The organism is Leisingera sp. M658 (genome assembly GCF_025144145.1).
Classification (GTDB): domain Bacteria; phylum Pseudomonadota; class Alphaproteobacteria; order Rhodobacterales; family Rhodobacteraceae; genus Leisingera.
Map to the genome: position 1 here is coordinate 57,672 of NZ_CP083548.1, position 115,343 is coordinate 173,014.

General features: G+C 62.2%; 97 protein-coding genes and 2 pseudogenes (2 of these 99 cut by a window edge). 44 read left to right on the plus strand and 55 right to left on the minus strand.

The features are described from left to right. Together K3724_RS22130 and K3724_RS22135 are read left to right on the plus strand one after the other, a co-directional pair. On the plus strand, positions 1–168 hold the end of the coding sequence (locus K3724_RS22130; RefSeq protein WP_259993039.1) for a methionine gamma-lyase. It extends 1,035 nt beyond the left edge of the window; only the last 168 of its 1,203 coding nucleotides appear in the window; its start codon lies off the left edge, out of view; it ends in the stop codon at positions 166–168. Positions 169–178: 10 nt separating this feature from the next. Beyond that, complete coding sequence (locus K3724_RS22135) at positions 179–2,566, plus strand: transketolase (protein ID WP_259993040.1); 2,388 nt, start codon at positions 179–181, stop codon at positions 2,564–2,566. A gap of 80 nt (positions 2,567–2,646) precedes the next feature. On the opposite strand, the gene K3724_RS22140 is transcribed toward K3724_RS22135, so the two are convergent. From K3724_RS22140 to K3724_RS22155, 4 genes are read right to left on the minus strand one after another with little or no spacing between them, the layout of a single operon-like run. Then, positions 2,647–3,405 (minus strand): ABC transporter ATP-binding protein, encoded by a 759-nt coding sequence (locus tag K3724_RS22140; protein WP_259993041.1) that lies wholly within the window; start codon positions 3,403–3,405, stop codon positions 2,647–2,649. Further along, the gene (locus K3724_RS22145; protein ID WP_259993042.1) at positions 3,402–4,346 is read right to left on the minus strand and encodes an iron chelate uptake ABC transporter family permease subunit; all 945 of its coding nucleotides are present in this window, start codon (positions 4,344–4,346) and stop codon (positions 3,402–3,404) included. Before K3724_RS22145 ends, K3724_RS22140 begins: the two co-directional genes overlap by 4 nt. Beyond that, positions 4,339–5,271: an ABC transporter permease gene (locus tag K3724_RS22150; protein WP_259993067.1), complete on the minus strand. Its 933-nt coding sequence runs from the start codon at positions 5,269–5,271 to the stop codon at positions 4,339–4,341. Before K3724_RS22150 ends, K3724_RS22145 begins: the two co-directional genes overlap by 8 nt. A 52-nt stretch (positions 5,272–5,323) precedes the next feature. Beyond that, positions 5,324–6,235 carry a siderophore ABC transporter substrate-binding protein gene (locus tag K3724_RS22155; protein ID WP_259993043.1) on the minus strand — a complete coding sequence of 304 codons (912 nt, stop codon included), beginning with the start codon at positions 6,233–6,235 and terminating at the stop codon, positions 5,324–5,326. Positions 6,236–6,507: 272 nt separating this feature from the next. Here K3724_RS22155 and K3724_RS22160 point away from each other — a divergent pair, with 272 nt between their 5' ends. The 13 genes and pseudogenes from K3724_RS22160 to K3724_RS22220 form a co-directional block, all read left to right on the plus strand. After that, the gene (locus K3724_RS22160) at positions 6,508–8,493 is read left to right on the plus strand and encodes a TonB-dependent siderophore receptor (RefSeq protein WP_259993044.1); all 1,986 of its coding nucleotides are present in this window, start codon (positions 6,508–6,510) and stop codon (positions 8,491–8,493) included. A 402-nt stretch (positions 8,494–8,895) separates the two neighbouring features. Beyond that, the gene (locus K3724_RS22165) at positions 8,896–10,203 is read left to right on the plus strand and encodes an IucA/IucC family siderophore biosynthesis protein (protein ID WP_259993068.1); all 1,308 of its coding nucleotides are present in this window, start codon (positions 8,896–8,898) and stop codon (positions 10,201–10,203) included. Then, on the plus strand, positions 10,190–11,665 hold the full coding sequence (locus tag K3724_RS22170) for an IucA/IucC family siderophore biosynthesis protein (RefSeq protein WP_259993045.1): 1,476 nt from the start codon (positions 10,190–10,192) through the stop codon (positions 11,663–11,665). The genes K3724_RS22165 and K3724_RS22170 overlap by 14 nt, the downstream gene beginning before the upstream one ends. 1 nt (position 11,666) lies before the next feature. Further along, positions 11,667–12,599, plus strand: a complete 933-nt coding sequence (locus tag K3724_RS22175; protein ID WP_259993046.1) for an AMP-binding protein — start codon at positions 11,667–11,669, stop codon at positions 12,597–12,599. Continuing rightward, complete coding sequence (locus K3724_RS22180; RefSeq protein ID WP_259993048.1) at positions 12,577–13,827, plus strand: DUF6005 family protein; 1,251 nt, start codon at positions 12,577–12,579, stop codon at positions 13,825–13,827. The genes K3724_RS22175 and K3724_RS22180 overlap by 23 nt, the downstream gene beginning before the upstream one ends. Then, a complete protein-coding gene (locus K3724_RS22185; protein WP_259993049.1) occupies positions 13,824–14,321 on the plus strand; it encodes a sugar phosphate isomerase/epimerase in 498 nt (165 codons plus the stop codon). Before K3724_RS22180 ends, K3724_RS22185 begins: the two co-directional genes overlap by 4 nt. 257 nt (positions 14,322–14,578) lie before the next feature. Then, positions 14,579–15,076 carry a TetR/AcrR family transcriptional regulator gene (locus tag K3724_RS22190; protein WP_259993050.1) on the plus strand — a complete coding sequence of 166 codons (498 nt, stop codon included), beginning with the start codon at positions 14,579–14,581 and terminating at the stop codon, positions 15,074–15,076. Positions 15,077–15,208: 132 nt separating this feature from the next. Further along, the gene (locus K3724_RS22195) at positions 15,209–16,102 is read left to right on the plus strand and encodes an NAD(P)-dependent oxidoreductase (RefSeq protein WP_259993051.1); all 894 of its coding nucleotides are present in this window, start codon (positions 15,209–15,211) and stop codon (positions 16,100–16,102) included. 64 nt (positions 16,103–16,166) lie between these two features. After that, entirely contained in the window at positions 16,167–16,916 is a 750-nt protein-coding gene (locus K3724_RS22200) for an arylmalonate decarboxylase (protein ID WP_259993052.1), read from the plus strand. Positions 16,917–17,045: 129 nt separating this feature from the next. Beyond that, on the plus strand, positions 17,046–20,987 hold the full coding sequence (locus tag K3724_RS22205) for an amino acid adenylation domain-containing protein (protein WP_259993053.1): 3,942 nt from the start codon (positions 17,046–17,048) through the stop codon (positions 20,985–20,987). Positions 20,988–20,991: 4 nt separating this feature from the next. Beyond that, a complete protein-coding gene (locus K3724_RS22210) occupies positions 20,992–21,225 on the plus strand; it encodes a tautomerase family protein (RefSeq protein ID WP_259993054.1) in 234 nt (77 codons plus the stop codon). A 32-nt stretch (positions 21,226–21,257) separates the two neighbouring features. Further along, entirely contained in the window at positions 21,258–22,496 is a 1,239-nt protein-coding gene (locus tag K3724_RS22215; protein ID WP_259993056.1) for an MFS transporter, read from the plus strand. A gap of 316 nt (positions 22,497–22,812) precedes the next feature. After that, positions 22,813–23,182, plus strand: a pseudogene (locus K3724_RS22220) (hypothetical protein); the annotation flags it as partial. Here K3724_RS22220 and K3724_RS22225 read toward each other — a convergent pair. Then, the gene (locus K3724_RS22225; protein WP_259993057.1) at positions 23,183–24,301 is read right to left on the minus strand and encodes a trypsin-like peptidase domain-containing protein; all 1,119 of its coding nucleotides are present in this window, start codon (positions 24,299–24,301) and stop codon (positions 23,183–23,185) included. A gap of 141 nt (positions 24,302–24,442) precedes the next feature. On the opposite strand from K3724_RS22225, the gene K3724_RS22230 reads away from it, so the two are divergent. Further along, entirely contained in the window at positions 24,443–25,114 is a 672-nt protein-coding gene (locus K3724_RS22230) for a response regulator transcription factor (protein ID WP_259993058.1), read from the plus strand. Between the two features lie 40 nt (positions 25,115–25,154). After that, positions 25,155–26,462 (plus strand): HAMP domain-containing sensor histidine kinase, encoded by a 1,308-nt coding sequence (locus K3724_RS22235; protein WP_259993059.1) that lies wholly within the window; start codon positions 25,155–25,157, stop codon positions 26,460–26,462. Here K3724_RS22235 and K3724_RS22240 read toward each other — a convergent pair. Then, positions 26,459–27,949: a PLP-dependent aminotransferase family protein gene (locus tag K3724_RS22240; RefSeq protein ID WP_259993060.1), complete on the minus strand. Its 1,491-nt coding sequence runs from the start codon at positions 27,947–27,949 to the stop codon at positions 26,459–26,461. The genes K3724_RS22235 and K3724_RS22240 overlap by 4 nt on opposite strands. A gap of 122 nt (positions 27,950–28,071) precedes the next feature. Here K3724_RS22240 and K3724_RS22245 point away from each other — a divergent pair, with 122 nt between their 5' ends. Beyond that, entirely contained in the window at positions 28,072–29,406 is a 1,335-nt protein-coding gene (locus K3724_RS22245; RefSeq protein ID WP_259993061.1) for a uroporphyrinogen decarboxylase family protein, read from the plus strand. A gap of 78 nt (positions 29,407–29,484) precedes the next feature. Here the strand turns inward: K3724_RS22245 and guaD are convergent, their stop codons facing one another. The 5 genes from guaD to xdhA form a co-directional block, all read right to left on the minus strand. Next, positions 29,485–30,783, minus strand: a complete 1,299-nt coding sequence (gene guaD, locus K3724_RS22250; protein ID WP_259993062.1) for a guanine deaminase — start codon at positions 30,781–30,783, stop codon at positions 29,485–29,487. 63 nt (positions 30,784–30,846) lie between these two features. Next, positions 30,847–32,430, minus strand: coding sequence for a xanthine/uracil/vitamin C permease (locus K3724_RS22255; RefSeq protein WP_259992912.1), 1,584 nt, complete (start codon positions 32,428–32,430; stop codon positions 30,847–30,849). Between the two features lie 31 nt (positions 32,431–32,461). Next, entirely contained in the window at positions 32,462–33,355 is an 894-nt protein-coding gene (xdhC, locus tag K3724_RS22260) for a xanthine dehydrogenase accessory protein XdhC (RefSeq protein ID WP_259992914.1), read from the minus strand. 3 nt (positions 33,356–33,358) lie between these two features. Beyond that, on the minus strand, positions 33,359–35,677 hold the full coding sequence (gene xdhB, locus K3724_RS22265) for a xanthine dehydrogenase molybdopterin binding subunit (protein WP_259993069.1): 2,319 nt from the start codon (positions 35,675–35,677) through the stop codon (positions 33,359–33,361). Positions 35,678–35,690: 13 nt separating this feature from the next. Then, positions 35,691–37,154, minus strand: a complete 1,464-nt coding sequence (gene xdhA / locus K3724_RS22270) for a xanthine dehydrogenase small subunit (protein ID WP_259992916.1) — start codon at positions 37,152–37,154, stop codon at positions 35,691–35,693. A 206-nt stretch (positions 37,155–37,360) separates the two neighbouring features. On the opposite strand from xdhA, the gene K3724_RS22275 reads away from it, so the two are divergent. Further along, positions 37,361–38,278, plus strand: coding sequence for a LysR family transcriptional regulator (locus K3724_RS22275; RefSeq protein ID WP_259992918.1), 918 nt, complete (start codon positions 37,361–37,363; stop codon positions 38,276–38,278). A 58-nt stretch (positions 38,279–38,336) separates the two neighbouring features. Here K3724_RS22275 and K3724_RS22280 read toward each other — a convergent pair whose 3' ends face one another. Then, on the minus strand, positions 38,337–38,540 hold the full coding sequence (locus K3724_RS22280; protein ID WP_259992920.1) for a hypothetical protein: 204 nt from the start codon (positions 38,538–38,540) through the stop codon (positions 38,337–38,339). 289 nt (positions 38,541–38,829) lie between these two features. Continuing rightward, positions 38,830–40,089, minus strand: a complete 1,260-nt coding sequence (locus K3724_RS22285) for a urate hydroxylase PuuD (RefSeq protein WP_259992922.1) — start codon at positions 40,087–40,089, stop codon at positions 38,830–38,832. A gap of 104 nt (positions 40,090–40,193) precedes the next feature. On the opposite strand from K3724_RS22285, the gene K3724_RS22290 reads away from it, so the two are divergent. Continuing rightward, entirely contained in the window at positions 40,194–41,102 is a 909-nt protein-coding gene (locus tag K3724_RS22290; RefSeq protein ID WP_259992924.1) for a LysR family transcriptional regulator, read from the plus strand. Between the two features lie 79 nt (positions 41,103–41,181). On the opposite strand, the gene uraH is transcribed toward K3724_RS22290, so the two are convergent. Further along, entirely contained in the window at positions 41,182–41,538 is a 357-nt protein-coding gene (gene uraH, locus K3724_RS22295) for a hydroxyisourate hydrolase (RefSeq protein WP_259992925.1), read from the minus strand. Between the two features lie 149 nt (positions 41,539–41,687). Between uraH and puuE the strand changes: the two genes are divergently transcribed. The 3 genes from puuE to K3724_RS22310 all read left to right on the plus strand — a co-directional run bounded on the left by puuE (position 41,688) and on the right by K3724_RS22310 (position 45,096). Continuing rightward, positions 41,688–43,103, plus strand: a complete 1,416-nt coding sequence (puuE, locus tag K3724_RS22300) for an allantoinase PuuE (RefSeq protein WP_259992926.1) — start codon at positions 41,688–41,690, stop codon at positions 43,101–43,103. Beyond that, complete coding sequence (locus tag K3724_RS22305) at positions 43,100–43,591, plus strand: ureidoglycolate lyase (protein WP_259992927.1); 492 nt, start codon at positions 43,100–43,102, stop codon at positions 43,589–43,591. Before puuE ends, K3724_RS22305 begins: the two co-directional genes overlap by 4 nt. Positions 43,592–43,659: 68 nt before the next feature. After that, positions 43,660–45,096, plus strand: a complete 1,437-nt coding sequence (locus K3724_RS22310; protein ID WP_259992928.1) for a uracil-xanthine permease family protein — start codon at positions 43,660–43,662, stop codon at positions 45,094–45,096. Between the two features lie 69 nt (positions 45,097–45,165). Here the strand turns inward: K3724_RS22310 and bhcD are convergent, their stop codons facing one another. The 4 genes from bhcD to bhcA all read right to left on the minus strand — a co-directional run bounded on the left by bhcD (position 45,166) and on the right by bhcA (position 49,544). Beyond that, a complete protein-coding gene (bhcD, locus tag K3724_RS22315; RefSeq protein WP_259992929.1) occupies positions 45,166–46,131 on the minus strand; it encodes an iminosuccinate reductase BhcD in 966 nt (321 codons plus the stop codon). Positions 46,132–46,204: 73 nt separating this feature from the next. Further along, on the minus strand, positions 46,205–47,368 hold the full coding sequence (gene bhcC, locus K3724_RS22320; RefSeq protein WP_259992930.1) for a 3-hydroxy-D-aspartate aldolase BhcC: 1,164 nt from the start codon (positions 47,366–47,368) through the stop codon (positions 46,205–46,207). 17 nt (positions 47,369–47,385) lie between these two features. Beyond that, a complete protein-coding gene (gene bhcB / locus K3724_RS22325; protein ID WP_259992931.1) occupies positions 47,386–48,354 on the minus strand; it encodes a beta-hydroxyaspartate dehydratase BhcB in 969 nt (322 codons plus the stop codon). Continuing rightward, on the minus strand, positions 48,354–49,544 hold the full coding sequence (bhcA, locus tag K3724_RS22330) for an L-aspartate--glyoxylate aminotransferase BhcA (RefSeq protein WP_259992932.1): 1,191 nt from the start codon (positions 49,542–49,544) through the stop codon (positions 48,354–48,356). Before bhcA ends, bhcB begins: the two co-directional genes overlap by 1 nt. A 198-nt stretch (positions 49,545–49,742) precedes the next feature. Between bhcA and bhcR the strand changes: the two genes are divergently transcribed. Next, positions 49,743–50,576 (plus strand): HTH-type transcriptional regulator BhcR, encoded by an 834-nt coding sequence (gene bhcR, locus K3724_RS22335; protein WP_259992933.1) that lies wholly within the window; start codon positions 49,743–49,745, stop codon positions 50,574–50,576. A gap of 52 nt (positions 50,577–50,628) precedes the next feature. On the opposite strand, the gene K3724_RS22340 is transcribed toward bhcR, so the two are convergent. The 7 genes from K3724_RS22340 to K3724_RS22370 form a co-directional block, all read right to left on the minus strand. Next, positions 50,629–51,459: a bifunctional allantoicase/(S)-ureidoglycine aminohydrolase gene (locus K3724_RS22340; RefSeq protein ID WP_259992935.1), complete on the minus strand. Its 831-nt coding sequence runs from the start codon at positions 51,457–51,459 to the stop codon at positions 50,629–50,631. A gap of 122 nt (positions 51,460–51,581) precedes the next feature. Further along, on the minus strand, positions 51,582–52,667 hold the full coding sequence (gene modC / locus K3724_RS22345; RefSeq protein WP_259992937.1) for a molybdenum ABC transporter ATP-binding protein: 1,086 nt from the start codon (positions 52,665–52,667) through the stop codon (positions 51,582–51,584). After that, positions 52,667–53,323, minus strand: coding sequence for a molybdate ABC transporter permease subunit (modB, locus tag K3724_RS22350; RefSeq protein WP_259993070.1), 657 nt, complete (start codon positions 53,321–53,323; stop codon positions 52,667–52,669). Before modB ends, modC begins: the two co-directional genes overlap by 1 nt. Before the next feature lie 44 nt (positions 53,324–53,367). Further along, positions 53,368–54,105 (minus strand): molybdate ABC transporter substrate-binding protein, encoded by a 738-nt coding sequence (gene modA, locus K3724_RS22355; protein ID WP_259992940.1) that lies wholly within the window; start codon positions 54,103–54,105, stop codon positions 53,368–53,370. Between the two features lie 149 nt (positions 54,106–54,254). Continuing rightward, positions 54,255–54,818 carry a chemotaxis protein CheD gene (locus K3724_RS22360; RefSeq protein ID WP_027260142.1) on the minus strand — a complete coding sequence of 188 codons (564 nt, stop codon included), beginning with the start codon at positions 54,816–54,818 and terminating at the stop codon, positions 54,255–54,257. A gap of 26 nt (positions 54,819–54,844) precedes the next feature. Further along, the gene (locus tag K3724_RS22365; protein ID WP_259992941.1) at positions 54,845–55,789 is read right to left on the minus strand and encodes a CheB methylesterase domain-containing protein; all 945 of its coding nucleotides are present in this window, start codon (positions 55,787–55,789) and stop codon (positions 54,845–54,847) included. 165 nt (positions 55,790–55,954) lie between these two features. Continuing rightward, a complete protein-coding gene (locus tag K3724_RS22370; RefSeq protein ID WP_259992942.1) occupies positions 55,955–58,312 on the minus strand; it encodes a methyl-accepting chemotaxis protein in 2,358 nt (785 codons plus the stop codon). A gap of 412 nt (positions 58,313–58,724) precedes the next feature. Here K3724_RS22370 and K3724_RS22375 point away from each other — a divergent pair, with 412 nt between their 5' ends. The 8 genes from K3724_RS22375 to K3724_RS22410 all read left to right on the plus strand — a co-directional run bounded on the left by K3724_RS22375 (position 58,725) and on the right by K3724_RS22410 (position 65,264). Next, the gene (locus K3724_RS22375) at positions 58,725–59,012 is read left to right on the plus strand and encodes an STAS domain-containing protein (protein WP_129373200.1); all 288 of its coding nucleotides are present in this window, start codon (positions 58,725–58,727) and stop codon (positions 59,010–59,012) included. Next, positions 59,009–59,383 (plus strand): response regulator, encoded by a 375-nt coding sequence (locus tag K3724_RS22380; RefSeq protein WP_027260146.1) that lies wholly within the window; start codon positions 59,009–59,011, stop codon positions 59,381–59,383. The genes K3724_RS22375 and K3724_RS22380 overlap by 4 nt, the downstream gene beginning before the upstream one ends. A 1-nt stretch (position 59,384) precedes the next feature. After that, positions 59,385–61,553 (plus strand): chemotaxis protein CheA, encoded by a 2,169-nt coding sequence (locus tag K3724_RS22385; RefSeq protein WP_259992943.1) that lies wholly within the window; start codon positions 59,385–59,387, stop codon positions 61,551–61,553. Further along, positions 61,543–62,025: a chemotaxis protein CheW gene (locus K3724_RS22390; protein ID WP_129373198.1), complete on the plus strand. Its 483-nt coding sequence runs from the start codon at positions 61,543–61,545 to the stop codon at positions 62,023–62,025. Before K3724_RS22385 ends, K3724_RS22390 begins: the two co-directional genes overlap by 11 nt. Then, complete coding sequence (locus K3724_RS22395; protein ID WP_259992944.1) at positions 62,022–62,885, plus strand: protein-glutamate O-methyltransferase CheR; 864 nt, start codon at positions 62,022–62,024, stop codon at positions 62,883–62,885. Before K3724_RS22390 ends, K3724_RS22395 begins: the two co-directional genes overlap by 4 nt. A gap of 34 nt (positions 62,886–62,919) precedes the next feature. Continuing rightward, the gene (locus K3724_RS22400) at positions 62,920–63,306 is read left to right on the plus strand and encodes a response regulator (RefSeq protein ID WP_027260150.1); all 387 of its coding nucleotides are present in this window, start codon (positions 62,920–62,922) and stop codon (positions 63,304–63,306) included. A gap of 2 nt (positions 63,307–63,308) precedes the next feature. Further along, entirely contained in the window at positions 63,309–63,635 is a 327-nt protein-coding gene (locus K3724_RS22405) for a hypothetical protein (protein WP_259992946.1), read from the plus strand. Between the two features lie 129 nt (positions 63,636–63,764). Next, entirely contained in the window at positions 63,765–65,264 is a 1,500-nt protein-coding gene (locus K3724_RS22410; protein ID WP_259992947.1) for a caspase family protein, read from the plus strand. A 22-nt stretch (positions 65,265–65,286) separates the two neighbouring features. Here the strand turns inward: K3724_RS22410 and K3724_RS22415 are convergent, their stop codons facing one another. Continuing rightward, positions 65,287–66,129 (minus strand): M15 family metallopeptidase, encoded by an 843-nt coding sequence (locus K3724_RS22415; RefSeq protein WP_134831743.1) that lies wholly within the window; start codon positions 66,127–66,129, stop codon positions 65,287–65,289. A gap of 182 nt (positions 66,130–66,311) precedes the next feature. Between K3724_RS22415 and K3724_RS22420 the strand changes: the two genes are divergently transcribed. Further along, positions 66,312–66,887, plus strand: coding sequence for an OmpA family protein (locus K3724_RS22420; RefSeq protein WP_259992948.1), 576 nt, complete (start codon positions 66,312–66,314; stop codon positions 66,885–66,887). A gap of 44 nt (positions 66,888–66,931) precedes the next feature. Then, complete coding sequence (locus K3724_RS22425) at positions 66,932–69,100, plus strand: serine/threonine protein kinase (RefSeq protein WP_259992949.1); 2,169 nt, start codon at positions 66,932–66,934, stop codon at positions 69,098–69,100. Positions 69,101–69,183: 83 nt separating this feature from the next. Here K3724_RS22425 and K3724_RS22430 read toward each other — a convergent pair whose 3' ends face one another. From K3724_RS22430 to tssA, 22 genes and pseudogenes are all read right to left on the minus strand, one after another. Continuing rightward, positions 69,184–69,906 (minus strand): PP2C family serine/threonine-protein phosphatase, encoded by a 723-nt coding sequence (locus tag K3724_RS22430; protein WP_259992950.1) that lies wholly within the window; start codon positions 69,904–69,906, stop codon positions 69,184–69,186. Then, the gene (gene tagF / locus K3724_RS22435) at positions 69,906–70,586 is read right to left on the minus strand and encodes a type VI secretion system-associated protein TagF (RefSeq protein ID WP_259992951.1); all 681 of its coding nucleotides are present in this window, start codon (positions 70,584–70,586) and stop codon (positions 69,906–69,908) included. Before tagF ends, K3724_RS22430 begins: the two co-directional genes overlap by 1 nt. Then, a complete protein-coding gene (tssM, locus tag K3724_RS22440; RefSeq protein WP_259992952.1) occupies positions 70,586–74,158 on the minus strand; it encodes a type VI secretion system membrane subunit TssM in 3,573 nt (1,190 codons plus the stop codon). The genes tagF and tssM overlap by 1 nt, the downstream gene beginning before the upstream one ends. Continuing rightward, positions 74,155–75,579: a type VI secretion system protein TssL, long form gene (gene tssL / locus K3724_RS22445; protein ID WP_259992954.1), complete on the minus strand. Its 1,425-nt coding sequence runs from the start codon at positions 75,577–75,579 to the stop codon at positions 74,155–74,157. Before tssL ends, tssM begins: the two co-directional genes overlap by 4 nt. Positions 75,580–75,593: 14 nt before the next feature. Next, positions 75,594–76,934 (minus strand): type VI secretion system baseplate subunit TssK, encoded by a 1,341-nt coding sequence (tssK, locus tag K3724_RS22450; RefSeq protein WP_259992955.1) that lies wholly within the window; start codon positions 76,932–76,934, stop codon positions 75,594–75,596. Between the two features lie 47 nt (positions 76,935–76,981). After that, positions 76,982–78,457: a type VI secretion system-associated FHA domain protein TagH gene (gene tagH, locus K3724_RS22455; protein ID WP_259992956.1), complete on the minus strand. Its 1,476-nt coding sequence runs from the start codon at positions 78,455–78,457 to the stop codon at positions 76,982–76,984. An 8-nt stretch (positions 78,458–78,465) separates the two neighbouring features. Next, entirely contained in the window at positions 78,466–78,765 is a 300-nt protein-coding gene (locus tag K3724_RS22460; RefSeq protein WP_259992957.1) for a PAAR domain-containing protein, read from the minus strand. Positions 78,766–78,780: 15 nt separating this feature from the next. Next, positions 78,781–79,389: a DUF6931 family protein gene (locus tag K3724_RS22465; RefSeq protein WP_259992958.1), complete on the minus strand. Its 609-nt coding sequence runs from the start codon at positions 79,387–79,389 to the stop codon at positions 78,781–78,783. A gap of 9 nt (positions 79,390–79,398) precedes the next feature. Next, positions 79,399–81,510: a type VI secretion system Vgr family protein gene (locus K3724_RS22470; protein ID WP_259992959.1), complete on the minus strand. Its 2,112-nt coding sequence runs from the start codon at positions 81,508–81,510 to the stop codon at positions 79,399–79,401. A 64-nt stretch (positions 81,511–81,574) separates the two neighbouring features. After that, positions 81,575–85,180 carry a type VI secretion system contractile sheath domain-containing protein gene (locus K3724_RS23880; RefSeq protein ID WP_311200235.1) on the minus strand — a complete coding sequence of 1,202 codons (3,606 nt, stop codon included), beginning with the start codon at positions 85,178–85,180 and terminating at the stop codon, positions 81,575–81,577. Positions 85,181–85,690: 510 nt separating this feature from the next. Continuing rightward, positions 85,691–86,182, minus strand: a pseudogene (tssB, locus tag K3724_RS22480) (type VI secretion system contractile sheath small subunit); the annotation flags it as partial. Continuing rightward, positions 86,175–87,029, minus strand: coding sequence for an ion transporter (locus tag K3724_RS22485; protein ID WP_259992960.1), 855 nt, complete (start codon positions 87,027–87,029; stop codon positions 86,175–86,177). The gene K3724_RS22485 and the pseudogene tssB (K3724_RS22480), both read right to left, overlap by 8 nt. Positions 87,030–87,098: 69 nt before the next feature. Further along, entirely contained in the window at positions 87,099–88,346 is a 1,248-nt protein-coding gene (locus K3724_RS22490; protein WP_259992961.1) for a hypothetical protein, read from the minus strand. 35 nt (positions 88,347–88,381) lie between these two features. Continuing rightward, on the minus strand, positions 88,382–91,105 hold the full coding sequence (tssH, locus tag K3724_RS22495) for a type VI secretion system ATPase TssH (protein ID WP_259992962.1): 2,724 nt from the start codon (positions 91,103–91,105) through the stop codon (positions 88,382–88,384). Between the two features lies 1 nt (position 91,106). Next, positions 91,107–92,162, minus strand: a complete 1,056-nt coding sequence (gene tssG / locus K3724_RS22500) for a type VI secretion system baseplate subunit TssG (RefSeq protein WP_129373180.1) — start codon at positions 92,160–92,162, stop codon at positions 91,107–91,109. Next, a complete protein-coding gene (gene tssF, locus K3724_RS22505) occupies positions 92,126–94,003 on the minus strand; it encodes a type VI secretion system baseplate subunit TssF (RefSeq protein ID WP_259992964.1) in 1,878 nt (625 codons plus the stop codon). The genes tssG and tssF overlap by 37 nt, the downstream gene beginning before the upstream one ends. Position 94,004: 1 nt before the next feature. Continuing rightward, positions 94,005–94,502: a type VI secretion system baseplate subunit TssE gene (gene tssE, locus K3724_RS22510; protein ID WP_259992966.1), complete on the minus strand. Its 498-nt coding sequence runs from the start codon at positions 94,500–94,502 to the stop codon at positions 94,005–94,007. Continuing rightward, entirely contained in the window at positions 94,495–95,298 is an 804-nt protein-coding gene (locus tag K3724_RS22515; protein WP_259992967.1) for a type VI secretion system accessory protein TagJ, read from the minus strand. The genes tssE and K3724_RS22515 overlap by 8 nt, the downstream gene beginning before the upstream one ends. A gap of 90 nt (positions 95,299–95,388) precedes the next feature. Then, positions 95,389–95,889 (minus strand): type VI secretion system tube protein Hcp, encoded by a 501-nt coding sequence (locus K3724_RS22520; RefSeq protein WP_129373176.1) that lies wholly within the window; start codon positions 95,887–95,889, stop codon positions 95,389–95,391. Positions 95,890–95,956: 67 nt separating this feature from the next. Further along, on the minus strand, positions 95,957–97,453 hold the full coding sequence (gene tssC / locus K3724_RS22525) for a type VI secretion system contractile sheath large subunit (RefSeq protein ID WP_259992968.1): 1,497 nt from the start codon (positions 97,451–97,453) through the stop codon (positions 95,957–95,959). 15 nt (positions 97,454–97,468) lie between these two features. Next, positions 97,469–97,984: a type VI secretion system contractile sheath small subunit gene (gene tssB, locus K3724_RS22530; protein WP_129373174.1), complete on the minus strand. Its 516-nt coding sequence runs from the start codon at positions 97,982–97,984 to the stop codon at positions 97,469–97,471. A gap of 70 nt (positions 97,985–98,054) precedes the next feature. Then, the gene (tssA, locus tag K3724_RS22535) at positions 98,055–99,128 is read right to left on the minus strand and encodes a type VI secretion system protein TssA (RefSeq protein WP_259992971.1); all 1,074 of its coding nucleotides are present in this window, start codon (positions 99,126–99,128) and stop codon (positions 98,055–98,057) included. Between the two features lie 187 nt (positions 99,129–99,315). On the opposite strand from tssA, the gene K3724_RS22540 reads away from it, so the two are divergent. The 6 genes from K3724_RS22540 (at position 99,316) to K3724_RS22565 (ending at position 103,644) form a co-directional block, all read left to right on the plus strand. Further along, positions 99,316–100,161 carry a hypothetical protein gene (locus tag K3724_RS22540; protein WP_259992973.1) on the plus strand — a complete coding sequence of 282 codons (846 nt, stop codon included), beginning with the start codon at positions 99,316–99,318 and terminating at the stop codon, positions 100,159–100,161. 61 nt (positions 100,162–100,222) lie between these two features. Then, positions 100,223–100,642 carry a hypothetical protein gene (locus K3724_RS22545; RefSeq protein WP_259992975.1) on the plus strand — a complete coding sequence of 140 codons (420 nt, stop codon included), beginning with the start codon at positions 100,223–100,225 and terminating at the stop codon, positions 100,640–100,642. Between the two features lie 3 nt (positions 100,643–100,645). Next, complete coding sequence (locus K3724_RS22550; RefSeq protein ID WP_259992977.1) at positions 100,646–101,263, plus strand: MotA/TolQ/ExbB proton channel family protein; 618 nt, start codon at positions 100,646–100,648, stop codon at positions 101,261–101,263. Positions 101,264–101,279: 16 nt separating this feature from the next. After that, positions 101,280–101,690, plus strand: a complete 411-nt coding sequence (locus K3724_RS22555; protein ID WP_259992979.1) for a biopolymer transporter ExbD — start codon at positions 101,280–101,282, stop codon at positions 101,688–101,690. Continuing rightward, complete coding sequence (locus K3724_RS22560; protein WP_259992980.1) at positions 101,687–102,094, plus strand: biopolymer transporter ExbD; 408 nt, start codon at positions 101,687–101,689, stop codon at positions 102,092–102,094. The genes K3724_RS22555 and K3724_RS22560 overlap by 4 nt, the downstream gene beginning before the upstream one ends. Then, the gene (locus K3724_RS22565; protein WP_259992981.1) at positions 102,091–103,644 is read left to right on the plus strand and encodes a DUF4384 domain-containing protein; all 1,554 of its coding nucleotides are present in this window, start codon (positions 102,091–102,093) and stop codon (positions 103,642–103,644) included. Before K3724_RS22560 ends, K3724_RS22565 begins: the two co-directional genes overlap by 4 nt. 259 nt (positions 103,645–103,903) lie before the next feature. On the opposite strand, the gene K3724_RS22570 is transcribed toward K3724_RS22565, so the two are convergent. Beyond that, the gene (locus tag K3724_RS22570; protein WP_311200230.1) at positions 103,904–105,406 is read right to left on the minus strand and encodes a caspase family protein; all 1,503 of its coding nucleotides are present in this window, start codon (positions 105,404–105,406) and stop codon (positions 103,904–103,906) included. A gap of 186 nt (positions 105,407–105,592) precedes the next feature. Here K3724_RS22570 and K3724_RS22575 point away from each other — a divergent pair, with 186 nt between their 5' ends. Continuing rightward, entirely contained in the window at positions 105,593–106,633 is a 1,041-nt protein-coding gene (locus K3724_RS22575; RefSeq protein ID WP_259992982.1) for an OmpA family protein, read from the plus strand. Positions 106,634–107,441: 808 nt separating this feature from the next. On the opposite strand, the gene K3724_RS22580 is transcribed toward K3724_RS22575, so the two are convergent. Together K3724_RS22580 and K3724_RS22585 are read right to left on the minus strand one after the other, a co-directional pair. Then, positions 107,442–108,542: a ParB N-terminal domain-containing protein gene (locus K3724_RS22580; RefSeq protein WP_259992983.1), complete on the minus strand. Its 1,101-nt coding sequence runs from the start codon at positions 108,540–108,542 to the stop codon at positions 107,442–107,444. After that, positions 108,539–109,843: an AAA family ATPase gene (locus K3724_RS22585; protein ID WP_259992984.1), complete on the minus strand. Its 1,305-nt coding sequence runs from the start codon at positions 109,841–109,843 to the stop codon at positions 108,539–108,541. The genes K3724_RS22580 and K3724_RS22585 overlap by 4 nt, the downstream gene beginning before the upstream one ends. Before the next feature lie 553 nt (positions 109,844–110,396). Here K3724_RS22585 and K3724_RS22590 point away from each other — a divergent pair. The 3 genes from K3724_RS22590 (at position 110,397) to K3724_RS22600 (ending at position 113,079) form a co-directional block, all read left to right on the plus strand. Then, entirely contained in the window at positions 110,397–111,080 is a 684-nt protein-coding gene (locus K3724_RS22590; RefSeq protein ID WP_259992985.1) for a DnaA N-terminal domain-containing protein, read from the plus strand. A gap of 105 nt (positions 111,081–111,185) precedes the next feature. Further along, entirely contained in the window at positions 111,186–112,460 is a 1,275-nt protein-coding gene (tviB, locus tag K3724_RS22595; RefSeq protein WP_259992986.1) for a Vi polysaccharide biosynthesis UDP-N-acetylglucosamine C-6 dehydrogenase TviB, read from the plus strand. 184 nt (positions 112,461–112,644) lie between these two features. Next, entirely contained in the window at positions 112,645–113,079 is a 435-nt protein-coding gene (locus tag K3724_RS22600; protein WP_259992987.1) for a GFA family protein, read from the plus strand. A gap of 150 nt (positions 113,080–113,229) precedes the next feature. On the opposite strand, the gene K3724_RS22605 is transcribed toward K3724_RS22600, so the two are convergent. From K3724_RS22605 to K3724_RS22620, 4 genes are all read right to left on the minus strand, one after another. Beyond that, positions 113,230–114,141 carry a MurR/RpiR family transcriptional regulator gene (locus K3724_RS22605; RefSeq protein ID WP_259992989.1) on the minus strand — a complete coding sequence of 304 codons (912 nt, stop codon included), beginning with the start codon at positions 114,139–114,141 and terminating at the stop codon, positions 113,230–113,232. 61 nt (positions 114,142–114,202) lie between these two features. Next, complete coding sequence (locus K3724_RS22610; RefSeq protein ID WP_129373159.1) at positions 114,203–114,505, minus strand: type II toxin-antitoxin system RelE/ParE family toxin; 303 nt, start codon at positions 114,503–114,505, stop codon at positions 114,203–114,205. Next, complete coding sequence (locus K3724_RS22615; RefSeq protein ID WP_259992991.1) at positions 114,498–114,734, minus strand: type II toxin-antitoxin system ParD family antitoxin; 237 nt, start codon at positions 114,732–114,734, stop codon at positions 114,498–114,500. The genes K3724_RS22610 and K3724_RS22615 overlap by 8 nt, the downstream gene beginning before the upstream one ends. 152 nt (positions 114,735–114,886) lie before the next feature. After that, positions 114,887–115,343 carry the final stretch of a PEP/pyruvate-binding domain-containing protein gene (locus tag K3724_RS22620; RefSeq protein WP_259992992.1) on the minus strand. 3,401 nt of this gene lie beyond the right edge of the window, so the window shows 457 of its 3,858 coding nt (coding positions 3,402–3,858); its start codon lies beyond the right edge, outside the window; it ends in the stop codon at positions 114,887–114,889.

The following is a 115,343-nucleotide window of genomic DNA, read 5'->3' on the forward strand; positions in this document are numbered from 1 at the left end:
CAGCACCCTGCTTCGATGACCCATTCGACCTATACGCCGGAAGAGCGCGCCGAACATGGCATCAGCGACGGGCTGATCCGGCTGTCCATCGGGCTGGAGGAGGTCGAGGACATCCTGGCGGATCTGGAACAGGCCCTGCCCGCCCCGTTGCAGCACGCCGCCGAATAAGGAGACCGCCATGCGCCCGGATCTGACCCATCTGAAGACCGTTGAACAGCGGCTGTTGTGGCTGTCGCATTGGATGATCCACAACGCCAACCACATCCGCCCCAATCCGGACGGGATCAAGGTGGGCGGGCATCAGGCCTCCTCCGCCTCGATGGTGTCGATCATGACGGCGTTGTATTTCTCGGCGTTGAAACCGCAAGACCGGGTGGCGGTGAAACCGCATGCCTCGCCCGTCTTTCATGCGATGCAGTATCTGATGGGCAATCAGACCCGCGAAAAGATGGAGAATTTCCGCGGCTTCGGCGGCGTGCAAAGCTATCCCAGCCGCACCAAGGACATTGACGATGTGGATTTCTCCACCGGGTCTGTGGGGCTGGGTGTCGGCATCACCGCGCTGGCCTCAATGGTGCAGGATTTTATCGAAGCCAAGGACTGGGGCGCGGAAACCCGGCTGGGGCGTATGGTGGCCCTGGTCGGTGATGCCGAGCTGGATGAGGGCAACATCTATGAGGTACTGCAGGAGGGCTGGAAGAACGGTCTGCGCAACACCTGGTGGATCATCGACTACAACCGCCAGTCGCTGGACGGGATTGTGCGCGAAGGGCTGTTTGAGCGGATCGAGAAGATCTTTGATGCCTTCGGCTGGGACGTTGTGAAGGTCAAATACGGCGCCCTGCAGCGTGCCGCGTTTGAAGAACCGGGCGGAGAAGCCCTGCGCGCCTGGATCGATGCCTGCCCGAACCAGGAATACTCGGCGCTGACCTATATGGGCGGTGCGGTCTGGCGCCAGCGGCTGCTGGATGACTTGGGCGATCAGGGCGCGGTCACAGCGCTGATAGACCGCCGCAATGATGCGGAGCTGGCGGCGCTGATGGAGAACCTTGGCGGCAACTGCGTCGAGACCATGGCGGATGCGTTTGCTGCCATCGGCCACGACCGCCCGGTCTGTTTTCTGGCCTATACGGTTAAGGGCTGGGGCACGCCGATTGCCGGCCACAAGGATAACCACGGCGGGCTGATGACCAAAGCGCAGATGGCGGATTGGCAATCACATATGGGGGTGCCCGAAGGCCAGGAATGGGATCCTTTTACAACAGTTGCGGATGTGCCCGCGCTGCAGGCCTTCCTGGGCCATGTGCCGTTTTTTGCCCAGGGCCCGCGCCGGTATGCTGAGGCGCCGCTGGCGGTGCCATCCGTGGCCTTGGACACATCCCGCGAAATCTCGACCCAGATGGCCTTTGGCAAAATCATGGATGCGCTGGCGCGCGGGGACAGCGAATTGGCGGCGCGGATCATGACCACCTCGCCGGATGTGACCGGCACCACTGGCTTGGGGCCTTGGGTGAACCGGCGCAAACTGTTTGCACGCGAGGTGCAGGCGGATGCCTTTATCGAGCATCGCATTCCCTCCACCGCCAAATGGAACTTTGCCCCCGAGGGCCAGCATCTGGAGCTGGGCATTGCCGAGATGAACCTGTTCCTGCTGCTGGGCGCGGCGGGGCTGGCGCACAGCCTGTGGGGCAAGCGGGTGATCCCGGTCGGCACGGTCTATGATCCCTTTGTCTGCCGCGGTCTCGATGCGCTGAACTATGCCTGTTACCAGGACGCGCGGTTCATGATCGCGGGCACCCCATCCGGTGTGACCCTGGCGCCCGAGGGCGGCGCCCATCAATCCATCAGCACCCCGCTGATCGGGATGAGCCAGGACGGGCTGGCGGCCTTTGAACCCGCCTTTGCCGATGAGCTGGCGGTGATCATGGAATGGGCCTTTGGCTATTTGCAGCGGGATGGCAGCGGCGACCCGGATGAACGGACCTGGCTTAGGGATGAGACCGGCGGTTCGGTCTATCTGCGCCTTTCCACAAAACCGCTGGAGCAGCCGGGCAAACGCGCCGATGAGGGTTTCCGCCAAGGCGCCATCGACGGTGCCTATTGGCTGCGCAAGCCCGGCCCAAATTGCTCGGTTGTGATCGCCTATCAGGGCGCAGTTGCAGACGAGGCGATTGCCGCCGCCGGCATGATCGGCGGCGTGCGGCGCGATATCGGCGTACTGGCCGTCACCTCGGCGGACCGTCTGAATGCTGGCTGGACCGCCGCCCAGCGGGAGCGCGCCCGCGGCAATCCGGCGGCGGTGTCGCATATCGAACAGCTGCTGCAGGATCTGCCTGCGCATTGCACCCTGGTCACTGTGATCGACGGCCATCCGGCGACACTCGCCTGGCTTGGCGCCGTGGCCGGGCACAGGACGATTCCGCACGGGGTGGAGCATTTCGGCCAAACCGGGACAATCGGGGATCTGTCCCGCCATTTCCGGATCGACCGGCAGGCAATTGTCAATTCTATTGACGGTCTGACAGCAGGCCGCAAGGCGGCGCTGATGCCGGTCAGCCACGGCTGACGCCGGTCAAACAGACCGATACCGGGCGGGTTTTTGGCTAAACCCGTCCAACCGGCCCGCCGCCCTGCCTGCATCCGCCGCTAGCGGTGGTAATGCGCAAACGGCAGGCCGCCGATCCGGGTCAGGACCACGGGTGTCTGATACAGCGCCGTCAGGCTGGCGGCGCTGGCAGCCTCATCCACCGGACCTTGAAAGGCGGTCCGGCCGTCCTTCAGCGCCACCACGTGATCGGACCAGCTGATGGCATAGTTGAGGTCATGCACAACGATCACAATACCCTTGCCGCGCTCTTCGGCCAGGCGGCGCAGCTGCGACATCAGATTGCGGGCGTGGTGCAGGTCCAGATTGTTCAACGGCTCATCCAACAGCAGCCAGTCGGTGTCCTGGGCATAGGCCATGGCGATAAAGGCCCGCTGGCGCTGCCCGCCCGACAGCTCATCCAGGAACCGCTGCTGCAGCGGGGCAAGGCCGAACAGCTCAATCGCGTCCCCGATAGCGGCGTGATCCGCTTCCGTCAACCGCCCCTGGCTGTGGGGCCAGCGGCCAAAGCCGATCAGATCCTTGACCCGGACCCGGCTGGCCACGGTCAGGGTTTGGGCCACAACCGCCATCTTGCGGGCCAGCCGGCCAGGGGCGATCCGGGCCGCGTCTTCACCGTCCAGGCTGATGCGGCCCCGGCTGGGGACCAGTTGCTGCGCGATCAGGTTCAACAAGGTTGACTTGCCTGCACCATTGGGACCGATCAGCGCAGTGATCCGGCCTGAGGGGATTTCTGCATCAATCCCGTCAAGGATGGGTTTCGCGCCAGGGCCATAGCTGAGGCCGGTTATTTTGATCACCGGATTTTTCCCTTTGCCAGCAAGAACATGAACAACAGGCCGCCGCAAAACTCGATAACAACGGCCAGGGTGGATTGCAGCATCAGGATGCGCTCGAACACGGTCTGGCCCGCCACCAGGATCAGCGCGGAAATCAGCGCCGCCGCCGGCAGCAGCAGCGCATGGCGGTGGGTCCGCATCAGGCTGTGCGCCAAGCTGGTTACCAGCAGCCCCAGAAAGGCAACCGGCCCCGCCAGCGCCGTCGACACCGAAACCAGTGCGGCAATGATGCAGAGCACCTTCAGCTGCAACCGGTCATGACCCACGCCCAGACTGCGTGCCGTGTCCCGGCCCAGGGCGGCCACATCCAGAACCGCGTGATTGCTCCAAACCCACCAAAAGGCCAGCATCATCAGCCCCAGAGCCATTGCTAGGGCCTCGCGGTCGAAACTGCCGAACTGCGCAAACATTCTGGCCTGCACGATTGAAAATTCGGACGGATCCATCAACCGCTGGAGAAAGGCCGTAATGGTCCGGAACATCAGCCCCAGAACCACGCCGGTCAGCACCATCAGCTGGATATCGTGGCGGGTGCGGCGCAGCACGCTGGTGAACAGGACCAGCGCCGCGCCCATCATGACGGCGGCGTCCAGCAGGAATCCGGCAAGGGCCGGGATCTGGCTGCTGCCGGCAATCCCCAAACCTGCAACCAGCCCGGTCTGCAGCAGCAGGAACAGCGCGTCGAACCCCATGAAGGCGGGTGTCAGAATGCGGTTTCGGCTGATCGTCTGCAACAGCACCGTTGCCACCCCGACGGCGGCCCCGACCGACAGCAGCCCCGCCAGCTTGACCAGCCGCAGCTCCAGGATATAGGCCACCGGCCCGCGCAGGCCCCAGAACAGGAACAGCGCCGCCGCCGCTGCCAGCAGACAGCTCAGGCCCAGGATCCGCCGGTCAGCCATGCGCCCGGCGTCCCAGCAGCATATACAGAAACACTGCAGCGCCGAAGATGCCGAAAACGGTGCCGACTGGGATCTCATACGGGTAACGCAGCAGCCGCCCCAGGATATCGCACAGCAGCAGCAGCCCCGCCCCGGTTCCGGCAACCACCGGCAGGCTGGCGCGCAGGTTGTCACCCATGATGCGTGAAACCAGATTGGGCACCACCAGCCCGATGAAGGGCAGCATCCCGACGGTCACGATCACCAGCGCCGACACCAACGATACGGTAACAATACCGAACCCTAGCACCTGCCCGTAGCGCAGCCCAAGGTTCAGGCTGACATTCCGGCCCAGCCCCGCAATGGTGAACTGATCTGCCGCAAAATAGGACAGCACCGCCAGCCCGCCCGCCAGCCACAGCAGCTCATACCTCCCCGCCAGCACGCCGGAAAACTCGCCGCTCATCCAGATGCCAAGATACTGCAGCAGGTCGGTCTGAATGGCGACGAAGGTTGCGCAGGCCGTCAGCACCCCGCCGTAAACCAACCCGGACAGCGGGATCAGCAATGGCCGCTCGGGCGGAATGCGGCGGGCCAGCAGGATGAACAGGGCGGTGCCCGCCAAGGCCGCAGCCGAGGCTGCCAGCATCTTGCCGAACAGGGACATCGAGGGCGCCAGCAGCGTCACCGCCAGCAATCCCAGCATGGCGGCTTCATTGGTGCCGGTGGTGCCGGGCTCGACGAATTTATTGCGCACCAGCAGCTGCATGATGACACCCGCCACCGCCATCGACGCGCCGGTCAGCAGTACCGCAGCGGTGCGGGGAATGCGGCTGACCGCCAGCAGCTGCAGTGCCTGCGGATCACTCAGCACTGCCCCCGGGCTCAGCCGGTTGACCCCCACAAACAGGCTGACCGCAGCGAGCAGACACAACAGCAGCCCCATCAGAACCAGAGTATTCCGGCCCCCGGCGCCGCGGCTATCCAGGGCGGCAGGATCAGCCACCAGTTGCAAACCCCGCCAGAACCTCCTCTAGCGCCGCCGTCATTGACTGGATGCCGCCGCCCGCAATATAGACGTTGGCCGCATTCAGATAGACCACCTGCTGCCGGCGCCAGGCTGTGGTGCCCGCAACCAGCGCATTGTCCAGGGTGACCGCGGCTGCCTGATTGCCCTGGCCAATCGCTGCGGCACGGTCGATGACGATCAGCCAATCGGGGTTGGCCGCGGCGATGAACTCAAAGGAAACAGCCTCGCCGTGGGTCTGTGCTGCGACGCTTTCCACCGCCTCCGGCAGGTCCAGCGCGGTGTGCAACCAGCCGAACCGCGACCCGGCACCATAGACGGACACTTTGGGGCCGTTGGTCATCAGGATCATTGCATTGCCGCGGCCACCAACGGCGGCGCGGGTGTGCTCCAGCTTGGCGGTGAAGGCCGCTTCCAGATCCGCCGCCCGCGCCTCCTGCCCGGTCAGGTGGCCATAGCTGCGCAGCCGCGCCAGCGATTGGGCAATGTGGTCTTCGCCCCATATTGTCATGTCGATGGCCGGTGCGATCCCGGCCAGCGCCTCAACCTGCACCGAGGACCGCCCGCCCGCCACGATCAGATCAGGCGCCAGCATGGCAATGGCTTCAAAATCCGGTTCAAACAGGGTGCCCACCGGCACGGCCCTGTCCTGCAGATCCTGCAGGTAGCTGACATACAGTTTGGACGGGACACCGGCGATTGGCACCTGCAGGGCCTCTAATGTGTCCGCCGCCGCGGCATCCAGAACGACGATCTTCTGTGGAATTCCAGGCAGTTCGACCGCGCCGCGCGCGGTGTCAACGGCAATGCTTTGCGCCTGCGCTGCACCGGCCAGGGCAACAGCAATTGATGCAGCCAGCTGCAAAATCTTCCGATGGGCCATTTTCTATCCTGTTAAGATGGAATTTGGCTGGCGGGGTTGGCTTGCTCAAAATCGAGAGCGGCTTAGCCGCCTGCGCTGAAGAAGTCCAGCCGCGCTGCTGCAGCGCCATCCGCAGGTTGCGGGCCGCGCATAAATGCAACATCAGCATAATAACGGAAAGTCGCCAGGACTGGGGCTTGCAGCCGCTGGAATTGCTCCCTATCAGGCCCCAGCCTTTGCAAGGCCAGCCAGGATTTGACCCAAGCTAACAGCTCTTAGAACACGGGTTTATCATGGCACGAACTTCCAACATCCGCCTGTCAGGGCTGCTGTGCAGCACCGCTCTGACTCTTATCTCTGCCCCCGCCGCCTTTGCTGCGGACGACGAGGTCCTGTCGCTGGATCCGATCATCGTCAAACAGCGCGATCCCGCAGGCAACGCCGCCGACCGCGCAACATCGATCTATGTGGCCGACGCCGAGATCGAACGCGCCGCGATGGGCGACCTCAAGGATCTCTTTGCCGGCATCGCCTCGGTCTCGGTCGGCGGCGGCATTCCGATTGCGCAGAAAATCTTTGTCAACGGCGTCGACATGCTGAACCTTGCGGTGCAGGTGGACGGCGTCAGCCAGAACAACCGCACCTTCCACCACGTCAGCGCCAACGCCTTTGACCCTGGCCTGATGAAATCGGTGCGCGTCGATCCCGGCGTTGCCCCTGCTGACGCAGGCCCCCGCGCGCTGGCGGGCCGGGTGGTGATGGAAACCATCGACGCCGAAGACATTATCGAAGACGGCGAGACCTTCGGCGGCCGGTCCCGCCTGTCCTATTCCAGCAATGGCAGCACCGCCCAGGGTTCGCTGACCCTGGCAGGCCGCAGCGGCGGTTTTGAAATCCTTGGCTATGCCAAACGCGCAACCGGCGACAATTACGAGGACGGCGACGGCAACGAGGTGACAGGTTCTGCGGCAAACCTGACTGCGGGCCTGTTGAAATTCGCCTATGAGGGTGATCAGGGCGACCGGATCGAGCTGTCGCTGCAAGAGGCGCAGGATAACGAAATCCGCAACTTCCAGCCCAACTTCGGTTCCAGCACCCGCGGCTTTGCCCCCTATTTCACCAAACGCCGCATTGCCTCGCTGCGCTATGAAAGCGGGAATGAAACCGGTCTCTGGGACCCGTCTGCGACCTTTGGTTTCTCTGAAATCAACGTTGACCGCCCGTCGGACCCGTTCGGCGATTCAACATCCACCAGCTCCAGCACCTACGCGCTGACGCTGAAAAACGATTTTCACCTGTCGGACAGCAACACCATCACGGCCGGCGTGGATTATCAGGTCCGCGAAAGCACGGTGAATGCTACCTGGGTCAACGGGCTGACCGGCGAGGAAAGCAAGAACCTGGGCGTCTTTGCCCAGGCTCGGCTTGAACCCACCGACCGCCTTAGCGTTTCTGCCGGCCTGCGCTATGACTGGCAGGATTTCACTGGCCAGGATTTCGCCCAGACCGGCACCGCCTTCACCGGCTCCACCTCCGGCGCAAGCGGAAACCTGTCGCTGGTCTATGACCTGACCGACTCCCTGTCACTGCGAGCGGGATACTCCAACGTCTTTGGCGGTTATGATCTCGAGGACAACTTCTTGTTCTACCAGGCCTGGGACTATTCTGTCCTGCAGTCCTCCCGCGCAAAAAACATCATCGTCGCCGCCGACTGGCAGCGCGGCAACTGGACCCTGGGCGGCGAGCTGTTCAAGACCAGCATCGGCAACCTCCGCGGTGTTACCCGGACCGGTGCTGTCGTCGGCAACGACTTTGAAAGCAAAGGCTTCAATCTGGCCGCCACCTATGGCTGGGACAGCGGCTTTGCCCGCTTCACCATGAACAGCAGCGACATCGAATTCAACGGCCAGCCGGCCGAGAGCTTCTTTGTCGTCGATTCGGGCACCCCGATCGGCAAAGTGCTGGCGTTTGAGGTGCAGCAGGAAATCCCAACCATGAACCTGCTGGTCGGCGGCAGCGTCGAGGCCGCCTTGTCCAACGACAATGGCGTCTATGAAACTTACACTCAAAAGCAGGAAAGCTATCAGGTTCTGAACCTCTTTGCCGAATACAGCCCGCCGTCCCTTGGCAATGTCACCATCCGGGCGGCCATCGATAACGTGTTCGACACGCAGTACGCCGACCGCGCGACCTATGGCACCGAATACACTGCCGCATCGATCAACACGATCAAGGAGCCGGGCCGCAATATCTCGGTTGTTGCCACGCTCAAGTTCTGATCCGCTCGGGGGCGCCTGTCTTGGCGCCCCCGTTTCGGATTATTGCCATGCGCGGTCTTCTGCCGGATACTGTAAACCCTTCGTATTTTTGGAAAACCCGCTTCCCCGCCCACCGGAATCCGATTAATGAGAGTGGTGTGAATTCAACGTCACACCAGGCATCGCGCTGTCCGCCGGTGCCGCTCAGCAGCCAGCTATCCCGCCAGTTCACGTCGAAACAGACCCGGTTGACCTGAATGCTTTGCACATCTGAACGCCCGCGATCCCGGTAAGCTGCCAGAGTTCCTGCGCGGCGTCTTCAACAGCAACGCCGAAATCTAAAAGGTCCTGCGCCGCAAGGCCGGCACGCCCGGCCCAGACAGCTTTCTGACAGCTGAGCAGGCGCTTTCCTACGGCCACTGGCTGCACCCCACTCCCAAAAGCCACGACGGGCTGACCGGCTGGCAGCAGGCGGCATACGCTCCCGAATACGCAAGCCGGTTTCCGCTCACCTTCTTTGCTGCCGACAAGAGCATCGTCTCGCAAGGCGCCGCACAAGGGGCCGCCACGGACATGGTTCATCAGATCCCAGGCATCGCCGGGGCGTTTCAGCTGCAAGCCCATGAAATCCTGATCCCGGCGCACCCGCTGCAGGCGCAGATGCTGCGGCTGGATCCGGCGGTGCAGGCGCTGCTCGCCTCGGGCAAACTGCGCGACCTGGGCGCGGCGGGGGGGAATTTTGCCGCCACCTCCTCGGTGGGCACGGTTTATGCTCCGGATTGCCCCTGGAAGCTGAAATACTCAATCCCGATGCGGCTGACCAACTCGCTGCGCGTCACCCTGCGCAGCGAATTGGACGTGGGTGTGTCCATGGCCCGGCTGCTGCGCCGGCTGGACGCCGCGAAACTCAGCCCGTGTTTTTGCATCATCGACGACCCCGCCTATTTGACCCTGGACATGCCGGGCCGCCGCGAAAGCGGGTTTGAGGTGATCTTCCGCGACAAACCCTTCATGGGTGCGGCGGACAAGGGTGTCTACAACCTCGCGGCCCTCACCGCCGGCCCGCTGCCCGGCCGCAGTGTGCTTTTGATCACCCTCATCAAACGGCTGGCAGCCGCCCGCGGCCAGTCCTGCGCCGAAACCGCCCGTCTGTGGTTCGAAGCCTATCTCGACTGCATGCTCGACCCGATGCTGCAGCTTTATGACCGGCACGGCATCGCGCTTGAGGCGCACCAGCAGAACAGCCTGCTGGACCTCAGCACCGGCCTGCCGTCCTACGCCTATTTCCGTGACAATCAGGGCTATTTCATCACCCGCGACGCTTTTCCCAGCCTCAGCGCGCTGGAGCCGTCGCTGGCGGGCCAACCAGCGCTGGTCTGCCCGCGCGGCCACATCAACGAACGATTGGCCTATTACCTGGTGGTGAACCAGATCTCTGCGGTGATCCACCGTCTGGGCTGCGACGAGCTGACCCAGGAAACCGCACTGCTCTTGCAGCTGCACCGCCGTCTGACTGCCGCAGCCAGCCGGTTTACCGGTGCTGCGGCAGAGTTTGCCCGCTACCTGCTGACCGCTCCGTCGCTGGCCGCCAAAGCCAACCTGCTGACCCGCGTCCATAACATTGACGAGCTGGAGGCCGCCGCGCAGGAGGGGATGTTCCTGCAGATGCGGAACCCCATCGCGGCAGCCCAGCCGCAGCCCGCGCCGGAGCTTGCCGATGTCCCTGCATGAGCCATTGAACCGCGCCAGCGCTGCCCCCCGTGTGCTGCGCCAGCTGTGCGAGGCGCTCTTGTGCGAGGGCGGCAGAAATTGGCGCCCCGCTATGACCGAGGACGTCCTGACAGCAGTGGCGGACCCCTCTCCCGCAATGGAGATTCTGCGCACCGACCTCTGCCACACCGAACACCTCAGCGATCTGACTGCGCTGCATGTTCCGGCGGCAGCCCGGCGGCACAGGCTAAGTATCTCAGCATTGGAAACCGCCCTGCACGAAGGCCACCCCTATCACCCCTGCTACAAGGCCCGCAGCGGGTTTTCGGACGCCGACCATCTCGCCTACGGACCAGAGGGCGGCGCAACCTTCCGCCTGACCGGCGTGCTGTTCCTCCATGATTTGGTGCAGCAGGTGCTGCCCTGCAAAAACTTCTGGGAACAGGAGCTGGGCCGGGATGAATGGCAGCGCATCACCGCGCTGGCGGAGGCACAGGGCGCACCGCTCAGCTCCCACTGCCTGCTCCCCTTGCACCCCTGGCAGCACGCCAAACTGCAGGACGATCCGCTGTTCAACACATGGTGCGATGCGGGCCAGCTGGCAGAGATCGGCCCCATCGGCGCGCAGTACCGCGCCACCCGGTCGGTTCGTACCCTGATGAACGCCGACACCCCCGCCTGCGCCCATGTGAAAACCGCGATGATGATACGCAACACCTCCGCCCTGCGCGCCCTGGCGCCGGAATCCGTGACCGTCGCCCCCGCCATTTCCGGGTGGCTGGCGGATGTGCTGGACAGCGACCCGCTGTTCACCAGCCGCTACCCGCTGACCATTCTGCCGGAATACGCCGCCATCACCGCCGGCCGCGGCACTGCGCTCGATGGGCATCTGGCCGCGATCTGGCGCCGCAGCCCGCAGTCCCTCGGCTTGCCCGCGGACAGCATGATGCCGATGAACGGTCTCGCGCTGACCGAACCGGACGGCACGCCCCTGATTGCCCCCTGGATCGCACAGCACGGACTGGATGCCTGGCTGGACAGGCTGATCGAAGTGGCCGTGCTGCCCGTCTGGCACCTCATGGTCGCCCACGGCATCGGGCTTGAGGCACACGGCCAGAACCTGATCCTGCAGCATGAAAACGGCTGGCCTACCGGCCTGATCGCCCGCGATTTCCACGAAAGCCTCGAATACGTGCAAGAGTTGCTGCCGCGCCCTGACCTCTGCCTGGATCTGTCGCAAATCGGCCCGGTATATGCGGCCCCAGCATTGGACCAATGCCTCCGGATGTCCAGCCCCGAGGAACTGCGCTGGCTGGTGATGGACACGCTGTTTGTCTTCAACCTCGCCGACCTCTCTGACCTGCTGCAGCGCCGCTACGGCCTGGCAGAGACCGCTTTCTGGCGCCGGGTGCGCACCCGGCTGGATTGCTATGCGTCCGAGCACGGGATGCAGGACAGGCATCCCGCCGGAAACCGCCCGTGAAATGGCCCAGGCGGCGGGCTGCGATGTGATGCTCAGCGACGGGCTGAAGCAAACCGAGCTGCCGCAAGACCAGGACTCCCCGCGCAGGGGTGTTCTGGTGCAGATGAGTTCGGGCACCACGGGTGCGGCCAAGGTGATCACCCGCACATGGGAGGAAATCGCGACTGATGTCGAAAGCTACGCCGCCTTCTTCACCGCCAGCGCCGCGATGACGCCAGTGATCGCCTGCCCCGTTACCCATTCCTACGGGCTGATTGCCGGCGTCTTCGTGGCGCTGCACCGCGGCCATGTGCTGGTGGTGCTCGACAGCCTGAACCCGAAATACACCTTGCGCCGCCTGCGCGAGACGGATCAGCCGCTGCTCTATACCTCGCCCGCGATGCTGCACACGCTGGCCCGCCTCCTGCCTGCGGAGCAAAGGCTCTACGCTGCCAACACCTCTGGCACCGTCCTGCTGGAGGCCTGGTTCCAGCTGATCCGCGCCCGCACCATCCATCTGTTCCAGCAGTACGGCTGCTCCGAGGCTGGATGTGTTGCCATCAACCCCGACCTGCAGTCCCCCTATGACGTCGGCCACCCGTTGCCGCACGTTACCCTGACTGCAGGCCGCAACGGCACTCCGGATGCAGTGCGTATCAACGTAGCCGGACGTTCAATCGACACCGGCGACCTCGGCCACCTGAATGATACCGGCATGCTGGTCTTTACCGCCCGCGCCGATGACATGATCAATGTGGCGGGCCTAAACGTTTACCCGCAGGACATCGAGCAAGCCGTCATGGCGCTGCCTGGCGTCAGTGACGCCGTCGCCTTCCGCATTGCGGACCCGCACAGCGGCACCCGCGCCGGGCCAACGACAAGATCAGCCGCCGCGAGATCGCCGCAAAATTCACACCGGAGAGTGCAGACGCATGACCTACGACCATGTCCTTGAGGCCATCCGCCAGACCCTCGCCGGACCGCTCGCCAATCCGCATATGCAGAACTTCAGCGCGCAAGCCATGCTGAACGACGACCTGCACATCGACTCGGTGATCCTCATCAATCTGATGCTGCATCTGGAGACGGACCATGGCGTTGAGATGCCCGAACGCGAGCTGTCCAAGAGCGATTTTGCCACCGTCGACGGCCTGATCCGCATGCTGCTGGGCGCGACTCCCGCGCCTGAGCCGGACACCGCCCCCGCCCCCAGCGAAATCACCGTGCATTGCTTTGTCAGCTGCCTCTGCGCCGCCATTCGACGGCATGAGCATCTGAATTTCCACCCCTTCTACTTTGGCACCTGGGACAGCAGCTTTGCCGTCACACCCGCGATGCAGCTCGCCTACCACAGCGAAGAAATCACCCAGGATCTGTACGCGGGCTGGGTCGAACGGCTCTACAATATCCCGGTGCGCGAATGGTACGACCACGGACAGACCAAGGAGCAGAACCTGATCCGTTTCGAACAGCTCCTCTCGCCCAAATCCGATGATGAGCAGCTGGTGATTTTCCTCGACATGTTCCACCTGCCGGAGCGCGAGAACAAGTACAACCAGAACCCCTTCCCGCATTATGTCATCATTGAGCTGACAGATGATCCGGACCTCTGGCATCTTTATGACCCGGATTACCGCTGGCGCGGCGGCCTGCCGCGCGAGGCGATCCTGAATGCGATGGCGCAGCCCACCGTCGCGGGCGGCTACATTCTGCACAGTGGCCATGCGCAGGCGCCCCGGCCGCAGGATTTTGCCGCCTATTTTGCCGGGACCTTTCGCGTGAATGACAACCTGCTGACCTCCGCCCTGCGGCGGATCTTCAGCTACCACTGCGATCCCGCCCGTCTGCTGGCGCTGGCCGACCTTGGACGCGCGGTGCGGGAAATGCCGGTGTTCTCCTTTCGCAAATACGCCTATGAACACGCCTTTGCCTTCTTCTGGCAGGCGCTGTGCGAGGGGTTCCGAAGCCTGCATTTTCTGGCCGCCCGCATCGCCCATAAAGGCGACCGTGCCTTGAACCCCGACCTGTTCACGGCGCTGGATGCGCTGGATCAGCTTGAATTCACCATCAAAGGGGCGCTCAAGGCCCAGTTCGGCATCTGGTGCGCCATCAACCTGCCAGCGCAGGCCACTCTTCAGGCCAGTTCCCCGGCCAGCCCCCAGCCGCAGGAGGTTCCGGCATGAAAATCTCGCTTTGCACCATTTCCTTCCGCCACCAGCTGATCGGGCTCAAGGACATTGCCTACTGGGCCCGCGACAACGGCTTTCAGGGCATCGAATTATGGGCCATTCACGCGCGCAAACAATTCCCCTTGGCCATTCACAATGCCCAGTGGATGGCCGCGCAGGGGTTGTCGGTGCCGATGATCAGCGACTACCTGCCGCTGCATGATCCGGATCTGCTGCGCAGCCGCACCCTGGCGCTTTGTGCCCAGGCCCGGACCTGGGGGGCTGGCAAGATGCGCACCTTTGCAGGCCGGCAAGCCAGCGCTGCGGCCACCCCGGACGAGCGCCGCCAGACCATCCGCGCCCTGCGCGAGGCCTGCATCATCGCGGCCGCCCACGGGCTGCGGCTTTTGGTCGAAACCCACTCCGGTTCCTTGGCCGATACGCTGGCCAGCACCGGCCATCAGATCAGCCAAGGGTCTGTTCCGGTAAGGGGCCGAACAGTACGATAAGGCCCGAAATTTCAGGAGTGATATCCGAAGCAAGCAGCAGCCAACCCCCTATCGTTTGGCTGCTGCCTCGCGGCTTTCCCCCGCTACGCTTAATCAGCTAACACAACATTGTTGCATGAATCTCTGTTCTGGCCTAGTTCTGAAACATTCGGTACAGAATGGTTGAGAGCACTATGAGGCCAAGAGAATTTGATGAAGGCGCGGTGGTTGACGCGGTCATGCGCACATTCTGGCGCAATGGCTATGCTGCGACCTCCATGAATGATCTGGTGGAAGCAACCGGCCTGTCCCGCAGCACCATTTACAATTCCTTCGGGGGCAAGAAAACGCTTTTTGCGCTTGCCCTTAAAGAATACCGGAGGGTAACCACCGAGAATGTCGCGCTGATCTCCCGGCCAGGTGATGTAAGAAACAACCTCCGGGCACTGCTGCTGTCCATCGTTGACAGCGAGCTGAGCGACCATGAGGGTTTTGGCTGTTTTGCCGCCAACAGCAGCCTGGAGGTTTCCGGCCGGGATCCGGAACTCAGCGCGCTGGTCGCGCAGCATTTCGAGCGGCTGGAGAGCGGGTTGCTGCGCCTTCTAAAGCGCGGCCAAAAGGCCGGAGAAATTTCGCCTGATCAGGACTGTCAAATGCTATCCCGGTACTTTGTTGCGGTAATACAAGGCATTAGAGTTGTCAGTAAAGGGCTTCCAGCGGCCTGCCGCCAGCCCTATCTGCACAGTATCGTCGAAGCCTCCATCGAAACGGTGTAACAGTAGCATGAAGTTCTCCTATTGGTTGTTGACTGTTATGGAATGATTGTTCCATAAGCGGTTTTAAATGCGGCCGCCCCAGTGGGGTTAACTTCACAGCGGTCGCTGGAACCCAAGAAACAGAGGTTAAACATGACACCGGACGCAATTTCGCCGCCACCCCGTTCCGCCCTGTGCGTGGCAGTTCTGGGAGCCGGGCTGATGGGGGCCCCGATGGCACGCAACATCGCTGCGGCCGGCTGCCAGGTCCATGTATGGAACCGCTCCCCAGACAAGGTTTTAACCTTGGCGGCCCCGAATATCACAGTAGCTGCGGATCCCGCCGAGGCGGTTCAGAACGCCAGAGTCATTGTGACCATGCTGAAAGACGCAAGGGCCATCGCGGAAGTCATGTCGGCGCTGCCGGACGCTGAGAGCGTGCCGGAGACACCTGTCTGCTGGCTGCAGATGAGCACAGTCGGGCCGGCCGACATGTCCGGGCTGAAGACGCTGGCGGACCGCAAGGGGCTTACCCTGATCGACGCACCAGTGCTTGGCACCCGCCAGCCGGCAGAGGCCGGGCAGCTTCTTGTGCTGGCTGCCGGTCCGGACAGTACAAAGGAAGCTGTGCAGCCGGTGCTGGATGCTGTTGGCAAAGCGACCCGCTGGCTGGACACCGCCCCCGGAATGGCAACCCGGCTGAAGCTGGCGCTGAACAGCTGGGTTTTCGCACTGACCCATGGAGCGGCAGAGAGCCTGGCCCTGGCTCGCGGCCTGGGACTGGATCCGGAACTGGTGGCGGAGATTCTGCGTGGCGGGCCACTGGATACCCCCTTCTTTCAAATGAAAGCCCAGGCCATGGCATCGGGAGATTTCACTCCGGCTTTCACCGTAGACAACGCCGTCAAGGACAGTGGGCTGATCCTTGATGCCGCTCGGGAGGCAGGCGTGCGGGCGGATTTGGCCGAGGCAGGCCTGAATCGCTACCGGCGGGTGCAGGCGCAAGGCCGGGGCGATGCTGATATGGCAGCCTCAATCCTTGCCTGAACTCCGCAGCGGCGGCCATTGGGCCGCTGCCCTCAAGAATTTTTCATATTTACAGGATCTGACTATGAGTAATTTTCTCGGCAAGCGGCTGCGCATTGGCGTTGCCATTCCGTCAACCAACACTTCAGCGCAGCCTGAAATGGAGGACATGCGCCCCTTTGGCGTCACCAATCACATCGGCAGGATGCTTATTGATGATGATTCCCTGACCCATACGGATGGCTTTAACCGGGTGATTGAAAACATCCGTAGCTCCACCCCGGACGCCATCCGCAGCCTGCGCCATTGCGGCACCGGGGCGATCATTGCTGCGGTATCGCCAGATGGCTATTGGGAAGGCCACGCTGCGCATGAGGCTTTGCATGGCCGTCTTGCGGAAGCAGCAGGTGGTGCAAAGATCATTATGAGCGCAGATGCAATCCTGGCAGCGTTGAAGGCACTTGGCGGAATCCGGCGAATTGGCCTTATTTCGCCCTATCTGGAACTGGGCGATGAACCGGTTTCGCGGTTCTTCACTGACAGCGGGATCGAGGTTGCAGCCACGCATGGCCTTGGCGGGCGGACACCGTCAAATATCTCGGATGTTTCCCCGGCAAATCTGCGTGACGCGGTGCTGGACGTTGACGGACCGGATGTGGAAGCCATTGTCCAGGTCGGAACCAATGTTCCCATGGCGGATTTTGCCGCTGCCGCGGAAACCTGGATTGGAAAACCGGTGCTGTCGAATAATGCGGTTCTCTACTGGCACGCTTTGCGTAGCTGCGGCGTGACCGACCCGATCTCCGGCCGAGGTCTTCTCTACGAAAACCACTGACTCGTTCCGTAGCAGGCGTACCTGCTGCCGGCATCTATTCTGAAAAGCAACTTCTCACTGCCGGCCTGCCTCGGCGGTGAGTGGCCACCAGTTTTGTAATGAACATTCCAATACTTGACAGGACATACCATGAGCACCCCCAACTCGCTCCTCTCCAGACCCGTTACCGCCCGCCCGCAGCAGACCGATATCACCCGCGCGCTGCTGCGCACCGCGTCGGAACGCACCTCGCTGGTTGATATGCTGATGCTGCAGGTGCGCTGCCGCGGTGAAGAAATCGCGGTATGCGACGATACCAGCGCATTGCGCTATAACGATCTGGCCGAATATGCCGCCCGCCTGGCCGCCCGCCTGAAACGCACAGGTGTCGGCGCGGGAAGCCGGGTGGGGCTGTTCGCGGACTCCTCTGCCGAGATGATGGCCGGCCTCTGGGGTATTCTGTTCTCAGGCGGCACCTATCTGCCGCTGGGCACCGATTACCCAGTGGACCGGCTGAGCTATATGATCCGCGATGCGGGTATTGACGTGATTGTCACCCAGGACAAGCTGCGCGGCCGCCTGGCCGAGATGATCCTGCCGGAAGTTACCGTGATCACCTTGGATGCGCTGGATGCGGTCCCTGGCCGGGAAGACAGCGATTGTTTGTGCGGCCCTGCGCTGCTGGAGGATGATCTGGCCTATATGATCTACACCTCCGGCACCACCGGTGCCCCTAAGGGTGTTGGCATTTCCCATGCGGCGATCCTCAACCAGCTGTCCTGGCTGCAGACTGAGCAGAAGCTGCGTGTAGGCGAAGTCATCCTGCAGAAAACCCCTGTCAGCTTTGACGCTGCGCAGTGGGAGCTGCTGGCAGTCTGCTGCGGCGTTCAGGTGGTGATGGGCCGCCCCGGCGTTTACCGCGACCCGGAAGCGCTGATTGAGCAGGTCAAACAGCATGGAGTTACTATGCTGCAGGGGGTTCCGACCTTGCTGCAGGCATTGGTCGACCTGCCGGAATTCGAAACTTGCACCAGCCTGACCAGCCTGTTCAGCGGCGGTGAAGCCTTGACCCGCAAACTGGCCGCCCGGATTTTTGAGTCCCGCCCCGGCTGCCGACTGGTGAATCTCTACGGCCCGACCGAATGCACCATTAACGCCACCGCCCATACGGTGGATCCGGCAGCGCTGGAGAATGGCCCGGAGATGATCCCGATCGGCCAGCCAGCCGCCAATACAAGCTGCTGGATTCTGGATGGAAATCTGCAACCCGTTGCCGATGGCGCTGCCGGGGAGCTCTATATCGGCGGCCGTCAGCTGGCCAATGGCTATCATGATCGCGGCGACCTGACCGCCGAGCGTTTTATCACCTGGATCAGCCCGGCTGGCGGCATGCCGCTGCGGCTGTACAAAACCGGGGATCTGGTGCGGCGCAACCCCGATGGCAGTCTGCAATTCCAGGGCCGCGCCGACAATCAGGTCAAATTCCGCGGCTACCGGATTGAACTGGATGAAATCCGTTTGGCGATTGAGAACCACGACTGGGTCAAGGCCGCCGGGGTGTTTGTGAAACCGCATGCCCGCACCGGCCAGCCGGTTCTTGCTGCCGGTATTGAGCTGAACCAGCGTGAAGCACCGCTGATGGATCAGGGCAATGCCGGTGCCCACCACCACAGCAAGAAAAGCCGCCTGCAAGTGCGCGCGCAGCTGTCCGGCGCGGGCTTGCGCAGCACGGCGGAAACCGAAGGGCGCAAAACCTATGCCCTGGCGGGTGCCGATGCGGACGCAGCCCAGCGGCAGCTGGCTTTTGCCCGCAAGACCTATCGTTTCTACGAAGGCGGAGAGGTCTCAGCCGAGGATGTGCTTTCGGTTCTGGCGCAGCCGGAACAACCGGCCTCAGCCGCAGGCGGGCTTGAGGCGCTCAGCCCCGGCGATCTGGGTTTTCTGCTGCGCTGGCTGGGTCAGTTCACCAGCGGGGAAAGGTTGCTGCCCAAGCATGCCTATGCCTCACCGGGCGCACTGAACGCGACACAGGTATATGTAGAGCTGGCCAATGTGGCGGGGTTTGAGCCCGGTTATTACTATTACCATCCGGCCCGCCATGAACTGGTTCTGACAGCGCCGCGCCCGGCCTCGGCCAAGCCGGTAATGCAGCTGCATTTCGTGGGCAATATTCCGGCGATTGAACCGGTATACAAGAACAACCTCTGCGAGGTGCTGGAATTTGAAACCGGCCATATTCTGGGCCTGATGGATCATGTCCTGCCCGCCCATGGCCTGGGAATCGGTGCGGGTACAGCTGGGCCTGATGCGCTGACGCATCTGCAATGCGGCCCGGATCATATCTATATTGCGGGCTATGCGGTCACTGCACATGCCGACCGGCAAACAGATCTGCCGGTGGATTTCTATGTGCAGGCCCATGGCAGCAAGGTGTCGGGATTGGAGCCGGGACATTATGCCTACCGGGACGGCGGCTTGCAGCCGTTCTCGCGCCACATCATGGAACAGCGCCATGTGATCGCCATCAACCAGCGTGTTTATCAGCGCGCCAGCGGCATGATCTCGATGGTCAGCCGGGATGCGGAGCGCTGGCACGCCTATATCGACCTGGGCCGCAGTCTGCAGCGTGTGCAGCAGAACAGCCGCCGGATCGGGACCATGTCGTCCGGCTACAGCTCCAAATCGGGAAATGATCTTGTTGCGGCGGTCCGTCTTAAGGACATTCTGAACGCGCAGGGCTTTACTTCCGGTGCCTGCTACAGTGCCGTTTTCGGCAAGGTCAGCGCCGAACAAATCGCGCATGAAGGCATGCACGAAGACAGCGTGCATATGGAAGGCCCGGCTGAACTGATCCGCCGCGACCTGCAGTCATTGCTGCCCGATTATATGGTGCCCAGCAAACTGGCGCTGGTGCCGTCGATCCCCTGCAGCGCGTCGGGCAAAGTGGATGTGAATGCCCTTAAGGCGCTCCCTGAGTTCGACGATGCCGCTGCCGAACGTGAGATCATCAACCCCCGCAACGATACGGAAACCCGGTTGGCAGGGATCTGGTGTGCGGAAATGGGCATCGAGGACGTCTCGGTACAGGACGATTTCTTTGAAATCGGCGGCGACTCGCTGAAGGCCGTCAAACTGGTGCAGGGCATCAACCGGACCTTTGAGGCCAGCCTGCCGGTGCAGGTGCTGTTTGAGGACACGACCATCGAAGCACTGGCGCGCCGGTTGGATGGCGGCAGCGCAGACTCCAGCCTGTCGCGTGCAGTGCCATTGAAGAAAGGTACAGGCGCCCCGGTGTTCTGCTGGCCCGGCCTTGGCGGCTACCCGATGAACCTGCGCCATCTTGCGCGGGAGATTGACACGCCCCGTCCCGTCATCGGCGTGCAGGCCTCGGGCGTGAACCCGGGCGAGAAGGTCTGCGGTTCGATCCAGGAAATGGCAGCTCGCGATGCCGAACTGATCCGTCAGGCGCAGCCGGAGGGGCCCTACACGCTCTGGGGATATTCCTTTGGCGCGCGTGTGGCTTATGAGACCGCCTATCAGCTGGAGCAGGCGGGCAGCGAGGTAGCGGAGCTGACCCTGATCGCGCCAGGCTCTCCGGAGTTGCCCGGCGGAGATCCCGTTCGTGCGGATGAGGCCGCGCTGTTCCGCGATCCGTCCTTCCTGACCATCCTGTATTCAGTCTTTGCGCAGACTATCGCTGCGGACCGGGTGGCCCCGGTGATCGAACAGGTCTCGGATCTGGATGGCTTCGTAACGTATATCGCTGCCGAAAAGCCGGATCTCGGCCTGGGCATGATCGGCCGTATCACCCGGTTGGTGGCACAGACCTATGCGCCGGAATACGGGCTGCAGATGGAACAGCGCCAGGTGACCGCGCCGGTGCGCCTGTTCAGGGCATCAGGCGACAATCTCTCCTTCCTGGAGGAAGCCACCCGCACTCTTGCCGCTCCGGCACCGGTCCACACGCTTGCTGCGGACCACTATCAGCTGCTCAAACCCGGCGGCGTTTCCGAATTGGCCGCTGCAATTCGCCGCCACGTTCCGGCATGGCAGCCGGCCCGCCCTGAAACCCCTAATCTGCAAGAGGCCTGATCCCATGCCCCACGTCATCATCAAACATTTCGACGCCACTCTGACGGCGGAACAGCACGCCGCCCTTTCCGAAGCCATTACCCGGTCGGTCACTCAGGCATTTGGCTGCTCCCCGCACGCGGTATCCATCGCACTGCGTCCGGTGGCGCCGGATGACTGGCACGGCAGCGTCTTTGTTCCGGATATCAAAACCCGTCCGCAAGAATTGCTCAAATCGCCGGATTATTCGGCGGTTTGACCCCCGCATACCACCTGTTGAAAGGACACCCTATGACCACACGCATTGCCAAAGCATCACCAGCGTTACTGCTGGTCGCGATATTCCTGATCTCACTGAACCTACGCCCTGCAGTTGCTGCCATCGGCCCGCTGGTGTCGCAAATCCTGGGCGATACCGGTGTCAATTCCACCATCATCGGCTTCCTGACCATGATCCCCGTGTTTCTGATGGGCATTGGCGCCATCTATGTGCGCCAGCTGCGTGCGGCATTGGGTGAGCGCGGCGGCATCACGCTGGGCGCGGTGATCATCGCCCTGTCCTGTGCAGCCCGCATGTGGCTGCCCACCGGTGCCGGCCTTCTTGTCACCGCCGCCGGGGCCGGGATTGGCATTGCCATGGTGCAATCGCTAATGCCGGGCTTCGCCAAGCGCAATTTCGGTGCGGCAACCGGCCGGGTGATTGGCCTCTACTCCACCGGGATCGTGGCGGGGGCTTGCATCGCAGCGGGTACGGCTGCAGGGCTTGCGTCTTCGCTGGATTGGACCGGTACTCTGGCGGCCTGGGGCCTGCCCGCAGTTCTCGCGGTTCTGATCTGGGCCATGGCCGCACGCAACGCCGATAGCGAGCGCGCAGCACCTGCCCCCGCAGCGGGCACCACGCCGCCGCAGTTCTGGCGCAGCGCGCGCTGCTGGTCGCTGATGCTGTTTTTCGGGGTCGGCACCGGCGCCTTCATGCTGGTGATGGCCTGGATCCCGCCCTTCTATCTGGAACAGGGACTGGATCAAGGTGCTGCAGGCCTGTTGCTGTCGGTGCTGACGGTGATCGAAGCGGCAACAGCCTTGGGCGTGGCGGCTTTCATTCACCATTTCCCGGACCGCCGCGGCCCGCTGGTTGTTGCGCTGATCCTGACAGCTTTGGGTTTCGGCGTGCTGTACACCGCCCCGATTGACATGTCCTTCCTGGCAATGGCGTTGCTGGGTGTTGGCATCGGCATTCTGTTCCCGCTGTCAATCATCGTAGCCATCGATCACGTTGATGATCCCACAACCGCAGGCAACTTCACCTCTTTCGTGCAGGGCGGCGGCTATATTCTGGCAAGCTTCGTGCCTTTGACCGCTGGTGCGGTTCGGGATGCAATGTCAGACCTTAGCAACGTCTGGCTGGTGATGGCGGCAGGGTCGCTCCTGATGATCTTCCTTGCTGTGCGCTACTCTCCTGAAAGCTACAAACGCTTCTCCACCATGCTGCGCAGCGTTTCTCTGGGCCGCGGACTGCGCGCAGCCAGCTGACACCGGTTCCTCCCCAAGCAGGGCCTATCCTGCCGCGCTATCCCCGTTGCAAAACGGGGATAGCATTTGTTGTGCTGATGCTGATGCTGATGCAAAAAATGTACCTAGCATCTGTATTGTTCAGACGGTCTGAGCGGCCCGTTTCCGGCGGGAATTGCAGAGTGTGCTGACCATTGATACGAGCTTGCGGGCAACGGCAATAATGACGACTTTGTGCGGTCTTCCTGCCTTCCGCAGCCGGTCTGCAAAGGGTTTCAGGACCGGATTGTGATGCGCTTCATCTCAGGCATGCTTCACAGCCTTGCCGGGCAACGGGAACGAGAAAGGCATCTTCGCGCGGATTATGGCCGACCTGGCTGCCGAGCACTGCGAAGAGCAGACGATCATGATCCCCTCTCGGGACTTCGCTGAGTGATGCCCTGCCGGGCAGTGGACGCGACCTATCTCAAGGCACACTGCACCGCGGCCGGTATGGCCGCGAAAAAGGGAGGCGTGGCCGCCTATTCGGCAGAACCAAGGGTGGCATGAATACCAAACTGCATGCCGTCTGTGAAAGCCAAGGGCGCCCGCTCAACCCGTTTGTTACCGCCGGGCAAGTCAGCGGCTGCATCGGTGCCCGGGCTTTGCTCAGCAGTCACCCGGTCGTGGGCTGGCTGCCAAGTGATCGCGGGCATGACGCCGGTTGGCTATGAAACCTGACCCTGGCTGGCGCGGTCGCCCAAGGTGACATCCAGGGTGACTTCCTTGCCCCTGCGCAGCACCTCGATCTGTGCCGCTTCTCCGGGGGCATTCATCGCCACCGCTGCGGTCAGATCGCGCAGCTCATTGACGTCAGCCCCGCGAAACCGCAGCACCACGTCGCCCGGCTTGAGGCCGGCTTCAGCTGCGGGGCTGTCAGCCGCCACGCTTTCGATCACCACGCCCTTGCCTGCCTCGCGGCCCAGCACGTTGGCGGCGTCCTCGGACAGCGGTTTGATTTGCACGCCCAGCCAGCCGCGGGTGATCTCGCCATCATCCTCCAGATCAGCGACGATCTGCTGCACCATGTCCGAGGGCACGGCAAAGCCGATCCCGACCGAGCCGCCGCCGGGCGAATAGATCATAGTGTTGACGCCGACAACCTCCCCTTCGGCATTGAACAGCGGACCGCCGGAATTGCCCCGGTTGATCGCCGCGTCGGTCTGGATGAAGTCATCAAACGGCCCGGCGTTGATATTGCGGGAGGTGGCCGAGACGATGCCCGATGTCACCGTGCCCGCCAGGCCGAAGGGGCTTCCCATGGCAAGCACTTCGTCACCCACCCGCAGCGCGTCTGAGGATCCGAATTCCACCACCGTGAGCGGCGCGGCGGCCTCGACCTTAAGCAGGGCAATATCAGTCAGCGGGTCGGCCCCGATCACGGTGGCTTCATGCACGCTGCCATCGGCCAGGGTGACGGATACGGTCTGGGCATTGTCGATCACGTGGTGGTTGGTGACGATCAGCCCGTCTCCGGAGATCACGAAGCCGGAGCCTGCGCCCTTCACCGGGCGGCTGTCGTCGAACCGGGGCATTTTGCCGCCGAACCGGCGCATGAATTCTTCCATGAACTTGTCATTCGGCATGGTCTGCCGGCCGGAAGCTGGCTGCGCCTTGCCGGTGACCTCGACAAACACAACCGCAGGCGAGATGGTTTCGACCAGATCCGCATAACCGCCCGCCGGCACCGCCAGTGCGGGTGCAGGCGCCAGGGTAAACATCGCCGCTGCTGAGGCGGCAGCGGTCAGGGCAAAGGCAAACCGTTTGGGAGCATGGGCTTTGGGCATCTTCGTTTCCTTGCGTTGAAGTGATGCAAGGCAGATGGCGGGTGCGGATTTCAATGTCCTGACGTCTTCTATACAGATCTGTAATGTGTGCAGAGGCGCGACACGGTGTATCACCGGGCCGGCAGCAAAGCGGGGGAAGCCTTGAAGATCCTGGTGATGGAAGACGACACGACCACGGGGCCTTATGTGGCCACGGGGTTGCGCGAGGAGGGGCATAGTGTTGATCTCGTCACTGATGGCCGCGAGGGGCTGCTGCAGGCCAACGCGGCTGACTACGACGTGCTGATCATCGACCGGATGCTGCCCGGCCTGGACGGGCTGAGCCTGATCAAGACCCTGCGCGGCGCCGGGCTGCGCACGCCTGCGATCATGCTGACCGCACTCAGCGGCGTGAACGACCGGATCGACGGGCTGGAGGCTGGGGCGGACGATTACCTGGTCAAACCCTTCGCCTTTGGCGAGTTGGCCGCCCGTGTTGCTGCCCTCGCCCGCCGCCCAGGGCTGCAGACACAGGAAACTGTGCTCCGGGCCGGTGATCTGGAGATGGATCTGGTCCGCCGCAAGGTGACCCGCGAAGGGCAGGAGATTGACCTGCTGCCGCGCGAATTCCGCCTGCTGGAGCATTTGATGCGCCGCAAGGGCCGGGTGCAGACCCGCACCATGCTGCTGGAGGCGGTCTGGGACATCAGTTTCGACCCGCAGACCAATGTGGTGGAGACCCATATCTCCCGTTTGCGCGCCAAGATGGACAAGCCCTTTGCCAGCGATCTGATCGAAACCGTCCGCGGTGCGGGGTACCGGATTGCCGGGTGACCGGCGGAGCCGTACGCGGGCTTTGCTGCGCTCGTCGCCGATGCGGCAGTCGCTGTGGCTGTCGCTGCTGTTTGTGGCGGCCAGTGCGCTCAGCCTTGGGATCACCTACTATGTTGCGCATGGTTCCCAGCGGCAGGCGATCGAGGAGAGCCTGACTCAGGATATGGCGGGTTTCCGGGCCACGCCTTCCGCCGCTGCACTGGCCGCATTGGTCAATGCTGAGACTGCCGAGACCGATCCGCAACGGCGCCTTCTCAGCTACCGCCGCCCGGGCGGGCGGATCGTGGCCGGCAATGCGGCGATCATGCAGCAGCAGGAAGGGTTCCGGGTTGTGGCACTGGGGCCGGCCCCGGTTGAGATCACCGGCCGCTTCATCTCTCTTAGCGAATACATCCACGGCGGGCTGCTGACCGTCGCGCAGACTGCCAAGCCTCTGGACGACCTGCGGCAGACCTATCTGCGGGTGCTGTTTTTCAGCCTGCTGCCGGCCATTGCCATCGCAGTCCTGGGCGGCGTGCTGCTGGCGCGGCGCTCGGCCCGGTCGCTGGCGGGGATTGAGCACACCCTGTCGGCGCTGACCTCCGGCGATCTTGGCGCTCGGGTGCCGGAAGCGGCGCGCCGGAGCGACATCACCCGTATCGGCCAGAGCGTGAATCGCATGGCCCGGGCACAGCAGCAATCAACCGAGGCGCTGCGGCAGGTCTCTGCCGATATTGCCCATGACCTGAAAACGCCGATCCAGCGGGTGGCGGTGCAGCTTGCCCGCTTGCAGGAAATGCCGGACCTGCCGTCAAATGCGCAATCGCTGGCGGATCAGGCGCTTGCGGAGACCCGCGGCATCACCCGTATTTTTCAGGCGCTGCTGCAGATTGCCCAGCTGGAAGGCGGCACGCCGAGATCGCGGTTCGAACCGGTGGACCTCTGCGAAATCGCAGCCACCTTTGCCGAAATCTATGAACCGGCCGCCGAAGAGCAAAACCGGACGTTCACGCTCAGCCTGCCTGAAATGCCGGTCCTGGTCAGCGGTGACCGGGCGCTGCTCGGCCAGTTGCTGGCAAATCTGATCGAAAACGCTCTGCGCCACACGCCGGAAGGTTCCGGCATCAGCTTGTCGCTGCAGCACAACAGGGAGACAATCCTGTCCCTGCGCGATCACGGCCCCGGCATTCCCGAGGCCGAGCACCAGAATGTGCTGCGCCGCCTTTACCGCCTGGAACAAAGCCGCACCACCCAGGGCAGCGGCCTCGGCCTCAGCCTGGTAGCGGCAATTGCCGAGCTGCATGGCGCCAGGCTGACCCTGTCCGATGCAAATCCCGGCTTGCAAGTTGAGGTGGCCTTCAGCGGTTAGTGCGCTGACCTGAGTTCCTTCAGCACCTCCGCCAGCCGTTTGACCAGCCGTGGAATGATCCGTTCATCCACGCCGGAAAAGCCAAGCACCAGCGCCGCGCGGTCAATCGGTTCGATGCAGTAGACCGAGATTGGCAGCGAGTCGATGCCCGCCGCCAACAGTGCCTCATGCGCGGCCTGATCATCAATACCGTGTTTCAGCCAGGCCACCATATGCATGCCGGCATCGGTGCGCTGCGGCTCCAGGAATTCACTGCATTCGCGTGCCAGGCTCTCAAACAGCACATCCCGGCGGACCCGGTATAGCTTGCGCATCTTGCGGATATGCTCGGTGAATCGCCCGTCCGCCATAAAACGCGCCATCGCCTCTTCCACCACGGCGGAGGAGTTCTGCCCCAAAAGGTTGCGCGCGGTGGCAAAGGTTCCGGCGAATTCCGGCGGCACCACCACATAGCCCAGCCGCATTGCCGCAAACATCGATTTCGAGAACGTGCCCACGTAAAACACCCGCCGCGCGCTGTCCAAGGCGCTGAGCGCGGGCAGCGGCCGGCCGCGGTAGCGGAACTCGCTGTCGTAATCGTCCTCGATGATCCAGGCGTTGTTTTCCTGTGCGTAATTCAGCAGTGCCAGCCGCCGCCCCAGGCTCATCGTGGTGCCCAATGGCTGCTGATGCGACGGGGTGGTGAAAATCAGCGCGGGCTTCGGATACCGGCGGACAGCGTGGTCCAGATCCAGCCCCTCGCCGTCCACCGGCACCGGTGCCACCTGGGCCCCCATGATCTGCATCACGTCCCGTCCTGCGATATGGCCGGGGTTTTCGTACCAGACCGTATCCCCCTGATTGAGCAAAACAAAAGCAATCAGAACAAAGGCTTGCTGCGCGCCGGAGGTGATGATGACCCGCTCCGCATCAACCTTCATGCCGCGGGCATCACCCAGATGCCTGGCAATCGCCTCGCGCAGGGCTGCATTGCCATTCACCTGCCCGTAACTCAAGCTGCGCCGCGCGTTCCGTTCCATCGCCCCGGCCATGTATTTCTGCCAGAGCTTCGCCGGAAACTGTTCCAGCGCAGGCACGCCGGGACGAAAGGGCGCGGTCTCGCCGTAGCGCGCAAGGGACTTTGACGCGGTGATGGTTCGCGCGTGGTCGGAAATCTCGAAATCTGCCGGTTTTTCTCTGCGCCGCGGTGCGCGGACCTGCGGAAAAGCCTCTGTATCCAGCCCCTCGGCAACAAACGTGCCGGCCCCGGTCTTGGCCTGGGCATAGCCCTCCGCGATGATCTGTTCATAGACATTCTTGACCGTGATCCGCGAAATCCCCAGCTCCTGTGCCAGTTCGCGGGTGGAGGGCAGCTTTTGCCCCGGCGCAAGCGACCCGTCCAGGATCAGCCGCCGCAAGGAAGCATCCAGCTGCCGGTAGATCGGCACCGGGGAGTCGCGTTCGATTGTGAAACCTTGCAGCAAGGCGCCGCCCGGGGATTTCGGCATTGGTACAAGTGGGTCTATAGTTGGGTCAATAACGGGTATAGTTGATGTACCCACTCTTTAGTAGCCTCAATCCAAACTGGTGCAAAACGCGCCACGGGTTCACGAAGGTTTGAGGCCGATCCATGACCAGAATTGAAGATTACGCATTCCCCAAGGGTCTTGACCTGTTGCGGGCCTGGCAGGCGGGCGATGCCGGGGCCAAGGCAGAAATGAAGCGGGTGTTCGACGCGGCCATCGCCGGCGGTTTTGACGCCAATTTCGGGCAAAAGGCCGACCCGAACCGGGTCAACAGCGTTGCCTCGGTCCACATGCTGGCACTGGCGGTGCTGAACGATCTTTATGGGATTGAGACCCGCGAGTATTACCACGAGGACCCCTATCGCTATGTCCGCGCCAACCTTGCGGTCAGCCGCCTGCTGGGGGTGAACAAGTTCTACATCACCTGGGCGCTTTATGCTTGGTCCTGCGAGCCGCTGGGCCAGACCATGATGTATCCGGATAAATACCCGCCGGGTGCCGACCCCGATAACATGCTGATCAGCAAGGACAACTGGCGCGACTTGAAGACTCCGGATTTCACCTCTGGGGTGCCGCTGGCGATCACCAGGATCCTGCGGGTGCATGAGGAGCTGACCGGTCTGCCGCCGCTGTTGCAGATCACCGCGCCTTACAGCCTGGCCGCTGACATCTATGGGCAGGAGCCGCTGCTGGGCGATGTGGTGAATGATCCGGATGAGGTGAACGCACTGCTGGATCATCTGGGCGACGTGGTGCTGGGGCCGTGGATGGACCACCATATCGCCACCTTCCCGAACGGCTGGATCGAACTGTCGGATGCCTCCGGCTCGCCTTTCTTCATTGGGCCTGAGAACTGCAAAAACATGTCGATCCGCGCGATCCGGCACATGCTGAGGGACAAGCCCTATGCCGGCCGGGCGTTCGACAACAACTACCGCGGCGACCACGTGACGCTGGCCAGGAAGAAAGACCGCCGCTCCCGCCGCCGCGGCGGCACCGAGGCAAGCACCGCCGCCACACCCGAACCGGCGCCCTTGGAAAACCCGGCCCTGTTGGAACTGACAGATGCAAAGGTGAGCGTGAACCCGGTCTTCATAATGCGGCTGGCTGCGGACAAGGTTGACATCTCTTTCTATGAACAGCAGGCGATCGCCCGGAACATGCCGCTGACCTCGGGTATCGGCTCACCCGAAATCGACCGTAACAGCATCGAGGATCTGGACGCCGCCAAGGCAGAAACCCGCGGGATGGCCCGTACCCATGTGGCGGCAATCCGCAACGTCTGCGCCCATGTGGATCTGCCCGAGGACAACCACGTCAGCCAGGCTTGGCCGAGCCACATCTATTTCGAGGACGTCAACCTGCACACAGAGTTCGATCTAGTCGAGATTATACTTGAGGAAGTTTATGGCGCGGAGCCGGTCCAGCGCCGTTCCTGAAGGTTTCACTCCCTGCCGGGACGCCTCTGTCCGGCAGCTATGGACCGGCCCTTGGGCCGGTCTTTTTTCAACGGATACTCAAACCTTCATCGGTTTGCCAGCCGCATAGGTCTGCGCGATGGAGCGGTCGTCGCCCAGGGTCTGCAGGATAAACAGCTCCTCGGACAGGGTTTCGGCCCGCTGCATCCGCAGATCCATCGCCGGGGTGGCGCGGGAATCGAGCACCACGATGTCGGCCTCGGTGCCGGCGTCCAGCGTGCCGATTTTGTTCGCCAGCCCAAGCGCCACCGCGTTGCCGCGAGTGATCCAGTGGAAAGCGCGCAAGGGATGCAGTTTCTGGTTCTGCAGCTGCAGGACCTTGTAGCCTTCGTTCAGGGTCTGCAGCATCGAATAGCTGGTGCCGGCGCCGATATCGGTGGCAATTGCATTGGTGATGCCGCGGCCGCGCAGCCCTGCGTCGTCGAACAGCCCGCTGCCCAGGAACAGGTTCGAGGTCGGGCAGAACACCGGCTTGGCCTGGGTCTCGGCCAGCGCATCGATCTCGCGCGGTTTCAGGTGGATCGAGTGGCCCAGCAGCATCTTTTCCGTCAGCAGCCCGTAGGACTGGTAGACATCCAGATAATCGCGTGTCTGCGGGTACAGTTCGGCGGTAAAGGCTATCTCGTCATGGTTTTCCGACAGATGGGTTTGCACGTAGCACTCGGGGTGCTCCTTCACCAGTGCACCCGCCATCTCCATCTGATCAGGGGTGGAGGTGATGGCGAAGCGCGGGGTGACCGCATACATCCCGCGGCCTTTGCCGTGGTACCTCGCGATCAGCTCCTTAGTATCGTCGTAGCCGCTGACGGGCGTGTCCAGCAGCCCCTCGGGTGCGTTGCGGTCCATCAGGACCTTGCCGCCGATCATCCGCATGTTGCGGCGCGCGGCCTCGTCGAAATACGCCTCGGCTGAAGTTTTGTGGACCGAGCAATAGGCGACAGCCGTGGTGGTGCCGTGGCTGGCCAACAGGTCAAAGAAATGCCCGGCCATCTGCGCGCTGTGGCCGGCATCGGCAAAGCGGACCTCCTCGGGGAAGGTATAATTGTTCAGCCATTCCAGCAGTTGTGACCCCCAGGAAGCGATCACCTGCACCTGCGGGAAATGCAGGTGGGTGTCGATGAAGCCGGCCATAAGGATGTTCGGGCGATGGTCGATCACCTGCGCCTCCGCCGCCTGCGCGGCCAGATCGCCATAGCTGCCCTTGGCCAGGATCATACCGTCCGCCAGCAAGAGCGCACCGTCCTCGATGAACTGATAGGCGCTGGTGTCGTCAGCGCCTTGCGGTTCAGCGGTGAAGGTCAGCACCCGCCCGCGCAGCAGCGTCTGTTTCGATGTCATGTCTTTGATGTCCTTGGTTCGCAGGCAGGGGACGCGGTGCCCCCTGCCCCTTTTCATTTGGGATTATTCGCCTGCAGGCAGGTGCGGCACATGGGGTTTGGCAGCGTCCTCATGCTCATCCGCCTTGTGGAAGATCGGATAGATGAACAGGAACGCAGCCGCGATCAGGTAGCCCATTGCGACGCCGCTGAATTCCGGCCAGTGCAGGCTGGCAGAATGGATCACACCGACCAGCGACATCACCGCCGCCGCCAGGGCAAAGCCGCCCGCGTTGCGGAAGTCGCCGTCGATCACGCTGGCGACAATGGCGCCCCAGATCAGCCCGGTCAGGATGGCACCCTGGCTGAGAGCCAGATGACCTTCGTAATGCGCGCCCTGCTGCAGCAGCGCCGCGGTCAGCTCAGCATCACCCAGCTGCGCCATGCCGGTGGCACCCAATGCGCCCAATGCGCCGGCCAGTGCGCCCCATTTGATCACCAGGAAGGCCGAGACATGCGGCATCATCGCGATGGTCACCGCCGCGATATGGTCTGTCTTCACCGAATGCGCGGTGTTGGTCACCAGGCTGAGCGCCACAAACACCAGAACCGGCGCGGCAGCGGCCACGGGGATCAGGTTGTTGAGGAACGCCAAGAGGCCAAAGAAGGCGGCAAAGGGGATCACCAGGCCAACGCCGATGATATAGCCCGAGCGCGCGCCCATGCGTTTATAGGCCGGATGGCCGATATAGGCGGTGGTCGGGAACGGCGAGCCGAAGACCGCACCGATCATGGTGCCGACACCGTCGGTCACCTGGCACAGACCGACCGGATAGTGGTCGCCTGCCGCTTCGGCGCTTTCGACGTTGTTCATGGTCTCAATAAAGTTGTAGATCTGCACCGGCACCAGAACCAGGAACAGCTCCGGGTTGGCAAACAGATGCTGGATGCCGGCAATCAGGTCCCCGAAGTAGGGGATCGGCAGGTAGACGCCCACACCCTCGAACGAGACCGAAGCCTTGCCCATTCCCAGCGCTACAACGGTGCCGACGATCAGCGCCAGAAGGCCCGCCGGAATGTTGAACGGCAGCCGGTGACGGCCGACCAGGCCCCACAGGATGATGATCATCGAGGCAAAGCCAATGAACGGATCCTCGAAAATCGTGGCCAGCGGCACGGTGCCGATGAACACCAGTGCAATGCCGCACAGCGTGCCCAGCATGCCGGCGCGCGGGGTCACGCGTTTGAGCCATGGGCCGACGATGGCGCCAAGGCCAGCCACGATACCGCCCATGAAGCCCGCGCCAATGCCCACCTGCCAGGCCAGCATGGCGTCATTGGTGGACCAGTAGATCGGCCCGATCACGCCGAACAGATAGACGAACATGACGGGCGTTGAGATGCCATAGGGCAGCGCAGTCACGTCGCGCCCCTCTTTCTCGGCTGTATGTTTGGCCAGCCAGGTGTAAACCGCGACACCGGCCAGGATCGCCACTGCGGCACCCGGCACGATGCGGCCGAACACGATCTCTGCAGGCATGTTGAAGACAAACTGACAGATGCCCGAAAGCACAATCAGGTTGATCAGGTTGTCGGTAAACAACGCCCAGAATGCACTGAAGTCATTCCGCGCGAACAGTTTGTATGTGTAGCTCCGCCCTGTGGTCATGGCGGCCTCCTCCTATCAGAGGACGCAGTCCTTAACGGCTGATCACTCCAGCCGTGTCTCCCTCTGCGTCCGGTTGCTTGCCCGTTTGAGGCAAATCAATGCTCCGTGCTGGAGCGGACGCGGCAGTTTCAGAGGTCAATTCAGCGATCACTTCCGCAGCCACGAAGGCCGCGATGACGCTGGGCCGCTTGTCGCGGCTGCCGCTTGCCCCGATGGGGCAGATGAGACGGTCGGTTCGCTGACCGTCGCAATGATCCCGGCACCAGCGGCGGAATTTCTCCCGCTTGGTGGCCGATCCGATCAGGCCCACGTACCCGGCATCACCGCGCTGCAGGGCAGCGGAGGCAAGCAGGAAGTCGAGCGCGTGATCATGGGTGAGAACAACAAAGGCGCTGCCCGCCGGGGCGGTGGCAATGTCGATCTCGGGAATGGCGCTTTGGCGGATTTCCACATCCGCTTGGGCTTGGGCCAATTCTTCGGCGCGCTGGTCAATCAGGATGCAGCGCACCGGCATATGCTGGAACAGATCCGTCAGGGCGCGGCCCACGTGGCCTGCGCCCATCACATAGACATGCGGCAGGGTCTGCTCATCAACCTGCTGGCGGGCAATGGCATCGTCGCGGTCTGCCTGGCGCATCTGCGCCAGCGACATTTCCACCCGGCCGCCGCAGCACTGGCCGATTTCCGGCCCCAATGGCACGTCCAGCGTGTCGCTGATCACATCCTGCTTCAGCATCCGCCGGGCGTGGTCGATGGCGATATATTCAAGCTGGCCGCCGCCAATGGTGCCCCACAGGCCGTCCGCCGCCACAAACATGCAGGTGCCGGCCCCGCGCGGGGAGGATCCGCGAACGCGGGTCAGCGCGACCTGCACCACACGGCTGTGGCTGGCCAGAAAATCCTGGAGGGAGAGGCGGCGGGCCATGGCTCAGCCCTGCCCTTTGAGGGTTTCGATCGCCATCAGCACGCGCTCCGGCGTGGCGGGTGCGTCCAGACGCGGGCAGACCTTGTAATCCGCCGTGCTGGCAACCGCCATCGACAGCGCCTCGAACACCGAGATGCCCAGCATGAACGGCGGCTCGCCCACGGCCTTGGACCGCTTGATGGTGCGCTTCTTGTTTACTGACCATTGGGCCAGCTGGGTGTTGAAGATGCGCGGCCGGTCAGACGCCAGCGGGATCTTGTAGGTTGAGGGCGCATGGGTGCGCAGTCGGCCCTCGCCGTCCCACCACAGCTCCTCGGTGGTCAGCCAGCCCATACCTTGGATAAAGGCGCCCTCCACCTGGCCCTTGTCCAGCACTGGATTCAGCGAGCGGCCCACGTCATGCAGGATGTCGGTGCGCTCGACCCGGTATTCACCGGTCAGCGTATCGACGGAGACTTCCGAGCAGGACGCGCCATAGGCGTAGTAGAAGAACGGCTGCCCCTTGCCCGCCGCGCGGTCCCAGTGGATTTCCGGCGTCTTGTAGAAACCCGCCGCCGACAGCTGGACACGGGCCATGTAGGCGGCTTTCACCAGCGTATCAAAGGGGATCTCCTCGCTGCCGACCCGCACGCGGTTGGGCAGGAACTCGACCTCTGCCTCGGAGACTTCATATTTCTCAGCTGCGAATTTGGTCAGCCGGGCAATGATCTGCTCCGCTGCATCCAGCGCCGCCATGCCGTTGAGGTCCGAGCCTGAAGAGGCCGCGGTGGCGGAGGTGTTCGGCACCTTCTCGGTGGTGGTCTTAGTGATCTTGATGCGCTCGAAATCCACCTGGAAGGCATCGGCCACAACCTGCGCCACCTTGGTGTTGAGGCCCTGCCCCATCTCGGTGCCGCCGTGGTTCAGATGGATAGAGCCGTCATTGTAGACATGGATCAGCGAACCCGCCTGATTGTACCAGGTCGCGGTGAAGGAGATGCCGAATTTCACCGGCGTGAGCGCAATGCCCTTCTTGATAATCTTCGACTCCTTGTTGAAGGCGATGATTTCTTCGCGGCGCTTGCGGTATTCGGCGTTTTCCTCCAGCTCCCCGATCAGCCGGTCGAGGATGTTGTCCTCCACCTTCTGATGATAAGGCGTCAGGTCGCGGCCTTCCTCGCCATAGAAGTTGGCCTTGCGCACATCCAGCGGGTCTTTGCCGAGGGCATAGGCGATTTCTTCGATCATCCGTTCAGCAGCGATCACACCCTGCGGGCCGCCAAAGCCGCGGAAGGCGGTGTTGGAGACGGTGTTGGTCTTCATCGGGCGGCTTTTCAGCAGCACGTTCGGGTAGAAGTAAGCGTTATCCGCATGGAACAGCGCCCGGTCGGTGACCGGCCCGGACAGGTCCGAGGAAAAGCCGCAGCGCGCGGCAAAGCCGCCCTCAACGGCCTGAATACGGCCCTCGCCATCAAAGGCCACGTCATAGTCGATCACGAAGTCATGGCGCTTGCCGGTGGCGGTCATGTCCTGGTCGCGGTCGGGACGGATCTTGACGGCGCGGTTGTGTTTCTTTGCGGCAATCGCAGCCACCGCGCAGAACAGGTTCATCTGGCTTTCCTTGCCGCCAAAGCCGCCGCCCATGCGGCGCACGTTGACGGTCACCGCGTTGTTTGCCACGCCAAGAACATGCGCCACCATATGCTGCGCCTCGCTCGGGTGCTGGGTGGAGCAATGCACGGTCACATCCTCGTCTTCGCCCGGAATGGCAAAGGCGATGTGGCCCTCCAGATACATGTGGTCCTGGCCGCCTACAGTCATCTGCGCCTGGATGCGGTGCGGGGCACCCTTGCGGCCCGCCTCCACGTCGCCGCGCTCCAGCTTTAGCGGGTCGGTGATCATCGGATAGCCCGCCTCCTGCGCCTGGACCGGGTCCAGCGCGTGCGGCAGCACCTCGTAATCCACCTGCGCCAGTTCGGCAGCACGGCGGGCGGCATCGCGGGTTTCGGCGATCACCGCAAACATCGGCTGGCCGTGGAATTCGACCTTATCGGTCGGGAACACCGGCTCGTCATGTTTGCCGGTGGGGCTGATGTCGTTGACGCCGGGAATGTCATCGGCGGTCAGCACATCTACCACACCGGGCGCGGCGCGCACGGCACTGAGGTCGATGCCTTTGATATTGGCGTGCGCCACGGTTGAGACACCCAGGTAGGCGTGCAGCGTGCCATAGGGTTCAGCGATATCGTCGGTGTATTCGGCGCGTCCCGTCACATGCTTGATCGCACTGTCGTGCTGGCGGTCATGGTGCACGGCGCCGCTGATGGTCTGATGGTCTTTCATCTCAAAATCCTCCTCAGGCGACGGCCAGCCGGACGGCACCGGCGGTTCCCGCATCATGTTCCAGGTAGAAGCGGCGCAGCAGGTTGCTGGCCGTGAGCGCGCGGTACTTCGCGGAGGCACGCCAGTCACTGAGCGGAGTGAAATCCTGCTTCACCGCCTCCGCCGCCGCGTCAAATGCGGCTTCGCTCCAGGGCTGGCCCACCAGTGCGGCCTCGGCGCCTGCAGCGCGTTTCGGCGTTGCCGCCATGCCGCCAAAGGCGATGCGGGCCGCGGTGATCACACCATCTGCCACCTCCACGCTGACACCAGCAGCAACCGAGGAGATATCCTCGTCCCGGCGTTTGGAGATCTTGTAGGCGGCATCAATCTGGCCAGCCATAGGTCTCGGGATGCGGATTGAGGCCACAAAATCGCCCGGCTCGCGGTCCTGCTTGCCATAGTCGATAAAGAAGTCTTCCAGCGGCAGCGTGCGGCTGCCGCCTTGTTTCTGCAGCGTCACCTCGGCGCCGAGCGAGATCAGCACTGGCGGGGTGTCCCCGATGGGTGAGCCATTGGCGATATTGCCGCCGATGGTGCCCATGTTGCGCACCTGCCAGCCGGCAATGCGGTCCCAATATGCGCTAAGGTGCGGGAAGGCATCGCGGATTGCAGCTTCGCTTTCGGTATAGGTGACGCCCGCGCCGATGGTCAGCGCCTGATCGGTCAGCTCAACTGCCTTCAGCTCCTCCAGGTGGGACACAAACACCACCGGGGAAATCGGCTTCATGAATTTGGTCACCCACAGGCCCACATCAGTGGAACCGGCCACGATGGTTGCCTTGGGGTTCTCGGCCAGCACCTGTGCAAGGTCGCTTGCGTCCAGCGGCAGGATGGCGCGGTCGTCTTCGGGGCCGGTCACTACACGGGCCTGTGGCTGGATGGCCTTGAGATTGGCGGTCAGGCTGTCACGCTCGGTGGTCAGATAGTCGTTGGCCGGGGTGCCGTACTGGTTCACTGCCAGGGCGGCGCGGACAATCGGCTCATAACCCGTGCAGCGGCAAAGGTTGCCCTGCACGGCGGTTTCCACCTGCGTCTCGTTCGGCTGCGGGTTTTCCATCCAGAGCGCATAAAGCGACATCACGAAACCGGGGGTGCAAAAGCCGCATTGGCTGCCGTGGTATTCGACCATAGCCTGCTGTACCGGATGCAGACGGCCATTGGGGCCGGCCAGATGCTCCACCGTTACCACATGGCAACCGTTCAGCGAGGCCAGGAAACGGATGCAAGCGTTGATCGCCTCATAGCGCAGGGCGCCATTCTGCAGCCGCCCCACCAGCACGGTGCAGGCGCCGCAGTCGCCCTCGGCGCAGCCCTCCTTGGTGCCGGTCAGGCGCTGTTCCAGGCGCAGGAAATCCAACAGGGTGGTGGTTGCCTTCACGTCCTGAAGTACGATGTTCTGGCCGTTCAGCAGAAAGCGGATGTCGGTTTGATGTGTCATCTGGCCTCCGGAGTGTTGTTGGGCCGTCATGGCCCGCTTAGGTTTGTTTTACCCTGTCTGACTGCCCCGGTTAACGGGTGCAATTGCGAAAGGCTTTCAACACCTTGTTGAAAATGGTTAGGCTATAGGTGCCGGAACCGGCGTGTCCGCCGCCTGCTGCTGTGAAACGGCAAGCGGCAAACGCGCCCAGTAAGGGTCTGTAGAACATGTCTTATCTGGAATCTCTGCGGGTCTTTACCCGAGTCGTCGAACTGGGCAGCATCACCTCGGGCGGACGTGATCTGCGGCTGACTCCCGCCGTGGCCAGCAAACGGATTAAGGAGCTGGAAAAGCACCTTGGCGTGCGGCTGTTCAACCGTACCACGAGGTCGCTGACCCCGACCGAGGCCGGGCAGCTGTTTTACACCGAAGCCAAGAAGGTTCTCGAATCGATTGAGGATGCCGAGGCGGTGGTCTCGCAATTCTCCGCTGCACCGCGCGGGGTAATCCGGGTGACCGCGCCGTTGGGTGTTGGCCGCCGCATCATCGCACCGCTGGTGCCAGGCTTTGTCGAGGATTACCCGGCCACCGAAATCCGTATGCGCATGTCGGATCGCAAGGTCGACATTCTCGCGGACGGGCTGGATGTGGCGTTCTTCATCGGCACCCCGCATGACTCGACCCTGAAGATGCGCAAGATCACCGATTGCGCCCGTGTGCTGTGTGCCGCGCCGGCATATCTGGAACGCCACGGTACCCCTCAGATGCCGGAGGACCTGCTGAGCGGCCACAACTGCCTGCTGCTGCGCTATCCGCGTTCGCCCGAGTATTTCTGGACGCTGACCACGCCGGAAGGCCCGCGCAAGCTGGAAGTCTCAGGCAGATACGACGCCGATGACAGTGACGTGCTGACCAATTGGGCGCTTGACGGGCGGGGTATTGTCAACAAGCCGCGGTTTGACGTCGCTTCGCATTTGCAGAGCGGCGCGCTGGTTGAGGTGCTGCCGGACACGCCGCCTGAGCCGACGATCTTCGGCTGCCTTTACCCGCACAGGAAACTGCAGGATCCCAAGATACGCCTGTTCGTGGATTACGCTGTGAAACACGGGCTGGCAGCCTTCCGGCGGATCGAGACTGGCAGTTAAGGGCAAAAGGAAAGGCGGGCACCGCTTGCCCGCCTCAAAAAAAACGAGGGTTCTCGCCTTAGCAGCGGTGCGGATTTTCCTCGCAATAGACCAGGTTTGCCGCGGCACCGACAGCGGCACCTGTTACCAGATTCGCGTCCAGCACAGCAGCACCGGCAGCGCCGGCGCCTGCTCCATAGACCAGCCGCTCGCCGGTGGTGTCCCCGCAGGCGGCCAAAGCGGCGCAGAGTGCAAGTCCGATGGCGATGGTTTTTCTAAGCATCGTGTTTCCTCCTTCAACGTCCAAACCCCGCAGTTTTGCCGCGGTCCCAAACGGCCGGTTCCCGGCTTTTGCCGCCAGGAAAGGGTGCCCGAAAGGGATTGGCGCTGTGGCTGAACAGGCCGGAAGACCCCGGGTATCCGGCGCAGTTGGGCAAACCCTGTATCAGTATAACACACGGCGGGGCTGTTTGGTTCCATGCTCTTGCTGCGGTGGGGGCACAGGCGTGGTGGCGGACGAAAAAGGCCCCGCCACGGGGGCGGAGCCATTGGGCATGTCAGACGGTTTTGCGTCAGTTTGCGGCCAGTGCAAACGGCAGATCTTTGGCGGCGCTGCCGTACCAGCGGCGGATCAGCGCGCGCTCCTCGTCCTCCATGTAGGTCACATTGGCGGGCGGCATCGCATGGGTTGCGCCGGCCTGGAGGTAGATGTCCCTGGCGTATTTCGCCACATCGGCCGGGGTCTCCAGCAGCACGTTCTTGGGCGCGCGGCGGATGCCGTCATAGTAGGGCTCCCGCGCGTGGCACATGGCGCAGCGGCCCGGCACCACATTCATCACATCCTCGAAATGCTGGTTGCTGGCAAAGACCTGTTCACCCTTGGTCAGCTCCCGCGCCTCGGACTCTTCGTAGGTGTCCTGCTGCAGCGGCGCCTGGCTCAGGATCATGATGCCGATGAACAGGATCGCGGTCACCGGCCAGGTCCAGGTCGGGTTGCTGGTGCCCGCGTGGTTGCTGTTGAAGTAGTGGCGGATGGTCACGCCCATCAGGAACACCAGCGCCGCGATCAGCCAGTTGTACTCGGTGGCAAAGGCCAGCGGGTAGTGGTTCGACAGCATCAGGAACACCACCGGCAGCGTCAGGTAGTTGTTGTGGGTCGAACGCAGCTTGGCGATTTTGCCGTATTTGGCATCCGGCGTGCGGCCCTCCTGCAGGTCCTTCACCACGATGCGCTGGTTCGGCATGATGATGAAAAAGACGTTTGCAGTCATGATGGTAGCCGTAAAGGCGCCCAGATGCAGCATTACGGCGCGGCCAGTGAAGATCTGGTTGTAGCCCCAGCCCATCGCGACAAGCAGCACAAACAGCAGCACCATCAGGAAGGTTGGCTTCTCCCCCAGCGGCGATTTGCACAGGAAGTCATAGATGATCCAGCCGATGGTCAGCGACGCGCCGGAAATCAGGATGCCTTGCCACAGGGCCAGATCGGCCTTGGCCGCGTCGATCAGGTACAGCTCACCACCCGCCCAGTAGACGATCATCAACAGGCCGGCACCCGATAGCCAGGTGGCGTAGCTCTCCCATTTGAACCAGATCAGATGCTCCGGCATGTTTTCCGGCGCCACCAGGTATTTCTGGATGTGATAGAAACCGCCGCCGTGAACCTGCCACTCCTCGCCATGCGCGCCAACCGGCAGATGCGGAACTTTCCGCAAGCCGAGGTCCAGCGCGACGAAGTAAAAGGACGATCCGATCCAGGCAATGGCGGTGATGACGTGAAGCCAGCGGACCGCAAAGCCCAGCCAGTCCCACATGATCACAAGCTCTTCCATTGTTCTCTCCTCATAAGCTTTGACCCAAGACTAGAGCATGCCGCTATTTTCATGTATTAGGTAAAAAACCCAAGCTGTTTCAAAATAACACAAAGAATACTTGAATGGCCTATCTCGACAACATCCGCACCTTCGTCCGTGTCTATGAACTTGGCAATATGTCTGCCGCGGCGCGCGACATGCGGATTTCGGCGGCGGTGGCGTCGTCGCGGATTTCACAGCTGGAGGACCACCTGAATGTGCGGCTGTTCCAGCGCACCACCCGGCTGCTTAATCCGACCGAACAGGGCAACTTGTTTTATCACGGCGCGGTCAAGATCCTGGAAGCGGTGGACGAGGCCGAGGCCGATATCAGCAACGTGACGCAAACCCCGCGCGGCACGCTCTATGTGGCCGCACCCTTGGGGCTGGGGCAGCACCTGATTGCGCCGGCGGTGCCGAATTTCAATGAGGCCTATCCGCTGATCTCAATCCGGCTGCGGCTGTCGGACCGCAAGCTGGACCTGGCCGCCGAAGGTCTGGATGCGGCGTTCTTTCTCGGCGTGCCGGAGGATTCCAACCTGCGCATCCGCAAGATTGCCGATTGTGCGCGGGTGCTGTGCGCGGCGCCGGAGTACATCAGGCAGCGCGGCCAGCCTGCCAGCAGCGACGAGCTGAAGACCGAGGCGCACGACTGCCTGAACCTGCGCTATCCCGGCGCACCGGAGTTCCAATGGCCGTTGCGCAGCCAGGACGGGGTCAAGCGGGTAACCGTCACCGGACCGTTTGAATCGGATCACGGTGATGTGCTGACCAGCTGGGCGTTGGACGGGCATGGGATCATCCTGAAGCCGGTGTTCGAGATTTCTGAACACCTTGCCTCAGGCCGGCTGGTGCCGGTGCTGGCAGAGGAGCCGCCAGTCCCGATCCAGATGGCCTGCCTCTATGTCCACCGCCGCCATCAGGACCCCAAGGTGCGGCTGTTCATGGACTTCATGGTGGATCACATCCAGGCGTCCCTGCCCTCGGAATGAAAAAGCCCGCCCCAGTTGCTTGGGACGGGAACCGCCGGCAGATGCCAAGCGGGAGGAGAGGTATCTTGGGGATTGCGGCTCAGCTGCCGCGGTAGGTGGAATAGCCGTAGGGCGACAAGAGCAGCGGCACGTGATAGTGGCTGTCCGCCTCGCTCATGCCAAAGCGCAGCGGCACCTCGTCCAGAAACAGCGGGTCCGCGCCGGCCTGGCCGGTAGCGCGCAGATAGCCGCCGGCATGGAACACCAGCTCATAAGTGCCGGTTACGAATTCACCTGCCGGCAGGATCTGTTCATCCGTGCGGCCATCGTCATTGGTGGTCAGACTGCGCAGATGGATGCGCTCGCTGCCGTCGATCCGGTAAAGGTCGATCATCAGCCCTTCCGCCGGGCAGCCGCGGGCGGTGTCCAGCACATGGGTGGTCAGAAATCCGGTCATGCCAGCCTCCATTCAATTCTGTTGACTTAGGTATGCGCTGTTCAGCCCAGTGCATACAGAAGGAAGAGTCAAAAAGTTCTTTCAAAAATATACTGAAAGCGGGGTGGGATTATCTGTTCTATACATATTAAAAAGACAGGAGACCTGACGTGACGCGCTATCCTCGTGACTTGCGCGGATACGGTGCTGCCGCACCTGACCCGCAGTGGCCTAATGGGGCCAAAACCGCCGTGCAATTTGTTCTGAACTACGAAGAAGGCGGTGAAAACTGCATCCTGCACGGGGATGCGGCGTCCGAGGCCTTTTTGTCCGACATTCCCGGCGCTGCGCAATGGCCCGGCCAGCGCCATTGGAACATGGAGTCGGTTTATGAATACGGCAGCCGCGCCGGCTTCTGGCGGTTGCACCGGCTGTTCACCGGCGCCGGTATTCCGCTGACCATCTATGGCGTCGCCACCGCGCTGGCCCGCTCACCCGAACAGGTGCAGGCGATGAAAGACGCGAACTGGGAGATTGCCAGCCACGGGTTGAAATGGGTCGAGCATAAAGACATGCCCGAGGACGAAGAACGCGCCGCGATTGCCGAGGCGGTGCGCCTTCATACTGAGGTCACCGGCGACCGTCCGCGCGGCTGGTACACCGGACGTTGCAGCGCCAACACCGTGCGGCTTGCGGCGGAGGAAGGCGGGTTTGATTATATTTCAGACACCTATGACGACGACCTGCCCTATTGGCTGGAGACCGGCGGGCGCGATCAGCTGATCATCCCCTACACGCTGGAAGCCAACGACATGCGGTTTGCCAATTCGCCGGGCTGGATCACGGGCGAGCATTTCTTCCAGTATCTGAGGGATGCCTTTGACGTGATCTATGCCGAGGGCGAGGCCGGTGCGCCGAAGATGATGACCATCGGTCTGCATTGCCGCTTGATCGGACGTCCGGGCAAGATTGCGGGCCTCAAACGTTTCATTGAGTATATTCAGGGCTTTGATGGTGTCTGGTGTCCGCGCCGGATCGACATTGCCGAGCACTGGGCCGAAACCCACCCACCAGTGAAGCGCGAGCGCCCCAGCCAAATGGACCGCGCGGATTTTGTCGCCAAGTTCGGTTCGATCTTCGAGCATTCGCCTTGGATCGCCGACCGCGCCTATGATCTGGAGCTTGGCCCTGCGCATGACTGCGCCGCTGGCGTTCACAACGCGCTGTGCCGCAAATTCCGCACCGCCAGCGAGGAAGAACGCCTGGGCGTGCTGACCGCGCACCCGGATCTGGCGGGCAAACTGGCCGCTGCCGGGCGTCTGACCGCCGAGAGCACATCGGAACAATCCAGTGCCGGGCTGGATATGCTGACAGATGACGAGCGCGAGAGCTTCACCCGGCTCAACACCGAGTATGTGGAAAAGCACGGCTTCCCCTTCATCATTGCGGTGCGCGACCACAACAAGACGTCAATCATGGAGGCGTTCCACCGCCGTATCCACAATGACCGGGCGACCGAGTTCGATGAGGCCTGCCGCCAGGTCGAGCGCATTGCCCAGTTCCGCCTGCAGGACCTGCTGCCGTGAGCGGGCGGCTGACAGCGAAGCCGCTGACAGCGGCGGCTTTTGCACCCTATGGCGACGTGATCGAGGTTGCAGGCGCGCCGGACAAGATGATCAATCAGGGCATGTGCGGTCGTCACCACGACCTCGCGGCCCTGAACTTCGGCGAGGACGGACGGGCCGGCATCAGCATGTTTGACGCCAAGGCCCGCCACCTGCCGCACAAAGTGGACATGGTGGAACGCCACCCGGAGGGCAGCCAGGCCTTTGTGCCCGTCAACGGCGTGCCGATGCTGGTTGTGGTGGCGGATGATGACGGCGGCCAGCCGGTCAATCTGCAGGCCTTCATCAGCCAGCCGGGCCAGTCCATCAACCTGCACCGCGGCACCTGGCACGGGGTGCTCGCACCCCTTGGCGCGCCCGGCCAATACATCGTTTTCGACCGCATCGGCACCACGCCTAATCTTGAAGAGCACTGGTTCAAGGAGCCTTTCACTGTGGTCGCAGACTGACCGCACAACTCGAAGCCGCCAACAACAAAAAAGAAGCGGCAAGATCCCCATGACCAACAGGAGAAGACATGGCTGATACTTCCATCGGGACGCCGGCACAGCTGCGCGACCCGAATTACACCCCGCCTTTGCACAAGGCGGTCCCGCTGGGCATCCAGCATGTGCTGGCGATGTTTGTTTCAAACGTGACACCTGCGATCATCGTGGCCGGCGCCGCCGGTTTCGGGTTCGGATCCAACTCGCCGGATTTCCCGGAGCTGCTGTACCTGATCCAGATGTCGATGCTGTTTGCCGGTATTGCCACACTGCTGCAGACAATCACCCTGGGGCCGATCGGTTCTGCGCTGCCGATTGTGCAGGGTACATCTTTTGCCTTTTTGCCGATCATGATCCCGCTGGTTGCAGGCAAGGGTGTGGATGGGCTGGCAGCCCTTTTCACCGGCGTCATTGTCGGCGGCATCTTTCATGGGCTGCTCGGCACAGTAATTGGCAAGATCCGCTTTGCCCTGCCGCCGCTGGTCACCGGGCTGGTGGTGACAATGATCGGCCTGGCGCTGGTCAAGGTCGGCATCCAATACGCGGCGGGCGGCGTTCCCGCCATTGGCACGCCGGAATACGGCTCGCTGTTGAACTGGTCGGCGGCGCTGGTGGTGATCATTGTCACCCTTGGCCTGAAATTCTTTACCAAGGGCATGCTGTCGGTCTCGGCCGTGCTGCTGGGGCTGATCGTGGGCTACATCTATGCATTGATGACCGGCATGCTGACGTTTGAAGCCGTCTCCGGCTCCTGGTCGCAAGCCGCAGCCTTTGCCCTGCCGCAGCCGTTCAAATACGGGGTCGAGTTCTCCGCCGCCGCGATCATCGGCTTTTGCCTGATGAGCTTTGTCTCTGCCGTTGAAACCGTGGGCGATGTGTCCGGCGTGACCAAGGGCGGCGCAGGCCGCGAGGCCACCGAGCAGGAAATCGAAGGCGCCACTTATGCTGATGGTGTCGGCACCGCGGTTGCGGGCTTCTTTGGCGCCTTCCCCAATACATCATTCAGCCAGAACGTCGGCCTGATTGCGATGACCGGGGTGATGAGCCGCCATGTGGTGACCTGCGGCGCCATCTTCCTGATCATCTGCGGGCTGGTGCCCAAGGTGGGTGCGGTGATCCGCACGGTGCCGATCGAAGTGCTGGGCGGCGGTGTGATTGTGATGTTCGGTATGGTGGTTGCGGCCGGTGTGTCGATGCTGTCGGATGTGGACTGGAACCGCCGCAACATGGTGATCTTTGCGATTTCCCTGTCCATTGGCCTGGGTCTGCAGCTGGAACCCGGTGCTTTGCAGCATATGCCCGATACCGCGCGGATCCTGCTGACCAGCGGTCTGCTGCCAGCCGCGCTGATTGCCATCGTGCTGAACCTGGTTCTGCCGCAAGAGCTGGCGGGTGAAGCAACCGAAGAAGTCTCAGGCGGGATGAGCGGCCATGGCCGCGGATCGCTACCGCATGAGGATCGCAGCTGACACGCGGGGATGCCGAAAACAGAAAGGGCGCCGCTTTGGCGCCCTTTTTATTTGATGCTTTGAACCGGTTCAGAAGTCGACCTCGATGGCGATGCCCTTTTCAACCGCCGCTTCAACAACCGAAGCCGCGACGGCCAGATCCTGCAGGCCGACGCCAGTGCCGTCGAACAGGGTGATCTGATCGTCTGAAATGCGTCCAGGGTTGGTGCCATTGATCACCGCACCGATCTGGGCCACGTCCGTCTCCTGGATCAGGCCCTGGGCCACCGCGTGCTGGGCCTCACCGATAGAGATCGACTGGGCGACCTCGTCGGTGAATACATCTGCCGCGACCAGCAGCTGCGGATCGACCTCTTGCTTGCCCTTGGTGTCGGTGCCCATGCAGGCAATGTGGGTGCCAGGGCTGACCTGGCCCGCCTTCAGGATCGCATCAAAGGAGGAGGTGATCGAGATGATCACATCCGCCTCGCGTATACCGTCCAGCTCCACCGCTTCAAAGGGCAGCCCGGCCTCGTCCGCCACTTCCTGCAGGTTCGGCAGCATGTCAGGATGCAGGTTCCAGCCAATCACTTTTTCAAACTGCCGCTGCTCCAGTGCTGCACGCAGCTGGAACTTGGCCTGATGGCCCGCGCCGATCATGCCGATCACCTTGGCGTCCTTGCGGGCCAGATGCTTGATCGACACCGAGGAGGCCGCGGCGGTGCGCAGCGCGGTCAGCAGGTTGCCACCCACCATCGCCTTCACCTTGCCAGTGTCCGGATCGAACAGGAAAACGGTGGACTGGTGGTTGATCAGCCCGCGTTTTTCCAGGTTGTTCGGCCAGTAGCCGCCTGCCTTGAGGCCCAGGGTAAGACCAGCTTGGTCAAATCCGCCTTTGAAGCCGTAAAGCGCGTCCTCGTGACCGATCGCCTCCCGCACCACGGGGAAGTTGTAGGCATCACCTGCGGCCATGGCGGCAAAGACCTTCTCGACCGCGTCGAACGAGGCTTTACGGGTCACCAGGTCCGCAATCGCCTTTTCCGGAACGATGTACATGTCTGTTTCTCCTCAACAAAAAAAGCCGGCGGAGGGCGGCCTGCGCACCTCCGCCAGTTCGGGGATCATTTGATTAGTAGGCTTTGCCACGGGCCGAGACCGGCCAGACGGTTTCAACCTTGCCGTCTCTGACACCGACGTACCAGTCATGCACGTTGGCGGTGGGGTCGCAGTGGCCCGGCACCAGGCGCAGCTTGTCGCCCACTTTCAGCGCGCCGTTCGGGTCGGAAACCACGCCGTGCTCGTCCGAGCATTTGATGTATTCCACGTCGTCGCGGCCAAAGATGAAGGGCAGCCCGCTGTCCACCGACTGCGCTTTGAGGCCGGCGTCAACAATGGCCTTGTCGGATTTGGCGTGGCTCATCACCTGGGTCAGCAGGAAGAAGGCGTTTTCCCACTCACCTTGGTCGATCCGGTTGCCGTCCTTGTCCAGGATGCGACCGTAATCGGCGTCCATGAAGGCGTAAGAGCCGCACTGCAGTTCGTTGTACACGCCGGAGTTTGATTCAAAGTAGTAGGAGCCAGTGCCGCCGCCGGACACCAGCTCGCAGTCGATGCCTTCGGCCTTCAGGCCCTCAACCGCATCGGCAACCTGGGCGATGGCGATGTCCAGCTTGGCCTTGCGGTCTGCGTAGCTGTCCATGTGCTGCATCGCACCCTGATAGGCCTGAATGCCTGTGAACTTGAGGTTCTCGGCCGCGTTCACAGCTTTGGCGATGATCACAACAGCCTCGGTGGTGGTCACGCCGCAGCGCCCCGCGCCGCAGTCGATCTCAATCAGGACTTCCAACTGGGTGCCATGCTTCTGCGCTGCTGCCGACAGGTCGGCCACATTGTCGATATCATCGACGCAGACAATGGTGCGCGCACCCAGATTGGGCAGGCGGGCCAGACGGTCGATCTTCTGCGGGTCGCGCACTTGGTTCGAGACCAGAACGTCCTTGATGCCGCCGCGGGCAAAAACCTCTGCCTCAGATACCTTCTGGCAGCAGACGCCAACCGCGCCGCCCAGAGATTCCTGCAGTTTGGCCACATCCACCGATTTATGCATCTTGCCGTGCACCCGGTGGCGCATGCCGTGCGCCTTGGCATAGTCGCCCATCTTCTTGATGTTGCGCTCCAGCGCGTCCAGGTCCAGCACCAGCGCCGGGGTCTGGATGTCAGCCTCATCCATGCCCGGGATCGCCGGGACATCATAGCCGACTTCGAGGTCGTCAAATTTGGTCTGTGCGTTCATTGTGGTAACTCCCAAAATCAGCTGTTCATCCAGGGCAGCGTGTCGAGATCGACATTGCCGCCGGTGACAATCAGGCCCACGCGTTTGCCAGCGAAGGCATCCTTGTTTTTCAGAATGGTAGCGAGCGGCACCGCGCTGGACGGCTCCATCACGACCCGCAGGTGCTTCCAGATCAGCTTCATCGCATCGATGATCTCCGCGTCCGACGCGGTGTAGATCTCGCTGACGTGATTGCTGACGAAGTGCCAGGTCAGCTCCTTCAGCGGTACCAGCAGCCCGTCGGCAATGGTCTTGGGCGCATCATCGGCGATGATGTAACCCGCCTTGAAGCTGCGGTAGGCGTCGTCGGCCTGCTCCGGTTCCGCTGCGATCACCTGGGTTTCCGGCGCCAACGTCGACAGTGTCAGGCAGGTGCCCGAGATCATGCCGCCGCCGCCGATCGGGGCCACTACCATGTCGAGGCCATCAGCCTGTTCCACAAACTCCTTGGCGCAGGTGCCCTGCCCCGCAATGACGCGGTGGTCATTGTAAGGATGCACGAAATCGCCGCCGGTCTCCGCTTGCACCTTGGCAAAGGTCTCCTCGCGCGAGCTGGTGGACGGCTCGCATTCGGTGATCTTGCCGCCATAGCGGCGCACGGTGTCCTTTTTGGCCTGCGGCGCGGTGCGCGGCATCACCACGTTGCACGGGATGCCGCGCCGCATTGCGGCATAAGACAGGCAGGAGGCATGGTTGCCCGAGGAATGCGTCGCCACACCCTTGGCAGCCTGGACCTCATCCAGTCCGAAAACCGCGTTGCTGGCGCCGCGCACCTTGAAGGCTCCCGGCTCCTGAAAGTTCTCGCATTTAAAGAATAGATCAGCGCCGGTCAGTTCATTTAGATATGCCGAGGTGCGCACCGGCGTGCGCCGGATATGCGGCTGGATACGCTCATGCGCGGCCAGCATGTCCTCGTAAGTGGGGATATACATAGTGTTATCCTTCATCAGGCGGCAGCCTTGGCGCTGTTGGCGGTGTTGCCGCGGTAGTAATCCTGTGCCGCTGCCACGCCAGAACCCAGCTGGATGTTCAGGCCAAGGTCGGCCATGACCATTTCGGCGGTGGCAATGCCCGACAGCGCCATCACATCGGTCAGGCTGCCCAGATGGCCGATGCGGAACACCTTGCCTGCGACCTCGCCCAGGCCGGTGCCAAAGGCGACGCCGTATTTCTCGGCTGCCAGGCTCACAAACTTGTTGGCATCAAACCCGTCCGGCGTGCGGATGGCGCTGACACTGTCGGAGCAGACATCCGGCGACACGGCGCACAGTTCCAGCCCCCAGGCGCTGACCGCAGCGCGAACGCCTTCGGCAATCCGGTGGTGCCGGGCAAAGACGTTCTCCAGCCCTTCGTTCAGCAGCATACCACAGGCCATGTTCAGACCGTTCAGCAGGCCGACAGAGGGCGTGTAGGGATAGGCGCTGTTGGCATAACCGGCGGCCATGTCCTTGATATCAAAGAAGGTGCGCGGCAAGGTCGCCGTCTCGGCAGCCTTCATAGCCTTGGGAGAGAAGCCGACAATGGCCAGTCCAGGCGGCAGCATGAAGCCCTTTTGCGAGCCGGTGACGGCAATATCGACGCCCCATTCGTCCATGCGGAAGTCCATCGAAGCGATCGAGGACACGCCATCCACAAACAGCAGCGCCGGGTGGCCAGCGGCATCCAGTGCCCGGCGGACGGCGGCGATGTCGGATTTAACGCCGGTTGCGGTCTCGTTATGGGTGGCCAGAACCACCTTGATTTCGTGGCCCTTGTCGGCGGTCAGGATTTCCTCGTAGCGGTCGGCTGGAATGCCCTCGCCCCAAGGGGTCTCAACGACTTGAACATTCAGCCCGTGACGCTGGCACATATCGATCCAGCGGTGGCTGAACATGCCGTTGCGGGCAGCCAAAATCTTGTCACCTGGGTTCAGCGTGTTGGTGATCGCGGTTTCCCAGCCGCCGGTGCCGGTCGACGGAAAGACGAAGATTTCGGCGGTCTCGCTTTTCAGAACCTTCTTCACGCCGGCCAGTGCCGGATGCAGAATCTGACCGAACAGCGGCGAGCGGTGGTCCAGCGTCGGCATGTCCACTGCTTTGCGCAGCACTTCGGGCATATTGGTCGGACCGGGGATGAAAACCGGATTTTGAAAGCTCATTTTGTGCCCTCCTGTGGCGATTTCCTTCACTGTAAGGGGGAGATATGCGTGGAGATACTTTTTTGAAAAACGATTTCAAAAGGTGGTTCGCAACGATTTATCCGTGGAAAAACAAATGATTGTATTTTTTCACTGTACAGAACTGATTTTCAGTTTTATCCATAAGCTGCTGTTTGAATTGCCCAAGAAGACCTGAAAATGCCTCAACCGCCACGCCGCAAAGGCCGCCCGAAAAGCTTTGATTCCGCCAGCCAGCCAGCCACGATCCAGTCGCTGGACCGGGCGCTGGATGTGTTGGACGCGTTGGCCGGCGCCAACGGTATGACACTGACAGAACTCTCTTTCGCGCTGGATCAGTCGGCGGCCACCATGTACCGGGTGCTGGCAACCCTGGAGGCGCGCCAGATTGTCGAGATGGAGCCGCAGTCGCAGACCTGGCACATCGGTGCGATGGCGTTCCGGCTCGGCTCCGCCTTTCTGCGCCGCTCCAGTGTGATCGAACGGGCACGGCCGGTGATGCGGGAACTGATGGAGGCCACTGGCGAAACCTCTAACCTCGGGATCGAACGCAATGGCGATGTGATGTTTGTGAGCCAGGTGGAAACGCATGAATCGATCCGTGCATTCTTCCCGCCGGGAACGACCTCCCCAATGCACGCCTCCGGCATCGGCAAGGCGCTGCTCAGCTGTTTCGGAGAGGACCGTCTGATCCGCTTTCTGCGCGGCCGGACGCTGGAGAGGTTCACGGCGAAAACGCTCACCTCAGCGGATGCCCTACGTGCTGACCTCACGCAGATCCGCACCCGAGGCTGGTCTTTTGATGACGAAGAAAAGGCGCCGGGAATGCGCTGCGTTGCGGCGCCGGTTTTTGGCATGCAGGGTGAAGTGCTGGCGGGGATCTCCATCTCCGGCCCAACCGCGCGGATGCCGGACGGCGGCATCAACGGCATCGGCGCCCTGGTCAAGGACGCCGCGCAGAAACTGTCATATGGATTGGGCGCGCCTGCAACTGTGGAAACCCTGCCCGGCTGAACAGCCGGGCAGCGCCCGGGCACATATCAGGGCCGGGCGCTCCCGCCGCCGCTCAGCGCAGCGGCGCCAGCGGCATGTGCCGGTTCACATCCTTGTACAGCAGATAGCGGAATTTGCCCGGGCCGCCCGCATAACAGGCCTGCGGGCAGAAGGCACGCAGCCACATGTAATCGCCGGCCTCAACCTCGACCCAATCCTGGTTCAGCCGGTACACCGCCTTGCCCTCCAGCACATAAAGCCCGTGTTCCATCACATGGGTCTCGGCAAACGGGATCACCGCACCGGGCTCGAAAGTCACGATCGTCACATGCATATCGTGGCGCAGATCGTTCGGATCGACAAACCGCGTTGTTGCCCATTTACCTTCGGTCCCCGGCATCGGGGTCGGATCGACATGATTTTCATTGGTGACAAAGGCTTCGGGGGTGTCCAGCCCGGCAACAGCTTGATACGCCTTGCGGATCCAGTGGAACCGGACCGGCGCATCGCCATTGTTGCGCAAGCTCCAATTGGCATGCGGCGGCAGGAAGGCATAGCCGCCCTCCTCCATTTCATGCGCAGTGCCGTCAATGGTCAGGGTCATCGCACCTTGCACCACAAACAGCACCGCCTCAGTGCCCGCTTCGGTTTCGGGACGATCACTGCCGCCGCCTGGCTGAACCTCAGCGATATACTGCGAAAATGTTTCGGCAAATCCGGACAATGGCCGTGACAAGACCCAGAACCGGGCCTTGTCCCAGAACGGCAGAAAACTGGTCACGATGTCGCTCATCGTGCCTTTGGGGATCACCGCATAGGCCTCGGTGAACATCGCGCGGTCGGTCAGCAGCTGGGTCTGCGGCGGCAGCCCGCCTTCCGGTGCGTAATAGGATCGTTTGGTCATGGGCTGCCTTTCCTGCTGAACTGCTGCCACATTGATAGCGGCCTGCGCCACGCAACCGAACTTAATTCCGTATCAAGAATGCTTGAAGGATTGTTTTGGTATTTTTGAAGACGCGGGCTGCCCTATCCGCCCCCGCCGATATCCTCCGGCGCGATGGAGACGGTCTTGACCACAGCAAAGCACTCCACTCCCGCCTCCAGCCCCAAGGCCTGGGCAGAACGCCGGGTGACCCGGGCCAGCACCCGCCCGGCGGGCGTTTGCAGCGAGACCATGGCCCCCGGACCGTCGCCAGTGCGGATATGCTCAATCGTGCCGGGCAGAATGTTAAGCGCCGAGAGACCTTCGGGGCGCTGGCGTGACAGGATCACCTCATGCGCCGAGATCCTGACCCGTACCACACTGCCCACAGCTTTTGCGATCTGCGGCAGGAACAGCGGGACACCGCCCGCGTCGAGTTCTGTCAGCCCGTCGTTGTGGTGACTGGCAACACATGCCTCCAGCAGCGCCCCGGCGGCCCGAACCCCTGCGGGCATGACGGCAGAGTCTCCCAGCACCTGCGCCGCGGTTCCTTGCCGCTGCACCTTGCCGTCCTGCAGCACCACAACCGTGGTGGCCAGCCGTGCCACTTCCGCTGCAGAGTGGCTGACATAAAGCATCGGAATGCCGATCTCGTCGCGCAACCGCTCAAAATAGGGCAGGATTTCCGCCTTGCGCGCCTCATCCAAAGCTGACAGCGGCTCATCCGCCAGGATCATCCGCGGCGCCGCCAGCAACGCCCGGCCAATTGCAACCCGCTGCTTCTCGCCGCCTGACAGCAGCCCGGGACGGCGCTGCAGCAGAGGACCAATGCCCAGCATCTCCACAACCCGGTCCAGGCTCTCCCGCTTGGCACCCCGCGGCGCAAACCATTGCCCGAACGCCAGGTTCTGCCGCACGGTCAGATGCGGGAACAGCCGGCCCTCCTGAAACACATAGCCCATGCGGCGCTTGTGCGGCGGCAGCCAGTGCCGCTGTGTGGTATCAAACAGCACCTCCCTGTCCAGAGCCACCCGCCCCTGATCCGGACGCAACAGGCCGGCCACCGCCTGTATCACGGTTGTCTTGCCGGTTCCGGAGCGGCCGAACAGCACGGTGACACCTGGTGGCGCCTCGAATTGCACATCCAGCCCGAACCCCGGCAGCGCATGCCGTAGCGAGACAGTCAGCATCAGCGTCCCCCTGCCCGGTCAGCAACCCTGCGCGCCAGCAGTTCTGACAGCAGCAGCGCAGTCAATGCGATAGCAATCGACACCAGCGTCAGCCGCAATGCTGCGGTCTCACCGCCTGGCACCTGCAGGAAAGTGTAAATCGCCGACGGCAAGGTCTGCGTCTGTCCCGGAATGCTTGAAACAAATGTGATTGTGGCCCCGAATTCCCCCATTGCCTTGGCAAACCCCAGCACGGTGCCGGCAATCAGCCCCGGCAGGATCATCGGCAGGGTGACAGTGGCAAAGCACAGCGCCCGCGAGGCACCCAGCGTGGCGGCAGCCTGTTCCAGCTTGGGGTCCACCGCCTCAACCGACAGGCGGATCGCCCGGACCATCAGAGGAAAGGCCATAATACCCGCGGCCAGCGCAGCGCCAGTCCAGCGGAAAGCAAAGACGATACCAATCTGCTGCAACGCGCCGCCGATTGGCCCCTTGGTGCCAAACACCATCAAAAGCAGATAGCCGGTCACCACCGGTGGCAGGATCAGCGGCAGATGCACCAGGCTGTTCACGAGCTGCTTGCCGGGAAACTGCCAGCGTGCCAGCGCATAGGCTACAAACACCGCCAGCGGCAGCGCGGCCAGTGTTGCCCACAGCGAGACCCGCAGTGACAGCATCACTGCCTGCCACTCCTCGGGACCCAGCCATGCGGCCTCAGCGTTCACGGATCAGGCACTCCGAACCCGTGGCGCAGAAAGATGCCGCGGGCCGCCGGGCTGCGCAAATAGTTTAAGAACGCCTGGGCCTCAGCCGCATTGCCGCTTGAGATTGCCGCGGCGGGGTAGATGACCGGGGGATGGCTGTCCTCGGGAAACACGGCAACCACTGTGACATTGCTGCCTGCAGCAGCGTCCGAGGCATAAACCACGCCCATTGGCGCTTCGCCCGATGCGACCAGCGCCAGCGCGGCGCGCACATTGGCGGCTTGGGCGGTTTTGGACACAATAGAGGGCCATTGCCCCAATGCGGTCAGCGCGGCTTTGCCGTAGATCCCGGCCGGCACCGCTTCGACCAGCGCCATGGCAAGCCGGTTTTCCCCCAGCAGCGCACCGAGGTCGGCGGTTTCCAGGTCCATCGGCGCGGCATCTGCTCCATGAGCGATCAAAACCAGCCGGTTTGTCAGCAGATCCAACCGTGAGGCAGGAACAATCAGCCCGTCTTGCTGCAACACGTCCATCCATCCGGGATTGGCTGAGATGTAGACATCCGCCGGGGCGCCAAGCTGGATCTGCCGTGCCAAAGCCGGGGAGCCTGCGTAAGACAAAGCAGCGGACCGGCCGGTTTCAGCCATGTAGGCTGCTGCGGCCTCATCCAGCGCTGTTTTGGTGCTGGCTGCCGCGAAGACCGTGATCTGCGCCTGCACCATGGATGCCAAGCCCAAAAGCAAGACGACAGGCATCAAAAGGCCCCGCCAGGCTCCAGGCGGAACCAGGAATGCCAAAACTGCAGCCTGGATTGTCGTCATCACTCTTAGGACCTACCTCTGCAGGCAGGCACGGGCAAACGAAAATTTCGGATGCCCAAGCTGTTCCTTGCCGGCGGTCTAAGTCAGAAAAGGTCGACCGCACCTGCACTTCCGCCTGCCGGAGCCGGGGCCGGAACCGGCCGTGCGGCGGCGCGCTGCTCCAATTCGCCGAGCTTGCGGTCGTCCTTCACGTGGGTCTGCTGGGCTGCGCCAGAGCACGCATGGAACCGCACCCGGCGTGCCGAGGTGCCACCAACACTGGAAGAGATGCAAGGGATGCCTTCATCCCGCAGGAACCGCTGCACAAAATCGGCATTGGCCGCGCCGATGTCCGACAGATTTGCGGACATCTTGGCCCCGCCGAACACTTTGACCTTCAGATTGGAACGGATTGCCCCCTTCTTCAGAACGCCGTTGATCAGAAGTTCCATCGCATGGATGCCGTAACGGGCATTGGCTGCGCCGCCCTGACGGGCGTTGGCGAGCAGAAAATGATTCATTCCGCCCACTCCGTTTTCCGGATCGTAAATGCAGGCCGCGATACATGAGCCGAGCACCGTAGAAAACACGATCTTCGGATCTGTGGCCACCCGGTATTCCCCCTGCAGAACCGTTACAGACTTTGAGTTGGCGAAAACAGTGGTCAATGTTTTGGTTCCTTCCTGTGGTGCGTTCAGGCTTTGCTCGCCTGTAGCAGTGTGCTGGCCATCTGCGGCAGCGGCACCTGCTTCTGTGCGGCGCCGATATCCCAGGCGACCCTGGGCATCCCGTAGACAACCGAAGACTTTTCGTCCTGGGCAAATGTTTTCGCGCCGGCCTTGCGCAATTCCAAAAGCCCCCTGGCGCCATCCTGGCCCATGCCGGTCAGGATGGTGGCCACAACCTCCCTCCCATATGGCACGGCAGAGGTGAACAGAGCGTCAACAGACGGAGTATGTCCGGAAATATCAGGCCCTTCCTTCATCCGCAGGCGCAGTGGTTTGCGGCTGCTCAGCCCCATGTGGCGGCGCTGGCCTGCAGCAATATAGACATAGCCCGGTTCCAGCGTTGTTCCGTCTTCGGCAGCACGCACCCGCGCCGGGCACAGCCGGTCAAGAAGCGACACCAGGCCGGATCCGAAGTTCTTGCCGGTATGCTGCACGATCAGCGTCGGCGGGCAGTCAAAGGGGAAGCCGACCAGAATGCTGCGCAAAGCTTCGACACCGCCGGTAGAAGACCCGATCAGGATCAGCTTTTTGCTGGCAGCTGCTGCGGCAGAGGGCCGGGCAGCGGATGCACCCGGGGCCGCACGGGCGCTGCGCCGCGGCGCATTGATCATCATGTCGAAATACTGGGCAAACTGGCTGGGATGATCCGCTTTTGTCAGTTCGAAGATGCCCGCCCCGACATCCAGCAGCGGCGAGGATTTTCTGGCCGGCGTCGCGCCTTGAGTGTCCATGACGGCCACCCATCGGGTATCCATGGCGGAAAACAGCGCCATCATCATTTCGAATTCAGGCAGTTTGGAAAAACCGTCTTCCACAAAAGCAAAAACCGGTTGTGCGGCCTCTGCTTGATTGTAGGCCATCATCAGATTGTTGGCCAAGAGAACCTTCATGCCGGGATAGGCAGATTCCATGTAGCTTTGCAAATTCCGGGCAAAGCTGCGGTCAGTGGTAATGATCAATAAGTTTCGCGAAGACAATGGGATCCCCAGTCAATTTGCAATGCCCTCAGAATTGCAGGCACAGGTTGACATGTGTGAAGGCGCCGCAACCAAAGCCGCGGCGCCTTCGGTGTGTGTTTAAAAGTCCTGCCATAGATCGCGCGCGGCGTTGCCGCTGGCGGCCGCGGCGGCTGGCACCGGGCTGGCTTCAATCTCCCAATCCGCCTCGCCATGTGCCGAGGGCGCAGGTTTGGCCGCCGGAGCGGCGGCACGGGCCGGAGCGGGTGCTGCGCTGCCGCCGGCCACACGGAAATGGGCGACCAGTTCGGACAGCTTGCCGGCATCCGTGTTCAGCATGTGCCCGGCCGCAGTGGCTTCTTCCACCATCGCCGCATTCTGCTGTGTCACCTGATCCAGCTGGGTGACGCCGGTGTTAATTTCGTGCAAACCGGTTGACTGTTCGGCCGCGCCTTCGGCAATGCCGGAGACCAGCTGCGAGATATGGGTGACCTGCTCGACGATGCTTTGCAGCGCCTCGCCGGCCTTTCCGACCAATTCAACGCCGCGATCCACCTGTTTGGAACTGTCGCCGATCAGCGTCTTGATCTCCATCGCTGCATCCGAGGACCGCTGCGCCAGCGCCCGCACCTCGCTGGCGACCACGGCAAAGCCCTTGCCTGCCTCGCCGGCCCGCGCCGCCTCAACGCCGGCGTTCAGCGCCAGCAGATTGGTTTGGAAGGCGATGTCGTCAATCACCGAGATGATTTGCGAGATGTGGTTCGAGGACTGCTCGATCTCGGTCATTGCGGACACGGCGCTTTGCACAACTTCCCGGTTGTTCTCCGCTTCGGTCCGGGCCTCGGCCATGGTGCTTTCAACGCTGCGGGCGCCTTCGGCGGCGGATTTCACCGACGCAGTCAGCTCATCCAGCGCCGCAGCTGTCTCTTCCAGCGTAGCCGCCTGGCTTTCGGTGCGGTGCGACAGGTCGTCCGACGCCTGGCTGATCTCAGCGGCGCCATTACGGATGCTTCCCGAGGCTTCAATCACCTGCCGGACGGTAGAGCTGAGGTTGCTGACAGTGCTGTTGTAGTTCTCCCGCAGCTGCTCGTATTCCTGTGGAAACGCGTTTTTGATCGGCTGGGAAAAATCGCCTTCGGCCAATTGCATCAGCCCGGCGCTCAGGCTTTCGACAACATCTTGCTGCTGCCGCTGCATTTCTGCGCGTTCCTCTTCCGCGGCGCGGGCCAGTTTCAGGTCGTCCTGCATTGAGACAAGGGTTTTGCCGATCTTGCCGATTTCATCGCTGCGGTTTGCGGCTTCGATATCGGTGTCGAGATTACCGGACGACACGGCTTCCATATTATTGCAGATCCGGTCGATCGGCCGGGTGATGGAGCGGGCGAACAGCCAGCCGAAGAAGGACATGCCAGCCGCACAGATCACTGACGCAAGAAGCAGCATGTTGCGTTTTTTGACTGCCGGAGCCATCAATTCGGCCCAGTCCTGTTCGGCAATGATGGCCCAGTTTGCGAATTCCAGCGGCAGCGGCTCGGAATAGGCGAGTACCGGATGCCCGTTCAGACCCGGAACGCCCTTCTGCACATGGGATTCACCGTCAAAGGCTGTTGTCACCTGCTCGGTCGAAGGCAATTGAGAAAGCACTTCGAAACCGCCGTCAAACCGTGATCTGGTCCGCGCTTTCATGTCAGAGCCTGCCAGGTAGATCTGGGTGGTCTGCCCCAAGCCTTGCTCATTGTTGACAATGGCCCCCAGCAAATTCACCGGAATCTGAACTGCAAGCACGCCGACCGTCAGATTGGCGTCGTTTACAACTGGCGCCGCAGCAAAGGCCGCGGCTGCGCCGGCAGAAGGCGCATAGGGCTCCAAATCGGCAAAGAACACTTCGCCGCGGCTGCCTTCCAGGGCAGAGCTGTACACTTTTGCTAGGCCTGAGTCTTTGTACGGGCCGGTCATCATGTTGGTTCCGAAATCACTTTCCTTGAACACCGAATAAACGATGTCCCCGGCCAGATTGATCAGAAAGGCATCATAGTAGCCCTTGCTTTCGATCAAAGTCTTATACGCCGGATGAAAGCTTTCGTGATGCATGTGATAAGGCGAGTCACCTTTTGCACGCGCCAGCAGATGTTTCTGACCAAGCGGATTCGGGTTGTCGTCAATATAGGCCTGACGCAGGATCTGCCCCGGATTTCCGTCCAGATCGTTCCAGGTCATCGTCAGCCATTCGATCGCGGTAGCAGTCGACGGCACGGCCGCCAGGGTCTGCACATCCGCATGGATTCCATCCAGCAGTGTCTGTACCGAATACTTCCGGTCCGCCACCATGGAGCGGAACTGGTCTTCGGCGTTCTTCTCCGCACTGTTTTGGAAACTGATCGTGCTGATCGTGACGAGAATCGCCGTCACGAGCACACCGAACCCAACAATAAACAGCGGCAATTTATGTGCCAGTTTGAGCGATTTTAGCGCTTTCATTCCGTCCTCCTAAGAGCATTGCGGTCTAGGCTCCCGCAAAAGATGATGTTTCTCAGGATGCGCCGCATATATTAATTTGCGGCTTACGGAGGGGCAGATCCTTCCTGTGGCAAAGCAAAAAGTTGCTGATTTCTGCAGCGCAAAAGCGTCACTCCGTAAAGGCCGGGTAAAGATACACGCACAGGCTGCACTTGGATTGCGCTGCTCCCCGGCTGCAGCCGGCAGGTGATTCTCAACGCGTGGCAGCACAAATAAAAATTGACGGGATTTCCCTGGCTGAATTGCACCCGAACTCCTTATGAATCCCCCTCCGTGCGGGTGAGGCGGCAATCAAATGTTAAGGCCCGCCGCATATCAATTGCTTCATCGAACTCGAATTGATCGCCGACAACGGGGGTGCGAATCGCCGACAATGACTACGGAAACGCAAAAACATATTTTGGATCTGCCCAACGCCTTCGCGGAGCTGGATTCGCTGATCGCCTTTCTTCAAGGGGCACGCTCCAAAGCAGTCGAGGTTGACTGCCGCGGCGTTGCCTTGATGCCCTCGCGCTGTCTGCAGCTTCTGCTTGGTGCAGAGCAGCAGTGGCGGTCCGAGGGGGTGGGCTTCTCAGTCACCAATATAACCGAACCCTGCCGCAAGTCCCTGACGCTTCTGGGGCTGGAGCCCAACCGTTTTGAAGACGAGGAAACAGCATGAAAACCAAAGTTCTGGCAATCGACGATTCCCGCACCATCCGGAATCTTCTGGCCGCGACCCTGGAAGAGGCCGGATTTGAATACCACTGCGCGGTTGATGGCCGAGAAGGTGTAGACATGTACCCGGATGTGGATCCGGACGTTGTGATCACCGACATCAACATGCCCAACCTCGACGGTTTCGGCGTGATTGAGGAGCTGCGCGGCACCGGAATAAATTCCAAGGTGCCGATTCTGGTGCTGACCACTGAAAGCGCACCTGAACTGAAATCCCGCGCCCGTGGCGCCGGCGCCACCGGCTGGATCACCAAGCCGTTTGACGATGCCTCTTTGATCTTCGCTCTCAAGCGTGTGACAGGAGCTGCGGCCTAAGATGTCGGGTTCGATTCAGGATACCTTCTTTGAGGAGTGCGAAGAGCTCCTTGAAGCAACGGATGAGGGGCTGACCGCCATCGAAGGAGGCGATCACGACCCTGAGACAGTCAATGCAATCTTCCGCGCCGTGCACTCGATCAAAGGCGGTGCCGGGGCCTTTGGCTTGGACGACCTGGTGGCCTTTGCCCACCGGTTTGAAACCGTCTTTGACGAGGTGCGCGCCGGCCGGATGGAGCTGGACGCAAAGCTGATCCAGCTGCTGCTGCGCTCCAGCGATCAACTGTCGGCGCTGGTCGAAGCCGCCCGGGACGGTGGCGAGATAGACGAAGCGCACAATGATACGCTGCTGGCAGCGCTGGATGAATACATCCCCGAAGAAGAGGAAGACCTCACCTTCGAGCCGATGGGGCTTGGCGCTCCGGCGCCGGTGGCAGATCTGGGCATTGTGCCGGAAGCACCGGCAGAGCCGCAGGAGGAAACCTACCGGATCCGGTTCCAGCCGCTGAAGGAAATGTACGGTACCGGCAATGAGCCGTTCTTCCTGTTCCAGGCGCTTAAGGACATGGGCGATCTGACCGTAAAGCTTGACGAAAACGAGCTGCCCGGCTTTGACGCAATGGATATGAGCGAAAGCTACCTGGCCTGGGACATCACTTTGGTGACCAAGGACTCCCGGTCGATTGTCGAGGCAGTCTTCGAATTTGTCGAAGGTCTCTGCGAGTTGTCGATCGATGGCGAAGGCGACGCGGAAGCGGAAGCCAATGCACTGGCTGCCCTGGACGCCATGTTCAGCGCACCTGATGCTCCGCCCGCAGCGGACACAACAGAAGGGGAGGCGCCCGCAGTCCCTTTTGAACCGCCGGTCCCCGCACCTGAACCCGAAGCCAAGCCGGCACCTGCCGAAGAAAAGGCATCGGCCCCGAAAGCCGAGAGCGGCAAGCAGGAGCAGCGCGGCGGTCCCAAGCCCACGCTCCGCGTCGAGCTCGAGCGGGTGGACCGGCTGATCAACGCTGTCGGGGAGCTTATCATCAACCATTCGATGCTGGCGCAGCAAATCGCCAACCTCGATGTCTCTGATACACGGGACGTTGAAACAGAGCTCGAAGGTTTCAAAAACCTCGCACGCGACATCCAGGAAGGTGTCATGGCAATCCGTGCTCAGCCGGTGAAACCGCTGTTCCAGCGCATGGCCCGGATCGTCCGGGAAGCTTCGGCTGCGACAGGTAAAACCTGTAAACTCGTGAATGAGGGCGAAAACACCGAGGTCGACAAGACGGTGATCGAACGGCTGTCCGACCCGCTGACGCATATTCTGCGCAATGCGGTGGACCACGGGGTCGAAAAACCCGAGGACCGGGAAACCGCCGGGAAATCGAAAGTCGGTGAAATACGGCTGTCAGCTTCCCATCGTTCTGGAAGTGTTTGCATTGAAATCAAGGATGACGGGGCCGGTGTGAACCGCCCGCGGGTCAAACAGATCGCCATTGAGAAGGGCCTGATCCCGGAAAATGCCGAGCTGACTGACGGCGAGATCGACAATCTCCTGTTCGCGCCTGGCTTCTCCACCGCCAAGGAGGTGTCAAACCTCTCCGGACGCGGTGTCGGTATGGATGTGGTGAAGAATGCGGTGACCGGCCTCGGCGGCCGCATCAACATCTCCTCCACACCCGGCAAGGGGTCAACGTTCACGATCATCCTGCCGCTGACCTTGGCGGTGATGGACGGCATGGTGGTGTCGGTCGCTGACCAGACCATGGTGGTGCCGATTACTTCTATCGTCGAAACCATGCGCGGCAGCGATGACATGATCAACAGCCTCGGCGCCGACGGCACCCTGCTGTCGATCCGCGGCAATTTCGTGCCCATCTGCGACGTTGCCGGCAGCCTGGGGCTGTACCGCGAAAGCGACCGGCAGGCCGGCGTCTATCTGCTGGTGGAAACCGAAACCGGCCAGCGCTGCGCCTTGGCAGTCGATGATATCCACGACCAGCGCCAGGTGGTGATCAAAAGCCTGGACGGCGTCTGCGGGGAAATCGCGGGCGTTGCCGCAGCAACCATCCTTGGAGACGGCAAGATCGCCATGATCCTGGACCCTGAAAGCATCATTGCGGCCTCGCCCACAGCGGCCGCCTTTGACACCGAGCGGAGAATGAGCAATGCAAGCTGAAGCGAAGCATACCGATCAGGAAGTGAAACACGCTGAACACAGCGAGTTTGTCAGCTTCACCGTGGCCGGGCAGGCCTTCTGCCTGAAGATCACCCAAATTCGCGAGATCAGGCGCTGGTCACCGGTGACGATCCTGCCGCATGCTCCGGCCGACGTGCTGGGGGTGATGAACCTGCGCGGTGCGGTGATCCCGATCTACGATCTGTCCGCCCGTTTCGGCCTGCAGCAAACCGAAGCCAGCGAACGCAATGTCGTCATCGTCGTTTCGGTGCATGGCAAGCCGGTTGGCCTGCTGGCCGAGTCGGTCTCCGAGATTATCTCGATCAATCCGGACGACATTCAGGACACTCCGCCGGTCGATAGCCGCAACACGATGGAGTACATCCAGGGCATCATCTCGCATGATGACACCATGGTGCGCATCATCAATCTCGATGCGGTGATCTCGGCTCCGGAGCAGGTGATGCCGTGAGCGCAGCAGGTTCCATCTCCCCAAGCACAGAGAGCTTTTCGCTGTCGGACCAGGAATTCGAAGCCATTGCGCAGTTCGCGCATAAAAACTTCGGCCTGGCCATGGCGGCCAGCAAAAAGCCCCTGGTGTCTTCACGCCTGGCCCGCAAGCTGCGCCAGCGCAACATCACCAAATTCAAGGACTACCTTGCCAGCCTGGACGGCCCCAATGCCGACCAGGAACGCAGCGGGCTGCTGTCGCTGCTGACCACCAATGTGACCCATTTCTTCCGGGAGCCGCACCATTTCGAGACGCTGCGCAACGACGTGCTGCCGCCGCTGATCGATCAGGCGCGCCGCGGCGGCCGGGTGCGGCTGTGGTCGGCGGGTTGCTCGAACGGGCAGGAGCCCTATTCGATTGCCATGACCGTGTTGGATATCTGTCCCGAAGCGGCGCAGCTGGATTTCAAAATCCTGGGCACCGATATCGACCCGGTTGTGGTGCAGCACGCACAGGCGGCGAAGTACCCCGAGGACGAGCTGGCCCAGATTGATACAAAATACAGCAAGCTGGTGCCCAAACGCGATCCCGACGGACGCTTTCCCGAAAGCCTGCGCAAGCTGATCACTTTCGGGGTGCTGAACCTGATCGAACCTTTTCCCTTCCGCGGCAGGTTCGATGCGATTTTCTGCCGGAACGTTGCGATCTATTTCGACAACCCAACCCAGCAGAAGGTCTGGAGCGCTTTTCAGAATGCCCTGAACCCGGGCGGTTACCTCTTCATCGGTCATTCCGAGCGCATGTCAGGCCCGGCGGCGCAGCAGCTGAAGACGGCCGGGATCACCACTTATGTCAACTCATCCGCAGGCAGGAAAACCTGACCGCGGCTGCAAGCAGAGCAGAAGGAAAGAAAAAATGAGCTTGAAAGACTCTCTCCGCGTTATGGTCGTTGACGACATGTCGACAAGCCGGGGGATCATCACACAAAGCCTGGATGAGATCGGCATCAAGAACTATATGGTCGAGAACGCCGGCCAATCCGCCTTTCAAAAACTGACCCAAACACCAGTTCATCTGGTGCTGTCGGACTACAACATGCCGGGCATGGACGGGCTGGGGCTGCTGCAGGCCGTGCGCGGCCATCAGGTAACCCAGCGGGTTGGTTTCATTCTGGTAACCGGCAAACCAACGCCGGAAATGATCCAGATGGGCAAACAGCTGGGCCTGAATAACATTGTCCGCAAGCCGTTCACGGTGGCCACGATGAAACAGGCCATCGAACAGGTTGTCGGGCGGCTATAACCATGGAACGCCCCGACAAAGCCCTAGGCGAATTATGCGCCGCGTCGGCCTGGGAGATGGAGCAGTTGCGCAGCCAGATGCAAGCGTTGGAAGACGTTGTCCTGGACGTGCTGGAACGCGGCACCGCCCCGACCAGCCAGGAACTGCGCTCGTTGCAGGACTTTGATCTGGTGATCCAGACTCTGTCCGGACTCTCCGGTTTCTACAAGCGCGTGCAGGCGCAAGTTGATGAATCCGGGCCTGCCGATCTGCCGACCGCAGCTGCCGGGGTCACCCTGGAAAAGCTGCGCGAGCGGCTGCGCGCCGCAGGCAGCATGGCAAGCACCTGAAATCAAGCGGCCCCGCCCGACCCGGGCGGGGCCGTTTTTTCACCTTCAGCGGCGGCGAATTTCCTTTTTCTTTGCTGCCGCAGCGGACTACATTGGGCCATAGCTGAAACTGCCAGCCCGGGTGTTCGCATGTCATTTCTCATCAAGCCTCTGATTTTCGCAGCCTGCTTGCTTGTTGCAACGGGTGCGCAGGCCGCAAGCGACCGCATTGCTCTGGTTATCGGCGTGGCGGACTACCAGTACCTGCCGCCGCTGGAGAACACCCGCAACGATGCCGTGGCAATGGCGGACACCCTGGAAGGGATCGGTTTTGACGTCAGCCTCGCATTGGATCCCGGCACCTCGGACATGGTGCAGCTGCTGGAGGATTTCACTTTCCGTTCCGAAGTGGCGGATCTGGCTCTGGTCTATTTCGCCGGCCACGGGATTGAAGTGCAGGGCGAGAATTTTCTGATCCCGGCTGATGCCCAGGTGGCCAGCAACCGCGATGTGCAACGCCAGTCCTTGTCGCTGAAACAACTGCTGGGGGCAGTGGACCGGGCCCGCAAGATGCGGATCGTGATCCTCGACAGCTGCCGCGACAACCCGCTGGGCGATTCCATTACGCTGGAACAAAGCAGCAGTGAAGCTGCCGAAACGAATGCAGCAACCCGCGGCGGCGGCGGCATGGCAGCAGCCGATCCGGACCGCGGCACCCTGGTGGCCTTTGCCGCCAAAGACGGCCAGGTGGCGTTGGACGGCTCCGGCAGCAATTCGCCCTATGCCACTGCGCTGATAGAAAAAATGGTGCAGCCGGGGCTGGAGATCAGCCTGATGTTCCGCCAGGTGCGCGACCGGGTGATGGAAAACACTGCTAACCTGCAGGAACCGCATACTTATGGCTCACTGACCGGTGTGCCTTTCTATCTTGCCGGCCCGGGCAAGAATGATGCTCCGGTCACCGTTGCAGATGCTTCCGAAGCCTGGGCGGCGCTGAAACCCGACCAGGAAGAGCAGCTGCTGGCGCTGGCGGATCTTGGTGATACCCGCTCGATGCTGGGCCTGGCCTATATCCGGCTCAACCCCAATGAAGGCCGGTTTGATCCCGCCGCGGCGGTCGGTTTTCTGCAGCGCGCTTCCGATGCCGGCTCTCCCGAAGCGCAGTTCGAACTGGCCAAGCTTTATGAACGCGGCACAGGTGTCGCAACGGACCCCGCCAAGGCGTTGGAATTGTACCAGGCTGCTGCAGCGCAGGATTTTGCGGATGCGATCAACGACCTTGGCTTCTTGCACTACCAGGGCGGGCTGGGATTGCCTGCCAATCCGAAGAAAGCCCTGACCTTTTTTGAACGCGCCGCGGATCTGCGCCATCCGCAGGCCCAGTTCAATTTCGCTGCCTTGATAGATGACGGTCTGATCCCGTCGAAAGGTCCGGAAGATTCAGCGCATTATCTTTATGCAGCTCTGCGCAGCGGCAGTTCAGATGTGCTCAACCTGCTGAGCGAGCGGCCCAATATGTTCACTCCGCAAACCCGGCGCTCTCTTCAGCTGAAACTGAAGGAGAACAACTTTTATGCCGGTGCCATTGATGGCAATTTCGGGCCTGGAACCCAACGGGGAATCCGGCAGGCTTACGGGCTGGAAGGCTGATTTTCAGGTCAGCGGAACACCATCACAGCTGACCGTCCGCAATCCACGCATCCAGCTGGCGGCGGCTGATCTCAAAGTGCATGCTGTCTTCGCGCCGGAACCCGGCGCCCCAGACCCAGCCCTGATCATAAAAGAAATCCGCCATGATGGTCAGGCCCAGCTGGGTCTTGCCGTCGGTGAAATTATCCAGCTTGCCGTCGATATTCAGATCAACGGCCAGGCCGTAGCTGTGGGTGGACAATGAATTTGCGGTACCGCGGATCCGGCGCACACACAGCGCGCCGGCGGTGTTGATGCGGGCATAAAGGTCCGGGTCCGCCTGGCGGATGTTTTCAAACACTACCTTCAGGCTTTCGATCGCCGGGCGCAGCATGCTGACCCGGATCGGTCCGACCTGTTCGGTCACCAGCTTTTCCTTGAGGTTCGCATTGGTCATCGGCTGGCAGGTATCGTTCAAATCCTCCCGCGGGCGGCCCAGTTTCTCTGTCAGATACTTGCCGCCTGTGACCCGCAGGCCGCGGTTCACGTTCAGCCGGTCAGCGATCAGCACGACCTGGGCGTAATCCAGATCGGCGCCGCCGGTCTGGTTCCAGATTGCGGCCTCGCCCGCCGCGTCATCGGTAAAAGGGGTGCCGCCGCCTGCCCCTCCAGCGGGCAGGCTGGCAACCTCGCTCTGCAGGTCCGTCATCCGGGATTGCAGATCCTCGACCTGCTGGCGCAGCATCTCGATCTCGATCCGCGCGGTCGAATCAACACCGCCCGCCCCTTGGAAGTCTTCTTCGCTCAGCAGCCAGCTGAGCCCGAACCAAACCGCCGGAGCCAGCACAAGGCCAATGGCGATTATCACTGCTGGCAGAACCCGCATTTTCCCTCCCGGATCATTTGCGCCCATTTCAATCCCTCGCCGCGCGGCAGTAAACCCCCTGATTACAACTTGCCGGAAACACCGTGTTTTTTTCCCTCGCTTCACTCTGCCTGCCATTGGCAGGCCGCAGGTGCTGGTATAGACTGCCAGCCATGTTGAAATGGCAGGGGAGGGCGCCGGGCATGATCCGCCTTAAAGGAATTTTTGCAAGTGTTCTGGGTGCGGGCCTGATTTTCGCCCCGCTGGCTCAGGCGCAGTCGAATGGCGGCGAATTGTCGGTCGAGGAAATCACCGAAGCCTTCAAGAAGCAGAAGACGCGCGGCCTTGTGATCGTGCCAAGCAGCGCAACTGCGGCCGAGGATCCTGCGGAGGAAACCGCAACCGTGGCCGCCGCGGCTGAGGAATACAATCCGGTCGACCGGCAAACCCAGATCAATGTCCAGATCTCCTTTGACTTTGACAGCGCCGCGCTGCGCGCCGATCAGGCGCCGAAACTGGCCAATATGTGCGCCTCGATGAAGGCGCTTGATGGCACCGTGTTCCAGATCATCGGCCATACCGACAGCTCTGGATCAGCGGCTTATAATGAACGGCTGTCGCTGCTGCGGGCGCAGGAAGTGCGCCGTCACCTGATCAGCTCCTGCGGTGTGGACGACGGCTTGCTCAAGGCCATCGGCATGGGTGAGACTGCGCCTTACAACGAAAACAATACGCGCGCCGACGAAAACCGCCGTGTTGAATTCCAGGCTCTGGGCTGATCACAGCCCCGACCCGCGCCGGATGAAAGGCCAGGGAGACTTCCATGCTTGAATCGCGCCCTGGCGACTTGTTCCAGCCGGGTGACCTGCTGAACAATACCTACAGGATTGAAGGCCTGCTGGGCCGCGGCGGCACGTCTCATGTCTATAAGGCACGCTCGGAAATTTCCGGCAACCTGGTGGCGCTGAAGGTGCTGAAACAGGAACTTGCCGCCAATGAGGACTTTACTGTCTTGATGGCGCGCGAGGAGAATATCCGCGAAATCCGCCATGCTGCGGTGGTGCGCTATTCGGAAAACCACCGCACGCCGGACGGCCATATCTATCTGCTGATGGACTATGTCGAAGGCCCCGGTCTCGACAAGCGCCTGAAGCAGGGACCGATGGCGGCTGAGGACCTGCTGGTGATTTGCCGCCGCGTGGTCCAGGGCCTGCAGGCAGCGCACATCCGGAATATCGTCCACCGCGACCTTAGCCCGGACAACATCATTCTGCGCGGCGGTGAACCGGCCGAGGCTGTGATCATCGATTTCGGCATCGCCAAAGATACCAATCCGGGCGCCCAGACCATCGTCGGTAACGAGTTTGCCGGCAAATACTCCTATGCCGCACCGGAACAGATGAGCGGAAACACCGACGCCCGCTCGGACATCTATTCGCTGGGGGCTCTGCTTTTGGCCAACTTCCGCGGCGCGGCGCCGAAACTTGGCGCCAATCCGATGGAAGTAGTTGAAAACAAGCAAAAACCTCTCGACACAGAAGGCCTGCCCGAGCCTTTCAAAACCCTGATCGAGCGGATGTGCGCCCCGGATCCGAACGCGCGGTTCCAGAATGCAGGTGAAGTTCTGGCCTTTCTGGATGATCCCGATGGCGGCAGCCTGGGGGATATCCTGGATGGCCCGGCTGAAGACGCCACCATTATCGTGCCGCAGACCAGCAAACCCGCCCCGCCGCCGCAACCCTCCGCCAAGCCGGTTCAGGGCAAGGCAGAGGAAACAAATGGCGGCCGCGGCGGTCTTTGGGCGGCCTTGGCGGTTTTGCTTCTGCTCGGCGGCGGCGGGGCCGGTGCCTATTTCAGCGGTATTCTCGACAGTGTTCTCCAGCCCTCCTATCCAGTCGCCCGCCCCTATTCTTTCATCGCCGAAAAACCCGCCGATGGTCCGGTCCAGATCGTTGGCAACGTGCCGAGCGAAGCCGCACGGGACGCACTTTTGGCGCTGTCCCAGGATGCCGATCTGACCCTGGCCACCGGCGCGATATCCGGCACGTGGGGCGCCGATGTGCTCGACACGGTTGAACCGCTTGAGGGTTTGCGCGAATGGCGCCTGGTGGTCAGCAACAACAAGGCGCGGCTCACCGGCACCACCGACGACACCAACGTGGCCGAAATGCTGAACGAGCTGTTCCGCAACGGCCTGCCCGGCGCCTTGGAAGGCAAGGCCGAGATCCGGTTTGAGCTGCCGATGCTGCCGGTGGCCGAGGTCAAGGCAGTGATGGAGGCCTTTGCCGATTGCGGCCCGCTGCTGCGGGACGGCAATGGCCATTACGACGGTTACGCGCCCGGCGACCCGGTGCTGATCAGCGGCCGCGTCGCCAGCACCGCTACCCGGCTGGAATTGTTTGATGCGCTGCGGGCGCTGGCGCATGAACGCCAGGTGGTGCTGGATGTTGAGGTGCTGAACGACTCGCTTTGTGTTGTCGAACAGCATCTGCCCAAAGCCCCGTCCGGCGGCGCCGAAGTGGCATTCGCTGTTGGCGGAACAACGGTGGAGCCCAATCCGTCGGGCCGTTTTTTTGTCGGCGAAAACCCGGTAATCGATATCGTGCTGCCGGACGATGTGACCGAGGGTTACCTGACCGTGTCGATCCTGGATGTTTCAGGCAATGTGTTCCACTTGCTGCCCAATATCTCGCGCGAAGACAATGCCGTTGCCAGCCTGCGGGACGGTGCCGCCGGCGAAGTTCCTGTAAGGGTCGCCTATAGTCTGGAAGAATCCGCCACCGGCGGCGGCATTGCTTTCAAGGTTGACGACAGCACCCTTGGGAAAAGCAAAGTGGTGGTCTTGCACTCCTCGGAACCGCTGTTTGACGGCATGCGCCCGACGTCCGAAAGCGCGGTAGGTTTTGCCGAAGCCCTGCAGGCCAGCTACGAGGCTGATTCCAGCCGGATCCGCTCGCTGGACAGCCGTATTCTGGTGACTGCAAAACCCTGATCAGGGGGCCGGAATATTATGGTAATTCCAGCTCGGAAAACACATGTGGTTTGTCCCGTTTCCTTCGTCAGGAAACGGCGGCGTCACAGGACATCAATCACCACAGCGGTAATATTATCCGCCCCGCCCCCGTTCAGCGCGATCTGGATCAGCTGATCGCCGACGGTCTCCAGCGGTGTGCCGGTCAGCGCATCCTCCAGGATTTGGAAGGTGGCATATTTCGTCAGCCCGTCCGAGCAGATCAGGAAGCGGTCGCCAGGTTCCGTGTCGCCGCGGATCTTGTCGATCTCCAGCTCTTCCCCAACACCCACAGCACGAGTGATCGCGTTGGATTGCGGATGCTGTTCCGCCTCGTCCCAGGTCATTTTTCCAGCCAGCACCAATTCAGCCACAGCCGAGTGATCCTCGGTCAGCATTTCGATATGCCCGTCCCGCAGCCGGTAGATCCGGCTGTCGCCGGCCCAAAGCCCGGCAAAATGCTGATTGGCAATCACCAGCGCCGCAACTGTCGATCCGATTGTGCCGCCACCACGGGCTTCCGCCTCGGTCCGGATCGCCTTGTGGGCGTTCTGTATCGCTTCCCGCAGCGCATGCATCCGCGCCGCAGGATCCAGACCCAGCGGGATCATGGCCGCAGCATCGGCGATCAGCCGGCTGGCATAATCCCCTGCGTCGTGCCCTCCCATTCCGTCTGCCACGAGCCAGATATCATGCTCCGGCAGCGCCAGAACGGCATCCTCGTTGACCTTGCGCTTAAGCCCCACATGGGTTTGCGCGGTGTAACGGTATTTGCGCAATTGGTTCATCACAGCCCCTCCGCGTCCGCCCAAACCGGCGCCCCCAGGTCAAAAAGCCCCAGTGCGGTGCCGCCTTGCGGCAGATCCGCGCAGGCCAGCCTCCGCGGCACGCCATCCAGCATCGCCGTCCACAGGCTGCAGCCGGTCAGCCTCCCTTCCAGAGCGGCACCCGCCAAGGCGCCAGGCAGCACTTCCGGCCCCTGGGCACCGGCCAAAACCAGACCCGGGCCTGCGGCCAACAGCGGATCCGCCGACCGTTTGTCCGGCACTGGAATACCCGCAAGCGCTTCCGCCAGCCTGTCCTTGGTCATCGTATCCTCCAATGCATCCAGCGCCACATCTTCCAGCCGTTCAAACAGCGCATCCTCGCCAAAGCAGGGCACGGCGGCCGGGCCATTCCCTGGCAGCGCCGCCATCAGCGTCAGCGGAAACCGCCGACCAACCCGGTCAACCGAGGGCATCAGCACCCCCATCACCCTTTGCGCCCCGGCCAGTCCGGCAGGCAGGGTAAACCGCCAGATCGGGGCGGTCATGTAGTGGGCGTCAAAATCTGACCCGTATTCGCCCCGCCCGTCCAGCATAACCTGCTGCAGCCAGGCATCCCAAACCCGCACAAATCCGCCCGGTGTATTCAGCCGGAAAAAATCCCCGGCTGAAGGCATCTTACCGAATGCACCGAACCCCGCCATTACATCGACTTCGGGCAGCTGAATTTTGCCATTGCCGGCAAGGCAAATGGGTTGATGACAGACCCGGATTGCAGTTCGAAGAGTGCTAGACGCCCGCCAACGCGGAAATTCACCCGCCGCCGGTCCGAGACATTGGTGCGCCGCACCTCTGCCGCATCCAGCAGCCGGAACCAGGCCCAAGGCCCATCGCGCGACATCACGTTCTCAGCGTCGCGTTTCTTGGGTAAAAGAGTGATCCGCGCCAGCCCCACCGACCCCGGCCAGGTCACAGCCACAGGCGTCGGCGCACCGGACCGGTGGTTATAGGCCACTTTGGAGCCGTCGATCTCCAGCACAACCTCCTTGGCCTTCGGGTCCAACGCGTTGACGGTGATCTGGAACTGCACCGCAGGCTGGGCACCGCCGGCAAAAAACGCCTCCTTGATCTCGGCGGCATATTGCATCTGCTGCAGAACCGCCGGGCTGATGCCCAGATCCACGTCGTTCACCCGCTTCCAGGTCCAGGGACGGCTGCGGGTATCGACGTATTTCAACAGCTGATCGTTAAAGAAACCATCGATCATCCCGCCGGGTGCAAACAGTTTGGCAAAATCCGCCATTGCCACATCGGCCCGGGCCGAGCGGTTGAACGGATAGCGGTTCCCCAGCGCCTGCTCGCAGAACGGCAGCACTGCCGATTGCCAGCGCGCATTGATCGAGGCACGGGTGCCCTCCGAGGTGATCCCCGAAGACCCCGCAGAAATCTGCGTCGCCCAGCGGGGCAGCGGCCCGCCCATGCGGCTGGCGGTCTGCTGGAACTGCAGCAGCGCCTGGCCGCTTTGCCCGCCCGTGGCCACGCCCGAGAAGGACATCTTGTTCAGCTCCTGATAGACCTGCTGCAGCTGCCCCATCAGACCATCCAGCTGCGAGGGCTGGCCTTCGGGCCGGTTCACCAGATTGTACAGCCATTCAAACCGCTCCTGCACATAGGCGCCCGGCGGCTTGGCGGCCTGTCCGGGCGCATTTTCAGCAGAGCCGACCAGCGCTTCCAGCAGGATCTGGCCCTGGATCGACAGGTTCGAGCGCGCCTCAATCGCGGCCACATTCTGGGCACCCGCGGCAAGAGTGCCCGCATCCAGAATAGACTTATCCTCGTTCAACCGGGTTTCCGCACTGACATCAGTCAGGATGTTAACGATGGGCGAGGTTGGCCCTGACAGCACATTCGTGACCTCAACAGCGTGGGACAGCGACTCCAGCGGAATAATGTCGATATCCCCCAGGATCTGATCATAGCGGCTGATATAGTCGTTGTAGTACAGGTCCAAAACATCGCGGCTGAGCTTCAGCAGCACTGCCTCGTTCTGAGCGGCATCACTTTGCTCGCCCAGCACCCAGGCCTCGCGGTGGACCCTCTCGGCGACACTGACCGCCTCCGGCAGGAATACGTTGTGGAAGCCGTCATAGGTAAAGACGCCTTCAATCCCCTCGTTCAAGGGCTTGCCGGAACTGCGCACCAGCACCCGCATGACCGACGGCCCGCCAACATCCGTGATCCGCCATTTCGCCAGCGCCGTGGCCTTTTTCGAGTTCAGAATTCCGTTGTAAACCCGCTGCGCCAGCGGCATTTCCGAAAGGATGTTCTGCGCCTGGGCAATCAGCGGGCCGTTAAGGGCAATCTCCTCCATCGGCTGTGACAAAAGCGCGGTCAAATGATCCATCAGGTCGGCACGCAGCTGGTTGCGGGCGATGCCGGGATAGGCGATCCGCTCCCAATCCAGCCGCATCCACTCCTTGATCAGGTCCTGGTTCATCGGCCCCTGCAGACCCAGCATCAGATAGATTTTCAGCGCTTCATACAGCGTGTCGGGGTTGTTGATATTCCCCTCGATCTGCTGCTCCAGCCGCACCAGCAGCCGCGGCAGCAACCGCTGGTTCAACGCCGCGCGGTAGGTCTGTGCGGCCTGGGTGCCGATCACCTCGCCCTGATACAGGCCATAGGTCATGGCGCCATCGGGTTCCGGATCAGACAGCACCGGATTGCCCGGCATGTCGCGCAGATTGTTCAGCGCAGCGGCCACCGGCACCAGATCGGTATCGCCGACCGGGCTGGGCGGCAATTGCGCCGCTGCTGCCTGATAGGCCGCAACCTGACCCTCAGCCTGGGCAATCAGATCGGTGTTCCTCAGATAGGACCGCACCCAAAGCGCGCCCATTGCCACCGCCACCAGAACAGTTGCGGTGATCGCAATCCGGCGGGTCCAGCGGTAGCGGCGTTCGACCTTGTCATCCGCCGACACCAGCCCCGCTTCGGGGAACATCACACTTTCAAACAGCCGGGTCAGAAAGAAAGACCGCCCGGTGCCCTGCCCGGTGCCAATCGCCTGCCGTCCGATGCCAAAAGTCTGCGCCATGCCCAGCATCAGCCGGTCGATCGGCGTGCCTTCCTGGGTGCCGGAGGTGAAATAGACCCCGCGCAGCATCTGACGCTGTTCATAACGGTTATCCTGAAACACCTCGGTCAGAAACTCGCGTGCCACACCGCGCATCGAGGCGACCTGCGCCGGGAAGCCGGCAATCAGGGCGCGGCGCTGGTGGTCGGTCTCGGTCTGCATCTTTTCCAAGAGCTGCGCGTTCACCTGCCCCAGCAGCAGCCCGAACTCCTGGTCAAACCCGGCAATCGGCGCGGCGTCCTTTTTGCCCTTGGGCAGCGGCAGGGTGAAACCCCAGACCTGTTCGCGGTCCTCTTTGCCCAGCGAGTCATGGAACTCCTGGAAGCCGGCAATCAGGTCGGCCTTAGTGAACAGCACATAGACCGGGAAACGCACGCCCAGCTTCTCGCGCAGCTCCGCCAGACGGCGGCGCACGGCAGCAGCGTGGCTTTTTTGGGTGATCTCGTCCTGCAACGACAGATCCGACAGCGAGATTGCAATGATCGCGCCGTTGATCGGCTGCCGTTTGCGGTATTTCTTCATCAGCCCCAGGAAACCCAGCCATGCAGCGTTATCCGCCTCGGCGTCGCTTTCCTGGGTGGTGTAACGCCCGGCAGTGTCAATCAGCACCGCCTCATTGGTGAACCACCAGTCGCAGTTACGGGTGCCGCCAACGCCGCCAATCGCAGCCTTGCCCAGCTTTTCAGCGAGCGGGAACTGAAGACCGGAATTGACAATCGCCGTGGTTTTGCCCGCACCCGGCGGGCCGATCATGATGTACCAGGGCAGATCGTTCAGATGGCGCCGCCCGCCCTTGGACTTGCGCAGCTCCTTCATCGCATCCTTGAACTTGCCGCGCAGCTCGCCGATTTCCTCGGACAGCACATCGTCTTCCGAAGTATCCACCGCCTCGGCGATCTCTTCGGTCATCTCCTTGTCCTTGCGGCGGCGCCGCCAGAAGATGATGCCGATGATGATGAAATACAAAAGGAAGATCACCCCGATGGTGATCAGCCGCGACATCACACTGTCAAACGGACGCCAGTCCTCGCTGCCGATGAAAGGGGCGAAATACCACACACAGGCCGACAGCACCGCTGCCAGGATCAGCAGGATGGTATAGATCGACCGGAACAGCGGAAAGATATAACGGCGGATCATCCTTCAACCTCCTGAACCAGCAGGATTTCGATCCTGCGGTTCTTGGCACGCCCTGCGCGGGTGCTGTTATCTGCAATCGGTTCCTTATCGGCGCGGCCTTCGGCCGACAGCCGGTCCGGGTCGGTCATCACCTTGGCCATGCCTGCCATCACCGATTTCGCCCGCGCCAGCGACAGCGCCATGTTGGATGGGAAGCGGGAGGAGCGGATAGGAATATTGTCGGAATGGCCGGCCACGATGATCTTGCCCTTTTCGTCATTCAGCGATTCAGCCACCCGGTTCACCGAGGACCGGAATTTCTGGCTGAGCTGGTCCGAGCCTGAGCCGAACATGCCGGAACCGGCCAGCCGGATAATCAGCGTGTTGCCCTTTTGGAAGACCTGCACGATGCCTTCCTTGATCTCCGGTTCCAGGAAGCCCGAAACCTTGGCGATCTGTTCTTCGGTTGTTGGTGCAGGCGGCGGCGGCGGCGGCGGCGGCGCGCGCCGTTCCAGCTCTGCCTTGGGGCCGGAATCAACAATCGTCAGCTGCCCGACCACATTCTCGGTCTGGTTCGACAGCATCCAGCTAAGGCTCAGAAACTGCAGCGCCAGCAGCGCACAGGTGGCTGCCAGGGTGATCCACACCAGCCGCCAGACCGACAGTGCCTTGAACGGTTTGACCAGCCCTTCCCAATGCGGCGACAGATCGCGTTCCACCGGCCCCCTCTGGTTGCGGATGATCCGGGCCAATGCGCCGCGGATCTGCAGGTGTTTCTCGGAACCGCCCTGCTCCACCCGCAAACGGCCCTCAAATCCCAACGACAGGCACATGTACAGAAACTCAAGCATGTCGATATTGCCGCCCGGCTCCTTCTCCAGCCGTGCCAGCAGGTCATAAAACCGGTCGCCGCCGACCACCTCGCGGTGGAATGTGGCCACCATCGACTGCAGCCCCCAGGCGGATTGCCCGCCCCAGGGCGTGTTCAGCACCACATCATCCAGTGTCGCGCACAAAGCATAGCGCGCAATCTTCACCGTCTGCGCCGCAATGCCTGCCTGCAGCGCGCGGTTTTCAAACGCGCGTACCTCGGCCACCACGTTTTTGCGCAAGCCATCCGGGTCCATATGCTGGGCCCGGTTGCGGATGCGCGAGATCAGCGCAAACAGGGTTGAGGCACAGGCCGTCAACTGGTTCATCCCCGTCAGCGCCATCTTCGGCGCCTTGGCGCCGCCCGCGGCAGCCTGCGGTCGTGGTGCCGCTGCCTGCGGCACGCCATAGGCATCCAGATCCGGCTCAGCCGGCTGTTCCGCTCCGGGCTGGACTTGCGGTGTCTCCGGCGGCTGCACCGGAGTGGCCGTCCGCCGCCCGCCCGGGTTCGGCTTGATCACCGTCTTGTCGGTATCCCCCGGTTCCGCAAAGGGATCATCATAATCAGCCATCTCAGCATCTTCCCTTATGCATTACGGATCGCCCAAAGCTCCATCTTAAGCCCCGGATACTGCCCCGACACATGCACCGCGATGCCGCCCGAAGTGGTCATCTTGCGCCAATAGGGGCTGTCCGCATCCATCTCGAAATAGACCACGCCAGAGTGATAGGGGATCTGCCGCGGCGCCACTGGCAAGGGCCGCAGGGTGATCCCCGGCAGCGCCGAGTTTACCAGCTGGCGGATTTCTTCCACGGGGCCGATCTTGGCCTGGCCGGAAAAATGCTTACGCACATCCTCAGCCGGAATGTCCGCGCTGACTGCCAGCACAAATCCTGCATTGCCCAGCAGTTTGCGGTCGGCAATGACCCCGACCGAGATACCGTATTTGCGCGCTTCCAGCTTGATCGGGATTGCAGTCTGCTCCAGCACCGAACTCAGGTATTGGCGCAGCACCCGGATCACCGGCGCAAAGCATTCGACCAGATTGTCATGGGTATAGGGCGGAAACTCCGGCGCCTGTTTTTCGGTCGACATGAATACCGACAGCTCCCCGGCCAGCCCGGCACAGGCGGCGAACAGGCGTTCGGGATGCAGGTTCTCGATATTGCGCAGATGGCGCACCTGCGGCAGCATCCGGTTGACCACGGCCAGCAGCATGAAGTCCGACACATCCGCCACCCCGCGGGCACCGCCCGCCTCGGACAAGCGGCCCGCCAGCGCCTCCATCCGGTGCGCCAGCAGCCCCTCCAGCTCGCGCAGGAAACCGCTAAGCGCAGGTGCGGCCCGCACGTCCAGGCAAGCCGGGACAAAGGCCTGGTCCAGCACGATCTCCTTGTCCGGGCGCACCTCGATGATACGCGCCACGGGGATCGCCAGCAGATCGGCCAGATCGTCCACCTCCAGGGCAAACTGCAGCCGCATCTTGCCCACATCCAGCTCCACCGGCTTGCGCTCGGTCGAGGTCACATCGGTCACTTCCTGCTTGTCCGGGCGCAGCCGGCTGGCCGAGCGTTCGGCGCCGCTCAGGTCTACCTCGGTGGCGCCCTGGCGGCGCTGCGGCACAGTCATGTAGACAATGCAATCCTTGACCGTTGACGGCACTTCCATCGCCGGCGGGTGCGGATCCGCCATCGGCACCCGGAACACCGTGCCGTCATGGGTCAGCCCCTCGCAGGACTTCACCGCAAACTGGCCGATCTTCAGCGCCTCATGGTCGATTTCCAGCCCGTTCACACCCCAGGCATAGGGGCTGAGCCGCCGCGCCAGCCCGGCAACCAGCGCCTCGTTATAGCGGTCGGACTGCTGGAAGTGATGCGGCTGCAGAAACAGCCCCTCCGTCCAAAGTACTTTACTGTCCCAGGACACCGGGATCTCCTCTCAGTTGCGGGCACGCGCCAGCGGCGCGGTGCGCATCAGTCCTTCAGCCTGTCCAGCTGATCCTTGTAGGCACGCGCGAACTCGCGGCTGAACAAGTCGTGAAAATCATTCTCAGCCTGATCGGAAATTTCCGCATACAGCTGTTCGTAGACGTCCCAGTATTGCGCCTTTTTTCCGCGCAAAAGACCCTTAAGGCCGCCTTTGGTTTCAATCTGGCTTTCCAGCGCTTTTGGGTCGAGCCGTTTCAGCACGCCTTTCAGCGCCGCCTCCATGCCGGTGACCATCGCCACCTCATGCGCCTTGATATCGCGCAGCGCCTCTTCGGCGGCGGTCTCAGGCGACAAGTAACCCTTGGTCGCCGGGCGTACCATCGCCTCAACCGCCTGTTCAGGCGTGATCGAGAATTTCAGCGGGTTGTTTCCGCCGGCCGAGATCATCGTCTGCTCAATCCGGAATTCAGACTTGATCGAGGTCCGCGTCATCAGGATTTCGCGCAGGCCGGTAACCAGTGTCCGCATCACCCGGCCCATGCGCGCCATGGTGCTGGCGTGTTCCGCCGGATCAAGGCTGACTTCGGCGCCGGCACCCTTCAGGAACGCTGCCACCGCGTCCTGCGACTCTGCTGACGGCGGTGCCGCTGGCGCGATGGTCTTCTGTTCCACGACAACCGTATCCTGCACCGGCGGTATCTCGGTCGGCGGTGCAGAGGGCACTTCCGGCGGCGGCGCTGCGGGCGGGGTTTCCGGCACCGGGGCCGGAACCTCACGCGGCGGCGGCGCGGGTTGCGGATCGGGGGCAGGTGCCGGGGTTTCCGGCTCGCCTATACCGGACAGGAAATCATCGTCCCAATCGTCCGGGATCATGTTCGACTGCGCTGCAGGCACTGCAAACCCGTCCGAAGCGGTCGGGTTGTGGTTGGCCAGACTGGCCCCTTCCCCTTCGCGTCCGTCGCTGGCTTTTTGAAAGAACGGATCTTCTTCCTCGCCCAGGGGCGGCAGCAGCTCATCTATCGGATCCACCGGGTTCAGCTGTGCAGGCCCCTTAAGGCCCTCGCCCAGCAGATCATCCAGGAAATCGCCGCCCGGCCCGGCGTCTTCCAGCAGCTGCAGCGGATCCGGCGCATTGGCGGCATTCCCGTGCGAGGCAGGCCCCTGCGCGGCGGGGGCGGCAATCATGCCGCCGACATCCGCCAGATCATCGCGGATTTCCACCACCAGCTCATAGTTGCCGACACACAGCACATCCCCATTGTTCAGCGGCGTCGGCGTGCGGCCCAGCGGGATTTTGGAATAGTTCAGAAAGGTGCCGTTGGAGCTGAGGTCCACCACCACCACATTGCCGTTGTGATCCTCAATCACGCAGTGATTGCGCGACAGCAGCTGATCGGGGTCCGGCAGCACCAGATCGCAACTTGCGCCGCGGCCCACAGTCAGGCTCGGCCCCCGCATCGAAACAGGGGCCGCATCGCCGGGCATTGCACCCGAGCTTTGGAATTTCAGTGTCACTCCCATGCCTGGGCTTATCCTCCCACCAATACGGTGACCTGCCCAAGGGTAATCATGCCGCCGCACGCTGCCGTATCCAATATGCGGGCCGCAGGCAGGCTGTTGATCAATACAGTTCCTGACCCTTTGACGATCGGGTGGGGCGGCGCCGCCGTGCACATGTCAGAGACCCGCGCCGCAGGCAGACCGCCCACCAGCACGGTCACCGCGCAGGGCGGCAGGATCGGCGTCGGCACCGGCAGAACCGGCGGCGGCGGGGTCGAGGGCAGCATGCAGGCATGCAGATCCGTCATCCGGGCCTGTGGCATTCCCATATCTTACATCCTCCCTCAGCTATGCGCCGCCGCTTCCGGCACCTGGACCACCTGTCCCTTGCCGCCACGCGCAATATCCAGCGCCCGCTCTATCAGAACGCCGCCGTGTTCTTCAAACTTATCAGACAATTGACCCAAGGCCACCATATTCATGGCAAAGGCCGCCGCCTCAGACGCGCCTGCGGGGGCGGGATATTGATTCAATTCCCCCGGCCCCAGGGTGCCGGCCGCATAGAGCACCGCCAGCGCGCAATTCACCGTGTCATCATCCACATAGGCATGATCCAGGGTGATGCGCGCCTTGTCGCGGTTTTCTTCGGATGGCTCAAACACCCAGGCCTCCGACGCCGTCAGCGAGGCCGGATCCTGATCCGAGCGCGGCCCGATGTAATCGCGCGCCGCCAGGCAGGCCCACCAGACCCGCTCCCGCGGGGGCAGCAGCACAGCCAAAAGCCGCAGCAGATCGACCAGCGCGCCTTTGCGGTCCAGCTCCTCCAGCACAGTTCCCGCCAGCGCCGTTGGCGGCGCCTCCAGCGGTGTTTTCAATATGACATTTGCCCGTGACAACAGCTTGGCCACCGGGTCAGCGGGCATTTTCACCAGCTTCTCAAATCTTGCCGACATCTGCACCACCTAGTTGATCATCGTGAGGCCGCCCTTCAGGGTCAGCATGGCCTCGCCTTTCACGGTGGTCATCGGCGCCTTGGCCTCAACCATTCCAGAACCTTCGATCTTGATCATCGGCCCCTTGATCGTAACACCGGAATTGTCGATTTTTACCTCAGATGCCCCCACTGTCAGCTTGATCTCCTGGCCAGCGCTCATGGCGATCTTACCCGCCGTCACGTCAACCGTCAGATTGCCCATCGACACGGTCTCTGTATGGTCCCCCGTAGCAATGGTTTCTGTCAGGTCGCCGGTGTCCACGTCCAAGGTCATATTGCCGGTCTGGATAGTCTCGGACTTGTCGCCGGTCTCCACCACTTCGGTCCGGTCGCCCTCATGCACGGTTTCCGTCATGTGCTGCTGGACCGTGAAAACATAGCTCTTCTCGTCCGCCTCAGTGACTTCCGGGTCGGGCGCATCCATGCCCACTGTCACCGTCGAGCGGTCCTTGACCAGCATCTGATGGTCCTTTTGCGCCTGCACCCGCATCAGCTCGCTGTCTTTCTTGTCATCGAACATCAGCTCGTTATAGCCGCCGCCGCCCTTGGAGGAATTGGTTTTGATCCCCAGCTGGGTCTGATCATCGGGGTAGGTATAGGGCGGCATGGTTTCAGCATTGTAAAGCATGCCGGTGCAAATCGGCCGGTCGGGATTGCCGTCTTCGAACTGGATCACAACCTCCTGGCCGATCCGCGGGATCGCCACCATGCCCCAATTCTTACCGGACCAGGGCGTCACTACCCGCACAAAGCAAGAAGAGGTCTCGCTCTTCTTGCCTTCACGGTCCCAATGGAACTGGATCTTGATCCGGCCATGCTTGTCGGTCCAGATCTCTTCGCCGCTCTGGCCGACCACGATTGCAGTCTGCAGACCCTGCACCTCCGGCCAGGGAGTCACCAAGGGCGCCCGGAACTGATCGGATTTCAAAATGGCGCTGAATGTCGATGCATAGACGTCATGCTCCATTTCCTCGGGCACATCCATATTGCGCGCCTTCAGGTCGCGCCGCATCGCCCCTTTGGTAGCAACCTCTTTCTTCTGCTGGCTCTCCCGCTCGCCATAATCCCAGGCCACCTTGATATGATGCTCAGTCTCAATGACGAGATATTCCTTGTTGTTCTCCTTCACCGGATGTTTTTCCATCGTGAAGGTGCTGCCGGTGCCCAGCGTCGCCACACTGGAGGCGCCGCGCCAGCGGATGTGCCTGATCGCCTGCGCTTCCATCCGCACCCGCGACCGCTTGTCCCCCAGTGGGGTCTTGGACGGATAGCGGCCCTGGTAGTCATAAATTTCGTAATCATTGTAGGAATGGCTGCCCCTGGTTATTTCAGTGGCCGCCTTCAGATCCGCCGAGGGCGTTTCAAAGTTGAAATCATTCAGCGTGACCTTGCCGCGGGTCAGGATCTCTTCCTTGGTCCATTCCGAGATATGCTCCTCGCGGCGGCGGTCGCTGTCATCGCGGGCGTGGAACTCAATACCCGCGCCGCCCTTGATCGGCGCATGGCCGCTGACACCATCGCACAGCACCAGCTTTTCAATCGCGGTATCGCCAATGGGACTGTCGAAGTAGAAGTAAATCCCCTCTTCCTCCATCAGACGGCACAGGAAGGCATAGTCGCTCTCGCGGTATTGCAGGCAGTATTCGCGCGCCTCATAGGAATCGCTCAGCTTGTCGGTGAAATCGCTGAAACCGTACTCGCTGAACAGCTGCTTGATGATATCGACCGAGGTTTTCTCCTGAAATACCCGCAGATCGCTGGTCCGCGTCAGCAACCAGAACCAGGGGCGCACTTCCGCCACATACATCTCGTAGCCGTTGCGGAACCCCAGATACTCGACCGAAATGCACAGCCCGTTGAACTGATGCTCTGTCTGCTGGCGCATCACATGCACATTCATCTGCTTGCCGACCAGATCCTGAAGCTTGGGCTGGCTCTTGGTCGCGGCAAACTCGATTGTGGTCTCGGTCAGCTTGCTCAGCCCCTCGCGCACAATCGCACGGCTCATCATCAGACCGTCGGTGGAATATGTCCCCGACATCCAGGCGAGGTCGTTTTCATGGCCCTTGCTTTCTACCATGTCTCCTCCTTTCCGCGACGGGAACCGGGCCGGAAATCGCCGGCAGTGTTCTCAAACATTCGCATTATAAATCATCCAAAAGCGCGGCGAGGTCCGCATCCATTTCATCATCATCCCCGTCATCATCGTCGTCCCCGAACGACGCCAGCAGGTCGTCCAGATCCCCAAGACCATCGTCATCCCCGCCGCCGTCTCCAAGGTCCAGATCGTCCAGGCCGAGATCATCCCCATCATCTCCGCCCAGATCCAGATCAAGATCCAAATCATCTTCATCATTGCCGCCGTCCGCTGGTTCGGCCGGCTTTGGCTGCCCGCGCGGGTCCGGCGGCGATGGCTCAGGCGCCGGCAATCCGGTCCAAGGACCCAGGATCTCGCTGCCCTTCAAAGAATTGAAGGAGGTCAGCCGCACTTCGTCCCGCCCTTTAACCGCGCTAACCGCCATGAACCCGCGCTCCTGCGCCAGCGCAATCTTGTCCAGGTCAATATTGCGTTCGGTGCAGGGCAGCGCCACCTGGTCACCGAACTTGTCGTTCACATAATGATAGGGCATCTCCCCCAAAGTCATGATTTTACCCAGCTGCAGGGACGGCCCGTGCTGACGGAACGACCGCCCCAGCAGGATCGCTACCAGAACCACCGGGTTGGCCCAAAGCATGCCCTTCAGGCCTTCGGTTTCAGTAAACTCCTCAAAATCGAACTCATAACAGGGTTCGGTCTTCTCACCATATGGGCGCCGCAGCAGGAACCGCGGGCTGACCAATCCCAGATGACCGGCCTCCGCCATGCCCTGCAGCGTATCCCAGGCATCGGCCACCAGCTTGGGCCGCTCCGCCTTCGGAGTCTTCAGGAACTCTGGCGAGATCGCGGCAAAGAACGGTGCATCCACATGCGCCGCCACCCGCGCAATCCGGCCCAGCAGTTCCGCATGCGGCGGGGTTTCCTCGAACTGATACATGCCGATCAGCGCCGAATAACCGCCGCGCCCGTTCTCCTCGTCCAGCGGCTCCCCGGTCAGCAACCGCACAAAGCCGGTCTTGGACAGGTCTTCTTCCGCCGCCAGATCCACCGCCAATTCCTCGGCCGAGATGTCATACAGCATCACATCCAGCGTATCGTCGTCCTCGATCGAGCGCGCCATCAGATCAAGTGAGCGCCACTGCGCCTCCACCGACTGGAACTCCGGATGGTGCAGCACCAGCCGCATCGCGTCCGCCAGCGCCTCATCCACCGCCTTTTGCATTGCCGCCACATCGGGGTCCGGCAGCGCCCGGATATGCGGGCCGACAACGCGTGCCAGCAGCTCCTCCACCGGCGAGGCCGGGCGCGGGGTGATGCCGGTTGCCCCGATCAGCTGCTGAAAGGCGCTCAGCCGTTTGTCGGCCGGCACTGAATTGCCCGCCGAGGTCCGCTTTGGCGCCCGCGCCTTGGTGCCGTGCTTCTCCGCCCAGGCCTTCAGCGTGTTCGCCGCATGATCCGCCGTCGTGCCGCTTTGCAGCTGTTTGCGCAGCCCCACCAGCTCGGAAAACAGCTCAACGTTTTCATACAGCTCATCCGGGTGCAGCCCGTCCAGATCCTCCAGCTTGACCGCAATCCCGGCGCCGTCCTTGCCGATCGGCAGCACCAGTTCAGTCGCAAAGCTCTCGATCACATCTTCGACCGTATCCGGATCCAGCAGGATCGCCTTGCGGGCTGCCAGACCGTCGCCGGTCTCCAGCTGCCCCTTGGCCGCGCGGCCTGAGAAATCACCCAAGATAGCCAGCCGGAACCGCTTGCGCTGCAGCTTCTGCGGATCAGGGCGGTCCGCGCTCATGGTGCCATAGGCAAATTCAGGATCATCCGGTACTGGAGCCGCCGCAGCTTCTGCCCCCGGTTCATCATCGCCGGCGTCCAGATCCCCCAGAAGCGCATCCAGATCGTCGCTCCCCGCGTCCCCGGCATCCTCGTCCTCACCGCCAAGATCCCCCAGCAGATCGTCCAGATCCATATCGCCGTCTTCACCCATCAGGCTGTCCAGATCGGAATCCGCATCTCCCAGCCCGCCCAGCAACGCATCCAGGTCATCCTCGGCACCGGTGTCTTCAGCCGCTTCCTCCGCCGAGGCCTCCTCGCCGAGACCTGCCAGCAGCCCGTCCAGATCCCCGTCTTCATCCTCGCTGCCAAGATCACCCAGCAGATCATCAAGGCTGGCGTCTTCCGCCTCCTCCGCGCTGTCCTCATCCAGCCCGCCCAGCAGCGCGTCCAGATCATCATCGCCCGCCGCTTTATCACCGGCGGCGCCATCATCGTCCAAACCGCCAAGCAGATCATCCAGGCTGCTGTCTTCTTCCTCCTCAGCGGCGCTGTCGTCGGGCGCGTCCAGACCGCCCAGCAAGCTGTCCAAATCATCGCCGCCATCCTCCGCGCCGATTGACGGCTCTTCATCCTGCTCACTCAAAAGCGCATCGAGGTCATCCGCGGATGCAGGCTCATCTTCGTCCGTCAGATCTCCTAGAAGATTGTCCAGACCGTCATCGCCGGCAGGCTCCTCCGCATCATTTCCACCATCCAGCAAGGCGTCCGAATCCAGCTCCGCGCCATCTGGCCCGTCGGCGCCATCGTCTTCGGCAAGGTCTGCCAGTATGTCATCCGGGACGTCTTCCTCGGCGCCCTCCTCGGGCGCATCGCTGCCAAGGTCCGCAAGCAAATCATCCAGACCGCCATCCCCGGCGTCATCTTCTGCAGGCGCCTCCAGTGTGTCCAGCGCAGCGCTCAGATCGTTGTCCCCGGCATCGCCCTCCGGTTCTTCCAGCCCGCCGAGGATACCGTCCAGGTCATCCTCCTCCTCGGGCGCGTCCTCCGCAAGATCCTCTGCCAGCCCGGCCAGCACGTCTGCAGCGCTGCCTTCGCCGTCCGCTTCCTCAGGCGTCTCAAGGCTGCCCAGCACCGCGCTCAGATCTTCAGCTGGATCCTCATCTTGCTCCGGGCCGCCCGCCAGCAACCCTTCCAATACGTCAACGGTCTCGTCTTCCGGCGTTTCTGAAGTCTCAACCGAGGCCAGACTGTCCAGTGCATCCGCCGCCGCGCTGCCGGTGTCTTCCTCCGCCGCAGCGTCTTCCAGCAGACCTTCCAGAACATCGTCCAGGCCGTCGTCTTCAATGCCGCCTTCGACGGCGGCTTCAGCTAGGCTGTCCAGTGCCGCAGCGGCTTCGCCGCCGTCATCCTCTGCAACCGGCTCAACATCTGAAAGCCCACTCAGAACACCGGTAATATCCTCGCCCTGGTCTTCTGCGATTTCTACCTGGGTCAGACTTTCCAGAGCTGCCTCCGCCGTATCACCGGCGGATGCCTCTTCCTGCTGTAAGCCGGCCAGCTCATCCAGAACCGCTGCGGAGGCATCAGAGACATCCGCGTCGGGAACATCCGCCGCCGCCAGGCTTTCCAAGGCGGCTCCCGCGGTATCATCTGCCGCTTGATCCTCCGGCGCCTGATCTGCCAGCCCGTCCAGAATGCCAGTGTGATCCTCCGCGGGCTGCTCTGCAGTTTCAATCGCCGCGAGGCTTTCCAGCGCATCATCAGCCGCGGTGTCTGCCTGCTCCGGCACATCAACGTCCGCGAGCGCATCCAGGACACCGGAATGATCTTCCATTTCAGCTTCAGGCACGTCCGCGGCTGCCAGGCTGTCCAGCACCATCCCGGACACATCCTCCGCACCGGCGTCCCCGGGTTCCTGCGCCGCCAGCCCGGCCAGCACATCGCCAGAGGTATCCGCGTCCTCCGTTTCAGGCACATCCGCCTGCGCCAGCCCCTCCAGAACAGATGCTGTACTGTCCTGTTCTGCGGTTTCCGGCACGCCGGTTGCCGCCAAAGCCGCCAAGGCATCCGCCGCATCATCCCGCTGTTCAGGGTCCGCCGGTGCGGCGGCGCTCAGGCCCGCCAGCACGTCAGCGGAGGTATCTTCTGGTTCAGCATCCTGCGGGGCCGTATCCCGCAAACCTTCCAGAACCCCCGCCGAGGCATCCTCTGCCGCCTGGTCTTCCGGCACCGCGTCGCGCAGCCCGTCCAGAATTCCGCCGGATGCATCCGCGGGCGCTGCAGCCTCCGGAGCCGCCGCCGCCAGCCCGGCAAGCACATCGTCGCTGGTATCTGCCTCTTCTTCAGGCAGTTCCAGGTTGCGCAGGCTGTCCAAGGCCGCGGCGCTGCCGGCATCTCCTGCCGGCGCCGACACAGCCGCCAGCAGCGACGGGTCGTTCAGGATCGTCTCAATCAGCGTCTCGGCGCCGGTCTTGCCGTCCATATAGGCCATCAGGTTCTGCAACTGGGTGCGCGCCTCCAGCAGCGGGCGCAACGCATCCACCTTGGCGGCAATGGCACCCGGCGAAAAATCCGCCATGCTTTCAAACGTCAGATCGACCGCCAGACTGCCCTCGCCGGTCAGCGTGTTGGGCACGGTAAAGGCGGCGCGCGGCGCCATCGACTTCATCCGTTCGTCAAAATTATCGACATCGATTTCCAGGAACTTGCGGTCGGCAACTGCGGGCTGTTCGACCCTGGATTTGCCCGTCAGGTCACTCATCACGCCCATCACAAAGGGCAGCTGCACCTTTTTCTCGGCGCCATACAGCTCCACGTCATATTCAATCTGGACGCGCGGCGCCCGGTTGCGGGCAATGAACTTTTGCGAGCTGTCAGCCATTGTCCCGCCCTTTCAACTGCGCAATTTCCGACCGCAACGCCTTGATCTCCTCGTGCAGCTCCATCACATGCGCGTCCACCACATCGGTCTCCGATTTGACCAGATCGCGCAGTTTCTCAAACTCGGCCTGTTCATCGGCTTCCACCGCGGTCTGCATGGTGTTGACCAGTAGACCGATGAACAGGTTCAGAACCGAAAACGCCGTGATCACGATGAACGGCACAAAGAAAGACCAGGCAAAGGGGAACTGCTCCATCACCGGCCGCACGATGCCCATCGACCAGCTTTCCAGCGTCATGATCTGGAACAGAGAATACAGCGACCGGCCCAGGGTGCCGAACCATTCATCAAAGGCCTGCCCGTACATCATCGTGGCCATCACGCCGAACACATAAAACACGATAGAGATCATCACGATCACCGCGCCCATGCCCGGCAGGGCATCCAGCAGCGCCTGCACCACCGCCCGCATCTGCGGGATGACCGACAGCAGCCGCAGCGCCCGCACCACCCGCAGCCCGCGCAGCGCCGACAGGCCCTGGCTGTCGGGGAACAAGCCAAAAGATACCACAATCAAGTCAAAGATATTCCAGGCCGAAGCAAAGAAGCGCAGACCATAGGCGAATAGCTTCAGCGCCAATTCCAGAACAAAAATACCCAGAACAACAGTGTCGATGACATCCAACAGACCGCCCGCATGCGCCCGCACCGCAGCAGAGGTGCCAAGCCCCAGAGTGATCGCATTGAAGATGATGATGCCCAGAATGGTATTTGTAACCCATTGGCGCTCAACAAATTCCCGGGCCCGGTCCCGGAGCGTCCCTTCGGTTTGCGCGCTGCTGTCCAATTTGTTTCTCCACCCGGTCTTTTATTCCTTGCCGGGCACGTTCTGCGCCCGGCGGTCTTTCATCACGCATCAGGCCGCGTCGAACACAGTCCCGTCCAGCGCCTTGCTGGTGATTTTGTCGTAGGCATAGCCGCCGACCGCCCCGCCCACGCCCAGGGCCAGATCCTTGGCACCGGTGGCGATTGAGTTGCCATCAATCGGCGACAGCGCCAGGGCTGCGAATTTCAGCCCCTCGCGGAACACCTTCAGCGCTTTGGGGTCCTTGATCGTCAGCGCCTTCACCCGCTTCATCAGCTCCTTGATGTTGCTGGCCCAGCCGCGCGCGTCGCTGTACATGATCTGGATTTTGTCGATGGCATTCTGCACCTCGACATAGTTTTTCGCCAAAGCCGTATCCAGCGCTTTGCTGATCATAACCAGCTGTGTCTTCTTGTCCTTGATTGGGTGCTTTTTCAGCTTCTTGCCGACCTCGGCCAGGAACTCTTTCTTCAGCTTTTCCTGCTGTTTCAGGATCTTGTTCAGCGTCTTTGACAGGTCATGCATTTTAACGACCATCTGGGCGTATTTCGCCTTCAGCGTATCCGCCGAATCCTCCACCGTTTTGACCGACGGCTGCGAGATGCCAAGGAACTCCTGAAACACCGCCGCCGACACCTCGTTTGCTGCATTCAGCGCCTTGTTCGAGGCCGCCTTTTCCACTACCGCCAGGTTCTTTACCAGGATGGTTTTGGACTGATCGATGTTGATCGCCAGCTTGCCAATGTCCTTGGCCAGCGACACCCCGGATTTAATCAGACCGATGATGCCAATCGCCGCCCCCGCACCGCCGGAAAACGGCGAAGTGGCCATAGCTGCAATACTCACCGCCAGCCCGGCCAAAGTGCCTGCGATGGACACGCCGATCTTGATCTTGAACGAGGACCATTCCTTTTTCTTTTTTTGCAGGCTGGTCCAGGCCTTTTGCGCCGCCAGTTCCGCGCCCTTTTCGGCCACCTTGACGTCATTCTTGATGGCGTCGTTCAGCCCTTTCAGCTGTTTTTCCATGTCCTTGTCCGAGGCGCCCTTGGCCACCATCTGGACAAACAGCTTGTCGAACACCTTGCATTTCTTCTCGATGGTGTCCTTGGTCTGCTCCAGCACCTCGTCGGCACCGGCATGGAATTCCTGCTGCAGAAGCGGGTCTTTCTCGACCCCCTTCTCCATTTTCTTATCCAGTTCGACCACCACTTTGAACGACAGTTTCGGCGGCTCCACCATCTCCAGCCCGGACACTTTGATGTCCAGGTTTTTCAGGTCCATAACAACATGTTTAACCATAGGATTTCCTTCCCACTGATTACTCTCGGACGCGATCAGTCAAACGCGTATGAAAACTCCCCGCCGGTGACGCCTATCGCAACTTTCTCAACTTCCTTGCCCTCCATCAGGCGGCGCAGAAATTCGTTTGAGATATCCGGCAGCATAGTGTTGGTCACAATCGCGTCGATCATCCGGCCGCCGCTGTCCAGCTCCTGGCAGCGGTTGACGATCTCTTCCACCACGGCGTCCGAATACTCAAACGGCACCCCATGCGACTCCTGGACCCGTTTCTGGATCCGGCCCAGCTGCAGCTTGGTGATCTCGCCGATCATCTCCGGGCTGAGCGGATAATAGGGGATCGCCACCAGACGCCCCAACAGTGCGGGCGGGAAGACTTTCACCAGCGGATCGCGCAGTGCTTTTGCCATCCCCTCCGGCTCCGGCATCAGGTCCGGATCCGAACACAGATCCATGATCGTCTCGGTGCCAACGTTGGAGGTCAGCAGGATCAGCGTGTTTTTAAAGTCGATGATACGGCCCTCGCCGTCCTCCATCACGCCCTTGTCAAAGACCTGGAAAAAGATCTCATGCACATCCGGATGCGCCTTCTCAACCTCGTCCAGCAGCACCACGGAATAGGGCTTGCGCCGCACCGCTTCGGTCAGCACCCCGCCTTCGCCGTAACCGACATAACCCGGAGGCGCGCCTTTCAACGAGCTGACGGTATGGGCTTCCTGATACTCCGACATGTTGATGGTGATAACGTTCTGTTCACCGCCATACAGCACCTCGGCCAGCGCCAGCGCGGTTTCGGTCTTGCCCACGCCCGAGGTCCCAGCCAGCATGAATACCCCGATCGGCTTGTTCGGATTATCCAACCCGGCGCGGCTGGTCTGAATCCGTTTGGCGATCATCTTCATCGCGTGATCCTGGCCGATCACCCGTTTCGCCAGATGTTCTTCCAGGTTCAGAATGGTTTCGATCTCGTCCTTGACCATGCGGCCGACCGGAATACCGGTCCAGTCGCCCACCACGCTCGCCACCGCCTGGTGGTCGACAATCGGCAGGATCAGCGCGCTGTCACCCTGCAACGCCTCCAGCTCAGCGTTCTTGTCCTTCAACTGCTGCATCAGTTCTGCGCGGTCCTCGTCAGACAGCGGGCTGGTCGCAGCGCCCTCCGCGCCGTCTTCCCCAGTATCCGGGGCTGCGTCCACGGGCGCGGCCCCCTCCCGGAGCTTGGCGCGCAGGTCCAGAATGCCCTCGACAACCGCCTTTTCCTTGTCCCAGCGTTCGGTCAGCCCGCCCAGCCGTTCCTCCTCAGCCGCTTTGGCAGCCGCCGCTGCCGCGCGCCGGTCTGCGACCTCATAGCCTGCAGTCTCGTCGCGGCCGATGATCTCCAGTTCGGTGGTCAGCGCTTCAATCCTGCGTTGACTGTCGTCCACTTCAGCCGGCACCGCGTGCTGGCTCACCGCCACCCGCGCACAGGCCGTGTCCAACAGGCTGACGGATTTATCGGGTAGCTGCCGCGCCGGAATGTATCGCGCCGACAGGCTGACCGCAGCTTCGATGCCTTCGTCCAGCACCTGCACCCGGTGATGGCTTTCCAGCATCGAGGCAATGCCCCGCATCATCAGGATCGCCTTTTGAATTCCCGGCTCGTCAATTTTGACCACCTGGAAGCGACGGGTCAGGGCCGGATCCTTCTCAATGTATTTTTTGTACTCAGCCCAAGTGGTGGCACCGATGGTGCGCAGCGTGCCGCGCGCCAGCGCCGGTTTCAGCAGGTTGGCCGCATCGCCAGTGCCCGCCGCGCCGCCCGCGCCCACCAGCGTGTGGGTCTCATCGACAAACATCACAATCGGCACCGGGCTGGCTTGAACCTCGTCAATCACCTGGCGCAGACGGTTTTCAAACTCGCCCTTCATCGAAGCGCCGGCCTGCAGCAGGCCCACATCCAGCACCAAAAGCCGCACATCCTGCAGCGCAGGCGGCACGTCGCCGCGGGCGATCCGCAACGCAAAGCCTTCGACCACAGCCGTTTTCCCCACGCCGGCCTCGCCGGTCAGAATCGGGTTGTTCTGCCTGCGGCGCATCAGGATATCGACGATCTGGCGGATTTCCTCATCGCGTCCGACGATCGGGTCGATCTCGCCGTTCCTGGCCTGTTCGGTCAAATCGGTGCAGAACTGCTCCAGCGCCTCGCCCTTGCCCATCGCGCCCGGCGCCATTGAACCGGACGCCTCACCCGGTTCCGCCCCGCCGCCGGTCACGTTGGAACCATCCTGCGCGCCCATCCGTTCCTCAGGCGAACCATCAGTGGCGTCGTGGAAGTTATCCGCCAGATCATCAGCGCCGATCCTGGCCAGTTCCGGCGACATGTTCGACAGAATGTTGCGCAGCGCCGGCGTCTTCAGCATGCCCAGCAGCAAATGGCCGCTGCGCACCTGCCCTGCCGAATACAGCAAAGATCCCCAGACCCAGCCGCGTTCCATTGCGTCCATCAGATGGTCCGACAGGTCCGAGATCGTCGAGGCCCCGCGCGGCAGCATGTCCAAGGCACGGGTCAGCTCGGTCGCAATCTTGCCGGCATCCAGATCATAGTGCTGGATGATCCGGTGAATGTCGCTGTCCTGCTGTGCCAAGAGCTGATGCAGCCAATGCACCAGCTCCACATAGGGGTTGCCCCGCATCTTGCAGAACACGGTTGCGCTTTCCACGGCCTGGTATCCCAGCTTGTTCAGCTTGCCAAACAGCGCCACGCGGCTGATCTCGGTCATCTTAAATCCCTCCCTCTATTCGCTCATCAGCCCCGGCGCCAAATCCCGGGTACAGGTATAAATCATTCACGTCCGGCTGGTCCGCATCCGGGTCGGGCCGCGACCGGATCCAGCTGGTATGTCCCAGCCGGGTGGTGCCGCCCAAGGATGCGCGCGGCACCTCGTCGCCTGCCAGGATCAGGTTCACGTCCCAATCCAGAAAATCCCCGGCATAAGACCGCACAATCGCGCGCAGCCGTTTCAAAGCCTCGCCGCCCGGCAGCAAGCGTTCATAATCTTCCAGTTTCAACGGCCCGATCCGGATGCGGAACTTGGCCGAGCGGCTCCAGACCTTGTTGCCGATGCTGGTGCTGTGCCCCAGCCCGCCATAGCCCAACTGCCAGCGGTCGTCCGGCTCCAGCTCCAGCCAGCTGCCGACAAACTCTTCCAGCTGCACCGGCACCTCAAAGAATGCCGACAGGATCGATACCAGCCCCTCGGCATTCTTGGCACCCTTGGCCAGATGACCAGCAAAATGCAGCTTGGCGAGATCAGGCATGTCGTCCCGGTCGCCGAATTTAAATCCGTTATAGCCGATCAGCGACGACACTTTGCGCGCCATCGGATCATCGGCCCGGTCAAAACTGACCGCCGGAGAGCCTTGGGTCCAGGCCCGGTACAGCAGGCTCATCAACCGGTGTGTCAGCATGTCGGCAAAGGCCACCATCGTCGGGTCGCGGTGGTTGCGCTTACGGTCGCGGGCGTATTCGGTCAGATGCAGCGGCAGCGGCCCTTGCGGCCCGAACAGACCGAAAAACCGGTTGGTCAGAACCGCCGGTTTGCCCCCCTCAGCAGGTTTGAAATCCGCAATGGTCGAGGGCGGGAACGCCAGTTCTGCCTCCTGCCCCAAACGCAGCTTGTCCTCGCGCGGGCGGCGGCTTTCGCCAAGGCGCGGGGCGTCATTGAAATGCGCCTCCAACACCCGCAAGGCCTGAAAAACATGGTGCTTTTCAGGCGCCATGGCCAATCGGCCATACAGGCTCAGATCGTCCGGCCGAGGCCCTTTTCCGGTCGCCATCTGGCAATTTCCCCGCGTTTTTCAGTCTTCAGGACTGTCTCCGTGAATGAGTTGATGCTGGCATAACCGCGCATGAACCGCTCCAGAACGGCCCCCAGCACATAGATGTTGCTGCCCTCGAAATAACTCTCGTCAAAGCCCAGGGTGATCTCCAGCCCGCGCACAGCGGTCGACAGGATCTCGTCGCTCATCCGCCGCACAATCGGGCGTGCGCCCACCGACAGGATCCCCTCCAGCTGCTTTTCGGTCACCCGGTCGCCCAAGGGCGCATAAAGCCCGACCAGCTCGCGCAGCGCTTCCGCCGACTGGCCCTTGCCGGTTTCGGCAATCGACACGTAATTCAGGCTAAGATGCGAAATCAGCCGCCAGGCGGTGTCCCCCTGCGCCAGCGTCGGATGCGGGCGGGTTGGTGAGACCGGCAGCGTCACTTTGCGCACCGGCCCGCCTTCGGGCAGATGGAACACATCATCATTGCCGGTGGCCAGCAGCATCGGCAGGTCGCGGTTGGTGCACAGCGCGTTAACCGCCAGCTGCTCCAGCCCCGAGGAATAGGGCACCTGCGACCGGTCCACCAGTGTCAGGTAGACTTCCGACCCCAGGTAGGAACTGCGCACCCCGCGCAGACGTTCCTTCTCCGAGCGCTGCCGCATCCGCCGTTTGACGGTGTAATAGGCCGGGTGACTTTCGCCTGCGGCAGTGAAATCATTGGCCGAATAGAACGGGCGGAAGATCACGTCGTCCTCGCCCTCGCCGCTGATCCCGGTCACGCTGTTCAGCCCGTAAATCTCAAAATCCAGGCCCGCAGTCCGGTTCGGGATCACGTGGTGTTCGGTATCAATCGGCGCAATCCGCACCCGGTCGCAGCGTTTTTCAAACAGGTTCACCGCCGGCACCGTGTTCAGCTTGAACACATCCGGCACCACAATCGGGGCGATCTCCGGCATCCCCTCGCGCAGCAGTATGTACAGATCAACCTCGTCGCCCGCGGATTTCTTCAACCCCTCCTGCAGCCCCTGCAGTTCCACAAAACGGAACCGCTCCGGCATCGCAAAATACTCCTGCAGCAGCCGATAGCCATCATAGACCCGGCGCGGCAGCGGCAGCAGCGCCTCCTCCGGGCCAAAGCCCTTTTGCACCACTTTGGCCCCGCGCAGCGGCAGCTGCCAATCCGCTCGCCGGTCGGTGGAGCGCGCAACAATTCCTTGCACCTGTGTGCACAAGAGCTCAAGCAGCGGCCAGCTGTTGCCCGCCTCGCTGGTCAGATACAGCGACAGATCATCCAACCCCAGCTTGCTGATCGGATCGCCATCAATCCGTTTGATCCGCAACCGGATGCCTGCGCGCGCGTCATATCCTGCGGCAACGCCCGCTGCGACCAGCTCACCGCGGCCGTCGATATACTGTGCTTCGGTGATCTGGATCGGCCACATTGTCAGATCGGCCGAGGTGCGGAATTCGCAAGGCGTCTGCTCGCCCTCGGTCAGCCGCGACCGAAGCGTCGATCCGCGCTTCAGCACATAGCCGCTTTTGACCGCCGAATTCGCCACATCCGGCTCAAACGACGCAATCATCATCGACGGCGTCGGCGCCAGGTAATGCGGATAGATGATTTCCAAAAGGTTCGAGGTAAAATTCGGATATTGCAGCTCCAGCTCCAGCTGAACACGGGCAGTCAGAAACGCCGCCCCCTCCAGCAGCCGTTCCACATAGGGATCAAGAACTTCGACCCCTTCCATCCCCAGGCGCGCGGCGATCTTGGGATAAGCGGCGGCAAACTCCCCGCCCATATCGCGCAGGTAGTTCAGCTCATTTTCGTAATGGGTCAGCAGCCGTGTATCCATCTTACATGGCCCTTTCCATTTCCACTTCGCCGGTGGTCAGATCGACCTTGCTGCGCAGATACAGCTCCAACGGCATCGGCTGCGCCCACATGTCGGCGCGGATTTCCAGCCCCACGGTCATCTCGGTCGCATCAGTGCCATCCTGCAGCCGCACATCCACCGAGCCTTCGATGATCCGCGGTTCATAGGTTGCAATCGCCTGCTTGATCGACTGGCGGATCGCCTCGGCCTTTTCACTGGTCGAGGCTTCGCCTGCCACTTCGATCAGCCCGTAGTTCAGCACCGAAGCCGACACTGATGGGTATTTCTGCGCGTCAAAATGGCTTTCGACATTCTGGGTATTCAGCAGCCAGGACAAATCGCGCTGGATGATTTCGCGCAGCCGCCCAAGATCGATAACCCGGCTCTCGCGGGTTTCCTTCAGATCGCCAGGTGCATTATCGGTCAGCCGGTCCAGCAGCGAGGGCTGCAGGCGCTCGGCCAGAGTTTTGTCAGCCATTCTCTATGTCATGCCCATCCATCCGGAGTGTGCGCACATCCATGATGGCAATATCTTCGTCGCCGATCGTCAGCAGACGCTGGCCAAGACCGGTGTAGGTTTCCGCGCCGGCATCCTGCCACACGGTGGCGCGCGCCAGCATCGACAGACCATCGGCTTTTTCCGAACCGGGGTAGCGCGTCGGAATCATCGCCGCCACCGAACCGCCGCCCGCCAGGGTCAGCGTGCCGGCCGTCCAGACCGCATCGCGCAAATCGCTCGGCTCCTCGGCCTCGAATGAGACGATCTGCGCAAACGGCAGCCAGTAGTATTTACCGTTGACAACGGCCTCCAGCACCGGGCCCAGCCGCATGTCGGCATCGGCGATCCAGTCAAATTTCTTGCCGTTGACTTCGCCGGGGCTGGCCGGGGCCGCATCAAAGGCCTTGGCACGCAGCTCCGCCGCTTCTTTGGGATTGCCGGTTGCCAGCAGTTTCTGCGCCTCGATCAGATGCGCCAGCCATTCCTCGGGCTCGCCCAGGATCAGCGGCGATTTTTCACCGGCAAAAACCTTCTCGCGGTAGACCTCGCAGATGATCGCCTCGCGGTAGGCCTGCGCCATCACCGTGGCGCCTTCATCCAGCCCCGCCGCCGCCTTCAGCTGGGCAATCGCCCGGTTCCAGTCGCCCAGCACGCACAACAGCTGAAACAGGAAAACCCGCAGCTTGGCGTTGCTCGCATCACCCCGGATCTTTTGCTGCAGCGCCTCCAGCGCCGCCCTGGGATCACCAGCTTTCAGATGCTCTTCGGGTGTCATGGGGTCTACTCCGCAACTGGGGTGGATGCTGCAAATACGTCAGAAAAACAGACCCCGGGCATGAAAAACGCCCGGGGCCAGCCATTGGTTTTACTCGACCTTGCCGGTCTGAACGTTCCACTTGAAGGTGCCTTCAGTGGTCAGCTTACCGGTTTTCTGGTTGGTCGATTTGTACTCATGCTCGATCGAGGCATAAGCCAACGACCAGGTCTCTTCCGGGATGCCGTCTTCGCTGCCCGAGATCGAGTAGCTGTCGATCACCACGTCTTTCAGCTTCCAGACCGAATAGACCAGCAGGCCTGCGCTGGCGCTGTCGCCCGACCGGCACCAATGCATGATGATTTCCGGACGCACGGTGCCATTGGCCACCGACAGCGCCAGACCATTGGACGCTTTGCCCATCTGCGAGGTCAGTTCGATTTTGCCGAAGTTTGAATTTGCATGCATCCGCTGGGTCGACCCCAGATCGGTCATTTCAACGGCACGCTCGACATTCCAGCTTGCGGACTGGATGACGATCCATTTCTTGTGCTGTTCTTCTGTCGCGTCACCATCGACATCCGAGATTTGCACAAACATGTTAGCAGCCATTTTTCTATCCTTTCAATAACTAAGATCTCTACTGCGCTATGATCGTTTGAGGCTGGGGAGTGGAAAATCAGCCTCCCTTTTCCGAGGGCAGTTTGGATACCAGCCGCAGCGAGACAGAAAGCCCCTCAAGCTGGTAATGCGGGCGTAGGAAGAATTTTGAGGTGTAATACCCCGGGTTGCCCTCGACCTCTTCCACAACCACTTCGGCTGCGGCCAGAGGTTTGCGCGCCTTCTCGTTCTCCGAAGAGATATCCGCGTTGAAATCAACATAGTTGTTGATCCAGTCCTGCAGCCAGGATTCCATGTCCTGACGGCTTTTGAACGAGCCGACTTTGTCCCGCACCATGCATTTAAGATAGTGCGCAAACCGGCATGTGGCGAACAGATACGGCAGCCGCGCGCCCAGATTGGCGTTGGCCGAGGCATCCGGGTCGTCATATTCCGCCGGTTTGTGCAGTGATTGCGCGCCCATAAAGGTCGCAACATCGGTGTTTTTGCGGTGAATAAGCGGCATCATGCCGTTCTTCGCCAGTTCCGCTTCGCGCCGGTCATCGATGGCAATCTCGGTCGGGCATTTCTGATCGACGCCGCCATCGGTGGTCGGGAAGGTATGCGAGGGCAGGTTTTCCAGCGTGCCGCCGCTTTCCACGCCGCGGATCCGCGAGCACCAGCCGTACATCTTGAACGAGCGGGTGATGTTCACCGCCATGCCATAGGCCGCGTTGACCCAGCCGTATTTCTCGCTGGTGGCGCCTGCGGTGTCTTCCTCAAAGGCAAACTCGTCCACCGGATCGGTTTTCGAGCCATAGGGCAGACGGCCCAGGAACCGCGGCATTGCCAGACCGACGTATTTCGCATCCTCGCTGTCGCGCAAGGAGCGCCAGGCGGCATATTCCGGGGTCTGGAAAATCTTGGTCAGATCGCGCGGGTTCGACAGTTCCGACCAGCTGTCCATCTGGAACAGGGTCGGCTTGGCGCCGGTGATCAGCGGCGCATGGGCGGCCGCGGCAATCTTGGACATTTCACCCAGCAGCTCGATGTCCGGCGGTGAGTGGTCGAAATGGTAATCTGCCACCAGGGAGCCGTAAGGCTCGCCGCCCAGCTGGCTGAATTCCTCGGTGTAGATCTTCTTGAACAGCGGCGACTGGTCCCATGCCGTGCCCTTGAATTTCTTCAAGGTCTTGGACATCTCTTTCTTGGTAATCGGCAGCACCCGGATCTTGAGCTGCTCATCGGTCTCGGTGTTGTTGACCAGATAGTGCAGACCGCGCCAGGCGCTTTCCAGCTGCTGGAACTCCGCGTTGTGCAGGATCAGATTGACCTGCTCGGTCAGCTTCGCGTCAATCGCCGACACAATGCTCTCGATCGAGCGCAACGCGTCATCGGACACCAGCGCAGTATTTGCCAGCGCCTGCTCGGCCAGGGTTTTGACCGCGCTTTCAACGGCCGTCTTGGCCTGGTCCGACTTGGGGCGGAATTCCTTTTGCAGCAGGCTTGCAAATTCGGCAGAGCCAAAGGCGGCTTCCCCACCAGCGGCTTCCGCCTGGAGTTCTTCTTCAGCCATCTCTGTCCTCCTCTCTTATTCTTCGCTCTCGGCGTCGCCGCCGGGTTTCGGCTGCGCTGCCAAAGTCTTCAGCAGGCTCGGATCCTGAATGATCTTCGAGATCAGATCCTCGGCGCCGGTCTTGCCGTCCATATAGGTCATCAGGTTCGAAAGCTGGGTGCGCGCTTCCAGCAGCTCGCGCAGCGGCTCCACCTTGGCGGCAATCGCGGCAGGCTTGAAATCGTCCATGCTCTCAAACGTGATATCGACCGCCAGGTTGCCTTCGCCGGTCAGCGTGTTGGGCACCGTGAAGGCGGCGCGCGGCGCCATCGACTTCATCCGGTCATCGAAGTTGTCCACGTCGATTTCCAGGAACTTGCGGTCCGCAACTGCAGGCTGCTCCACTTCGGATTTGCCCGCCAGGTCGCTCATCACGCCCATCACAAACGGCAGCTGCACCTTCTTCTCGGCTCCATACAGCTCGACGTCATATTCGATCTGGACCCTTGGTGCCCGGTTGCGGGCGATGAATTTCTGTGAACTTCCGGCCATCTAGGTCTCCTTACTCGTCTTGCTTTCACGGTTGCCGCGGCCCGTTCCGCCGCTGCAGATCCCGCGTCCGTCAGTCGTCGTCATTTTCGTCGATCCCGCCGATAAGGTGGACATTCTCCACCCCCTGCGGGGCCATGTCATTCATAATGGTGAGGAAGTCGGCCCCCACCAGTTTCTTCGCCCGCTCCAGCAGGATCGGCAGCGGGCTCGACGGCTCCCGCCGCCGGTAATAGGCAATGATACGGTCCAGCGCATTGGACACATCCATCGGCGAATTGATCACCCCCGGCGCTGCCGCCGCAGCGCTGCCGCCAGCAGCCGGCGCGGCCGCGCCGCCCTCGTCAGCCGCCGCATCCTCTGCGGCGCCGTCATCGCCGGCGCCTTCCTCAGCACTCATGTTGCCATACTCACGAATGCGCTTGGCGATCTGCTGCAGCAATTTGATCAGCGCACTCAGATCCGGGCCCTGCCCCGGTGTCTGTTCATCGAACACCGCTGAGATTGCCCGGACATTCTCTTCCGCCGCCACGATTGCCGCAAGCCTTGCAGACACGATTTCTTCATCGCTGTCCTGAAAGGCGGCGCCGATAGTGGCCGTGTCCGGAATATGCTCCATGTTTTCGGGGGCGGTCACCACCCCTTCGGCAATCTCAATGTCGCGCAGGCAGAACCGGCCAAAGCCGCGGCTTTCGCTCAACGGTGCGCGGCGCAAGGAACGGTAGAGCGGCGATGGCCCCGCCATCCCGTCCGGCTGGCCGCATAAATCCTGAATCGCATTGATCCGCATGGTCGGGTCGCCGTCGTCCTCATCCAGCTCCGGATGGCAGCTCTCCCAGAACTCCTCCAGGCAGCCGCGGATATAGGCGGTCGCATCGGCAAAGCCGGCCAGCCCTTCGGACTGCAGCAGCGCATCGCCAAGAAACACCGCAGCGCGCAGATCATGACTGCGCTCCAGAACTTCCAGCGCCTTCTTTTGAACTTCGCGGTAATCCGGATCCGTCGCCTCGATCGTCTCGTTGCCCACCACCGATTCTTCCCCCGGCTGGGCGGCCAGCTCCATCTCCGTGAAGGCTGGATCGTATTCGAGGTTCTCGCCGCTGGGCGCGTCGTCCCCTTTGGATTGCAGTAATGCTGCTGGATCCATTGTCTTGCTTGCCCCCCGCTTTTTTTCCGGTTTTGCGGCTTTATTGACGTAACGTCAAGCAAACCCCCACCCTTTTCAGGTCCGGTGGTTAAGGCTGCCCTAATCTCAAACTAAAACTTGACCCCAAGTGAGCCTTATCGGCATCCTAAAGTCAAATGGTTTCACAACTTTTTGCGGCGGACGAATAATGAGTATTGAGCGTATTTCCGGCAAGGAAGTCAAAGCGATGGTTCGCGAGGGGGCCAAGAAGCGGATGAGTTTCGCCTTCTGTCTGGACCAGGGCAAAGACCCGCTGCTGATGATCCAGCCGGGCAAAAAACCGGAAACCCTGCTCAACCCGGTGAAAAAGGCGGGCGGCGGCCCGCCGATGGCCTGGGGCACCTATGTGGTGCGCTCCGGTGAAATGGAGATGATCTGCGAAACTGCGCCGCAGCGGATGGTCACCGAGCTGAAGAAATTCCTCAAGCGCAACAAGCCCCAGGTCAACGTGCTGTTTTACGATGACGGTGGCAACCTGCTCGACAGCCTCAAGCCGGAAAAGGCTGAGGGCCAGGTAACCGAGGAGGATACCTCCGACATTTCCGCCTCCGGCATTGACGCCAGCGCCATCGCACCGCTGAAACGACGGTTGAAACGCATCCAGCCGCGTATCGGCCTGGCACCCGGCCCGCTGGAACTGAAACTCAAACGCGCCCTCGCCAAGTCCGTCAGCCTGATCAACGACGGCCGCCTGCAGGAGGCCGAGACGATGGTTGTGGTGATCGAACGCGCCGTTGCCCGCATCGGCCAGGACCGCGAGGATGAGGCCAAGTCGATGAAACGCGGCCAGCGCGAAATGGATCAGCGCTCCCTTGGCGCCCAGGTCAAACGCGCGCAATCCTTGCAGGCCAATGTCGCCCGCGCGCCAGGCGAGGTCCGCGACCGTCTTGGCCGCGCCCTGCATGTGGCAGCGCGCCACCTGAAACGCCGCGACCTCGATTCCGCCCGCGACGCCATGGACAAGATCGAAAAGGCGCTGACCGCGCTGGTTTGATCCAACACCCCAATCCGCGCGCCGCGGGCTGGTCAACGATAACCGGAACCCGGAGACAGTAATGCCTTTGAAACGCCTGCTATCTGCCCTCGCCCTCGCTGCCCTGCCGCTAGCCGGGGCCGCCGAAACCGGCCCCTTGCGGGTCGAGTTGAACAAGACCGAGGAGATCGACGGCGGCGGCTGCCGCGCTTTCTTCCTGTTCCGCAATCAGACCGGCAAAAGCTTTGAAGGCTTCGAGATGTCGCTCGCCATCCTTGACGGCCAGGGCGTGATCGACCGGCTGCTGTCGATCGACGCCGCGCCCCTGCCCGTCCAGCGCACCACTCTGAAACTGTTCGAGATTCCGGAAATCAACTGCGGCAACATCTCCGAGATTCTGTTGCATGACATCACCTCCTGCCAGCCCCAGAACGAGGACCAGATGGACTGTTTCCCGATCCTCGAACTGGGTTCCCGCGCTGCCGCGCCGCTGGTGAAATAAGCCATGAGCGGCACCTGGGAAATCTTCGGCACCGGCGGACCGGTGATTGCGCTGCTGGCGCTGATGTCGCTTCTGTCGATCACTGTGATCGCCGTCAAACTGATCCAGCTCTGGCCGGCCCGCTCCGGCACTGAAGCCCGTGAACAGGCGCTGACCCTGTGGAAGGGCGGCGACCGCAAGCAAGCCCAGGACAGTATCGCCGCCGGCAAATCCCCCGCCGACCGGGTCATGGCCTACGCCATGCAGGCCCTGCAAGAAGGCCTGCGCGGGCCCCTGCTGCAGGATGAACTGCAGCGCCGCGGCAATGAGGAAGTGAGCCGCATGAACTCCCTCATCCGCCTGCTGGAACTCATCGCCATGGTCTCGCCGCTCCTCGGGCTTCTGGGCACCGTCCTGGGCATGATCCAGTCCTTTCAGGAGCTGGAACTGGCACAGGGTGCGGCCAATGCCTCGGTGCTGGCCGGCGGCATCTGGCAGGCGCTGCTGACCACCGCCGCGGGCCTCTTGGTCGCAATCCCCGCCGCTGTCGCCGCAGGACTGTTTGCCGCCCGCATCGACACCGCCGCGCAAGCCATCGAAAGCGCCGCCGGCCGCCTGCTCTTGATTGATGGGTCGCGCTGACACGGGGGAAGCTGCCATGACGATCAACCGGCCCGCCCGCCCCCGCGCCCTGATTTCGCTGGTGCCGATGATCGACGTCATGCTGATCCTCCTGGTGTTCTTCATGGTGACCTCCACCTATCTGAACCTCGACATGATCCCGGCGGTGAAACCCTCCGAAGGCTCTGCCGCCAGTACTCAGTCCCCGGCCGGCACCCTGATGATCCGCCTTGGCGCCGATGGCGTGCCAGTGCTGCGTGGCACCGCGCTGGACGCCGAAACCCTCCGCGCCACCCTCTCCGCCGCTGTCGCTGAGGAACCCCTGACCCAAGTGGTGATCCTCCCCTCCGGCGCCGCCCGGACCCAGGCGCTGATCACCGTGATGGACAGCGCCGCCCTGGCCGGCGTCACCCGCCTGCGCGTGCTGCGGCTGGAAGCGGCGCCATGAAACTCAACCGGCCAGCCCGCAGCCCCCATTCGGAAACCATCATCGCCCTGATCGACGTGGTGTTTTTCCTCTTGGTGTTCTTCATGCTGATCGGCCGGATGGATGCCACCGCCCCGTTTGATGTGCGCCCCGCCACCGCCGCCACCGGCCGCGACATGCCGGCGGGCGGCATTACCCTGGCCGTCTCCGCCACCGGAGATCTGGCGCTGGACGGCGATGCGATCGCCCGCGGCGTCCTCTCCCCTGCCCTCTCCGCCCTCTTGGCAGACGACCCGGACCTGCGCCTGCGCATCAACGCCCACCGCACGGCCGAGCTGCGCCGGGTGCTGCCGCTGGTCGCCGAGGGCGAGGCGCTGGGGTTCAAGGATGTGGTGCTGGTGGTCACCCCGGAAACGGACAGATGAGCCGCGCTCCGGCCATATGGGCGCTGGGTCTTGCTGCCTCTGCGCTGGTCCACGCGGCAGGCGCCGGCGCGCTGCTGATCTCGCTGGTGCCGCAACCCCTGCCGCAACAGCCCAGCCCGGAAAGCAGCCTTAACCTGCAGGCCCACCGCATCCCGCGTTCCGAAGCCGTGCCGCAAACAGCCAACAGCGAGCAAGCGTTTGAAAGTGAAGCACAAAGCCAAGGCCTAGACGCAGGCGCGGTCCCGCAAACAAGCGCCAGACCTCAGGCCCTGCCTGCGAACCGTCTTGCCTCTGCAGCTCCAGCAGCTGCCAGCCTGCCACCAGCTGCTGCCCCCTCGCCTGCAGCAAATCCCGCACCAAACACCGGGCAAAAACTTGCCGCCGCCCCGGCTCAGGCGGCAAGCCTGGCTGTCGCCCGCCCGGCCCGCCAGCAAGCAAAAACCGTTGAACCCGCAGCCGAAAAGACTCTTCCTGCTCAGGCAGAATCACAAGCCGCAGCACCCGGTACGCCCGCACCCGTGCTGCTGGCTGCTGCACAGGACCCTGCAACACCACTGTCACTTACAGCCCCTGCGCTGACCGCCGCCGCAGCTAAACAGCCGGATCTGGCCGCCTTGCCGCAGTCCGCTCCTGCCAGCCAGCCCAGCCCCCAAGCACAGCCCGAAAGCGCAGCACTGGCTGACGCCGCACCCAATCCGCTGCAAACCCCCGCCGCCATTCCCGATGCTCCCCGCATTAAGGCGGCATTGGCCTTTCAGGGCGGCACCGGCGACATCGACCCGGCCTCTCTCGCGGCATTTCAATCCTTCATGCAGCCCGGCGATGCCGTGGCTGAAGGCAACCCGCTGCGCGACGGGGTCGCCGGCATCCTCTCCGCCGTGCCCTGCTCCCGCCTTCAGGTCGCCTTTGTGCCCGAAACTGCCACGCTCCAGGTCCGCGGCCACCTGCCCGAAGACGGCCTGCGCTCGCCCGTTCTGGCCGCGCTTCAGGCCCGGATGGGCGCCGATATCACCGTGTCCGATCAGATGCGCCTGCTGCCCCGCCCGCAATGCGGTGCGCTGGCCGGGATCTCGAACGTCGGCCTACCGCAAAGCACCGACCAGATCACCAATCCGCTGCTGGTCGGCGCCGATGCCCACGCCCGGGTGCTCGACTATTCCGGTGGCGAGCGGCTGTTCTTTGACCTCACCGCGCCAGACTACCCGGCCTATGTCTATGTGGATTATTTCGACGCCGGCGGCGCGGTGCTGCACCTTTCCCCGAACGAGCTGGTGCCGCTGGCAGAAACCGCCCCCAAAAGCGCCCTGCGGGTCGGTGCCAAAGAGGCAGGAGATCCCGGCCTGCAAATCACCGTCGCCCCGCCCTACGGCCAGGAAATCGCAGTGGCCATTGCCGCCTCCCACCCGCTGTACGAAGGCCTTCGCCCGCTCAGCGAACCGGCGGAACCCTACCTGGAATTTCTGCGCAGCCAGGTCGCAGCAGCCCGCGCTGAACATACGGATTTCAAGGGCGAATGGGTCTATTTCTTGATCACCACCCACGCCCCTTAGCCGCGTGCCGTCCCTTGCCCTTTTTCCGGGTCAAGGGCTGCGCGAGCAGCCGCGCCGCAGGCGCGGTTCACCCTTGAGGCGGAAAAAGGGAAACATCATTGGGATGGTGCCTTAAGGGCAAACCTGCCCTTAGACACCTCTCAGCGGAAAACCCGCTGTGCGCAGCACAGCGCCACGCCCAACGGCAAAGGTGCATTTTCAAATGCACCGGAGCAGGCGGGAGCCCTCCCCTGCCCTGCTCCAGCGGTCCCCCGGTCCGTTACTGGCAGCCGCCCGCCGCCCAGCTCTTCAGCGCCTGTTTCAATGCCCCGCCAAAGGGATGCTGCTTGCCCAGCGAACGCTGCATGTTGAGGCTAAGATAAGTATTCCCTTGCGTGCAAAGACGTTCGCGCGTCCATTGGTGGCAGGAACTGCAGGCCTGACCTTTCCAATAACTCTCCGGCAGGCCCTCAATGGGCGGAAATGCGGGGGAACGGGTCACTGCCTCGGCCAGGGTCAGCCCGGCAATCTGCGGCATTTCCGAATGCAGCGGGCTGGCATAGGTGACCGGCCCCGCTTCGGGCAGCGGCACCGGTGCAGGTTCGGCCTTTGGTGCCGCAGCAACTGCCGCGCCGCCGGCCTCCGGATCCTGGCTTGCCCCGGCGCGCATCGCCGCCAGTTCCACCGCCGCCATCTCGGCAAACTGGCCTTCGGGATAGGCCATCAGATAGGCCTCATACGCGGCCTTGCTGCCATCACCCTGTGCGGCCTCGAACATCGCCGTTTCAGCATCCGCAACAGCCGGAGCCGAAGCCGCCGCCGGAGCTGCGGCAACCGCCGCACTGCCCTGCAGTTCTTCCGCCATCAGTTCGGACAGCAGCCCCCGTGCCTCATCCGCATGCTTCCCGTCACCGTAGCCCCGCAAATACAGCATGATCTGCATCGCATCGCGCGACGCCTTGACCGAGCGCCAGATCTGCGCTTCCTGCACTTCTGCCGCGCTCATTACCGCTTCCGGCGCGGCTTCGGCAAAAACAAAATCGCTGACCAGCGAGGACGTGTCCCAGGGCGTCTGACCGCCGCCGCTCTGCTCCAGCACAGCCCGGCGCACCTGTTTGAACACCTGCTCCACCGGTGCCCCCGGCACCACGATCTCGCGCGCCAGCGCCTCGGTGAACGGGCTGTTCTCCCCGGTACCGTCCAGCGCCACATCGCCCGGCGCCGTGGCATAGGCCAGGAAGGTACCGGTCGGCGCCTTCATCTCCGCCAGTCCGCTTGCGTTCAGATCCGCCACCGCCTCAAACGGGTTGTTGCGGCAGGCATCCAGGATCACGATATTGGTGCGGTTGCGCGCCGAGGCCATCTGCCGCAAGACCGACTGCGCCTCCACCGCCATCAGGTCCAGATCCGCCGCATCCGCCAGGGCGACATCGACCGGCAGCAGGTAATTGCTGCCAAAGCTCTGCACCCCGTGGCCGGCATAGTAAAACAGGCCCGTCGCGTCTTCCCCTGCCCCGCGCAGCTTGCGCCCGAACTGGCCGATGGCGCGCTTCATTTCAATTTGCCGGGTATCCGCCGCCAGGGTGACATCAAATCCCAGCCCCTCCAGCGTCTGTGCAATCAGCCGGGCATCGCGCACCGGATTGTCCAGCGGCGAGACCGAACCATAGGCCGAATTGCCGATCACCAGCGCCAGCCGCTCTTCTGCCAGAACTGTGGCACCCCAGCAGGCCGCCGCAACAGCCAGCACCATCAGCCGGACCCAGATCATCAAACCACGCACGCACCTGCTCCAATTCTCGCCCCCGGTTCCTGTCCTGCGGGGCAGCTTCCCAATTGTTAAGGGTATTTGGTTACGAAACTATCGTGCCCTTGCGCCCGGCAGCAAGTGTGCTTTTAGTCTGGGCACATCTCTTTCGCCCCTGCCCGCTGGCGGGGATTTCACGCTGGCAACCCAAATGGATCGCGCATGTTCCGTATAACCCTTTCAATTTTAACAGTTTTATTCCTCCTCATCCGTCCGGCCCTGGCCGCCGGCCCGTTTGAGCACGGCTGGCAGCTCAACCCCGAATCCTCCGCCATCCGCTTTATATCGATCAAAAAGGGCAGCATTGCGGAATCCAGCCGTTTTGCTGCATTTTCCGGCAGTATCTCCGACCAGGGCGACGCCAGAATCCAGATTGCGCTCGATTCCGTAGATACCTCCATTGACCTTCGCAACGTGCGGATGCGGTTTCTGTTCTTTGAAACCTTCACCTACCCCGAAGCCGTGGTCACCGCCCGGATCGACCCGGCCATGATCTCAGATCTTGCTGCCGTGCAGCGCAAGCGGATTGACCTTCCAGTCACCCTGTCGCTGCACGGGGTCAAAGCGGACCTGACCGTTCCGGTAGCGGTAACATCGCTGGGCAACGACCGCGTTTCTGTTGCCACCGTGCAGCCTGTCATTCTCAAGCTGGAGGCATTCAACCTCAACCCCGGCCGGGAAAAACTTGAGGAAGCAGCAGGCGTCACCATCACACCCGTTGGCCTGGTCAGCATGGACCTGATGTTTGACCGCACCTCGCCCGGCAGCACGCCTGTCCCCGCGGGGACAGTCACTGCGGGGGCCGCCACCGCACTGGAAGCCAGCGGCGATTTCAGCCGGGAGGCCTGCTCCGGCCGGTTTGAAATCCTGTCGCAAGGCCGCAGCGTGAACTTTGCCCCATCCACCGCCCGGCTTGATGCCAACTCCCGTGACTTTCTGGACAGCCTCTCGGACATCATCCGCCGCTGCCCCGGCATGGTGGTCGAAGTCGGCGGCCACACCGACAGCCAGGGCAAAGCCGCCTGGAACATGAAGCTGAGCGAGAAGCGGGCCGCGGCAGTCGCCCAGTACCTGCAGCGGATGGAGATTCCGGCCGAGCGCCTGGTGGCCGTCGGCTATGGCGAGACCACGCCGCTGGTGTCGAACAACACGGCGCAGAACCGGGCCAAGAACCGGCGGATTGAGTTCAAGGTTTTGAACTGACGCGCCGCTGATCCGCGAAAATATCCACCTGTCCCCGCGGGGACAGCAGTGGAAAACACCAAGGCCCGGCCCCCCGCCGGGCCTCTTTTTTCGGGCAAATCCCGCTCCCCTTGTCTTAAGCCTTCATCTGTCCCCGCGGGGACAGATCAGTTTGTTGGATCTGTCACGATGCGCGCTGTGCCTCGCAGGCCGGCCCGGACCACCTTTTATTAGCCAGGCCAGCCGGTTTGTCCCCGCGGGGACAGGCAAAAATTCCACCTGCATGATCACCCGTTTTTGCCGCTGTCCCCACGGGGACACTGGTGTTTTCAAACCCAAGCCGCACAGGCAAGCCGTACGGGCAAGCCACCGCCCGGACATAAGATGACGCGGTTTTCAAATTCTGTCCCCGCGGGGACAGGCCCGGATTTTCCCGAAAAGCCGCGGCGAATCCCAGCGGACAAACGCCTGCCGATCCAGACCGTGCCAGGTTTTCCGCAAGTGTCCCCGCGGGGACAGGTCAGATTGCCGGCGGCAGTGGCCGGCGAAATGTCCGCCCCGTGCAGTTCATCGCCTGCGGCAGCTGGGCAGTTCCGCAACACCCCCGCAGAATGCAGCTTTGTCCCCGCGGGGACAAAAGTGAAAAACAGGCCCGAATATGCTGATTAGATACTGAATAGCACATTGAATGTTACAGGGGCGTCTGGCCTGTCCCCGCGGGGACAGGCGCAGAAAACAACGCCGGACGCCAGCAGCAGACGCAAAAAAGGCCCGGCATATCTGCCGGGCCTTTGCCATTTTTCAAAGCTGTCCCCGCGGGGACAACGGGTCAGTCTTCTTGTTCCAAGGCCTCAAAGAAGGCGGCGATTGCGTCCTCCAGCTTATGCCGGTCGATCTCGGAAAAGTCGCGCTCCATCGCCATCTCGATCTTGCCGTCGCGCGCCTGGCAACGGACTGTCCCCGCGGGGACAGTGCAGCGCAATGTTGTCTTGGCAACACCGGCGCGCGGTGCTGCGGCGGCGCGGGGCGCGTTCTTGCGCTTGCCCTCGGCAAAGCTGCGCAGCACATCCAGCTCACCCTCTTCGGTTTGCGGCTGCACCCGCGCCAGCGTGTCCCGCAGCACCTGCGCGTTCATCGCATCCGCCTCCAGCCGTTTTTTCAGATCCAGCCCCAGCGCCCGCGGGATTGCCTCCGGAAATTTCAGTCCCTCGCCCACCGCCTTCAGCACCTGGGCGAAATGGCGGATATAGATCCGCTTTTGCCGCCCGGCCGAGGCATAAAGATCATTGACCGCATCCTCGGTCGTCTCGGCCCCGGTCTGGGTGTCCTCGGCGTAGCGCAGCGCCAGCTGTGCCATCTCGGCAAAAGAGATGTCGCGGCGCACCAGGTTTTCATCCACCATCCGGCGGTAGAGGGCCTGCAAGCTGTCGCCCTTGGCCACCAAACCCGCGGGGATCGCGGCATAGCTTTCGTCGCCAGTTTCCTGCAGCAGCGAAAAATAGGCGCGCATCCGGCGGTAGCCCTGGATCAGCTCAAACTTGCCGTCGCCGCGCTCTTCGACCCGGATCGGGTTCGACAGGCCAACGGCCTTGATCGACTCTTTCAGTTCCTCCAGATCCGGATCGCGTTCATCCTTGCGGTCACGGATCAGCTTATCCATGCGGATCATGCCAAGCGGGATCCGGTCGACCACCAGGCCCAGCTTCTTCAGCCGCACAAATTCATGTGCCAACCGGTCGTTTTCGGCGCGGATGTTTTGCTCGGCCTCGGCGCGGGCACGCAAGGCATCGGCGTTCTCCGAGATCGCGGTGGCCATCGGTCCGCGACGCGACTCTGTTTGTTTGTCATCCGGCTTTTTTGCGGCTGTCCCCGCGGGGAACACCTCTGGTTCAGACGGGAAGTCGATGTCGAAGACTCTGCGTTTGCTCATGCCTCATCCTCCAGGTTTTCCCAGGCTTCCAACGCGTAAGATCTGAATTCGTCATAAGCCTGGTCAAACGACGCACGTGCGCGCCGCCAGGTTTCGCGTGTCATATCCCGGTAGTCGATTTCATAGATGGAACTTAAGAACCGGCCCGATTGTTCGACTGCGCGGGTCATCTCAATCGGGTGCTCGGTCATTCTGCCCTCAAACACCTTCATAAATGCCGAACGCATCGCACGGTGCAAATCGTTACCGGATTCGTAACGGGTGAGCAGGAAGCGGACGTCCTGGAAAACCTTGGGCAGGGCAAATGTCCCCGCGGGGACAACGCCGTTAAACGCCGACAAATCCTCCAGCGCCTCGGACAGCTGGCCGACAAAGGAAGTGGTGGAGTCATATTCCCAATAGCCGGGGCCGGAGGGGATATAGAGCATGTCGGCGGCAAAGACTGCGTTCATCGACTGGTAGCCGATCGCGGGCGGGCAATCGAAGATCATCAGGTCGTAGTCTTCGGCCGGCAGCTGGTCGAGGTAACGGGATACGGCCGCAAAGAACGACCACTCCGGATTGAGGTGCCGGTACTGGGCGGAGGCGAATTCGACAAAGGCCGCATTGGCGCAGGAGGGGATGATGTCGATGGTCGGCCAGCTGGTGGGTTTGACAAAGTCGCTGACCCGCAGGTCCTGCAGCCCCATGCCGGTGATCGCGTCGGGCAGCTGGCGCCGGGGCAGGGCGGTGCCGGACTCGGCGCCCTGCGGGACCGCGTTCATCCGCTCGGTCTCGCGCACCAGGTCGCGGGCCATGATGCCCCAGACGGTGTAATCCTCGGTGACATCGCTAAGGCCCATGGAGTGCGACAGGGTGGCCTGCGGATCGAAATCCACGCACAGCACCCGGTAGCCGTCCAGCGCCGCGGCATGGGCGAAATGCAACGCAACGGTGGATTTGCCCGCACCCCCTTTGAAGTTCGAGATCGCCACCCGCAACGCCCGTTTCCCCGCGGGGCGCTTGGGCAGCAGGGATTTGCGGTTGATCTTGATGCGGCGGCGCAGCTCGTTGATCTCCTCCAGCGAATACCAGCGCTGGCGGCCGTCTTCCTCGACATGGCCCTGGGGCAGGGAAGGATCTGCCGACAGCCGTCCCCGCAGGGTCGACTGGTTGACGCGGAAGATCAGCTCAGCCACTTCCCAGGAGGAGAACCGGCGCAGGGTCTTTTCCATTTCGGGGGAGAAGGTCTGCTGGCGGATCCAGCTTTGCATCTTGAGAGATTGGGCCTGCATTTTGGACAGGTCTTCGTGCGTAAACATCGCTGCTCCTTAGCCTCACACGTTTTCTATTATGCGCGTCCATTTCTAGCGGACGCTAATTCAGCCTCAATATTCATTTACGCCGAATTTGCAAAAAACGCAAAAGCAAATATGGTTGGCAACAGCGTCCTGTCCCCGCGGGGACACATCTGCAAAAGGCCCAATGGAATATAGGCGGAACCGATTCGGAGACTGGCAGCCAAACGATTCGTTTCATTGGATTTTTCTGGGGTTCACACGCCAGATTTAGGGGGACACCCCGGGGCCGGACACAGCAGATTGGGGGACATTTCTGCCGTAATAGGGGACACACAAGATGTCCCCCCATACCATTGATACCAATTTTTCTATCGAAAAAGGGATTGGGCCTGAATTCAATTCCCGCCGGCGCTTGACAGAATCGGAATTCCGGACGCAAATCAGGTACAACAAACGAATAGCGTTGAGTTCGGAGCTAAACCGGCCAGCGCAAGTCTTGGCAAAAGACGCTGAGAACACTTGAGGCAGCATATCCCGGCCCAAAAGGGCAGGGGAGGGAGAAACGGGGGCAGCAATGCTTGCCAAACGGCCTGCGGGGCGCAACGCCTCAGCATTGAAGTATGACATCCTCACGGCGATGGGGACCTATGCGCTTGGCCAGGGCAAGGGGGCGCAGAAACTGGTGCTGCGCTTCATGACATTGATGACCGCACGCTACAACTGGCAGCGCGATGAACTGGCAGTGGGCCAGCGCGAGATAGCCCGGCTGTGGGATGTCGATGAACGCACGGTAAAGCGCGAGATGGCCAAGCTGCGGGGCTGGGGCTGGCTGGTGGTGAAGCGTCAGGGCGCGCGCGGGCGGGTCACCGAATACGGGATCGGCCTGGAGCGGCTGCTGGCGGATACGCAGGACCGCTGGGGGGCTGTGGGTCCGGATTTTGAACACCGGATGCAAAACAATGATGAGCCGGCGCCGAATGTGGTGCCGCTGCGCCCAGGTTCGGCGCCGCCTGCGCCGGATATCTCGGACGGCAGCGAATGGAGCCTGGCCAAGGCAGTGCTGCATGCGGAGGACCCGGCGAATTATGCGTCGTGGGTGCAAGGGCTGGAACGCGCCAGCCGCGCCGGCGGCCGGCTGACGCTAAAGGCGCCGAGCCGGTTCCACGCAAACTATGTGATGGCGCATCTGATGCCGCGCTTGCTGGCGGCCTGCCGCGATGTGGATGGCGGGGTCTCGGCGATTGTTGTCGAGGCGTGAGGCCTAATCTTCGCGGCAGTGGTTGAACCACTTGGGGGCGCGGCATTATGTGGGTGGGCAGGGGGCTTGGCTTAAGACGCCCCGCAAGAACAAGGAGCAGCCCGGATGAGCGGCGTGCAGGATAAGATCTGTGTCATTGGACTTGGCTATGTGGGGCTGCCGCTGGCGGCGGCCTTTGGGCAGCAGCGGAAAGTCATTGGCTTTGACATCGATCCGGGCCGCATTGCCGAGCTGCGCCGGGGCGAAGACCGCACCCGCGAGCTGGGCTGCCAGGAACTGGCAATTGCGGAGCACCTTAGTTTCACTGCCGACCCGGCGGAGATTGCCGGTTGCTCCATCTATATCGTCACCGTGCCGACGCCGGTGGATGCCAGCCACCGCCCGGATCTGAGCCCGCTCTTGTCGGCTTCGGCGATTGTTGGCGGGGTGCTGAAACCGGGCGATCTGGTGATTTATGAATCCACCGTCTATCCCGGCGCCACCGAGGAAGATTGCGTGCCCATTCTGGAAGCGCGCTCGGGGCTGGTGTTCAACAAGGATTTCTTTGCCGGCTACAGTCCCGAGCGGATCAACCCCGGCGACAAGGCGCGGCGGCTGGCGGATATCGTCAAAGTGACATCCGGGTCGACGCCGGAGGTGGCCGAACGCGTCGATGCGCTGTACCGCGAGGTGGTGACGGCCGGCACCCATAAGGCCGCGGGCATCCGGGTGGCTGAGGCCGCCAAGGTGATTGAGAACAGCCAGCGGGATATCAACATTGCGCTGGTGAATGAGCTGGCCAAGATCTTTAACAAGATGGGGATTGATACCGAGGCGGTGCTGGAAGCGGCTGGAACCAAATGGAATTTCCTGCCGTTCCGCCCCGGTCTGGTGGGCGGGCACTGCATCGGGGTGGACCCTTATTACCTGACCCACAAGGCCGAAAAGCTGGGATATCATCCCGAGATCCTGCTGGCGGGTCGGCGGCTGAATGACGGCATGGGTGCCTATGCTGCCGGCGAGATGGTGAAGGCGATGCTGAAACGCGGCCTGCCGGTTTCGGGCGCGCGGGTTCTGGTGATGGGGCTGACCTTCAAGGAGAACTGCCCGGATCTGCGCAATACGCGGGTGATCGATGTGGTGCGCAGCCTGGAGGAATACGGGGCGAAGGTCGATGTATATGATCCCCATGCAGACCCCGAGGAGGCACAGGCGGAATACGGCATCTCGCTGGTTCCGGAGATCGGGCAGGGGGCCTATGCCGGGGTGGTGCTGGCGGTGGCACATTCCGAGTTCCGCGAAATGGGCGCGGAAGCGATCCGCGCCTTGGGGACCGCCGGCGCGCTGGTCTATGACCTGAAATATGTGCTGGCGCCGGAAGATGCGGATCTGCGGCTTTGATCAAGTGCCAAGGGCGGCGGAGGCCCGTGGGGGGACGCCGCTGCCGTTGCGTTTGCCGCGTTATCCCTGCAGCATACCCCTGACCGCTTGCAGGGCATGACCTAGCAAAAGCAGCGGCCCGCCCGGACGGGCCGCCGTTTGCCCGGCGCCTGCGGCTTTACTCCGGGCTTTGGGGAGTTTGGATATGAGCGATATTCTGGAAGGCCGTTGCCTGTGCGGCGCCGTGAAAATCCGTGTCGATGGGGCGCATGACCCGCGCCCCGGAGCCTGCCATTGCCGCATGTGCCAGCGCTGGACCGGCGGGCTTTTCTTATGTTTTGAGGCTGATGCGGAAGCGGTGGTGGTGGAGGGGCCTGCGGTCCGGTATCAATCTTCTGCCTTTGCCGAGCGGGCGTTCTGCAGCACCTGCGGGTCGCATCTTTGGATGCGGGATGTGGATAAGGACGGCGCGCCTTATGACCTGATGCCGGGACTGTTTGATGCCGCTCTCAGCTGGCCGCTCCGGTCGGAGATCTATGCCGACCGGGCAATGGCGTCAGTGCGGCTGGAGGGCGATCACAAGCGGGCCACCCGGGATGAATGGGAGGCCCAGAACCCGTTCATTGACGGAGATGTCTGAGGGCAGGGGCCAACTCAGCGGTCTGTGCGGGCCAGTGCCAGGCCAAGGCCCGAGGTGGCGAACAACGCGCCGGTCAGCCGGTGGCGCGGGCGGCCGATACCGAGGATTGCGGGGCGGGCAAGGCCTGACAGGCCGCTTCACGTAAGTTCCCTAGCGGCTGACACGCGGCAGTTTCGGGCCGCTCCAATAGGCGCCGCTGTCCTGACGCAGGGCGTCATAGGCCTCTATCCGGTGCCGGGCGTCTTCGCCGCCGGCTGCGATCAGATGGGTGAGCAGGCATTCCAGAACCGCCATTGCGCCGCCGACGGCGCCGAAAGGGTGCAGCGAGCTGGCGGCCACCGCCAGCACATGATCGGTGCGGATGCCGGGGGCGATGACTTCGCTGTCGGAAATCAGGATCACCTTTGCCCCGCGTTCGCCCGCCAGCCGCAGCGCCTGGATGGTGCCGGCGGAGTAGGGGGCGAAGGTAAGGGCGATCAGGCAGTCCTCGGGGGTGATATCCAGCAGATCGTCCAGCGCAGCGCCCATGTGGCGCGGGACCAGTTCCAGCCCCGGCAGCGCCATGCGGCCGACGTAGTGGAAGTAATAGGCCAATGCGTAGGAAGAGCGGGTTGCGGTGACATAGCTGCGGCGGGCGGAGGTGAGGGTGTCGATGATGGCCTGGGTGCGCTCTGCCGTCATCAGCCGCAGTGAGCGGGAGGTGATGTTGAGCTGGTTGCGCGCCGCCGATGCCTGCAGCGCGCCGGCCGGGCCTTGGTCCTGCATCCGGTCGAGCCAGTCCTGGCCAAGGTCAGCCTCGTGCGTAGTGGTGAGGGCGGCGCGAAAGGGGGCGCGGAGGGCCTCGAAGCTGTCATAACCCAGATGCTGGGCGAGGCGGACAAAGCCGTTGGCGCTGATGCCGGTCCTCTCGGCCGAGGTGCGGACCGTATCAAGGCCGAAGTCGCCGGGGTTGTCGATCACGTATTTCGCCGCCGCCTTCAGCTTGGGCGGCAGTTGCTCCATCTGGTCCTTCAGGTGCTGGATCAGCCGGGCGGTTTTCCGGGGGTCGAGATGCGGGTCCATACAAGGTATCAGAGCAGATGTGCGAGGAATAGCAAGAGTGGAACGGGTGTTCCTGCCCGGGTTATTCTGACAGGAAGGCCATCAGGTCCTGGCGGGCGTGCAGGATGCGGATGATTTCGGGGCGGGAGTGTTCCAGCCGGTAGATCACCAGATGCGCGCCGCTGGGATGGATGCGGACCGGCGGCGTGAATTCAGTGCGTTCGCGGGCCATTTCCGGGAAGTCCGCCAGCAGGTCGAACAAGGCAAACAGGCCATCGGCATAGGCATCAGCCTGCGCCTCGCTCCAGGTGTCCAAGCCGTAGCGCCAGATGGCAGACAGGTCGGCGCGGGCGGCGGGGCGGATCAGCCAGCGCGGCTCAGCCATTGCGGCGCATTGCGGCCCTAAAGTCCTGTGCTGACAGCGCTTCCGCCGGGCCGCTGGCGAGGCCTGCATCAATGGCGGATTGCAGTTCACCTATGGCGGCGGTGCGGGCCTGGTCGCGGCGGATCAGGTCGCGGACATAGTCGCTGGAATTGGCATAGGTGCCGGTGCGGGCCTGGTCCTCGACCCAGTCTTTCATCTGGTTCGGCAGGGATACATTCATGGTGGCCATATGCGGTCTCCTTTCGCTGGATCAGGATATGGCAATCTTTGCCAATAATGCAAGGGGGAGGGCGTGGCAGCGGAATGGCGGGCAGATTGCTACCCAACAGAAAAGGCCCGCAACAACTGGTTGCGGGCCTTTTCTTGTTTTTTCTGGCCGGATCAGGCGGAGACCACCTTGAGGCCTTTTTCCTCCAGCGGCTGGATGGAGCCGTCTTCGCTTACGGTCACCCGTTCGCCGTGGCTGAGGCTGTCGAGACCCTTGCAGGCAACCAGCATCAGGACGTCTTTTTCGCGGGCGACAATGGCCATGTGGCTGAGCCAGCCGCCGACCTCGGATAGCACCGCGCCGGAACGCTGGACCCATGGCAGCCAGGCCGGGTTGACCATCCGGCAGACCAGAATGTCGCCGTCCTGGAAATCGGCAAAGGCCTCGGGGCTGATGTCGCTGTCGTCTTCCATCCAGAATACCCGGGCGGTGGCGCTGCCGCTGCCGGCCACGCAGGTGCCGCCCATAGTGCCGTCGCCAGCCTGGGCCTGGGCGCCCAGTGACAGCATTTCGCAGTCGCGCAGGGTAAGAGTGACCGCTGTGGGCGCGGATTTCTTGCGCAGCGTTTCT

Coding starts and splice junctions, on each gene's coding strand:
- K3724_RS22340 (WP_259992935.1), bottom strand. CDS start 51,459: ATGACCAAACGATCCTATTACGCACCGGAAGGCGGGCTGCCGCCGCAG.
- tssB (WP_129373174.1), bottom strand. CDS start 97,984: ATGGCCGGAAGTTCACAGAAATTCATCGCCCGCAACCGGGCACCAAGG.
- K3724_RS22150 (WP_259993067.1), bottom strand. CDS start 5,271: ATGGGGCTGCTGTTGTGTCTGCTCGCTGCGGTCAGCCTGTTTGTGGGG.
- K3724_RS22310 (WP_259992928.1), top strand. CDS start 43,660: ATGGCTGATACTTCCATCGGGACGCCGGCACAGCTGCGCGACCCGAAT.
- K3724_RS22565 (WP_259992981.1), top strand. CDS start 102,091: ATGAGCCGCGCTCCGGCCATATGGGCGCTGGGTCTTGCTGCCTCTGCG.
- tssE (WP_259992966.1), bottom strand. CDS start 94,502: ATGGCTGACAAAACTCTGGCCGAGCGCCTGCAGCCCTCGCTGCTGGAC.
- K3724_RS22155 (WP_259993043.1), bottom strand. CDS start 6,235: ATGGCCCATCGGAAGATTTTGCAGCTGGCTGCATCAATTGCTGTTGCC.
- modA (WP_259992940.1), bottom strand. CDS start 54,105: ATGCCTGTCGTCTTGCTTTTGGGCTTGGCATCCATGGTGCAGGCGCAG.
- K3724_RS22400 (WP_027260150.1), top strand. CDS start 62,920: ATGAGCTTGAAAGACTCTCTCCGCGTTATGGTCGTTGACGACATGTCG.
- K3724_RS22615 (WP_259992991.1), bottom strand. CDS start 114,734: ATGGCCACCATGAATGTATCCCTGCCGAACCAGATGAAAGACTGGGTC.
- K3724_RS22545 (WP_259992975.1), top strand. CDS start 100,223: ATGCCTTTGAAACGCCTGCTATCTGCCCTCGCCCTCGCTGCCCTGCCG.
- K3724_RS22575 (WP_259992982.1), top strand. CDS start 105,593: ATGTTCCGTATAACCCTTTCAATTTTAACAGTTTTATTCCTCCTCATC.
- K3724_RS22465 (WP_259992958.1), bottom strand. CDS start 79,389: ATGTCGGCAAGATTTGAGAAGCTGGTGAAAATGCCCGCTGACCCGGTG.
- K3724_RS22180 (WP_259993048.1), top strand. CDS start 12,577: ATGACCTACGACCATGTCCTTGAGGCCATCCGCCAGACCCTCGCCGGA.
- bhcC (WP_259992930.1), bottom strand. CDS start 47,368: ATGAACGCACAGACCAAATTTGACGACCTCGAAGTCGGCTATGATGTC.
- K3724_RS22425 (WP_259992949.1), top strand. CDS start 66,932: ATGCTTGAATCGCGCCCTGGCGACTTGTTCCAGCCGGGTGACCTGCTG.
- tssG (WP_129373180.1), bottom strand. CDS start 92,162: ATGGCGACCGGAAAAGGGCCTCGGCCGGACGATCTGAGCCTGTATGGC.
- K3724_RS22175 (WP_259993046.1), top strand. CDS start 11,667: ATGGCCCAGGCGGCGGGCTGCGATGTGATGCTCAGCGACGGGCTGAAG.
- K3724_RS22560 (WP_259992980.1), top strand. CDS start 101,687: ATGAAACTCAACCGGCCAGCCCGCAGCCCCCATTCGGAAACCATCATC.
- K3724_RS22290 (WP_259992924.1), top strand. CDS start 40,194: ATGGCCTATCTCGACAACATCCGCACCTTCGTCCGTGTCTATGAACTT.
- tagH (WP_259992956.1), bottom strand. CDS start 78,457: ATGGGAGTGACACTGAAATTCCAAAGCTCGGGTGCAATGCCCGGCGAT.
- xdhC (WP_259992914.1), bottom strand. CDS start 33,355: ATGGCCCGCCGCCTCTCCCTCCAGGATTTTCTGGCCAGCCACAGCCGT.
- K3724_RS22365 (WP_259992941.1), bottom strand. CDS start 55,789: ATGGAATCTGCCTATCCCGGCATGAAGGTTCTCTTGGCCAACAATCTG.
- xdhB (WP_259993069.1), bottom strand. CDS start 35,677: ATGAAAGACCATCAGACCATCAGCGGCGCCGTGCACCATGACCGCCAG.
- bhcR (WP_259992933.1), top strand. CDS start 49,743: ATGCCTCAACCGCCACGCCGCAAAGGCCGCCCGAAAAGCTTTGATTCC.
- tviB (WP_259992986.1), top strand. CDS start 111,186: ATGAGCGGCGTGCAGGATAAGATCTGTGTCATTGGACTTGGCTATGTG.
- K3724_RS22410 (WP_259992947.1), top strand. CDS start 63,765: ATGTCATTTCTCATCAAGCCTCTGATTTTCGCAGCCTGCTTGCTTGTT.
- K3724_RS22190 (WP_259993050.1), top strand. CDS start 14,579: ATGAATGATCTGGTGGAAGCAACCGGCCTGTCCCGCAGCACCATTTAC.
- K3724_RS22245 (WP_259993061.1), top strand. CDS start 28,072: ATGACCAGAATTGAAGATTACGCATTCCCCAAGGGTCTTGACCTGTTG.
- tssH (WP_259992962.1), bottom strand. CDS start 91,105: ATGACCGAGATCAGCCGCGTGGCGCTGTTTGGCAAGCTGAACAAGCTG.
- K3724_RS22170 (WP_259993045.1), top strand. CDS start 10,190: ATGTCCCTGCATGAGCCATTGAACCGCGCCAGCGCTGCCCCCCGTGTG.
- modB (WP_259993070.1), bottom strand. CDS start 53,323: ATGCTGTCACTGCGGGTCTCGCTGTGGGCAACACTGGCCGCGCTGCCG.
- K3724_RS22205 (WP_259993053.1), top strand. CDS start 17,046: ATGAGCACCCCCAACTCGCTCCTCTCCAGACCCGTTACCGCCCGCCCG.
- bhcB (WP_259992931.1), bottom strand. CDS start 48,354: ATGAAGGATAACACTATGTATATCCCCACTTACGAGGACATGCTGGCC.
- K3724_RS22515 (WP_259992967.1), bottom strand. CDS start 95,298: ATGACACCCGAAGAGCATCTGAAAGCTGGTGATCCCAGGGCGGCGCTG.
- K3724_RS22420 (WP_259992948.1), top strand. CDS start 66,312: ATGATCCGCCTTAAAGGAATTTTTGCAAGTGTTCTGGGTGCGGGCCTG.
- K3724_RS23880 (WP_311200235.1), bottom strand. CDS start 85,180: ATGGTGCTGGACAGCCTGGCAGCCGCGGACGTGCCTGAAGCTGAAATG.
- K3724_RS22255 (WP_259992912.1), bottom strand. CDS start 32,430: ATGACCACAGGGCGGAGCTACACATACAAACTGTTCGCGCGGAATGAC.
- K3724_RS22380 (WP_027260146.1), top strand. CDS start 59,009: ATGAAAACCAAAGTTCTGGCAATCGACGATTCCCGCACCATCCGGAAT.
- K3724_RS22235 (WP_259993059.1), top strand. CDS start 25,155: ATGCGGCAGTCGCTGTGGCTGTCGCTGCTGTTTGTGGCGGCCAGTGCG.
- modC (WP_259992937.1), bottom strand. CDS start 52,667: ATGCTGACTGTCTCGCTACGGCATGCGCTGCCGGGGTTCGGGCTGGAT.
- K3724_RS22215 (WP_259993056.1), top strand. CDS start 21,258: ATGACCACACGCATTGCCAAAGCATCACCAGCGTTACTGCTGGTCGCG.
- K3724_RS22540 (WP_259992973.1), top strand. CDS start 99,316: ATGAGTATTGAGCGTATTTCCGGCAAGGAAGTCAAAGCGATGGTTCGC.
- K3724_RS22390 (WP_129373198.1), top strand. CDS start 61,543: ATGCAAGCTGAAGCGAAGCATACCGATCAGGAAGTGAAACACGCTGAA.
- K3724_RS22600 (WP_259992987.1), top strand. CDS start 112,645: ATGAGCGATATTCTGGAAGGCCGTTGCCTGTGCGGCGCCGTGAAAATC.
- K3724_RS22590 (WP_259992985.1), top strand. CDS start 110,397: ATGCTTGCCAAACGGCCTGCGGGGCGCAACGCCTCAGCATTGAAGTAT.
- tssA (WP_259992971.1), bottom strand. CDS start 99,128: ATGGATCCAGCAGCATTACTGCAATCCAAAGGGGACGACGCGCCCAGC.
- tssM (WP_259992952.1), bottom strand. CDS start 74,158: ATGATCCGCCGTTATATCTTTCCGCTGTTCCGGTCGATCTATACCATC.
- K3724_RS22585 (WP_259992984.1), bottom strand. CDS start 109,843: ATGTTTACGCACGAAGACCTGTCCAAAATGCAGGCCCAATCTCTCAAG.
- K3724_RS22430 (WP_259992950.1), bottom strand. CDS start 69,906: ATGAACCAATTGCGCAAATACCGTTACACCGCGCAAACCCATGTGGGG.
- K3724_RS22385 (WP_259992943.1), top strand. CDS start 59,385: ATGTCGGGTTCGATTCAGGATACCTTCTTTGAGGAGTGCGAAGAGCTC.
- K3724_RS22285 (WP_259992922.1), bottom strand. CDS start 40,089: ATGGAAGAGCTTGTGATCATGTGGGACTGGCTGGGCTTTGCGGTCCGC.
- tssC (WP_259992968.1), bottom strand. CDS start 97,453: ATGGCTGAAGAAGAACTCCAGGCGGAAGCCGCTGGTGGGGAAGCCGCC.
- uraH (WP_259992925.1), bottom strand. CDS start 41,538: ATGACCGGATTTCTGACCACCCATGTGCTGGACACCGCCCGCGGCTGC.
- tssL (WP_259992954.1), bottom strand. CDS start 75,579: ATGGCTGATTATGATGATCCCTTTGCGGAACCGGGGGATACCGACAAG.
- K3724_RS22470 (WP_259992959.1), bottom strand. CDS start 81,510: ATGGTAGAAAGCAAGGGCCATGAAAACGACCTCGCCTGGATGTCGGGG.
- K3724_RS22520 (WP_129373176.1), bottom strand. CDS start 95,889: ATGGCTGCTAACATGTTTGTGCAAATCTCGGATGTCGATGGTGACGCG.
- bhcA (WP_259992932.1), bottom strand. CDS start 49,544: ATGAGCTTTCAAAATCCGGTTTTCATCCCCGGTCCGACCAATATGCCC.
- K3724_RS22135 (WP_259993040.1), top strand. CDS start 179: ATGCGCCCGGATCTGACCCATCTGAAGACCGTTGAACAGCGGCTGTTG.
- K3724_RS22275 (WP_259992918.1), top strand. CDS start 37,361: ATGTCTTATCTGGAATCTCTGCGGGTCTTTACCCGAGTCGTCGAACTG.
- guaD (WP_259993062.1), bottom strand. CDS start 30,783: ATGACATCGAAACAGACGCTGCTGCGCGGGCGGGTGCTGACCTTCACC.
- K3724_RS22225 (WP_259993057.1), bottom strand. CDS start 24,301: ATGCCCAAAGCCCATGCTCCCAAACGGTTTGCCTTTGCCCTGACCGCT.
- K3724_RS22145 (WP_259993042.1), bottom strand. CDS start 4,346: ATGGCTGACCGGCGGATCCTGGGCCTGAGCTGTCTGCTGGCAGCGGCG.
- K3724_RS22405 (WP_259992946.1), top strand. CDS start 63,309: ATGGAACGCCCCGACAAAGCCCTAGGCGAATTATGCGCCGCGTCGGCC.
- tagF (WP_259992951.1), bottom strand. CDS start 70,586: ATGGCGGGGTTCGGTGCATTCGGTAAGATGCCTTCAGCCGGGGATTTT.
- K3724_RS22490 (WP_259992961.1), bottom strand. CDS start 88,346: ATGGTTAAACATGTTGTTATGGACCTGAAAAACCTGGACATCAAAGTG.
- K3724_RS22375 (WP_129373200.1), top strand. CDS start 58,725: ATGACTACGGAAACGCAAAAACATATTTTGGATCTGCCCAACGCCTTC.
- K3724_RS22605 (WP_259992989.1), bottom strand. CDS start 114,141: ATGGACCCGCATCTCGACCCCCGGAAAACCGCCCGGCTGATCCAGCAC.
- K3724_RS22460 (WP_259992957.1), bottom strand. CDS start 78,765: ATGGGAATGCCACAGGCCCGGATGACGGATCTGCATGCCTGCATGCTG.
- K3724_RS22555 (WP_259992979.1), top strand. CDS start 101,280: ATGACGATCAACCGGCCCGCCCGCCCCCGCGCCCTGATTTCGCTGGTG.
- K3724_RS22185 (WP_259993049.1), top strand. CDS start 13,824: ATGAAAATCTCGCTTTGCACCATTTCCTTCCGCCACCAGCTGATCGGG.
- K3724_RS22240 (WP_259993060.1), bottom strand. CDS start 27,949: ATGCCGAAATCCCCGGGCGGCGCCTTGCTGCAAGGTTTCACAATCGAA.
- K3724_RS22160 (WP_259993044.1), top strand. CDS start 6,508: ATGGCACGAACTTCCAACATCCGCCTGTCAGGGCTGCTGTGCAGCACC.
- K3724_RS22195 (WP_259993051.1), top strand. CDS start 15,209: ATGACACCGGACGCAATTTCGCCGCCACCCCGTTCCGCCCTGTGCGTG.
- tssF (WP_259992964.1), bottom strand. CDS start 94,003: ATGGATACACGGCTGCTGACCCATTACGAAAATGAGCTGAACTACCTG.
- K3724_RS22210 (WP_259993054.1), top strand. CDS start 20,992: ATGCCCCACGTCATCATCAAACATTTCGACGCCACTCTGACGGCGGAA.
- xdhA (WP_259992916.1), bottom strand. CDS start 37,154: ATGACACATCAAACCGACATCCGCTTTCTGCTGAACGGCCAGAACATC.
- bhcD (WP_259992929.1), bottom strand. CDS start 46,131: ATGTACATCGTTCCGGAAAAGGCGATTGCGGACCTGGTGACCCGTAAA.
- K3724_RS22200 (WP_259993052.1), top strand. CDS start 16,167: ATGAGTAATTTTCTCGGCAAGCGGCTGCGCATTGGCGTTGCCATTCCG.
- K3724_RS22280 (WP_259992920.1), bottom strand. CDS start 38,540: ATGCTTAGAAAAACCATCGCCATCGGACTTGCACTCTGCGCCGCTTTG.
- K3724_RS22415 (WP_134831743.1), bottom strand. CDS start 66,129: ATGCGGGTTCTGCCAGCAGTGATAATCGCCATTGGCCTTGTGCTGGCT.
- K3724_RS22610 (WP_129373159.1), bottom strand. CDS start 114,505: ATGGCTGAGCCGCGCTGGCTGATCCGCCCCGCCGCCCGCGCCGACCTG.
- K3724_RS22550 (WP_259992977.1), top strand. CDS start 100,646: ATGAGCGGCACCTGGGAAATCTTCGGCACCGGCGGACCGGTGATTGCG.
- K3724_RS22580 (WP_259992983.1), bottom strand. CDS start 108,542: ATGAGCAAACGCAGAGTCTTCGACATCGACTTCCCGTCTGAACCAGAG.
- K3724_RS22370 (WP_259992942.1), bottom strand. CDS start 58,312: ATGAAAGCGCTAAAATCGCTCAAACTGGCACATAAATTGCCGCTGTTT.